We start from the raw sequence: 115343 nt of genomic DNA, 5'->3' as shown, positions 1-115343 counted from the left end.
ATAGGCATCCCCGAAGTAATAATAGCCCTGACGGCGGTTGCAATAGGGACCTCCCTCCCCGAACTTGCAACTGCAATTACCTCCCTCAGGAAAGGGCACCAGGACCTCTCCATAGGAAACATACTCGGGGCAAACACAATGGACGTGGCCATGATCCTCGGGGCATCCTCCCAGATTCGCGTACTCCCCGTTTCGGAGCAGCTTGAAGGGTACGATTTCCCGTTCATGTTCTTTATATCACTCCTCCTTATAGTCTTCGGGATCACCGGGAAAAAACTGGAAAGGTGGGAAGGAGGAGTAATTCTCGGGGCATATCTGGTCTATGTAGCAGGGCTTTTCATCCTCTACGGATAAAGCCTGAGCTCCGTTTTAAAGCAAAACATGAAACTCTCTTTAATTTTTAGTAATTATGGTTTCACTTCATATATATTTTTCCCTAATTATAGATAATGAAATCAATTTTACATTCCTAAATAACGTCTTTGAGTATCCGTTTTTTATAAATTATTTTTTATAAATTTTCCTCGTAGGTTTTGAAGGCAACGTATAAATTCTAAAAAAGGTTCTTTAACAGTATGAAAGCTATTATCCTCGCAGCAGGGGAAGGACTGCGCTGCAGGCCTCTTACTCTTACTCGTTCCAAAGTAATGCTTCCTGTCGCCAACAGGCCCATTCTGGAACATGTCATATCTTCGCTTGAGAAAAATGGAATCACAGAGATCATCCTTATCGTCGGGTATGAAAAAGAACGCATAATGGACTATTTTGAAGACGGGCTGAATTTCGGAGTCAATATAACATATGTCGAGCAGAAAGCCCAGCTCGGGACAGCACATGCGATTGAACAGGCAAAAAAACTAATAAGTGCTCAGGACAAGGAATTCCTTGTCCTGAACGGAGACAACCTGGTAGAACCAAAAACCATAGCCGATCTTCTTAATAATTATGAGGGAGATGCAAGCCTTTTAACCGTAAGAATGGAGGACACGGCAGGTTACGGAGTGGTATTGAAAGAAAAGAAGAGAGTTACCCAGATTCTTGAAAAAAGATCCGGAGATTTAAGTCATATAGTAAACACGGGAATTTACATTTTTACGCCGCAGGTCTTTGAAACCATTGAAAAAACTCCGATATCCGAAAACGGAGAATATGCAATAACCGATACTCTCCAGCTAATGATTGACGAAGGAAAAGTCGTCACTTCAATCCCGACCGAATCCAAATGGCTGGACGCAGTCCATGCCTGGGATCTCCTGAAAGCAAACTCAACTGTATTGAACTACTCCAGAAACCTGAAGCAAGAAGGGGAACTTGAAGAGGGAGTAGTAATTCGCGGGAAGGTTGCAATCGGAAAAAACACCAGAATCCGTGCCGGGACCTATATCGTGGGTCCGGTGGTAATCGGGGAAAACTGTGATATAGGACCTAATGTAGTTATTCTGCCCTCTACCACAATAGGAGATAATGTGTCCATAAGGTCCTTTACGGAAATCCAGAACAGCATTGTAATGAATGATTGCAGGATTTCTTCCCACGGGCAGATTTCTAATTGCATAATCGGAAGCAACAATACCCTTGGCCCGGGTTTTACTGCAGAGGAAAAAGAAGACCTTGAGATAACCATTAACGGCAGGATTCACAATGCTCCGAAGCTCGGGACCATACTCGGGGACGATAACAGAATAGGAGGCAGGGTGCTCGTGAAAGCCGGAGTAATGATTGCTGTCAACTGTCAGGTAGAGTCTGGAAAAACCATTTACAGGAACCTGTCCCGTGATTCGGTAGTCCTCTGAACTCTTAAGGAGGAGATAGAAAATGTGTGGAATTGTCGGATATGCAGGGCAAAGTGCTGCTGCACCGGTTCTTATAGAATCCTTGAAAAAACTTGAATACAGAGGATACGACTCCGCAGGGGTTACGGTTCTTGGCAGCGGAATTGAGACTTACAAAGCAGTAGGAAAAATCGTAAATCTCGAATCCGAAATCCCGAAGAACCTCAGAGGAACTGTCGGAATAGGACACACTCGCTGGGCAACCCACGGTCGTCCAAGCACGGAAAATGCCCACCCTCACAACTCAGGGGGGAGCCCCGGGAAGATTTCGATAGTACATAACGGGATTATCGAAAATTACATGACATTGAAAGAGCAGCTTATCGGAGAGGGTTATGAATTCAAATCCGAAACCGATACCGAAGTGATCGCACATCTTTTATACAAACACATCTACGGAAGCCCGGATGGAAAAGAAGCTCGGTGCGAACTTCTTGCAGGACTCAGAGAAGCCTTAAGAGAGGTAGAGGGATCCTATGCTCTTGCAGTCCTCTCTGCTGACGAATCAGGAAAACTCGTGCTTGCCCGCAAAGACAGCCCTCTCGTCATAGGGTTAGGGAAAGGGGAAAACTTTGCCGCATCCGATGTCACCGCTTTTCTGAATCATACCAGGGACGTTATCTTCGTAAACGACTTTGAGACGGCAGTCCTGAGCCCGACCGATGTAAAGATATTTGACAGGGAAGGAAATCCCGTAGAAAAGAAGATACAAAAGATAGAATGGGACTTTGAGGCTGCGGAAAAGGCGGGTTACGAACATTTTATGCTTAAAGAGATCCATGAGCAGGTCACTGCAATTCACAATACCCTGGCAGGCAAAATCTCCGAACTTGAAGGGGACATATATTTAAAAGAACTGAACCTCAGTGAAGATGAAATAAAGAAGCTTTCAAGAGTCCAGATTCTTGCCTGCGGGACCTCCTGGCATGCAGGTTTGCTTGGGAAATACCTGTTTGAACAGCTGGCAGGAATTCACTGCGACATTGATATCTGCTCGGAATACAGGTACAGAAACCCTGTTATGAATGAAGGAACCCTTGCCATTGCAATTACTCAATCAGGAGAAACTGCAGATACCCTTGCAGCCGTCCGGGAGATCATGTCTTATAACTGCCCCACGCTTGCAATTACGAATGTTGTGGGGAGTACGATCACAAGGGAAGCGAACAGTGTGCTCTATACTCGGGCAGGGCCCGAAATAGGAGTCGCCGCCACAAAGACCTTCACCACCCAGCTTACCCTTCTATATCTCCTCGCTGTGAAGTTCGCTCTTGTAAGAGACAGGCTTAGTCCGGATTATGTAAAAAGTTTCATTACGGACCTCCGGAAAGTCCCCGGGCAGATCCAGCAGATCCTCAACCAGAAGGAAGCGATAAAGGAATGTGCTGAGAGCTTTGCCCGCTCAAAGAGTTACTTCTTCCTTGGCAGGCACCTTAACTACCCCATAGCTCTCGAAGGGGCCCTGAAGCTCAAAGAGATCTCCTATGTGCACGCCGAAGGCTTTGCTGCAGGGGAACTGAAACACGGTCCGATTGCCCTGCTTGACGAAGGGACTCCGGTAGTTGCAATTGCCACCAGAGGGCAGACTTATGAAAAGATGCTCAGCAACATAAAAGAGGTAAAAGCCAGGGACGCTTTTGTGATAGCGGTAGCCGACAGTAAGGACACGGAAATCAGTAAGTATGCGGACACTGTCCTCAGAGTCCCCCAAAACGACGAACTGCTGGCTCCCCTGCTGAGTATTGTCGTGCTTCAGCTGCTTGCTTATTACACGGCTCTTTTCAGGAACTGCTCTATTGACAAGCCCCGCAACCTTGCAAAGAGTGTTACTGTCGAATGATTGTGCGAGCTGAGAATTTCAGGATTATGACCGGATTTTCAGAATTACAAATCTAACAACAGAATATGAGATTTCAGAACAGAACGGAACTTCATGAAATATGGAGTGGGATTTATGAAACTCTTCGGATCTTCAGGAATTAGAGGCATAGTCAATAAAGAAGTTACACCCGAACTTGCACTGCAGGTAGGGCTTGTGCTGGGAAGCCGGAAAAAGACCGCGGTCATCGGGAGGGACCCCAGAGTTTCGGCGCCTATGATAGAGCATGCTCTGGTTGCCGGGCTGACTGCAGCGGGTTGTGATGTTACAAAGGTGGGAATGGTAACCACCCCTACCCTGGCATACGCAGCCAGAGAATATGAGTGCGGAGTAATGGTTACGGCTTCACATAACCCCTCAGAGTATGTGGGGATAAAGTTATGGAACCCTGACGGTATGGCTTTTGACTCGGCCCAGCAGGAAGAAATTGAAAATGCTATCGAAAAAGAAAACTTTTTGAGGGTTACCTGGGACCTCATAGGAAAAGTTGCTGAAGATGAAAATGCCATTCGGGACCATATGGATCTGATCGAGGGGCTTGTTGGAAACTCAAAGCTGCGCGTGGTTCTCGACTGCGGGTGCGGAGCCGGAAGTACGATCACGCCTTATCTCCTGCAGGAACTCGGCTGCCAGGTAATAACCCTGAATGCCCAGCCTGACGGACATTTCCCGGCAAGGAACCCAGAACCTAATGATCAGAACCTTTCGATGCTTAAAAAAGCTGTTGTGGCATTCGGAGCCGACCTCGGAATAGCACACGACGGGGACGCAGACAGGATGATGGCAGTCGACGAAAAAGGCAACTTCGTATCCGGAGACGAACTGCTTGCAATCTTCGGACGCTTTGAGTGCGGAGACGAAAAAGGAGCTGTTGTCGTGCCTGTAGATACCTCCATGATGGTTGACGATTACCTTGAAGGTTCTGAAATCATAAGGACAAGAGTTGGGGACGTCTATGTTGCAGAGGGCATAAAGCAGTACGGAGCCGTCTACGGCGGAGAACCTTCAGGCAGCTGGATTTTCCCGAAGATTTCCTACTGCCCTGACGGGATCTATGCAGCTGCAAAGCTTGTTGAGATAGTCAGGGAAAAGAAGTTAAGCGAACTCAGGGCAGAACTTCCTGTTTATGCCACAAAAAGGGGTGCTCTTCCGTGTGCAAACGAAAAGAAAGCCGAGTTCATGGAAAAGGTGAAAACAGAGCTTGAACCCCTTGGAAAAGTCCTTGATATTGACGGCATCCGCGTGGAACTCGAAAACGGCTGGGTACTTGTCCGCCCCTCTGGCACGGAAGCGAAGGTAAGGATTACGGCAGAAGCCCGGGAAAACGTAGACGGAATCTATGAGATGGCAGAGAAAATCGCAAAGGAGGCGCTTAAATGAAAGCAGTTGTCCTTGTGGCGGGCAAAGGCACAAGGATGGAACCACTCACTTCCGATTGCCCGAAAGTGATGCTTAAGGTTGCAAACAAACCGATACTTGAACACATCCTGAACTCAGCCGTAGAAGCCGGTGTAGAGGGTTTTGTCTTCATTACGGGATACCTTGAAGAGCAGATAAAAGCCCACTTCGGGGACGGAAGCAAATGGGGAGTGAGCATTGAGTACGTGCAGCAAAAAGAGCAACTCGGGACTGCAAATGCGATCGGCTATGCCAGAGGACACGTTGAAGGGGCATTCCTTGTACTTAACGGGGACATGCTCATCGGGCAGGAAGACTTAAAGACTCTGGTTTCAAGGAAGGAAGAGGCTGTTATCTGCGTAAAAGAGGTGGAAAACCCCTCGGACTTCGGAGTGCTTGAGACTGAGAATGATAAGGTGATAAGGATAATTGAAAAGCCAAAAACCCCTCCGACCAACCTTGCAAATGCCGGGGTTTACCTTTTCAGGGAGTCCATTTTTGACTTTATTGACAAAACCCAGCCCTCCGTGAGAAGGGAACTTGAGATAACGGATTCCATCCAGATGCTGATCGACAGCGGGGCACCCGTGGGCTACAACCCCCTCGAAGGCAGGTGGATTGACATAGGATACCCCTGGGACCTCCTTAAAGCTAACGAGCACCTTTTAAAAGACCTCAAGGGCAGCTGTGAAGGTACCGTTGAGCCATACGCAATCATAAAAGGAGAAGTTGCAATCGGAAAAGGAGCCATAATCCGAAGCGGTTCCTATATCGAAGGGCCTGTAGTAATAGGTGAGAATTGCGACGTAGGGCCCAACTGCTTTATCCGCCCTTCAACTGCAATAGGCAACCGGGTCAGGATAGGCAATGCTGTGGAAGTGAAAAACACAATTGTTATGGAAGGCACTCATGTCGGGCACCTGAGCTATGTGGGAGATAGTGTGGTCGGACGCCACTGCAATTTTGGAGCCGGGACGAAGGTTGCAAACCTCCGCCATGATGGGAAAAACATAAAGGTGATGTTGAGAGGCAGAATTCTTGACTCCGGTAGAAGAAAACTCGGCGTGATCATGGGAGATGATGTGCACACCGGCATCAATACGAGCATAAATATTGGCGTGGTAATGCACAAAGGGAGAGCTACACTTCCCGGAGAAATAGTCAAACACTGAATAGGAAGCAAAGTTAGAAAAAGAAGGAACCCCTTCCTCAAAATTCGTGGGGAAAGGGGGACTCCTGAGATTTTTTTTATTTGAATCTTTATTTTTTAATCGGATCTATTTAAAAGGGTTCAGGAATACAGCTGCTTTATGCTCCAGAACACTGTGTTTCGGAAGAAACCTTCTACTTCCACATCAAGAGAACCTTCATTTGTCTTCTCCACAGCTGTCTTTAAAGGATCATCCGACTCAAGTATCTCTCTTACAGTCTCTTCGTCGGATTCCATAGTTATGGTGGGGCCGAACTGTGAATTGGGATCATTGGAAGTGTCATACCTGTAAAATTCTCCTACTTTCCCGCCCCTCATAAGTGCGGTTACGTAGAGCATCTCACCATTCTCAAGTTCAATTTTCCCTGCAATCTCTTCACTTGCTACCAGTCTCTTAACAAGTAAAGGCACATTATCGAAGTTCTCATTATATAGCTCCGCCTGCGCACTTAATTCCGAAAAAAGATCGTTCTCAGCACTGGAATTAACAGAAGTCGTAAAGGTTTCAGCCGCTGTAATATTGCCCGCACCGGAAGCCGCGCCTGTGAAATAAACTAGCAAAAGCACAACCAGAAGGGAACCCATAGCCCTATTTTTCCAATAAATCATAATTGAAAATAAGTAACAGGGATATAAAAAAGTTCTCAATATAAGTACAAACCCGGAAAAAAGAAAAACGGAAAATTGAATTTTCCAGAGACTGGAGAGACTCATGATTTACATAAACAGGTCAGCAAGCCCTATTTTCATTGCCCAGAGCATAAGCTTCTGAAGTAAACCTGCATCTTCAACTGTCACCTTCCCGGATTTCAGGGCTTCATTAAATTCCTGTATCGGGGAAGCAGATTCAATAATTGAACGAACTGTTGACTCATCGCTCCGGACAGTTAATGAGGGTTCCTCATCAGATAACGCCTCAAGTTGTTCAAACTCGACAAATTCAGCATCTTCCGTAGACCCCCAGGCATACATATCTTTCCCGTTTTCAAGGGCTATGACAAAAAGGATCTGTTCGTTCCCCACAAGACTCTTCAAAAAACCGGGGGCAAGTTCGAGGTTCTGGTTGTAAATCCCTATATTATAATTTATCAGATCAAACAGTTCTGACCCCGTTTCTCCGGTTGCATCAGGAGAAGAGCCATTCCCATATGCCGAATCGCCAGCAACTGCCAACCCTGGCATCAAAAACACAGCAAAAATAACGGATAAAATCAAAAACTTTTTTGATATATTTAAAAACATAATTGCATATCAGCGTTCAAACTAAATAAAAATAATGACTTAGTTTATAAATTAAAAAGGATATTATGAGTTTTATATCACCAATCAAAGAAATTATTTGCTCTTACAAATGATAAATCTGGAAGAATATAAATCAGAAATTTTAGTTTGTTGACAGGTCCCGATTAACGAGTTCATCTATTCAGAAACTCGAACTCGAATCCTTCAGTTTTTCTCTCCCTGTGCCGCCCGGAGCTGGACCCGGCCGCCAGCCAGATAAAAAGCGATCCAAAAACTGACAGCGCAATTAAGAGAGACAAATATTGAAGAAATGTCTCCGGAACCGAGAGAATACTGCCTTTAACCTCCCTCCAAAACCGTTTTTCCATCCACAGGCAAACATAAACGCCTCTGCCGGTTTTTCCGGAGGCCCTGCAAAAAAAGCAGAAAAGAAAAGGGTCAGAACGAAAAAAAAGATCGAAAAACATCTTTCAGGGAGAATTTGATTTGTTCACTTTTTGTTTTTACGGCCTCTCCTATAGTTTTTGACTGTTGGGTTCTTTCTTCTTTCAGTCAGAAAGACCGTTCTCCTGCATCGGGCAACTGATAATTGGTTAGTCCTCTTGAGTGTAGCTTATTGCTAAAATCCATAACTTAGTCTGCTTAAGCGCAGCTAACTACCATAACCTAAAATTGGCCCTCTTGAGCGAAGCTTCCGATTTTAACCTGCAAATTAGTCTGCTTGAGCGCAGCGAAACAGACCGCGTACTGTTGCAATTACATCACAACTCCCAGAAAATCTTCGATTTCCTGCGATCCCGAAGCGAAACTAGGGAAGAAAATCAGAAAAAATATCAAAACCGGAGTTAAAAATAGGGAAATAAAAATAAAAAACTTACCGGGATAAGTTTTACCCAGCGGCAAGATTTAAAGTTTGAGAGAGGGTCTGAACACCTCAGAACAGTACTTATCGAAGACCTGGTCTTCAACCTGTTCGCATATTTTCTTGTAATCTTTTGACTTTGGATCGTGCTTGCTCATAGTCTTTTTGACTTCAGCGTTCATCTTATCAAGAGTTTTCTGGTCGAAACCTTCCGTATTCTCCATAGTAAACATATAAATCATACTCTGGAACTAACTTAGTTAGATGCTTAAGGTCTTTTGCGTTATTTAGATTTCTATATTACTTACACAGTATTACAGTGTAAGAATATTAATTAGGTTATAAGCTGGTAATTAATTCCCGGCTTTTAACTATTTTGAAAATAGTTTCAATTTAATAATTAAAGTATTTATATTATATTTCTAATATATTAGCTTTCTCTATTAAAGCCTCTAATATATTAGCTTTCCCTTTAATCTAACTCCATTCGCACTTCAAATGAATGAATCAGAGGGATTTGCCAAAGAATCCGTCACTAAAGCCTCTTTATTTAAACAAGAAATTCATCGAAGCCTGCATAAACGGTTGTTCGAGCAAATATTAAACAATAAACCTTTATCTCTTACTCCTATAAATATTTTACATCCGGGAGATATCCTTCAGACATAAACATCCATAATCAAAGACCTGGATATATTGCACATTTGATGTCTGGATATATTATACATTCGTACATTAAATTCTGAATATATAATAGTACCTGAAGTCCATAGATGTAATTACAAATATTTACGGATATTATAGATAAAATCACAGGTAGAATAATGCCCTGCACGAATGCTTTTTCAGGGAATGATTTTTTCTACGGGTTCAGGAGAAGTCTTTCGCGATCGAATATTCGGACTAGTTCATAGGGTTAATTTTATTAGCTCTTCAGGTAACTATAAGGTATAGAAAAGTATTCGAGTTGATAACAAAGTGCGACCGGTCTCACAAAGAGTGAACGCGAAAAAGACTCACGAAAACAATGCCGAGTTCGGGAAATCCACATCCGAACTTCTTATCCTGAAACCTGAAGGATATCCCCTGAGTGGCATGATGGAAGAATACCCTGTTATTGAAAACAGGGATGTCTTTGAATTCTATGCCCGGGAACAGTGGAACGGATATGTTGCCCGCAAAGGGGATTATCTTTTTGACAGGAGAATGTTTCCTGACTTTGCATACCGCATAATAGATGTGGAACCTGCAGACTCCATAATAGGAAATTCAACGGCTATTATCGTAACCGAAGAGGAAAATGGAGTTTCTTCTTCTGCAGAGATAAAAAGTGATGTCAGATTTGAAGACGTGATAGGACAGGAACTTGCAAAACAGAAGTGCAGGCTGATCGAACGCTTTCTGGAAGAGCCCGAACGTTTCGGGAAATGGGCACCAAGAAATATCCTGTTCTTCGGACCTTCAGGCACCGGAAAAACCATGCTTGCAAAAGCCCTTGCAAACAAGACCGATGTGCCGATCATTCCGGTTAAGGCTACCCAGCTAATAGGGGAATATGTAGGGGACGGAGCCCGCCAGATCCACCAGCTTTATGACCGGGCAGAAGAGATGTCTCCCTGTATAATCTTCATCGACGAACTTGATGCCATAGCTCTTGACAGGCGCTTTCAGGAGCTCAGAGGAGACGTAAGCGAGATCGTAAATGCCCTTCTGACAGAAATGGACGGAATAGTCGAACGCGAGGGGGTCTGTACCATCTGTTCGACAAACCGGATCAGTTCCCTGGACTCGGCTGTGAGAAGCAGGTTCGAAGAAGAGATTGAGTTTGTCCTTCCGGGGGAAGAAGAAATCTTCTGTATACTGGAATCAAATGTAAAGACTTTCCCTCTGCAAGTAGAAAAATGTGATTTCAAGACACTTGCAAAGAAAGCTAAAGGGCTTTCAGGCAGGGATATTGTCGAGAAAATCCTTAAAACCGCTCTGCATCAGGCGATAATCGAAGACAGAGAAATCGTAACTGGCAAAGACTTTGAAAGAGCCCTTGCAAGACTTGGCAGGAAAGATTTCACTCCGGACCCAACCCATCTTTATGTATAAACCTAAAATGTATGTGCAAACCACAGAGAAAAAAAACAGAGAAAGTGCCTTTTTATCCCTTGAGGAGTTATTTTCAGGCACCTTTCTTATATATTATTTTGTTATGTGTCGTTTTACCCGGCTTGCGTCATTTTACTTGAATTGCTTCACTTAGTCTGACTCGCTTTATTTTACTTGAATTGCCTCACTTTACAGACCTGTATCAGTTTACTTGAATTTTCCATAATTTTTCCCGCGCAGAGTACATTCCAGACTAATTTCCAGTCTGGAGAAGCTTATTTTAGACTCTTGAAATTCGTAAGAAGATTTGAAGAAAACTTTCTTATTGAAGCCTCTGGGATAGTTTTATCTATAGAAATCGTTATTCTCTATCAGAAACCATATTTGAGTAAGGTCTCAACCATACCCGTAACAATATTTAAAAGGGATTCTCATGACTGAAATACGTGAAGTCGACCGCTTTGAGTGCAGGGTTATAAGCGTAATCCAGAACCTGGCCTGGAAAGGTGTGACAGTTGAAGAAAAAGATACAAAAGGTAGAGTGTACTTCGGAAGGGTCAGCGGTGAAATCGAAATCAACCCCGGAGACACATTCTATCTCGGGATCAGGCCTCTCTACGAAATAGAAGACAAGACAATGAGGGTTACCCTCTACGACGCTGAAGATAAAAAACTGGACTGGACCCTTGTTTGAAGAACCCGATTCTTATTGTATAAAGATTATTTCTACAGATTAATGTCTGTAGAGAAATTTAACTACTTTTTAAACCCTTCTTTTAAAGAAACCTCAAATTTTCCGCAAAACGCCCTGTATCCGAAGGCTCAATCAGATTTTTTTATCGGATCCATTCATTCAGGCCCGTTTATTCGGATCCTTTCATTCGGATCTGCTTTCCAGGTCTGTTGGATCTACTTCTCAGGTCTGTTACCTGTTCCCAGGTCTGTTGAACCTATTTACTCAGGCCTGTATGGGACCTCGAGTTCCATCAGGTCTTCGGCTACAATAACATTTTCAAACACTTTTTTTGAGTCTTTCAGAATAGGCCCCACATCATCAGTATAACGTGAACTTACATGGGTAAGGACCAGCCTCCTGACACCGGCTTCTTTTGCAAGGGCTGCAACCTCGCCTGCTGTCGAATGCATGGACTCTTCCGCCCAGTCTGCCATCTCATCGGCAAAGCTGCCGTCATGGATCAGGAGGTCGGCATCTTTGCTCACCTCAAGCACGGCTTCACAGGGCCTGGTATCTCCACTGTACACGATTGTCCTGCCGGGTCTCGGGGTTCCCATGACTTCTTCGGGTCTTACTACCTTTCCGTCCACTTCCACAGGGTTTCCTTTTTGCAGTTTTGAAAAAAGGGGACCCGGAGGGACTCCAAGCGCGACTGCTTTTTCCCTGTTAAAGCGTCCGGGCCTGGGGTTTTCAATAAGGGCGTAGCCAAGACTCGGGATGCTGTGTTCGGTCTCTATAGCCCGGATCACATACCCCTCCCCTTCGACAACGTCCCCGGGTTTCAGTTCCTTGCCCCGGATTTCGTATTTAAGATTGAAATAGCCAAAAGCCTTGAAAAGCTCGGTAAATTCCCGGGTCCCTGCTGGGCCGTAAATCATAAGAGGCTCTTTTCTGCCCATGAAAGACATGGTCTGGATCAGGCCCGGAATTCCCAGGAAATGATCGGCATGGAAATGACTGACAAAAATAGAGGACAGGCTCATCATCCCTGTTTTTGCCCGCATCATCTGCTGCTGGGTGCCTTCGCCACAGTCAAAGAGCAGAAGCTCCCCCTCTCTGTTGACCATTACTGCTGACGGATTTCTGTTGCGGGTTGGAAGAGAACCTCCAGTGCCAAGAAAAGTTATGCGAAGCATACTGAACTCAGTAATACTTTAAGAGGTATTTATTGATTACCACCTGAAAAGTACCAGGAAATTTATAATATATTCAAACCTATTAAGTTAAACCCGATTAAGTTAAACCCGATTAAGTTAAACCCGATTAAGTTAAACCCGATTAAGTTAAACCCGATTAAGTCGAACCCGATTAAGTCGAACTTCCACCTTCAGAAACATTTTTTTCGTCATATTCAAGTTTCCAATGTCCAGATCCTTCCGTAGTTGCCGGGAATATTAAGCTGGACGTCCTCTCCCGCAGAAACTCCCATTAAATTATCCTGCCCGTGAAGTTCTTCCCTGTAATTGCCCTCAGATGGAAACTTGAAAGACACTGCCTGCGCACGGGCCCCGAAGTTCAATGCCACCAGGCTGAAAACTCCGTTATAAGTCCGGGAAAACAGCATGATATTTCGGGACTGATAGAGGGCATAATCATTGTAGAAGTAATGCTCTCCTCCGGAAAACTGCGGGTTATTTCTTCGAAGCTTAACAAGTTTCCTGACCAGATTGACCAGCGACCTGCCTTCGGAAGTATAGAAATATTCCCAGCGCACAGGTCTGTACAAAAGCACTCTTCCCCACCCTTCCTGAGGAAGGAAGTAATTTTCGCCAAACTCCTGCCCCTGCCATAACATGGGAATACCTTTTGCTGTAAGCAGGCCTATAAGGTAAGGTTGTACCCTGTACCAGAGACCACGATCCCCTTCTTTTAAAAGTTCATTATCGCTGGCAACTGTTCCAAAAGTACAGATAAACCGGGAATGATCGTGATTTTCCAGATACTGTAGAGCAGTTTTTGCAATATTGTCACCGTTACCGTTGCTCTGAACTTCTGCCGGATAATCAACAAGGCCAAAAAGAAAGCCCAGTTCGGTCAACTTGCCAGGATTACCGGTTATTCCCCTGGCTGCAGCCAGCGTCCCATTTTGCCAGGTACAATTACTGTAAGTTTTATTCAGGATTTCTACGGGTTTTTGAAGCTGCTCGGCACACTGGATCAGGTTTACGGATTCTCCTTCAAAAAACCGTTGCCAGTGATCGGAAGAACCTTTTTTTGCTTTAACCAGCTGGTACGTGTCCCGTACAAGTTTCGTATAGCCGTTATCCGAATCCTCCAGCCAGTACCCGGGCACATAGTCATATCTGAAACCATCTACATGGTAACTGTCAAGCCAGTGGTTGTTGACCGTCAAAAAGAAATCCCGGGTAAATTTGTGGTTAAAGTCCGTACTTTTTCCAAAAGCATCTTCAGCGAAAGGACCCATGAAGGGGTTTTCTTCCGGAGGATATTCAAGTTCGTTGTACACATAGCAATAAGGAAAAAGATTGCTTGTGTGCGCGTAAACGGAATCTACTATGACTGCGATGTTCTTCTGATGAGCCTCATCGATCAACTTTTGCATGTCTCTTCTGTTTCCGAAACGCTCGTCTACCCCGAAATACCCTATCGGTGCAAATCCCCAGTCCACCCTTTTCTCGATGTTGGAAAGGGGCATCAATTCTATGCAGTTAATTCCCAGGTCTGCGAGGTAATCCAGATGTGCAATCGTCCCTTCTATATCATCCGCAAACTCACTGATCATGAGTTCATAGAGGACAATATCATTTATGAAGGGGGTTTTCCATTCCAGCTCATGTTTGTCCCATTCATAGGGTTCGTACCCGAGGGTGAAAGCGGATAATTTTCCGACCCCGAATTCTCTGGCGAAAGGATCGATAATCCAGTCAATAAGTTCTGGCTTCTTTGGGGTTTTAAGGCAATATCGGTAAACATATTTTCCAGGGGTTCCCCATGCAGAGTAAGGTTTCAGCTTATCTTTAGCTTCGATATTTATCGTTGCAGACCAGTAATTCCCATAGTCTGAGTCTATCGAATGTTCCATTTCGAAGCCCATTGGAGGTATATCCCGAAGGAACTGGTCCTTTTCATGAATAACCCTCACAAGGAGCTCATTTTCTCCCTCTTCCGACACACCCGGTAAAAAAAGCCCGAAATTTATTCTCCCGGAAGTCTGTTTATCTTCCCTGGCCCCAAGCTTGTGGAGAGGCAGAAGTTCAAGTTTGTCTGGCAAGTTTTCCACTCCTTAATTATTACTGGAATCATGGCTTATTTCGGAATTGAAGTCTATTTTGAGTAAATACACATTGAAGTACGTGCACATTAGAGCAAGATATATACAAAATTGATTTTGAAGAGAATAATAAAAATACAGATATATAATAAGAAATAAGCATCAATATAACTTGCGAAACAAGATTTCGGAAAAATGCTCCTTATGATTTACCCGCGAACTTCAGATTTCAGCGAATGATAGTAAAAAGGCTGGAAAATTCTCAGGTTGTAAAAAGAAAAAGGATACAGAAAGTCCGGATTTACAGAGCCCGGACACAAAGATAAACAGGTACAACAATACAAACAGGTACAACACAAACGCATTATTTTTGACTCGATTTCCAGGATATTATAATTATTTTTGACTCGATTTTCAGGATATTATATATTCTAAAAACTCGTTAACCTTCTCCAGATTACACATTTCTATCCAAAAATCATAAAGGAATCGTCTTCATATGTCAGGAAATTACGGAAAAGTTTACCTTGTGGGTTCAGGTCCCGGAGACCCCGAACTTCTCACTCTGAAAGCCCGCCGGCTCATAGACAATGCAGAAGTAATCGTCTACGACCAGCTTCCGGGAAAAGCTATCCTGGGCTCCATGCCGGAAAGTGCGGAAAAAATCGATGTTGGGAAATACGCCGGAAACCACACGTTGACCCAGTCCGAAATCAATGAAGTGCTTGTGAGGAAAGCAAAGGAAGGAAAGATGGTGGTCCGGCTGAAAGGTGGGGACCCCTACGTATTCGGGAGGGGAGGAGAAGAAGCCGAGGTGCTTGTAGCAGAAGGCATCGAATTCGAAATCGTTCCCGGAATCACTTCCGCAATTGCAGTGCCTGCCTATGCAGGGATTCCTGTAACCCACAGAGAAAGCACTTCTATGGTCACATTTATAACAGGGCATGAGGACCCAACAAAAGAAGAAAGCGGCCTGGACTGGGAGACCCTGGCTAAGTTCGACGGGACCATTGTAATCTTTATGGGCGTAAAGATGCTCAGGCGGAATACCGAAGAGCTTATGAAGTACGGCAAGGACCCGAAAACCTCTGTTGCAGTCATAGAGAAAGGGACCCGGCCTGACCAGCGGGTAACCGTGGGCACCCTTGAAAACATCGCTGACCTGGCAGAAGAAAGAAAAGTAAAGGCTCCCGCCATCACAGTTGTAGGTGATGTTGTAAACCTCCACGCGGTTCTTGGCGAGCAAATAACGGGAACGGAATTCTGAGGGCTCAAAGAGGTGAAGGTATGACGAATAAGGGTATGACTGAAGAATCAAACGCAGAAAAAATTCCCGTGCTTGCAATCATGAGGCCTGAAAGCTACAGGGAAAAGTCCGAGGCAATTGCCAGAGACTGCGGCTTTGAGCCCATCTATGCCCCCATGATCCGGCTTGAAGGCTTAAAAGACGAAGGATTCGAGCCTTTCGTGCAGAGGGTCATTGACGGGACTTCGGATTACGTAGTTTTTACAAGCGCAAACGGGATAACTTTCACACTTGACAAACTCACGGAACCTCAAAAGGAAAACTTCATCACGGCCCTGAAAAAGACCAGGGTAATAGCAATTGGCCCGAACACGGAGAAAGAGCTTGTAAAAATAGGGATTGAAAAGCCTTTCCTGCCCGGAGATTACAGCTCCGAAGGAATTGTAGAAGCTCTCTGCCCCGAAGTTAAAGGAAAAATTGTTGACCTTGCAAGGAGCGCTTTTGGGGCCAGGTTTTTAATAGAAGGCCTTGAACAGTGCGGTGCAACAGTCTATGAGACCCATGTGTACACTCTCAGCATCCCGGAAGGGGCAGTCCAGAAAGAGCTCATAGAACGCACCCTTGCAGGAGAGGTTGATGCCTTTGCCTTTACAAGTTCAATGATGGTCAAAGGCTTCATGAGGCACGCGGAGAAGCTGGGAGCCAAAGATACAATAAAAGAAAACCTCAGCAGGGCCGTTGTAGGCGCAATCGGGACCCCTACGGGAAATACCCTGAAAAAACACGGGATCAATGCGGACGTAATCCCTGAGGAGTTCACCTTTGAAGCTCTGCTAAAGGCTATGAAAAAAGAGCTCTGAAAAGCCGGCTCTAAAGTCAGCTGAAGAATTTTCTTAAAAGAATAACTCAAATCTTTTTGAGAATCACGCTATATGGGAATGAGCCTCATAAAACGGGCCCTTCTCATAAAACCGGTTCAAAAAACAATACTTAAAATTCTGGAAAAGAATTCCGGAAACAATTTAAGGTACGTAAAAAAGGCTTCTTTGAATACATAACTATTTTTTAACCCCATACATTGAAGAATTAAAACATTCCAAGTATGTAAGAAGTAGTCAAGTTAGCTGAAATTAATCGAAAGAACTCCAGTATGTGGCCAGCCCTATTATTAATGGTTGCAGTTGGTACCATGTTCTAAAACCGGCTGTTTATATAAAGTAATTTACTTCTTAAAAACTTTTTTGTCATTCTATGAAAAGTACTTTATACTAGAATGAGAATTTAGAAAATAACAAGTTAGGTAATAACTTGAAAAAACAAAGCTATCACTTGATGAAAACTAGAAAGATTGAGAGTAAACTCGTTGACCTCCCAATCCTTCTGGTTTTCGATAAATCTGAAAATCAATTTCAAAATAATGAAGAAATTTGCTTATTTTTTGGAATCAATTCCAATCTCATTCATAAATATTATATATAATGATAATGTTTAGTTCTGCGACAAGTATACACAACTTGGAAAAACGATTAAAAAACGAAGTCCAGATTTGATTCAACCCCTTTCCGCCACCACCCTTAAACATTGAGAGTAAATCCTTTTCTCTCAATCCCGATCCCCTTTTCATAACTATTTTAAACAAACCCTTTGAGCCCGGAAAACAGATCTTTTATATCCCGAGCCGATCCGGAAGAAGCTCGAAAACTTCCCCGACCTTATCCCTCTTTTTTCTCCTTTTCTTTCCCGACCTCTATTTGTTACATTATCCTATGCATTCAAGTATAAACTCACGTAGCCAACCTTCCTCAAAAAGTGTTCCTTTCTTTGATTCGGAATTCTCTGTGGCGGAAGGCCGGCTTGTTTTCCAGTTCCTTAGCTTTCGCGCGGCACTTCTTTGTTTCATCGAGACCCCTCCATCGAGATCTACGCAGACCATACCTCTTTTTTCAGGTTTCGATATGGGTTTCCTTATTTTTGGGTAGGCCCTCCAGAAGCTTGCGCCTTTCTTCTTCGAGGAATTTTTGATAAACAGCGATGAACTTTTCCCGATGTTCGCTGGAGTATGAGCACTGGTTAAATTCATGATGATTGCTAATTTTTCCTTATAATAAGTGAGTCCGGTTTTTGCAGGTCAGGTGACGGTTACGTCTCTGCATTTGTTGTCATTAAGCACGCCGAAGATGAAAATCAGATGTTTTTTACTCTAAATAGAGCAGTCTACAGAAAACATACCTTCAGAACCATGCTCTCTATCCGTGTAGTTAAAACTGCATTTAGTCCCGACCTTTTCCTTTAAGTAATTCTGAAATTTGTCATGGAAGGGACGAAAAAAATAGTTACAGATGAATTAAAATAAAGATTAAATTATGGATAAAGTATATAACTTTGAAAAGTTCTCTACTTTAGAGAAGAAATATAATTGGAATGTGATGTAAGGGAGGAAAAGCAACGGACCAGATGCCAGCAAGGTGTGGAGAATGCGAGATGTACAGCAGATCCTACGGATTTTGCCTGAGGATAATGGAATACATTTCTCCAGACGAAACAGATTTCAGATGCTTGAAAAGTAAAACCGTCCCGTTACTGGGTGTTTTTTAACATTAAAAAATAATTATTTTTGTAAGCTCTTAATCTTTTTTGAAACTTGACTTTCTTTTATATTTTTTTTCAACCTTCCTCCGGAGCACCACGCTTTTAACCACCCTGAGGAGAACCTCTGCTTTTCCGGAATCATTACTAATGCCCAGAAAAAAGAGACTTTCAAAGCCATTCCTGCATCGGTCGCTATCTGTGATGCCTCTATCACCGCAACGAAGAGCTGGTCAGACCAGGAACTTATATCAGCCCTTATATCGTACCCGGCAATCACCCTCAATGTCTTGGCCAACGGTCTGCCTGAACTTTGAAGATGTCGTTGATGGAATTCTATACTACCTATCTGCACTCACCATTCGTATCCTTACCAGGATTGCCTCCGGGGTCCCGGGGTTCCGGGATCCAACCGGCTGAAGCAATAGCAACCGAAATCACGAGTACTATCGCAGGATAGGCCGTTCCCTCACCGGGGACGTCCGGGTCTTCGATTCCGAAGGAGACATCAAGTCCCTGCGATGATCGACCACAACACCGGCGTTTTTGATTATGCCTTTTCAGCAACAGTATAATATTCATGAGGTGAAACCCTGACTGATCAAATTAACCAGCGAAGAGTAATGGATTTGAATATTTTGACGAAAGCAGGATGGTAACCACACCCGACAACATAACAATGCAGGCATTCCGGGCGGATTGACCACTTAGAAATAGATGGAGAGCCGGGTATGAAATTTATAAAGTTGAAAGAACAATCAGAGATATCAAATCCGAAGAGGTTTTATGCCATCGGCAAATAGATAATTTTAAGAATCGAGAATATGTAGTCGAGAATATTTTCTCGGTTGACTTCGGGCTATTCGGCGTTTCCGGTCATATTCTCGAATCCGGGCATTCTGACCTTAGTTTTATAATCGTGAATGCCCATATATTCACCTTATCTCTACAAAACATAAAATAATCAGAAAGTTAAGTTAATATAAAACAATCAGAAAGCCAAGTTAAAGTGAATAACAATCTTAAATTGTGTACTAATTTCTGGAAAACAATCTCAATTTTGACTGATCGACATGATAGGCATCTCAAAACTTTACTGCGGAACCGTGGAACCTTCTGACGCCCTTCGTTATGGAAGGGACTCAAAGCGGCTTCCTTCTCACCTGCTGCAGTTTTCAAAAGACAAAAAACCGGTAGTAGTCTGGAACATGACCCGCCGATGCAACCTGAAATGCGTCCACTGTTATGCACAGGCAAAGGACATGGAATTCAAAAACGAGCTTTCCACAGAAGAAGGAAAAGCCCTTATCGATGACCTGGCCGCTTTTGGCTCCCCTGTAATGCTCTTTTCCGGAGGCGAGCCTACAATGCGAAAGGACCTCCCCGAACTTGCTGCCTACGCCCGGGAAAAAGGTATGAGAGCTGTAATTTCCACAAACGGAACCCTCATAGATAAGGAACTGGCTAAAAAACTCAAAGCCGTAGGCCTCTCCTATGTGGGCGTTTCCCTGGACGGTGTCCGGGAGACAAACGATAAATTCAGGGGCATGAAAGGAGCTTTCGATGCCGCTCTCAGGGGCCTGCACAACTGCCAGGAAGAAGGTATAAAGGTAGGGCTTCGCTTCACCATCAACAAGCAGAACGTCCGGGATATCCCTGCCATCTTCGATCTGCTCGAGGAAGAAAACATCCCCAGGGTCTGCTTCTACCACCTGGTCTATGCCGGCAGAGGTTCGACAATGGTGGACGAAGACCTCTCCCCCGAAGAGTCCAGAAAAGCCGTTGACCTCATAATGGAACGGACAAAAGCCCTGCACGAGAAAGGCTTCCCCGCAGAAGTCCTGACCGTGGACAACCACTGCGACGGCCCGTACATTTACCTCAAGCTCCTGAAGGAAAACCCGGAAAGAGCAGCCGAGGTGTTCGAACTCCTGTCCATGAACCAGGGCAACTCTTCCGGAATAGGCATCGGCTGCGTGTCCTGGGACGGCTCGGTGCACGCCGACCAGTTCTGGAGACATTACTCCTTCGGAAACGTCAGGGAACGCCCCTTCAGTGAGATCTGGACCGACCAGAGTGACGAGCTTATGGCCGGGCTCAAGCACAGGAAGCCCCTTATCCAGGCTAACGCTGACCGCTGCGCAAAATGCAAATGGTTCGACGTCTGCAACGGAAACTTCCGGGTTCGAGCCGAAGCCGTGTACGGAAACGTCTGGGCAGACGACCCAGCCTGCTACCTCACAAAAGAAGAAATCGGATACGATGAAGCCTGAAAATAATTCAGGCGCCCTTTACCTTTGTATCAGGAGGGAAAAGAATACCCCTTTAGAGGCTGCCCGACAATTCCTATAAGGAATAAACAAATAGTAGTAATGAACAAATCTTCCTTTTTAAATTAAATGTCTTAAATACTCTCTTTTTGTCATTTTTTCACTTTTTAATTGAATTGTCAGACAACTCATTTAGAGTATGTGATCACTAACAATTTGATTTATAAATAGGATTCAGAAGAATATATCTAAGAATAAACATAGAAAATGAAAATTATATATTGAATTAATAATAGTATTTCAGTACCGCTGTTTGATCACCAGGAGGTATTGTAATAAATACCATTGTGTGCCAAAAATCTCCAGGGGGAGTATTTGGGAAATTGATGTTATGCCTGAGTTTGTACTGGAAATCAAGGATCCATAGATCCTGAAGGGCAAGTGTATTCTTCCTTAGCTGTTTTTATACAGATTACCTGAAGGATGTGACGAAAGATTTCAAAGGGAATCTGGCTAACCGGTTAATCTGGATATGGAAGGGTCGATAAATAATAACGCTGTGCTATTATTACAGTACAGCACAACAGTGCTTTAATCTAAACAGGTTGATGGATAGGATACTACATAACAAATTACCATAGGAGATATAGATGGACATTGAGGACGTGAGGGGAAAGTACGAGGTCAAATTGATGGATCTGCCTAATGTCAGGGGTGTTTGGACCGGTAAGAAAAATGAAAAGGATGTGATTTTCGTGGGAGTTACACACAAGGTTTCGGATTCCTCACTCCGTCCCGAAGAAAAAATACCAAAAACACTTGAAGGATATGAAGTCGAGGTCGAAGAGATTGGTGACCTGACGGCGTACACCAAGTAGTAAGGATAGCGTCATAAAGTATTGAGGACGGTGTACTCCAGGTATTGGGGGATAGAGTACGCCGGGTAGTGGATGTCGGAACTGGAACAGCGTTGAGCAGCAGTTCATAATAGTTGGTCAACAAGGATAGCGAAGCGGCCAACATCAGATCGATTTTTATTATTTGTTGAAAACGCAGCCATGTTTCAATAACAGTCATACACGATCAGGTGTGCAGGAAACAACAAATGAATTTAGAATAAAATTAAAAACAGATAAAATAAAATTGAAATTATGTCGGAGTGGGGATAAATTATGGTAAAGAAAGGGGAATCGGCAAATATATGGATGATAAAAGAGAAGGATGCGGAAGCTGCGTCGATGGCGCATAGGGCTGAAGTTGACAAATTCCTGCATCCAGATAGGATACTTCCCAACGTGGTAGGTCTGGCAGTAGGTGCCAAGGTGACGGATGGAAAACCTACAGGCGAATCTGCTCTGATAGTGCTGGTCACGCAAAAACTTGAAAAATCAATGCTGCCTGCGGGAGCTATAATACCTGAAGAACTGGGAGGGCATAAAACAGATGTGATGGCGATAGGCATACCTATGGCAGGAAGTGAACCAAAACCGGAAGCTTTCTCGCCACTGGCATTGAAGAACCGCGTCCGTCCGGCTAAAGGAGGATACAGCGTGGGACATAAAGATATCACAGCAGGTACCATCGCTACAGGTGTTTACGATATCCTGCCTGGAGGTAAGGTCAGCCCGCCTGTACAGGGGATTGGCATGCCGCCCAAATACTACATTCTCAGTAATAACCACGTACTTGCAGCTTCCAATGCAGGACAGATCGGAGATGCGGTGCTGCAACCTGGAGCTTTTGATGGAGGGGAAGATCCGGAGGACAGAATAGGTACGCTGTTTAGATTTGTACCCATCGATTTTTCGGAACCCAGAGAATCTCAGAACAACACTGTGGACTGTGCACTTGCGCTCGTGGAGTTCCGTAATATCGACCGGGAAATTTACTGGATCGGAGAAGTGCGGGGATGGAAGCAGAAAAATTTCGTAAAGGTAGGGGATCTTGTGAAAAAAACCGGGCGCACCACAGCCTTTACCACAGGCAGGATCACAGCAGTCAATGCAACTGTAGATATCAATTATAGTCAAGGCAAGGTTGCACGGTTTAAAGACCAGATCATAACTACCTCAATGAGCGAAGGCGGTGATTCGGGTTCACTGATAACGACGCTGGATAATGTAGCTGTTGGGCTGCTGTTTGCAGGTTCCAGTACAGTAACTATTGCTAACCAGATTGAAAATGTCCGGGCACTGCTGAAGGTAGAGGTAGCCGAACAAGTAATCAACTAAACCGCACCTCATTGCCCGAACATGCATAAGCATGTGCAAACAAAGCAAAAAGAATAATGGCAGGATTTATGGCAGGATTTACTCATAGGAGATACAAAACAAGGCTCGACAGACACTGTGAATTAAATTTATATTTTAGGTTGTTGGGAGCTAAATGCTATTGATTTCTCAGTTCAACTGCATAAGTCCTGATTGATTTATCTTTTCTGTTAGTTACCCGCATTGTTGCTCCTGCTTTTTATGGTTACAACTCTATGAATTTCTTTTGCAGATATTCATTTATTCAGGTGAGATTGATATTTAGCATATTTGAGGAAGAAATCATAAAAAAGAGGGAGTAGTAAGGAAAAGAGTGAGATAGAATTGAGGGAGGCAGGCAAATACATGAAGCTTATTCATTTACTTCTGATTTTTTCAGTTATATTTACAGCCTTCTCAGGCTGTGTATCCGACAGAGGAGGCACGGGAGTCCATGGCAACGAAACCGAGACTCTTTCTTATCAGGGGCAGCAGTTAACCCCTATTGCACAGCAACGCAACAACGCCATCAAGGGCACCCAGTATATTGACAGGGAGAGCTACAGGCTGCGGGTTGACGGGCTTGTGGAAAAACCCCGGAACTTTACCTACGAAGAAATAACCGAATTGCCTCAAACTTCTAAAGTTGTTGACCTTAACTGTGTGGAAGGCTGGAGTTTCACTGCAAAATGGACCGGAGTAAAGATAGCTGAGATCTTTGAGGAAGTAGGGGCTATGGAAAATGCAACAACGGTTATTTTTTACAGCGCAGACGGGTATTCCACTTCCCTTGATAAGGACTATCTTCTGGAAAACAACATCATACTTGCGTATAAACTAAATGATGTGACCCTGCCGCCTGAAAGAGGGTTTCCCCTGCAGCTTGTGGCTGAAGACAAGTACGGGTACAAGTGGGCGAAGTGGATAGTAAGAATTGAGCTCAGTGACTCACCTTACAGAGGGTACTGGGAAGAATTCGGGTACAATAACATAGCCGATGTTGGTGGACCTGCCTTTGAAAGATGAAGGTAGAAACCGCAAATAACCCGTCTTTGACGAATCTGCCAAGTCCGCGAAACTTCATCCACGAAGAAATTCCGACAGAAAAAATTCACAGGATTTGTATCAGCAGAATTTGTATCAGCAGAATTCGTATCAGCAGAATTTGTATCAGCAGACTATCTTAATGAGGAAAGGGAGAAAGTGTTTTTGGAGGAGCTCAAGGTATTCATCATGTTTACTCAGGCGGGCCTGAAATATACCATTCCGGTATGTATGTTTCGAATCCGTCATACCATTTCAAAACATCTTCGGCTTGTCTGAGCATTGTACGGACTTCTTCCTGCCCATATGGAATTGACCAGGGAATTGATGAAAGCTGGTTGCTTGCAATATATAAAGCCATTAATCTAAAAAATAAAGCAGGTACATCATGATCAAAATACCCATTTATACGTCCCGAAGCAAATGCGGCACTTATACCTGCGCACCAGGTAATGCGGTTGAATTCCTCCCATGGGTCACCATAATCAAGCCTGTCAAAATCAATAATCCCAAGCTCCCCGGATTTTGTAACAATCATATTTCCTGCATGATAGTCACCATGTTGAAAACACTGGGGACGATTTTCTAACAGATATCGATTTTGTTCGATATACTCGATTATTTTATCTGCTCCTTTCAGATGAATTCCGCAGGCCTTATAATTAGTAATATTTCTGTTTATTTTACGATTGAAACGTTCCGACCATGAAAGCTGATTTTTTGCTGCGGGAATTTGATGAATTATTTTCAATATTTCTCCTGCTCTAATCCCAAGCTGGTATTGTTCTTTGTCGCTTAGCCCGGGAAGAACAGTTTCTGCACCCTCCCCTTCAATCCAGGTTGTTAAAGAATACACAGACTGACCACTATTACAAATTCCAAAATCAACCGGATGCGACATTAAGATGTTAATTTTATCAAGCTGTTTTATTGTTTGAAAATCCTGTTTCTTTCTCTCATATTGCTATATGTCTGACATTCGGAGTAAAAATTCTCTACCGTCCGTCGTTTGGACATAATATTTCTTATCATTTGACCATCCTTGATTAATTTCCTCAACTATTTGCCAATTACAAGAGTCAGGTATTTCATTATAGATTTTAATCACGCAAACACCCCTGGAAAATAGAATATCCAGCTATAGGTTCACCAAAGATCCGGATGAAGATTAAATAAATTTGGATGAAGATTAAATAAATTTGGATGAAGATTAAATAAATTTGGATGAAGATTAAATAAATTTCTCGAATGGAGATGATATAAATTTCTCGAATGGAGATGATATAAATTTCTCGAATGAAGATGATATAAATTTCTCGAATGGAGATGATATAAATTTCTCGAATGAAGATGATATAAATTTCTCGAATGAAGATGATATGAATTTCTCGGATGACTTATACAGTTGTACTTAACAAAAATATTTTATTAATCCGTAATATCGCAACTGCTCATCGATTTTATCCGATTTTTAAGTCCTTTTTACTGAACCCGAATGTTATCCCAGCCTCAGGACTTCGTTCTTCCAGAAAGGCATCCATCGTTAAGTCAAAGTAAGAAAGGAGAGGGATAAAAGTCCGTATCGAAACACCAATAATAATATAAGATACCCGGGCTATAGTATACTCTTGCCAGTATTGAAGATTCAAAACAAAGAATCAAATCCTGTCCATAGTTACGTTTGACTATAAGAGGGTTTGATTATTTCTGCCTTTTATTTCACTATATTTCATGAGTTACGAGTTATAGGATTCATGAGAGCTACACTTCGTGAGTGCTTACGCTTGCTGGCCTGTATTTCATTGCATTACTGTTAAAAGGAAGAGAAACTGAGAGGCAAAGAGTATAGTTGTTAAGATTGAGGCTGGAAAATGGGGGTAATTTGAAGTGGCAGATAGCCATGTTAATACTTTGTATCCTGGGGACCCATTCAGGGACTGGCTTGTTGAAGAAGTTGTAGGGCACCGGATTCGAGATAAAAATTGCCGTGTGAATGTTTTCAAGCACAATTCCTCTCACACTGTCTGCAGGTATCAGTTCAAAGGGGAACACTTCAGTGTAATGGCAAAATTTTTTGCCGAACCTACAGGGAAGCTAAAGGCTTACAACGCTTACAGAGGCATGATGAATGAATACCGGAACCTGAAAAAAGCAGCTTCGATAATAAACGTTGCAAAACCTCTTGCAATAAATAAAGATTTTAATTGTGTCCTTGTAACCGAACACGTACCCGGAAAATCACTGAAATGGTACTTTAAACGCGAAGAGAACCTTTATGAAAAGCTTGCTGCAGTGGCGCATATGCTCAGGCAGCTGCATGACAATACACAGTCATATGCTTATGATAAAGAAAATGAGTTCAGGAACTATCACGACGTACTGGACCACCTGAAACTGGATTACGGCACACGGGATACTTTCAACAAACTTCTCGGAGAATGGTGGTACAGTTCCTGGATTGACCGGGAGTGCGGCTGTATGGTCCACAGGGATGTTACCCCTTCCAATTATATTTTCTGCAAAGGAAAACCCTATGCACTTGACTTTGAAAGTTCCTGGTACGAGGCAAATCCTGTAAGAGACCTCGGAATTCTTACTGCCGAACTGAAAAACTATTTCGAACTGCATAAAGGAGGAGGCTGGAAAGCCGAACCGTATATAGGAAACTTTCTCTGGGAGTATAGCCGCGGAGAAAAGGAGTTTTACCACGTTACCAGAATTTTGCCTTTTTTCATGAGTATAGGGCTGCTCCGTTCGGCAAGGCTTCATCAGGGCGAGTACAGGAATTACCTCATAAGGGAAGCCCGTGAATGTTTAAATACGATTAATAGAGGAAACTGAAGAAAAATGAGGGAACTCTAAAAAAAAGGACTCGAAAAAGAAGAACTCTTAAAAGAAGAACTCTTAAAAGAAGAACTCTTAAAAGAAGAACTCCAAAAGGAAATAGGGGACCGAGGGTAACATTAAGGGGATTGAAAACAAATATTAAGGGGATATGGGAGGCAAGAACATTTCACAGAACAATGAGTTTGAAACCGAAGAGGGCACTATAGTCGTTCCCACCGATCCTATCATAGCAGGGGAAGAGACATTTGAGAGCTGCAAAATAAAGGGCGTTATTTTTGACTGCTACCAGACGCTTATCGATATCCACACCGAAGAACACAGGATCGAGACTTATGAGACCGTAAGCGCATGGCTTGCCTACCACGGAGTAAAAATAAAGCCGGAAAAGCTGTGGGATACGTACATGTTTAAGGTGGAGGAAAGGATGGACGAATCCCAGGAGATATACCCGGAAGTCAGGGTTGAAGAGATCTTTGCCGAGATCTGCCGGGAAAACTCGATCTGGAAAATCGACGAAAAAACCATGGGAATTGAGACCTCAAGGGTCTTTCGGGCAGCCTCGATACGAAAACTCCGTCCCTTTCCCCAGAGCATAAAGTTAATCGAACATTGCATCAACATCCCCAAGTGCATAATCTCCAACGGGCAGCGGGTCTTTTCCGAACTGGAACTCCGGTTCCTCGGGCTCTACGATTACTTTGACTTTGTTATTTTCTCTTCCGACGTGGGGTACAAAAAACCTGACCTCAGGCTTTTTATGACCGCACTCAAAAGAATGGGACTCGAACTCGAACCCAGGTGTGTTATGTCCCTCGGAGACTCTTACGAAAACGAGATCCTTCCGGCCAGAAAGCTCGGGATACAGGCAATGACCATCGAAGAAGCCTGGAAACATTACGGGGTAATGGACTGATTTCAAAAATGAAGGTGATCCCGTTTGAGGGATCTGCCGTATGGGCAGATATCTTCAAAAGCCTTTCCGGAAATCCATTCGGGACTCTTTGCCCCGCTCCCAACACTCAGGCACACCCTTTCTTTCCGTGGGGTTCCTGCCCAATTCTCAGGCTATGCCCCTTAACTCTTTCCTTCGAACAGCCGGATCCCACCAGACTATAGCTGACCTGTATTTTCTGACGCAAGGTCCTTCGCCGGAATCTCTATACAATGCCTCCCGAATTGTCTTTTCAACCTCAGGTGTGATTTCCGTATAGATCGAGTAGAAGACCCTGTACATTCTGAACATATTCTCAGGGGTCCGCATGCTTGTATAATCGATAATTCGCACCTGCGGGATCCTTCCATGCATGTAGAGCAGGTTATATATCAACGGGTATTCCGGGTATTGCGGGTGCGGAGTATCGCCCATAATCTTCTTCCAGAGTTCTGCTTCAAACGTCTGTCCGGTGCCTATACCTCCGACAACGCAGCAGTACCCCTGAGTCACCTCTTCCATTCGGCGGATCTGGTCCATAATATCACGGAACATCCAGATGACAGTTGAGGTGATGGTGAGGTCATACTTGCCCCGGAGATCCGTGCTGTTCACATCCTGCCAGAGCTTCGGGAGAATGGAATAGTTTTTCACTCCTGCTTCGGCAGCATTCCGGTGGATCATACGGATCATTCCCTCTGAAGGTTCAACTGCAGTCATATGACCAACCCGCCTGGCAAATGGGATGACAAAAGTCCCGGGCCCTGAGCCAATCTCAAGGACCTGTGAGTTCGGAGGAATGACTCCATAGTGGTCGAGTGTGGCATATACAGACTCTCCGAACTCGTACTGGTTAGTCCGCCTGGACTCCGAGTAGTCCTCTGCCCGCTCACTCCAGTCATCGATCTCGTAATCCCTGCGCATTATTCTCGACCTGGTATCGTAACTATCTTCCCAGAACCTGACCCAGTCAATCCCGGATATAAGAGAGCTGTCCATCATGCTACTTTCCACCATAAAACCCCCATCCTGCCGTTAACCTGGTATATGCCATTTTTAGCCCGGCTCTGCACATAGTCCTGAATAAACGCGCTGTCACGGGTATCCGGAGGCCGGTATTTCCCTACGAGGTTGCTGATAGAGGCAATTGCCGAGGCAACCGATCGGGAAAGGGTGTAATCGATTACATCAACATTCGGATGCACCCCGGAATCATTGAGAAGGTTTAATACCGTGATGAACTGGTCAAAGTCACCCTCATTAATCTCCAGAGTTTCCATCAGTTCACTTGTCTCAGAGGGTGATTCGAAGCCGTGAGCAAGACAGCAATATCCCCTGGAAACCGCTTCCATACGCCGGACCTGCTGGAGAATGTCCGGAAACTGCCAGAGGGCATGGCAGCAGATGACCAGATCGTAGTTCTTCGCATAAGCTGCAACATCTACCTCCTGCCAGGTCTGAGGGATTACGTCAATGTTAGAAAGTCCCCTGCTCTGCGCATATGACATCAGTGCCCCTGCCATTCTTTCTGCCGGCTCGACCGCCGTTACCCTGCGCACTCTCTCTGCAAACGGGACTGTTATCGCACCTGGCCCTGATGCAATATCAAGAACATGCCACTCTTTTTGCAGCAGCCCTTCCCTTTCAAACAGGTTGAGGATATTCCTGCCGTGATTGCAATCACTTGCCAGTACCATATCGGAATAATCCTCTGCCCGCCGGTTCCAGTAACCTGTGGTGGAAAGCCGGTTCATCTCACCGATACCTTCAGCCCAGGCTGTCTCCCAATCGATCTTTAAAATCATACTACATCCTTCGCCATCATACATTTACACAAATAAGTGTTAATATATAGCAATTTATTTTTTGATTGTCTTAGAATATATGAAAACAAATATAAATAGTAATAACATACACCCTGTAATTTTCGTAACAAAAGTTAAGCAAAAATCTGGAAAAAAGTAGACCATGAACACGATTCTTGAGGTTCAACAGCTGCATGTACACTTTTCCACATCAGGCAAGCTCATCCGGGCCGTGGACGGCGTTGATATCAATGTCATACAGTCCGAGACACTTGCCATCATAGGAGAAAGCGGGAGCGGAAAATCGGTATTGGGCCTTGCCCTCCTCGGACTGCTGCCTGCAAACTCTACAGTTGCTGGAACTGTAAGATATCGTGGTGCTGACCTCCTAACCTCCTCTGAAAGCGAATTTGAAAAAATCCGCGGCAGCAAGATCGCCTGGGTTCCGCAGAACCCTGCAGGAGCAATGAACCCTTCTATGACCGTAGGGGACCAGATCGGAGAACCGATCTCTCTCCATGTGGAAAAAAACAAAGCTGCAGTTCGAAAGAAAGTTCTTGAACTCCTTCGACTCATCCGGATAACTCCTCCCGAAGAGCGGATCGACTCGTACCCTTACTCCTTCAGTGGCGGAATGCTTCAACGGTCACTTGTTGCTATGGGGATTGCAGGCCTCCCGGAACTGCTCATCGCCGACGAACCGACTAAGGGGATAGACATAATGAACAGGCAGGCTGTCTCCGCCCTTCTCCGGATTGTACGCGAGAACGGGATCACCCTTCTCGTTATTACACATGACCTCTCATTTGCCCGAAATCTCGCAGATAGGATCGCAGTCATGTATTCCGGAAGGATTGTGGAAGTCAGGGAAAAAAGTAGCTTTTTTAGCGGTCCCCGGCATCCCTATGCCAGGGGAATGCTCCGTTCGCTCCCGGAGAACGGACTTCACCCCATATCAGGCAGGACAAGAGAGTCAGACAAAGATGACGGAGGCTGTAGATTCAGATTCCGCTGCACAAACGCGATAGAACGATGCAGAGTAGAACCGCCGCTCATCGCTCTTCCGGACGGATCGGCTGTAAGGTGCTGGTTGTATGATTGAAGGAAGAGGATTGACGAAAATATTTGCCTCCCGGGGAAAGAACCGGATTACTGCTGTTGACGGGGTGGATATCCGGATCGACACCGGAGAAACACTTGCCCTTGTAGGGGAGAGCGGGTGCGGCAAATCCACCCTCTCTAGACTGCTCCTCCTGCTTATTCCTCCGACCCGGGGCGAGGTATTCTTTGAAGGCCAGCCTCTGACGCGGTTGAAAGAAAAAGAACTCCGCTCGGTCCGGCGAAAAATCCAGATAGTGCCGCAACAACCGGAAAGCGCGTTGAATCCGCGGTGGAAGATAGCCGACTCCATCTGCGAACCCTACCGCATCCATCCGGACGCATTACCTCCCGGAAGGCAGATTGGAGAGGAACTGGACAGGCTCCTCGGGCTTGTCGGGCTTGAGCCGGAACAGGCAGCCCGATACCCCCATCAGCTCAGCGGCGGGGAGCTGCAACGCGCCGTTATCGCCCGTGCTATCGCGCTGGAACCGGCACTTGTCATATGTGACGAGCCGACGTCGATGCTGGACGTGTCCACACAGGCAGCTATTGTCCGCCTCCTCCAGACACTCCAGCAGAAGCTGGGATGCGCTCTTCTCTTCATCACCCACGACCAGGGGCTCGCTCATGCTATAGGAAACCGGACCGCCGTAATGTTTGGCGGGAAGATTGTAGAGGAGGGGAAGGATGTCCTGGACAGACCTCTCCACCCGTTCACCCGCAGGATTACATCGATCCCGGATTCCGGTTCCTTATCATGCCCCGAACCTCAGGAGGCCAGAGCCCCAGGTTCGTGCGTATACTATCAATTCTGCTCTGAAAAGACAGAAAAATGCCTTAAAAGCCCTGAAATGCAGGAATACGGCGGCCGGAGGGTGAGCTGCCATAATGTTTCACATGCCTGATGCCATGATTGCTCCGATTATCAAATTATTACTCCATGCACTTACCGCAATGCAAAATCTTACAGCGCTTGATCTTGATACGTAAACTGGGTGTGATGAGTTAATATGACAAGAAAAGAGGGAATTCTCTTCATTCTGCTGGCTCTCGCTGTCATGGGAGCGGGCTGTACAGACCAGGAACAGCAAGAAGAACTTCAGACGCTCTCCATCTCGGGCCAATGGAGTCCGAATACTATCGATCCTCACCTGTCAGGTTATATCCCTCAAAGGCTCGGATATGCAGAGACCCTCGTAGGAGTCGATTATGAGGGGAAGATCGCCCCTTCCCTTGCAGAATCATGGGAGGTTTCCGGTGATGGAAAAAACTGGACATTCATTTTAAGAGACGGTGTCCGTTTCCATGACGGGACCCCATTTACAGCCGGGATAATGAAGACCTCGCTCGAAAGGTCCTTTGTCCAGTCGGAGGCGATATTCGGGAAAATTCCGGTATCAGCCATTGAGGTCCCTGATAACCTGACCCTGGAAATCAGCCTCGATTCCCCCTTCCCTTCACTGCCTGCCTATCTCTCCAGAGCAGAGAGTGCGGCTCTTGCTCCCGGATCTTACGACGCGGAAGGCAATGTTGTAAAGCCCGTAGGCACCGGCCCTTTCATCTTCGAGTCCTGGAAACCGGAAGAAGAGGTTGTTGTCGTCAAGAACCCCGATTACTGGGGACAGGCTGCCTCGGTTGATAAGGTGATATACCGTATAATTCCCGAGACCCTTACGAGAAAGCTACTCCTTGACAGTAAGGAAATTCAGATAGCAATGATCCTCTCTCCGGAGATTGCCGAGGAATATACGGAAAAGGCTGACTATTCCGTCCTGCAGCAGCCTATTGCTCGCGTAAGAATGATAGGGTTCAACACAGAAAAGGAGCCCTTCGACGATAAGCGGGTGCGCCAGGCTGTCAACTATGCCATAGACCGGGAAGCAATAGTGACGTATGTCCTTCACGGATACGGGACAACGGCAGCAGGGCTCTTCCCGCCGAACTTTTACTGGGCTAACCAGGAGATTGCCCCATACACGTATGATACGGAGAAAGCGAAATCGCTTCTTGAAGAGGCAGGGTGGACAGACACGGACGGAGACGGGACTCTTGATAAAGACGGCAGACCTCTGAAGATTACGCTCGTTACTTACCCGGAGCGGGCAGAACTGCCGCCGATAGCCGAGGTGATCGAGCAGCAGCTCAGGAAAGTCGGGTTTGAGACCGAACTTCAGATCCTCAACACCGATGCCGCCAATTCTCTCCGAAATAAAGGCGAGTTCGATATCTTCCTGGTCGGAAGGGGGCTGCTCTTCGTACCCGACCCCGACGAGATCATGATGACCGATTATCACTCGAGCGGTACGTCAATAGACGGCTGGGGGGCGTATCACTGGCACAACGACAGTGTGGACGAGCTGATCGAACAGTCCAGAACCACGTCCGACATGGCTGCCAGGAAAGAACTCTATGATGAGGTCCAGGCAATTGTCGTCGAAGAAGCGCCGGTTGCATATCTCAACTATTACGTCAATATTGACGTTGCCACCTCGAATATAGAGGGATACCGCCTCCATCCTACGGAGTACTCGCTCCACCTTGAGAATGTCTCGGTCACCTGATGCGGGATACGCCTCCCGCATCCATTTCATTCGGACAGGGTTTGAGTAAGAATGATGCGTACGATCATACTGAACCGCCTGCTTCAACTGACCCCGGTAATGATAGGGATCTCGCTCATCACTTTTGCGGTAATCTCCCTTTCCCCGGGAGACCCGGCCGAGATCACACTCCGAGCCACCCTGGGCACCGAAAGCCCCCCGAAAGAGGCGGTAGCCAAACTTCATGAGGAGATGGGGCTTGACGACCCCTGGTATGTCAGCTATCTGAAATGGGCTTCGCGGGTCATATCCGGGGATCTGGGGTATTCTTACCAGACAAAGCGGAGTACAACCGAGGAAATCGCACATGCCCTACCCATAACCTTCTCTCTCGCCGTCCTTACAATGTTCTTCTCGGCTGCCGTAGCTATTCCGCTCGGAATCGCCGCGGCACTGAGACAGAACGGGTTTGTGGACCACCTCTGCAGACTTAGCTCCATCATCAGCCTTTCAAGCCCCGAGTTTTTCGTTGCGATAATTTTTATGCTCGTTGGAGGCGTCTATCTGGGCATCCTCCCGGTTGCAGGAACGGGAGGTCCGGAACACCTCATCCTTCCCTCCCTGGCTCTTTCGATAGGCCTCACCGCAATAACGATGCGTATCATGCGGACGAGCATGATCGAAACACTTGAACAGGACTATATCAGGACAGCACGGGCAAAAGGGCTGGGTTACAGGGCCGTTATTCGGCGGCATGCCCTCAAGAATGCCCTTATCCCGGTCCTGATATATATGGGCACCCAGTTCGGATGGCTCTTTGGAGGTGCGGTCGTTATCGAAAACATGTTTGCACTTCCCGGGCTTGGTAGGCTTCTTGTGAATTCTGTTTCCTCGATGGACATTATGGTGGTCCAGGGGTGCATGCTCACCTTCGCAGCGATTGTCGTGCTGATCAATCTCGGCGTCGACGTCGCCTGCTTCTATCTTGACCCGTCAATCAGGCAGGAGGAATGATATGGAATATTCGCACCCGGAAAGAAAATGGGCAGCCTCCGGCATTAACCGGACACGGATGCTTCTGCGGAGCAACATGACGCTTACCTTCGGTATTCTGCTGTTCACCCTGATCTCAATGCTCGCTATAACGGCTCCGGCTATTTCCCCGCACGACCCTGCAGAAATGCATTTTGAAGAACGGTTATCTCCCCCGTCGGAATCTTTTCCCCTCGGGACGGACCAGTTTGGCAGGTGTATCTTCAGCCGGATAGTATACGGGGCGCAGACCTCGCTCTCAATTGCGATCATTTCGACTCTAACCGTCGTGACTGTAGGGATTACCATAGGAATGTATGCAGGTTATTTCAGCAGGTATGATGCGGTCCTGATGCGGTTGACGGATGTGCTGCTTGCCTTTCCCAACATCGTCCTTGCAATTGCAATTGTTGGGGTTGTCGGCCCCAGTCCCGAAGGTATCATTCTTTCTTTTTCTATCTCGGGCTGGGCAAAGTACGCACGGATGATCCGGGGTTCTACCCTTTCGCTAAAAAATAGCGGATTCGTCGAGGCAGCAAAGGCGCTTGGTGCATCTGATAAATACATTCTTCTCCACCATATTCTCCCCAACAGCTACGGACCTATCATTGAGATCGCAACACTCGGACTTGGGTCCAGGATTATTGCAATTTCCGGACTTGGATTCCTCGGGCTTGGGATCCAGCCTCCTACCCCGGAACTGGGGGCGATCCTGAAGGACGGCGTGGTGTACCTCCAGACTGCCCCGATGATGGCACTGTCTGCAAGCGGTATGATCATGCTGTTTGTCCTTGCGACAAATCTCATAGGTTCCGAATTGAGGTCTATCGCCGATCCCAGGTCCGATATGATAGATCTTTGATTGGCATGCAAAGAGCAGCATTGTGATTTTATTCTTTAGGGCGTTTCTTATCGAATAGAAGCCTTTCCTTTAATGAAATTTCATATAGATCAGTTTGTCTAGCTTCAAGTCATTTGAGAAACCATTCATGCATGTCATATGGAGAATTTAAGAATGAGATATGGAATTAAATTATATTGATCTGCTTCATACTAAAAGCAGAATTATGCCTTTGTAGTTTGAGATAGCCATTCTTCAAATAATATTGCATATTCGTAAGTATCCTGCCAAATAGGGTTCCCTTGTTCATCAGACTTAAAATATATATTTTTGAGCAAATGGCCCTCTTTTCGAAAATGTAATCGTTCCAGCAGTTTCCATGATGCTTTGTTTTGGGGATTGCACATGGCAACAACTCTCCTGGCTTGCAGAGTTTTAAACGCATAATTTAAAACTGCTTTACAACTCTCAGTCGCATATCCGTATCCCTGATATTTAGAATTAAAGACGTACCCGAGCTCCCATGTAGAATATTTTTTTGGGTGCTGTTGCTCAATATAAATATTTCCTATCAATTTATCGGTGCTTTTCAAGCACACTGCCAAAAAAGATTCTTGATTTGACCTTTTTATTGCTTCCAGTTTGCATTGGGCTTCAGTAAAAATATCGTAAGGTTCAAATTTCAGAACTGCTGCATCAGACAGATAATCATACAAGTCTTTCCAATCTTCAGGTGTAAATTTTCTAATCACTATTCTATCAGTTTCTATTGTGTGCAACAATTAAACCTCCATTCAGGAGAGACTCTCAAATTCGAATTTAGTTTAAAAATTGTTTTTGTATAGTTTGTAAAGTTATCGGTTAATTACTCCACTCAGAAAACACTTCAGGAAGACATACACTCCCACGAGTAGACTTTTCTACTACTATGTGGCCGCAACGACTATGGCACCACCGGACCAGTTTAAACCTATCATTTTTAATTTTAACTCCGAATTAATACCGGAGATGAAATATATAGATATAGAGAACTATATATTTATTCTTGCATCTAATATGGGTATTTCCGAAATATCTATATATCCAAAGGACAATATTAGGATTGATAGAAGATAAAGATAGAAAAGATCTGAAATATCTAGAAATGTCAAAAAATATACGGAGAATCCCTATGCTCCAGAACGGAAAAATTAAAGGTTTAATCTTTGACTGTTATAAAACTCTCATCGACATAAAAACAGATGAAGGAGGCCGGGAAACAAACGAAAGGGTAAGCAAATGGTTACTCTATCAGGGGGTGAAGATAGAACCCAACCGGCTCCGGGAAGAATACAGGTGGAAAGTTATAGGCAGGCTTGGAAACTCAGGCCAGCAGCACCCTGATATCCGCATAGAAGAGATTTTTTCAGAGATCTGTGCCGAGAATGCCTTCAGGGAAATCGACCCCTTCTGGCTTGGGATTGAAACAGCCAAGGTCTTCAGAACGGCGTCGTTAAAGAAACTCGAAGCTTACCCTCAGAGCCTGCGCCTGCTTGAAAAATACAGAAACATCCCCAAATGCATTGTTTCCAATGCCCAGAGGGTTTTTACGGAACAGGAGCTTCGCTTCCTGGGCCTGTACGACCGCTTTAATTTCGTAATTATGTCTTCGGACCACCGGATCAAGAAACCTGACACCCGACTCTTCAGGATGGCTCTTGACGGCCTCGGGCTTGAGCCCTGGGAAGTGCTCTCTATCGGAGACACCCCGGAAAACGATATATACCCGCCTCAAAGCCTCGGAATGAATGCCATGCATATCAGGGATGCCTGGAGATATGCGTGAACTGCCCACTGGTTGCTGAGTTTACTATTTGTAAGACCCGTACCGTTGTGTATCTCTGGATATCCTGCATTCTACACTAATCAATTCTCTTTTTGCTTTTTATCACATCCTATGCCGTCTGTGTCATTGCTCGATCTCGCGACCATACTACCCAAAGATAACACATAAGTTTACCAGGTTCCAAACTGGGGGTAATTGTTGAGACCTTAGGAGCCACCTGTATACCAGAGGCATATGTGTCCATTCGCCTGGATGTCTACTCGGCCATCCAGACCATATTTCGTGCCTTTGACCATGCCTAAGAGCCTGGTTTCGCATTCTAACTTAATGATCCTTCAAGCGACGGTTCATCTTTCGATTCTCCATAGCCTTATTTCCCCGGCAGATTACCTGTGGAGATGCCGTGATTTAAGGCTAACGTCTTCGAGTAGTCTGTGAAGTCTGCACCATTCAGGATAAAAGAAGTAAGGAAGCTGTTTTTAACCATGTGTAGAAGTTCTGTGTGAGGTGTAAATGAATTATATCCATTCGTTTTGGCTAAGATAGTTTGCAGTAAGTTACAGGACATTCGACTAAAGTGATGCTAAAGAAATAAAGTTAAACTGTTATTGTACAACATAACCAAAAAAGTTGTAGAAATGATTTGCATATATTAAGGATTCTACAAAGTCTTTAAAAGTATATTTATATACAACATTGTGCAAATATGTAATATGTTGGTATTAAAAATATGTTTGGAGGGTTTTAAACGAAAATCAAATATTCCCTGTTTTTTGGTTGCTTTATTTTATTGCTTTTCAGTACAGGTACCGCTTTATCGGCTTCTATAGCACCAGAAGAAGCGTGGAGCAGAACATATGGCGAGGAAGGAAGACTCTTTATCTGGTCTGGTCAAGAAGTCAAGGACGGAGGGTACATGCTTGCAGGAATGATCGCTCAAAATTATCCCGAATCAGGAGAGACAAACTTTGTATTAATAAAAACAGATTCTGCAGGAAAAGAACAATGGAATAGGACATTTGGAGGAACAGGTGATGAAGCTGCACCTGCTGCTAGGGAATGCAGCGATGGAGGATATATTCTGGCAGGATATAATGAGTCCAGGGGTGTCAATGCATGGTTGGTAAAGACAGATTCAGAAGGGAATGAGGAATGGAATAGAACTTTCGGGGGAGTGCACACAGACTATTTCCAGGATGTTCAAGAGACAAGCGATGGAGGATATGTACTCGCAGGAGGCACGAGTTCTTCCAGTACAGGTGCATCTGATGCCTGGCTTATAAAAATAGATACAGAGGGGAATGAAAAATGGAGTAGAATATTTGGAGGAACGGGCGATGAAGCTGCATATTCTGTTCAGGAAACTGGAGAAGGAGGTTATATACTTGCTTGTGGAACAAGCCTTCTTGGTACAGATAATCGTAGTTTTTGGCTAATAAAGACTGATCAGGATGGAGAAGAAGAATGGAACAGGTCTTTCAGTAATACGGGCTATGACCAGATAGTTTCTGCAAAAGAAACGATGGAGGGAGGATACATACTGGTAGGAAATACCAGGTCCGATAGCAGTTATCTAAGTGAGAAAACGTGGCTGATCAAGACTAACTCAGATGGAGACGAAGAATGGAACAAAACAGTTTCTAAAGCAAACTACTTCCACTCATCTTCTGCCCAGGAGACTGATGATGGTGGGTATATAATCTCAGGATATTCAGACTTTATAGATGAAGACGAGTATACTTCGTGGTTAATAAAGACGGATCCGAATGGAGACGAAGAATGGAATATAGTATTTGAGAAAGCTGGTGACGATTTCATAAATTCCGTTCAGGAAACAGAAAATGGGGGATATATACTCGCAGGACATATAAGGCCCCCCGGAGGAGACTATAAAGCCTTATTGATCAAGCTCGAAGGGGTAAATAACCCACTCAATGAAATCAAAGAACTAAAGAACTATACGTGCAATCTCGAAAACGTAGACAACAATACTAAAATGGTTCTCAACAAAAGATTAGAAAAGATAATTAATCATCTAGAAGAAGGAAAAGAAAAAAAAGCAATACGTGAACTCAAACAATTTATTAATTATATTAATAAAATGAGGCTTTGTTCCAGGATAAGTGCTGATCAGGCTGACACTTTAATCAAAGAAACACAGAAGATTATTAAGCTTATGGAAGGTTGAAAATCTCAACAAGCATAAAAAACGCACATATATTCTTCGAATAACATGCCCAAAGAATGAAAGTCCTTCTCACTTACCTTTTTTGTTTACTTACTCAATCATTACTTTGGGACAGGAATTACTTTGGGACAGGAATTACTTTGGGACAGGAAGGTTGTCTTTTCTTTGGTTCTCCGAAATCGTCAAGAACTAACCCGTGAATTGCCATCGAAGGCTCAGATGTGACTTTGATCACGGATGCCAAATTGCCTTTGAGGCAATTCTATTGCCCTTGAAATGATGGGCAACGTAAATAGGAAGGAGAAATAAACAAATCTTGCGGTTTAGATATTCACAAACGTTTTGTTATTGCTACTATTCTCAGCAGATCAGGTGAAAAACAGCAACAACGTTTTTCCAGAGATGATGATGGAATTTTAAACCTTAAAAATTGGGTAATTTCAGAAAAATGTGACGTTGTTGCCTGCGAATCAACAAGTGACTTCTGGGTTTCGATTTATGGATCATTGATAGATTATTTGCCTGTTATAGTCGGAAATTCCTGGCAAGTGCAAAATTGGAAAAGTATCCGCACCGTTCCGATAGATTCCCTGGAATATCCACCTATTCAGCGGGATTGATATTCCTTATACTTCTCGCACAGGCAGAGATTTCCATCTCATCAAACCAGATATATTTAAATAATCGCAAGCACTCTAAAACCCAAGAAATTCTTACACTTATTTCTCAATCATGGAGTGTCCCTATGACAGAATCGGAAATTCCAAAAGAATATAATGCTAACGAGGTCGAGGAAAAGTGGATGGAGAAATGGAACCTCTCCATGTACCACTTTAACTGGGGAGAAGATACCCGTCCCCAGTATATTATTGATACTCCACCTCCCTATCCTACAGGCAATTTCCACATCGGAAACGCACTTAACTGGTGCTACATCGACTTTATTGCCAGATACAAACGCATGCGCGGATATAATGTGATGTTCCCCCAGGGCTGGGACTGCCACGGCCTGCCGACGGAAGTTAAGGTTGAAGAAATCCACGGGATTACGAAAAACCAGGTCCCCAGAACCGAGTTCCGCAGGATGTGCAGGGAGCTTACTGCAGGAAACATCGAAAAGATGCGCAAAACAATGCTGCGTCTGGGCTTTTCCGTGGACTGGAGCAACGAATTCGTTACCATGGAGCCTTCATACTTCGTAAAGACACAGAAATCCTTTGTCCGGATGTACAACGACGGGCACATTTATCACGAAGACCATCCGGTCAACTGGTGCCCCCGCTGTGAAACTGCTATCGCTTTTGCAGAAGTCGAGTATGAGACAAGGCAAACCAAACTGAACCTCGTCCACTTTGACAGGGTAGACATAGCAACCACAAGGCCCGAACTGATGGCAGCCTGTGTTGCTGTAGCCGTAAGCCCCAGGGATGAACGCTATAAAGCACATGTAGGGAAGACTCTCACAGTACCCATCTTCGGGCAGAAAGTGCCACTCATTGCAGACGAAGCCGTTGAGCCCGAATTCGGGACAGGCGCTGTGATGATCTGTACATTCGGAGACAAGCAGGATGTGCGCTGGTGGGTAAAATACGGACTGCCCCTTATAAAAGCCCTCGACAAAGAGGGCAGGATGACAAAAGCCGCAGGCAAATATGAAGGAATGACCCTGGCCGAATGCAGGGAAGCCGTAACCGCCGACCTGAAAGCTGCAGGTTTCCTCTATGAACAGAAGCCCCTTGAACAGAATGTGGGGCTCTGCTGGCGCTGCGACACCCCCATAGAAATCCTTTCCGAGCCTCAGTGGTTCGTAAAAATCAACCACGAAGGCATCCTGAAAGCCGCAGATGAGATTAACTGGTACCCCGAATACATGAAAGTAAGGCTCCAGAACTGGACAGGCACTATGGAATGGGACTGGTGTATCTCGAGGCAGAGGATCTTTGCAACCCCGATCCCGATCTGGTACTGTAAAAAGTGCGGGGAAGTCATGATTGCCGAAGAGAGCTGGCTCCCGATTGACCCGAACGAAAATGCGCCAAAGAAAGCCTGTGCCTGCGGCTCGACCGAATTTGAACCCGAAACCGATGTACTGGACACCTGGATGGACTCCTCGATTACTGCCCTGCATGTCACTGGCTGGGAAAGCGAGCACGAGCTCCGCCTGCCTGCACAGATCCGCCCTCAGGGGCATGACATCATCAGGACCTGGGCTTTTTACACAATCCTGAGAAGCCTGGCTCTCGAAGGCAAGAGGCCCTGGGATTCCATAGTGATCAACGGGATGGTGCTAGGACCCGACGGGCATAAGATGAGCAAGTCGCTCGGAAACGTAATCTCTCCCGAAGAGGTAACAACCCAGTACAGTGCCGATGCTTTCAGGCAGTGGGGTGCTGTAGGAGGTTCCACAGGCTCGGACGTAATGTTCCGCTGGAAAGACGTGGTCTCAGCCTCTCGCTTCCTGCAGAAAATGTGGAGCATCTACCGGTTCTCGATGTCCCACTTAAAGGACTTTGAACCTGCAGACGCCGAAAACTTCCCTCCGGACTCCCTCCTTACAATTGATAAGTGGCTTCTGAGCAAGCTCAACAGACTTGTGGACACTACCACAAAAGAGCTTGACGGATACCAGTTCGATTCCACATTCAAAGCCATAAGGGGCTTTGCCTGGGAAGTCCTTGCAGATAACTACCTGGAACTTGTAAAAGGCAGGCTCTACGGGGAAGACCCTGAAAGCAGGAAAGCCGCCCAGTATGTACTTTACACTACAACCCGGACCCTCTCCCTGCTGCTTGCTCCGTTCATACCCTTCTTTGCAGAAGAGATGTACTCCAGGTTCGGCGAGGAAAGTGTGCATATGCAGGCCTGGCCCGCAGTCAATGAAAGCCTGATTAGCGAAGGAGCCGAAGCTGCCGGCGAAATGATCAAAGAGATTACAGGTGAGGTCCGCAGATACAAGTCCGACCTTGGAATGGCCCTGAACTCTCCCCTGAAAAAAATAGAGATCTACAATGCAGAGATCGATACCGGGGATATTGCAGGGGCTACGAACTCTGAAGTTGAACTTATGGCAGGGGCTCCCTCATTTGAGTATGTGCCCGTGGAAGTAAAGCCCAACATGGGCTTCCTGGGACCTCGCTTCAGGAAAGAGGCCGGAGCCGTTGTGAAAGCGCTTCAGGCAGAAGACCCTGCTGCAATTGAAGCTCAGGCAGCGTCAGGAAAAATAACCGTTACCATAAACGGCGAAGCAATAGAACTCGAACCCGTGGCGGTCGAAGTCCGGAAAGAAGTAATCTCCGGAGGCCGCGAGGTAGACGTTCTTGATGTAAAAGGCGCAGTAGTCGTAATTGTAAGGTAAGCTTCACCCCCGAATTGCGCCTCGGGAGTACGCGGTCTGTTTCGGCAGAGTTGCGGCTCTGCAGTACGCTGCCCTTTTCGCTTCGCTCAAGAGGGCCAATTTTGGGATAAAGTAGTGAACTGCGCTCAAGCAGACTAAGTTATGAATTTGAGCAAATAAGCTTCGCTCAAGCGGACTAAACAAAAGAAGAAAAGAGAATATGCAAGCAATAACCTACAATTTCTTTTCTTCCTTTTTACTACTTTTTCCTTTTTTCGGGTTTCTTTCTTGATGAGTCTCCAGACAACCGGCTGGGGGGGGGCATTTATACCTGGCAAAATTGAAAAGACGGGTTTCGACATTAAGAATATCATTTTATCCGGTTGACATGTCCTGGCAGCATGCAGCGCGGGAAAAGAAAACTGAAAGATTCTCGTCGGTTTCAGGTACGGATTAAACAATTAATCAAAGACCACCCGATTTTAAAAGTTTATGACACTCAAAAAACCACTCAAAGAGAACCACTAAAGAGAATTATAGAAAGAGAGGAAAGAATTGCAGGAGAGAAAAATATAAAGGAAGAGGATTTCAATTAACCTGCAATCCCAACGAATTCCGATTGGGATTTATATACGGATTCTGGTTTTACAGGTCTTTTGAAACCCTCGGGACATATTTTTAATTCGTTGACGGCGTTTGTCTCTTTACCAGCATCAGGGAAAAAGATATGATCAGAAGCGCTGCATAGAACATTACACTGGGATCAAATCTGTTATACAGAGACAGCCAGGTGTATACAAGCATTGATCCTGAAAATACTGCTAAAACTATAAGTCCGACATATTTTGCATCTATCATTATTCATCACTCACTTCGCATGTTACTGTACAATTTACTTTTGTTTTATAGGTTGGGTTTTGTTTTTTGGTTAAAATATCAGTTAGAGTACTGTAAGAATACTGAAGTTATCTCCAGTATCATGACTCATGATCAGTTATGAGTTGCATACTGCCTATATTTTTTCAGGTCCTTGAGAATACCTTCAAGGTCGGATTTCATCACCTTCAAATCCAGATCTTCGCCCTGCATACTATCCATGAAATTGATCTTTTTCTCTGTTGTAACTATGATTTCTTTCTTGAGTGAAGCTAACAAATCATCGCTGTCTTCATCAAACTTTATTTCTGCAGCGTTGTCGTTAAATTCGAAGTTATTTTCGGAAGGTTCATCGTCCAGCCCATCAACTTTAATCGCAAATTCACTTCCATCGAAATTAAAATCATCATCAAAGGATGAATCGAGTTCCGAAGCCATTTCCCCGAATGATTGTTCTTTAGTATCAGCTTCAAGACCATTGCTTGCAGGACTATTACTTATTAAAGTGCCTGTGTTGGACATTTTAGTCAGAAGATCGTCATCAAAATCTAACTCGTCTTTTTTGGATTCGACCACTTTATCAAGGTGGTTAACTTTTTCAGCTGAACTTAATTTTGTATCTGCCTCCCCGTAATCAGATAAGGAGACAAGTTTATCTTCATCTTTTTTATTCCTGCGAGGTAAGGAGGAAGAAAGCGATGAAATTTTATTGCTCAAGCTCGCAAAAAACTTCCGAATAGCACCTTTTGCTTTAAGGAATATTGTTCCTACTTTATCAAGGGAATTTTTGCTGGAGGCTCTTTTGACCGAACTGGATTTTTTCCGGCCCGAACCGGACCTTTTCCGGACTGAGCCGGAGCTTTTCGGAATAAAACTGCTGAGCTTTTTGCCATAATCGGAAAAATACCTCAAGCCCTTGAAGCTGAAAGTTTTTGTTTTTGGGCCCAGGTTAGTAAAAAATTTAAACTTACCGGGACCGAGTGAGGCTCCGCCTTTACTTTTATATCTATCGTATAGAGTTGCTGTTCCCATTACGACCAGAGTTACGAAAATACCTATAAAGATAGTGAAATTAGTTTCATATACGGTTATCAGGTCCATATTCATACACCTCCTGCGAGACTATCAAGTACTCCATCAAAGGAGAAGGCCATTTTCACCAGTGGAGGAACTATAATCATCAGTACCCCTGACAGGGTAAACATAAACATACCATAATAGATTGCCAGATACATCGGCCCCCCCTTCACCGCAACAATTGCAAATATGTTTGCAAGTGTTAGGATGATGGTCACTATCACAACGAATTGGCCCAATAATTCGATCGGAACCCCGCCAAATATCCCCAGATTCATGCCGCCCATACCGCCGGGTATACCTTCAAGTTCGGACCCGGTGATATCAAACTGGGTAAAAAGGGAAGTTATGATAGTGGAAAAGATCGTCAGGATCTGGCCTATGAATAGAAGAAGGGCAACCATTGCCACATGAAGGGGGATGACGAGACTGGAAAATCCTTTGGCTATGCGCTCCCTTTTCATTCTCAAAAGGACCAGTTCAAGGTTGGACGAGCTCACAAGCTCGCCTACTGCTTCCGCATTGCCCCCTAAATTTACGGCATCTACAAACACACTTGTCAATTTGTAGATCAAGTAGCTGCCCGTCTCTCCTACAAACCTTCCCCAGCACAGCGCAGGGTCCAGCCCGGATGCCAGTTTCTTGTAAAGCTCCTGGCTCATATCCTTAAGTTCCCCAAGGTTTTTGGGATCGATCTTCAGAAGGGCTTTTGGTACCGTTAGCCCGGACCCGCTTACAATGGACCCGAGGCTCCGGATAAAAGTTGTAAAGCATTCGTCCCTTTTGTTAATCTTATCGATATCTTTATTCGCCGCCATTCCGACAGGCATCAGAATAACTCCTGCCAGAACCAGTCCGACTCCTTTAATGTCAATGAAAAAATCGGCTGAACCGATGAAAGCCGGTATAACGGTGAATAATATAACAGCCAGTGCAGACAGAGCGAGGGAAAGCGGAGCCCACTTATAGATATAGACCTGCTCCCGGGATTTTATGCTTAAGCCGTGGACTTTCGAATCTTTCGGAGAGGCTTTGAAAAGTAAGCCTACCCCAAAGAACGCCATGAAAAATATGATGAACATTGTGGCATAAAGCGTATCTGCCGGGTCCCCAATATTATACAAAATTACTGAAAGTAAGATAATAATAGCTACGAGGGATGTGGAAACAAGCAGAGCTGTATAAGCGTTTGACCATTCTTTGGTGGTTTCGAGGTCTCTTTCGAACTCGTCTTTTCTTTTTGTCTTAAATAATTTCCATTCTTTCGTGAGGAATTCGCTATCAGGCTCTCCTGCTGCTATGGCGTTTGATAACCTGTTAAGAAGTTCCCGCATTCTCTCGTGCGTTACTTTTGTGGATATGAGCTCGCAGGCATTGGCGTAGTCATAGTGCCAGTGCTGGGCCAGCTCTCTAATAAGATTGAAATATTTACTCGGGCAGTATTCCTTTTTGTCCGAGATGCTTGTGAATATTTTGTCCCTTGTCAGATTGGCAGTTGAGATTGAAGCCATATAAGTAAGGGAAAACAGCATATCATTACTCATATAGAGTTCTTTCTGGTAACGTTTGAATTTAAGAGCAAGCTGGTCCAAAAGGGGCTGTAAACCGGACTTTTTGTTGGAAACGTTTTTTATCGCAGAGTTTTCCATCCAAACCACCTTCAGAACTGAATTCTCAGCATACCGGCCTTTGTAATCTTTGCGATCGTGTTAAAAAAGTCCCAGTAATTTACAATTCCTTCACTGTCCAATTTCTCCAGTATTTTTGCCCGTTTTTCAATTTCATCGTAAATTACCTTCTTTTTCTTGCCAGGGATCCCGAGCCTCGTGGCGATTTTGTTCTCAAGGATGTACGAACTTCCCATAGCACTGAAAACATGCGTATCAGTAACAGGGTCCCAGGAAAAGGCTTCAATAAAGGAAATTCCGCCTTTATCCGGGTTGTATCCGAGAACCTCATTTATACTGAGGACCCTTCTCACAAGCTTGCCGTCCGGTCTCCGTACCGCAGATTGGATAATGACAAAGTTGAGGTTGTCCACATACGTTTTAGGAATGTTTATAGGATCGGCAGTAAGCCTCTGGATCAGTTTCTCAACGGTTGCAGCGTGGAACGTTGACATGACGGGGTGTCCGGTCTGCATAGCCTGGAATGCGACATTACCTTCAACACCTCGGATTTCTCCTACAAGGATGTAGTTTGGCCTCTGCCTCAATGCCGCTTTGAGAAGGTCAAACATCGTAACGTCCGATCCGCTACCTTCTCCTATCCCTCCGCCCCTCGTACTGCCTCTTGTTGTTTCCCGGGTCCAGTTTTTGTGCGGGATCTGCAGTTCAGGCGTATCTTCGATTGAAACCAGTTTTGACTCGGGATTTACAAAGGCTGTAATCCCGTTCAACGTGGTAGTCTTACCGCTGGCTGTTTCTCCGCAGATGAAACCGCTCATCCCTTCACCGATCAGGATCCACAGGTACGCTGCCATCCTGTAATCGAGGGTCCCTCCTTTTATGACCTGAAGAATACTGAACGGAATGTCAGCAAACTTTCTTATGGTGAAATTACTCCCGTTTTTACTGATATCGTCCCCGAAAACGATGTTAATTCTTGACCCGTCAGGGAGGGTGGAGTCCACTATGGGATTTTTGAAAGTGATGGGCTTTCCGATCCTTTCTGCAAGCCTGACGATGTACTGATTGAGAGCGTCATTGTCGTTGAATTCTATGACACTCCTGAGACCCTTGAACACCTTATGCTCAATAAAAATGGGCCCGAGACCATTGCAGGTAATATCTTCTATTTTGTTGTCATTTATGTAAGGGTCAAGGAAACCCACACCGATTTTGTCTCTTATGATCGAGTATTTCAGCGCTTCGTACTGTTCCTTTGTTACGTAAATGTGATTCTTCTCGGGATCTTCCTTTGATGGGAAAAGCTTTGCTCCCAATTTTTTGATCCCGGAATCAGCACCGTCAGCGGACATATCAACCTGCTTTTTATTGCCGATTACGCAAATGGAATCAAGGGCCTCTCTAAGAATCCTTTCCTTTTCTTCCATATTTTCAGGGTCGAACTCGATTCCCGTAAGGTAATCTACAAGTTTGGTTTCCAGTTCTTTAATGAGGCCCCCCACTCCGGTAAGAAGTATGGGCTCAATGGGAATATAGAAATTCCTTACATCGTTTTTGTTGGGGTAGATATGCACATAGATCTGGTCGTTGACCTTGTATATCAGATTGGGATCCTCTATTTCACCGTGTTTTGATTCAAGCCTGGGGACATATCTGGGTATGCCCATCGTATCTATTGGCAGGATATGCAGGTACTCCAGAAGGTGCAGGTTTTTTTCAACTTCCGCTTTCATTTCCGGAGGGAGGAGCTTGTAAAGATTACATGTTTTCAGGTTTGAGTGGTCATGCCCATCATACTTTTTTGGTTTGAACGGGAAATTAGTGTATATCCCCGCGTTAAATGCATGCCCGTGTTCAGTACTCAGCTTTTCCTCAATGCTATCCATGTATACCCCATGCGTGACCGGTTACAGTTTTCTTTATACTTTAGCCTGTGAGATTGGAATAATCTTTAAACCGAACCCAGGCTGGACTTCAAAACTCACTATATTGCCCGTACTTTTCTTGGCGCCTCTTATTTTCGAGACTTCCATAACACTGATATAGCGGTCGGTGAGCTGTTCCTTTCTTAAAAACAGGTGACAATCGCATGCTGACCGTATTCTGACAAGAGTGTCTTCTTTGAAAGCATGCTGGTGCAGAGTGATGAAGATCGTGTATCCTTTGTCGCACAAATTTTTCAAACTGGTGAGGAATTCGAGGATGTTGTCCTCATCGGAATAAGTAGTAAACATCGTGAGAGAGTCAATAATGATAACTTTCTCTCGGATGTTTTTGATATGAGTTGTAACGAGATGCAGAGTGCCTTTCATTTGCTCGGAAGTCCATTCGACACCTTCCAGATGGACCGGAAAAATCCTGAAATAGCCCCAGCTGTAAAAGTCCGAGATATCGAGACTCAGGCTGTCCATCTGAGCCAGCATGCTTTTAATCGTATTCTCGGTTGAATAGTACGCTATCCTGTGAAGCTGGTTCAGTCCGCCATAAACCATTTGCTGGCAGAGTACGCTCTTTCCGGTATCGTTTTCGCCTTCGATGAGCACAAGGGAACCGAGAGGGATTCCCTCACCCAGTTTTTTGTCGATTTCATCATTGCCGCTTGAAATAATATTTTTTTTATCTTCACTTTCTCCCATTTTATACACCTGCCTCGTGCTCTGCGGAAGAGACGATACCGTTTTCAGTGATAATTTTTACAATGAAACTGTCATTGGAGTCAAGGTCGATTAATAGTTCGATGTTAATACTTTCATGAGGGTCCAGAATCCCCGGATTAAGGATATCGATATCAGGTGTTATACTGTATTGAGATTCGTTCAAATAGGACACCTGACCGTCTTTTACCAGGAGGATATCCCAGAGGTCGAAGTTGCTTAATTTGGTCTCACCGGCGTTCGCAACAGTGAAACTGGTATGATTTGTTGAGACGTTGAAGACTATATTCTGGATTTCAATACGGGTCTGAAGCCTGTCCATCATTGTCTGATGAGCTGAAACGTATCCGTGATAGGAGGACTCAACAAGAGCATTGGTCCCCATTGTCAGAGTACCTGCAACAACCAGAATCGTTCCGACTACAAAGAACGCTACGATTATTGTATCGAGGCCCATGGTATCACGTTGAGAAGGTGTCTGATGTTGATACCCCGTTGTACAGGAAAAAGGTAAACTTATAAATGTCATCTGCTGGCGGGCTATCGAGCGATATTGTTACTTTAATAGTTTCTCCGCGATTCCAGGTATCCCCATCTCCGTTTTCGAGAGTGTAGTCCCAGGACGGATCTGAAGCGGCTTCAAATCCGGGGTTCCAGTAACCTGAGGAAGACATAATAAAAACATCACAGTACTGCAACTGTGAAAGAGGTATATTTGAAGACCCTACGTTTTTTACCCATACATAAACGTCGTTCCCATCGGGATAAATAAAGATGATATCGATATCGGTTTTAAACTGGTCTTCCATACTGCGGGCAACGGAACTGTAAGATTCGGACAGGCCATATACGGAAGGAAGGACGGCATTTACAAAAGCCACCGCAGCTATAACACTCACAATTACGAGTATCGCTGAAGTTATCACTTCCTTTGCCATGCGTTTTTCACCAGATTATATCTACTCTTTTTCGTTCAGGACATAATCCAGTACCTTGGAGTCAAGAGACTGGTCTTCCGGATTAAGTATATGGTAAAGCCTGTACAGATCCATCACTGCATCATCAAGGTTGTTGTTTTTGGCCAGAATCTCAACGACTCTGATAATAATTACCTTAATATCTTCAGGAATATACCCCAGGAGAGAAAATACCTCAATTAATTCCTTGATTGCATCATGGTCATATTTCCCGACCATGTCCTTGCTCCAGACAATAGTCCTGTAGAAGGAAATCGGATCGATAAGTTTAGAGTCATTTCTTTTCGGCAGTTTTTTAGCAGCCGATTTCATGTTTTCAAAGAGATTTTTCGGAATCATCTCCATTTCCGGGTCAGGATCCTCAAGTTCGTCCTCTTCGAGTTCCTCATTTTTCGGAAGGCGGTCTTCTTTGTCTTCAGCCGACCTGGGATTTACTATGGCACCGGAGATGTTAGCAATACCCTGAATATTCTGGAAAGGGTTTTCCAGGACTCCCATCGTTTCCCTTATGTCCATGAGGAGATTTTTTATCGAGCCTTTGATCTCAGTTACCTCTTCTTCAAGATTTGCAACTTTGGACTCTATAGTATCGCTCTCAGCCGTAGCTACAATTTTATCAATCATGGACTGGTCAAAGGTTTCCCCACTATTCATTATATCACCAAACTGTAGCATTAAAAAATAAAAATAATGACACCCAGAAGAGCATCATTATTGCTTTAATTTTATATTTAGACGAGAGTCATTATAGCACTGATTGACGGAGGTGCTTGCCTGTGGATGGTGTAGGAAGCACCCTGAGGTGGTTTGATTTCAAGCTGGAACTCATCGTTTGCCTCTATATCGACAGCAGCCCCCACAGCATCTAGATCAACTGTTACTTCGAATTTTTCAAACCTCTCCAGCAGGTCATTAGTGTTAGCATTATACTTACCAGTTATACCGAAGAGAGCAGCAGTGGGCACATCATCAGAAGCGAGTTTCAAATCAGTTGGTGCTATACCTGGAGCAGAAACAACTATTAAAGTATTAGCCATATCTACAGCAGAACCGCCTGATGTCAGTTGCAAGCATAGAGTAACATTTTTAAGTTTAGTAGAAGAAGCTCCCGCATCACCGGTGGCAATTACATCTCCACTTAATTCAACACTGCTGCTTGCCTGCATTACACCTGTGTGCACAACTTCCTGGCTTTTCTGGGTTGTATAAAAACCTGCTCCGAGCATAACATAACTGAAGACTGCAGCCACGACTACAAAAGCTACCAGCACAATTGCGGCTTCAAGTCCAGTAAACCCTTTTTCATCTTTGAATAATCGATTCCACATTACAGATCACCTCAGTAAACCGGATAATATACTCCTGATGAAATTGAAGCAGGCATTGTCCTCTGAAGAGTAAGAACGGCGCCCTCAGGCGGTTTCACCTGAATCTTGATTTCTTCATTTGCGACAGGCTGATCATTAAGAGCAGTGGCAGCTGTCAGATCAATCGTAATCTTGTATTTTTCATTGGACTCAATAAGGTTATTTGCACCACCATTATCAATGCTGGCAAGATAATCCCATATTCCATCGTCTTTTTCCATTGTTATAGAATCATTGACATCTGTGTAGGTAACAATTGTTTTGTCAAGATCCACAGCTGATCCTCCGGCAGTGCTTGTGATATAGAATATGATTTCATCTACTCCACTAGCACCTCCTTTAACAATTACATCTCCGGAAGGAGCAAGACTACTGCTTGCCTGCTGTACACCAGTGTGTACGACTTCCTGGCTTTTCTGGGTTGTATAGAACCCCGCTCCCAACATGACGTAACTGAACACTGCAGCTACGACAACGAAGGCTATCAGCACTATTGCAGCTTCAAGCCCGGTAAACCCTTTTTCATTTTTGATTAATCGATTCCACATAATAAATCACCTCAATATTGTGTGACTATTATAACACCAAATATAATATCGAGAATTATTATAAATGTTTCGGCTGTTGAAGGGTTAACTTTAAATAAAATTTACGATAGATTGTAGCGATTTTAGAGTACCTCACCTTTATAAGAAAGAATTAATCAACGTTTTTCTACGAAAAAACAGAAAGAGATAATAAGTTTATTGAATTGGTTTTTTCGAAATAATTTGAAAAAATACAAAAAAATATAATGATATAGATAAATTTTTATCGGACAAAATGAGAAGGATTTCTTGAACAAATAATTTGTATAGTACTCACTTAATAAATTAAGAAAGTATGCAAAAAAAGGAATTATTTATTCAATTAACTGTGTTAACTAGATAATATAAAGGCTTCGAATACAGTATTTTCGAAAATGCCGTGACTTATAGACATAAATTAAAAAAATTTAGATTAATGAAATATATTATCACATAGATTGCTGCATATCGTATCATTTATCTTTAAATAATATCAGGCATTAACAGATGTTTATTAGGATAAAAAAATACAAAGATGATGGAATTTTTATATACTAGCTTCGTAGAAATAGCAATATTTCCCAATAAAAGAGACAAATAGATAATATAAATTAAGAATTGATGCAAAAAGTAGAGAAAAATAATAGAAAAAATCCAGGGAGAATTTCTCCGAAATTTCCATTTGATCAAAAAGTAAATTTAACCTGCACTTGCAAATGTCTATAAAACCCCATCCTTTCTTTCAATATGAGTAGTTTAAAAAACCCACCTACTTTTAAGGAAGAACAATTGACAAATCGGAAACTAAATCTACATCTACATCTACATCTACATCTGTACACATCTTAAGATGCCAGATACAAAAAAAATTTGTGGATTTAAGAATTTCCACGACCGCGAGTAAAGATAAGAACAAATATAAGCCAGGCAGGAAATTATACTTTCTTGAAAACCTTTTCTTTCACACTTACAGGAGTAAACAGTTCCCTTATTTCAACGGGCAGGGTTTCAGACTTTCCTATAACCAGATAGCCTCCGTCCGAAAGAGAGTTATAGAAATCAGTTAACATTTTTATTTTCTGGCTTTCATTAAAATAGATCATGACATTTCTGCAGAATACGGCATCAAAATGCTTTGAAATAGGAGCTTCGCTGGTCAGGTCATGTTTCTGGAAACGGATCAAGAGTTTTGGGATGCGTTTTACTCTGAAGTCTTCCCCGGCTGGCTCAAAATACCTTCGTACAATAGACGGTTCCAAGTTTTTTAATTGCTCTTTACGATATATTCCCTGTGAAGCGCCCTTGAGGCATTTTTCGTCAATGTCGGTTGCATAGATGGAGACGCTCCAGTCTTCCGGCAAAACCTCTTTTGAGCAGATGCCTATTGAATACGGTTCCTCCCCATAGGAACAGGCTGCGCTCCAGAACCTGACCATGTTGCTTCTTGACTTATTTTTCCGCTCCATTATGTCGGGCAGGATTTCTTCCCGGAAAAACTTAAAAGGAGTTTTGTCCCGCATAAACTCGGTAACGTTTACCGTAAGGGCATTTATAACTTCTTTCATCTCGTTTTGGTTTCTTTCCAGGAGTCTCATATAGGTTACATAGTTTTCCTCACCTACAGCTTTCATCCTCAGGTCAATCCTTCTCCTGAGATAACTATCCCTGTACCCGGTCAGAACGATCCCCGATGATTTCGAAATTTTTCGTACAAGAAAGTTAAAGTCTTCATCAAGATTTACAACCACAGTACTTCCCCTTTTGTATATTTGACAATCATGCTTCCGTCCACAGGATTGAAGATTACGTTCCTGCCAACTTCCCCGCCCACATCTTTTGCCAGAATAGGGATATTTCTTTTAACCAGAGCCTCTTCAACAGATATGGCGTTTCGGTCTCCGATTTTGAGGATATCCAGGCTCATGTGCTTAAAAACCTGAGCTCCTCCTGCAAACTTTGCAGTAATCCGATTTTTTCTTGCCCCCATTTTGATCATATCTTCAAACATTTTTTCTATGGCTGTCTCTGCATACTTGGCTTCCCCCGAATTCGAAGTTCCCGGAAGCAGCACGTGAGCTATTCCGCATATACCTGTTGAAACATCAGAAAGAATAACGCCAATACAGGAGCCAAGTCCCATCACTTTTAGGAGGACGTTTTTCCCGATTTTGTATTCCCCTATCCCGGCAGAGAGTTCTCCGTCCAGGCTTTTGACGTTCAAACCTGGTTTCTTGCCCGCCAGGTAATTTTTTGCAGCATCAACTATCTCACATGACTGGCAAGAATCCCTAAATGAGCAGGTTTTCGAAAGCGAACAAAAAGACTTAACCAGCACTGCCCTGCTGGTTAAGAAAATAGCTTTCCCATTCCCATTCGAGACGAATAAAATGTCGTCATTCATAGTTGTCCCATAATTTTCATCATATCATCAAGCAGACAGGTCTCCGGAAGCAGGGCTAAATAAATCTCAATATCCGAATCGGAGCTGAGAGAGGTCTCAAACAGGATAATATGGTTGCTATTCTTAGCCATCTGCGAAACGACAGAATCGATAACTGCCGTAGGCACATCTTCTGCGAAATTTGGAGGAGACGGGAGCAATATTATGTCCATAAAATCAGCCGATGCATCACAAAAAGAAGAGGACAGGATGTTTCCGACCTCCATAATTGTGGACGCATACATTTCTTCGTCCAGCTCTCCCAGACAGAATAGATCACCTGCAATTTTTCTTGCCGATTTTTCAGGGAACATGATATACAGATACCCGGATTTGTTTTCTTCGAGATCCTGCAACGCTATAATTACTCCCGCAACAATCTCACCAATAAATTCTCTTGAGAGATTTTTTATTTCTCCTACCTTAACCTTCGGAACTGAAAGATATACATCTTTATCAAGTAGTTTAGAGAGAGCTGTTGCAGCATGTCCGGTCCCGATATTCCCGAGTTCTTTAAGAACATCCAGTTCTACTTCACTGAGATTACCTAAATCAGTCATCGATATCACCTTTTATAAGCATTGAAACATCAATAATCGGAATTACACGCCCATCCCCTAATATTGTGGCTCCGATAAATCCTTTTGAATTTGAGAAAATATTCCCAAGTGGTTTGATAACAATTTCCTGCTGGTCTATGATCGAATCAACAATGAGACCAACTTCCTCATTTTCTTTTTCAACAATTATGGCAATTTCTTTATCCAATTTTTCACATTCAACATTGAAAATTTCTCTCAACTCAGCAGTTGGTATTAGCTTGTCCCTTATGTAAAGCACAGGAGTTTCTTTAACGAGCTTATAATCACTGCTTTCAACACTCAGAGCTTTTACAACATTAGAAATCGGGATAGCGTATGTCTCAGGCCCGACCTCCACTAAAAGGGATTTGATTATAGCAACGGTGGGAGGCAGATCAATTCTGATTCTGGTAAACTCTCCTTTCTTCGAATAAACCCTGACCTTCCCGCCCAGTTTTTCAACAGCAGTTTTTACTGCATCCATACCCACACCCCTACCAGAGATCTCTGTTGGGGATTCCTTTGTCGAAAAGCCCGGGGCGAAAATTATCATCCGGATTTCTTCTTCACTGAGGTTTTCCACATCAAATGCCGAAAATATTCCTTTTTCAACGGCTTTCTTTTTCAGGACCTCAATATCTATGCCCTTGCCGTCATCTTCGATCTCGATTATTACGTTGTTTTTCTCTCTTCTGGCAGAGAGTTTTATGTGCCCGACTCCGTTTTTCCCGGCTTTTTTCCGCTCTTCTGGATATTCTATACCGTGGTCAACGGCATTTCTAACAAGGTGGACCAGAGGATCGCTAATTTCATCCAGGATGGTCCTGTCCAGTTCCGTGTCCTGACCTTCAATTTCAAACTCGATATTTTTATCGAATTTTCTGCTCAGGTCCCTTACCATACGCGGAAACTTACTGAATACCCTCTCAATTTTTACCATCCGTATTCGCATCACTTCATCCTGCAGGCTTGAGATGGACTTATCCAGAGTCCCGGTAGCTTCCTCAAGTTCGGGGAGGTTGTACTCCTGGGATATCTGAAGCAGACGTCCCTTGTTTATAACAAGCTCTCCGACAAGGTTCATTATATTATCAAGATTGGAGGTCCTGACCCGGATAGTTTCCTGTCTCTGTGCTTCCAGTGGCGCTTTTGCGGATGCTGTCGATTCGGAGAAGTGATTGCCGGAGTCAGCTTCCGACTCCCTGCTATACCGAACCTCCTGCGGCTTTGGCCCCGGAATACGGGTGGCTTCAGATTTCTCTACAGAGGGTTGGGTTTTGTCAAGCAACAACTCCTGATCGGAAATACCCGTATCAGAAATTCCCTTATCAGGAATACCTGTATCAGAACTCGTATCAGAAATTCCCTTATCAGGAATACCTGTATCAGAACTCGTATCAGAAATTCCCTTATCAAGAATACCTGTATCAGAACTCGTATAAGAGATAACCTCATCAGGAATACTCTTATCAGGAATGTGCCCTTCAAAAGCCGGCTCGGGAATTTGCTCGAAAATCCCGGCTTCCTCCAGCTGCAAACCCTGATCAGGAACTGAAGGACTCATTTCAGGATCTTGTTCCGGAACCCGGACTTCCGGGGACTTCGGAACTCCAGGGGGAGATTCCTTGCATTTTTTCTTTGGAAGTATCCCTGCGGATTCGGTCATTTTGAAACAATTTATTGACCTGCTTATTCTGTCCAGAATGCAGCGCAATCTTGCTGTCAAACTGTAAATGCAGAAGTGAAGCGAATTTGATCTGTTTCCGGTTGAAACTATCGGTTTTTCACATACAAGGGATGAAGTTGAAAGGGTATCGGAGAAAGCTTCTTCCGCTACAGGACTGTTACATTTAATTTCTTCATCACAAGCAGTATTAAGTTGTTTGATTTCAGAAATGTCGAAATGTTCGATCTCCGAAATTCGGTCCATCAACCCTTCAACTTTGTCGCGATCTCCTGAAATAAACACTTTTAAGTGGCCGTCAAAAGCGTTATCCAGTCCATCTTCATCGGGCTCCATGCTGGATATTTTGCAGACGTCCCTGAGAGATTCCACGATTAGAGACGCCCTCAGACCCTTCATAACACAGTCTTTAACAAGGGTTACATCCAGGGCAAGATTACAGGCATCCGGACTGCAAGCCCCCTCGGATTCTTTGTTATCAGGAGATTCCGAATTCGGGGATTCAATTTCTGAAATTTCGAAATTTTCGATCTCCGAAATTCGATCCATCAATCCCTCAACTTTATTGCGGTTTCCCGATAAAAACACTTTCAGATGACCGTTAAAGGTTTTATCCATTTCATTTTCATCGGGGTCCGTACGGGCTATATTGCAGACGTCCCGGAGGGATTCTATAACAAGTGCCGCCCTCAAGTCCTTCATAACGCAGTCTTTAGTAAGTGTTAAATCCAGAACAAGACTACAGGCATCCGGACTGCAGGCAATTCCACTTCCCTTGTTATCAGAACATTCGGAATTCGGGGCGATATTTTCTTCTGAATAAGGCACAGATGTTATTGTCGGAGCCGTGTTCTTCTTTTCAACGGAGAGGGGACAAAGTGGCTCCTGCTCGTCATCCTTCATTTTTTCGTAATTTTCGAAAGCTTTCAGGAGATCGTCTATTTTGACATTATCGTTATCTGCGCTTTCTATTTGTTTGACGATCTCTATGATTCGGTCAACTGTCGATAGCAGGATGTCAACCAGTTCGCCATCTATCTCTATGTCTCCGTTTTTTATGCCACAAAGGACTTCTTCCATACTGTGGCACAGATGTTCAAGGGATGTATATCCGAGAAACCCGGCCATTCCTTTTATCGTATGAGTTATCCTGAAGATTTCGTCAATTGCGGCAGCGTCACCATTTTCCAGGTCCACGAAAGATTGATTAAATACATCGAGACATTCGTATATTTCCTGAAGGAAATCGCTTTTATAAGCTGCCATGTCACTTTCCATTGCACTTCGCCTCCAGTTTATTCACAATTTCTTCAGGGATCTCAAAAATGGGTTTAACAACATCAATTGCTCCAGCCTCTATTGCGGCCTTTGGCATCCCGAAAATAACACAGGTATCTTCACTGCATGCAATAGTGGAACCTCCTGCATCCCGTATCTTTTTAAACCCGGAAGCCCCGTCAAATCCCATACCCGTAAGAATAGAGGCAACTATGTTCTTTCCGTATACGTTCAGCATACTTTCGGCAGTTACATCAACCGCAGGCATTACGGCATGAACCGGCTGACCTTTTATGAGTTTGATTCTGGTGACATCCAGAGCCTTTCTGACGGTCATGTGGTAGCCTCCCGGTGCTATGTAGACAACACCTGTCGTTACTTTTTCATTATTTCTGGCTTCCTTTATTTCCAGCTCTGACAGAAAATTCAGCCTTTCTGCCAGCTGCCTGCAAAAACCGCCTTCAGGCATATGCTGAACAACAAAAACCGGAGCAGGCAAATCCCCAGGTAGCCTTGGAATCACCTGTTCAAGCGATGAAGGGCCACCTGTAGAAGACCCTATGAGAATTCCAAAGTCGCCGGCACATCTCCATTTCCCCCTGACTACCTCCCCTTTGAATTTCCTCATATTTATTAATCTTAATATGTTAGGATTTGAACTGTGAATACTTCTTATTTTATCAACAAGCTCTTTTTCGGCCTTATTCACATCATGGTGAGACTCGGATTTTGCGGTAAAATCTATTGCTCCGAGATGTAAAGCCTCCAGTGCCTCTTTTGAACCCTCCGTAGTCAGGGTACTGAACATGATGATGGGAACGGGGTCCGTATTCATAATGGTTTTAACAGCCGTCAACCCGTCCATGACCGGCATGTTAACGTCCATTATAACTATGTCAGGATGTAATTTTTTTGCTTTTTCCACAGCTTCTTTTCCATTACACGCATCTCCGACTATCTTTATGTCCGAGCTGCTTGCAAGCATGCTTCTTATTGCCATCCGCATGAAGGCAGAATCGTCAACAATAAGAGTGCGAATCATGCTCTATCCCCAAAATTTATTCACCGATTACTTTCTTTATCTCTTCAATGACTTTGGGAGCCTGGAAGGGTTTTATAATATAGCCTCTTGCCCCCAGTTTTATTGCAGTCTTTACTATATTCTCCTGCCCGATGGCGGTGCACATCACAACTTTAGCGTCTTTATCAGAGGCCTTTATTTGCTTTAAGGCGTCAATTCCGGTCATTTCAGGCATAACGACGTCCATTGTAACAACGTCCGGCTTGAGATTCCTGTACATTTCCACTGCTTGCTTTCCGTTTTCAGCTTCCCCTGCGATATCAAATCCGGCGCCGAAAAGAATGTTTTTAAGAAGTTTCCTCATAAAAGCTGTATCATCAACAATCAATACTTTTGCCATATGTATCCCCCATAAAAATTATCTTTTGGATATTTTATCTACCATACTTACCCCATGAGGGGTCAATTCGATTTCTTTTCTAATCTTGACAACCTTAGCCAGGCCGGAATCGACAAGGCGGTCATAATAAGTATTCAGCTCATCCGTTGACATCCCAACGATGTTTTCAATTGATGCAAAATCCAATCCGGAATAGATCAGAGTGAGAATCTGCATTTCATCTTCAGACAGGGTAATTGCAGGTTTATGTTTTTCAAAAAGTCTCTGAAGATAGCCTTCAAGCATTTCCAGCGTACTTTCCGGGCAGAGGACCAGACTTGTCACTACATTGCTTTTTTCAACATGAGACAGGACGAGAACTTTTCTCTGTTTCCCGCCAACGTTTCTGAGATCGGTTTTAACGGACCCGAGATTTTCAATCGGAATCCTCTTCTGGTTCCTGGCGGACAAAAACCAGAATCCTTCATCAGTTACGCTGAAATACCCTTTTTCCCACTGGGCACCCGAGGAAACAACACCGCCTACAGTAGCAGATTCCAAAAAAAACACTGCAAACTTATCCGCTTTCAGGTTGAATGCAATGAATTTGAAAACCTGTTGATGAAGATTAGGAGGAAGTCTAAGGATGACTTTATCCTCTTTTTTAATCTGGATACAACTAACGCCCTCCACTTCAACGTCTTCAAGGTCTTCTATTTCCTTGAGGGGGATGTTCCTTTTGCCTATAACAAGGTTATTGTCGGTAACTACCAGTTCTACATCCACCCATCCACCATTATAAGTTTTAATAGGAGCTCGAAGGTGGACTTTTTCGGTCATCCCCTGATCTCCTTCAGCTCGTCTTCGCTGAACAGCTCCTTAAGGTCCATCAGGGTGAGAAGCCCGTCCTCAAGTTTTCCTACGCCTTTCAAAAACCTGGAATCGTCTCTCAAAGCCAAAAACCTGGGGATTTCTTCGATATTTTGGGAAGAGAGGTATTTGACTTCACTGACGCTGTCAACCATCATCCCAATGGTGGCATTATTGTATTCGACAACAATAATCCGGGTATTTTCATCATTTTTCTTCGATTCTTTTCCCAATCTTTTCCTGAGATTGATAATGGCTGCGATTTGCCCCCTGAGGTTCAGGACTCCTTCTACAAAGCCAGGCACGTTTGGGATTCTGGTAATTTGAGTCGGCAGGATAATCTCCTTTACCTGGGAAATTTCAACTCCATATCTTTCTTCACCAAGATTGAAGACAATCACCTGAATCGTATTATCCACATTTACAATCTGACTATGATAGCTCATTTTTCATCACCTGAAAGGGATTAAGGAATTGCAGAGTACAAACTGCTGCACCCCGTTATCCCCGAATTCAAACAGCTCCGGATTCGACATTCAGTACATTCTCGCGTTCTTTTTCCTGTCGAAATGCTGTGGTTTTCCAAAAGAAGGTTGATTGCTTGTCTGCTCTCCCGACACTTTGAAGTTTTCCAGGAGAGTATCGACGGTTTTCTGGGCAAGCTCGCTTACGCTCTGTACCGAAGTACTTACCTGCTGCATGGCAGCTGTCTGTTCTTCGATAGCCGCAGAGGTTTCTTCACTGCTTGCGGCATTTTCTTCAGCGGTGGATGCAGCTTCACTGATGCTCTTCTCAATGTTATCGATCTTATTCAGGCCTTCATCTGAAAGCTTGTCCAGTTCGACAAGCATGGAGTTTATGGTGGCAACTGCAGCGGCAATCTCATGACTCTTGTTCAGAGCCTGTTTGATGTTCTTGCTTCCGGTTTTAGCCTGGACGTCGGCAGCGTTGATAGCTTCCGTTACTTTCTTGGTCTCTTTCTGGACGTTTGTGACGATCTCGTTTATCTCATCAGTGCTCTTCCTTGAGTCGGCAGCAAGTTTTCGGACCTCGTCAGCAACAACTGCAAAGCCCCTTCCGTATTCCCCGGCTCTTGCTGCTTCAATGGCTGCGTTCAGAGCAAGGAGGTTGGTCTGGTCGGCAATCGACTTGATTTTCCCTGTAACGGCTCCGATATTATTTACAGCGTCATCCAGAGAGTGGACAATGTTTCCGAGTTTGAAGATCTCTGCAACAAACTGCTCCACGCCTTCCAGAGCCATGTTGTTGAGTTCCTGGGCTTCTTCGCTGGTCTTGCCTGCCTGGGAAGCATAGCTGGACGATTTGGTGGAGGATTCACTGAGCTTTTTGAAAATCTCCTGAGAAGCTTTTACATCAGTGGCTGCTGTACCGGCATGTCTCGAAAGGTTCTCAGAGCCGGTTGCGATCTGCTCGGCAGCAGTTGAAATCTGCTGCATGCCCGTATTCATCTGGCTGACAGCTTCTTCGGACTGCCGGGCTTCTTCAAGGGTTGTGAGCATGTCTTCAAGAATAATTTCAATAACCGATTTCAGATTGGCGACAAGTTTATTGAACTCATCAAAGGTTTTACCGAAATCGTCGTCCTTGAGCTTTTCCAGATGGACTTCCAGATCCCCCCCACTAATTCTTCGGATTCCCTCTCCCAGATCCTTCAGACAGCTGTTGGTGTAGTGTAAAAGTTCCTCAATTTCCTTTTCCTTCTCTTTCATCTCGGTCATATCAGTTATGATCGTGAGATTTCCGATAATAGCTCCACCATCATCTTTTATCGGGACGGAAGAGGTCACTGTGTGCAGAGGTTTATCCAGAGCCCTAAGTTTAAGGGGGCGTTCAAGGTTATATACTGCTTCTCCTGATTCCAGCACTTTTTCAGCAAGCGATTTTTTATCGCTACTCTCCATCAAATCGCCAGGAAAAATCCCGATTGCATCTTCCGCTCTCTTAAACTTACAAACTTTCACAAAATAATCGTTAATGTACTTTATTCTTCCAGAAGCATCTACGTAAAGTGCAAGAGACGGCTGCGGGATGCTGCTAACAATAACCCTCTGGGATTCTTCTCTCCGCAGTATCTGCGGAGTTACGTCCAGAAATACCCCGTCAATATAAGCCAGGTTTCCGGCTTCATCATTTACAAGATGAGCCTGCTCCTGAATGAATACCGTACTGCCATCTGTTTTTTTGATTCGGTATTCGACCTGGTAAGCAGTCCTATTTCTCATAGCTTTCTGAACGATCTTCTCGATTAGTGGAACATCTTCTGGAAAAACAATATCAGACCAAGACAATTTTTGCGAGATAAACTCTATCTTGGAGTGGCCGGTTAACTTTTCTACATTTTTACTTACATACTTGATAGGCCAGGAAGAATCGACAGATGTCCTGAAAATAGTAATGGGAAGATTATCTATTAGTGAGCTTGTCTCCTTTACTCGGAGATCCTCACCTTCAACTAAATTTTTTAGTGAGTCCTTCTGCCTTGTGTTTCCTAAATCAGATACAATTGAAGACATTTGAAATCAATCCCCTAATGATATATATAATAACTATGTTTATAATTAGAGGAAGTATATAAGTTTATAGGTGAAAAAAACAGACCCCTCCGGCAAAAAGCAGTGACAATGCACAAGTAATTATATATATTATGGCAAAAAAAGATCGATAAACCCGTTAGACATCGAGATAATTAATAACCACTCATATACCTATTAGAAAACAGTCCACAATACTATCAGAATAATTCCTACGAAAACGAATATCATTAGCAGTTTCAGGGCAGGACTTTCTCGATTATCAGTTCATCTCCTGCAGCTCGTCCTCGCTTAAGAACTCCCTGAGATCCATTAAGGCGAATCCCGTCCTCAATTTTTCCCGCACCTTTCAAGAACCTGTAGTCATTTCTTAAAGCCAGAATCCCGGGCATTTCTTCGATGTCCTGGGAAGAGAGGTATTTGACTTCACTGATGCTGTCAACCTTCATTCCTGTAAAGGGGGTTAAGGAATTACAGAATACTACCACTGCATTCCATTAGCCCCGAATTCAAACATCTCTTGATTCAACATTCAGTATACTTTTGAACCCTTCTTCCTGTTGGGATGTTGCGGTTCTCCGAAAGAAGATTTATTGTTTGTCTGCTCCTCCGACACTTTGAAGTTTTCCAGGAGAGTATCGACGGTTTTCTGGGCAAGCCCGCTAACATTCTGCACCGAGGTGCTTACCTGCTGCATGGCAGCAGTCTGTTCTTCGATAGCGGCAGAAGTTTCTTCACTGCTTGCGGCATTTTCTTCAGCAGTGGATGCGGTCTCACTGATACTTTTCTCAATATTTTCAATTTTCTCCAGGCCTTCTTCTGCAAACCTGTCCAGTTCGGCAAGCATGGAGTTGATAGTGGCAACCGCAGTAGCAATTTCATAGCTCTTATTCAAAGCCTGTTTAATATTCTTGCTTCCGGTTTTAGCCTGGACGTCTGCAGCGTTAATAGCTTCTGTCACTTTTTTAGTTTCTTTCTGGACGCTCGTAACAATTTCATTTATCTCATCAGTACTCTTTCTTGAATCTGCAGCAAGTTTTCGGACCTCATCGGCAACAACGGCAAAGCCCCTGCCGTATTCTCCGGCCCGTGCGGCTTCAATTGCGGCATTCAGAGCAAGGAGGTTGGTCTGGTCGGCAATCGACTTGATTTTTCCGGTAACGGCTCCGATATTATTTACAGCGTCATCCAGAGAATGGACAATGGTGCCAAGTTTGAAGATTTCAGCAACAAACTGTTCAACTCCTTCCAGGGCCATGTTGTTGAGTTCCTGGGCTTCTTCACTGGTTTTGCCTGCCTGGGAAGCATAGCTGGACGATTCGGTGGAAGATTCGCTGAGCTTTTTGAAAATTTCTTCAGAAGTTTTTATGTCCGAAGCTGCCGTGCCCGCATGCCTCGAAAGGTTCTCAGAGCCGGTTGCGATCTGCTCGGCAGCAGTTGAAATCTGCTGCATGCCCGTATTCATCTGGCTGACAGCTTCTTCGGACTGCCGGGCTTCTTCAAGGGTTGTGAGCATATCTGTCAGGATATTTTCAATAACCGATTTCAGATTAATGACAAGCTTATTGAACTCGTCAAAAGTGGCTCCAAAATCGTCGTCCTTGAGCTTTTCCAGATAAGCATCAAGGTCTCCTTCACTAATTCTTCTGATACCTTCCCCAAGGTTTTTCAGACAGACGTTAGTATAGTTTAAAAGCTCTTCAATTTCCTTCTCTTTTTCTTTCATCTCGGTCATATCGGTCAGGATCATGAGACTGCCGATAATGGTATCAGTCTCATCTCTTATCGGCGTGGCAGAAGATACTACATATATAGCTCGGTCTGCACCCCTGAATTTAATGGACCCTTCAATGTTATAGACCCCTTTTCCAGTATCCAGCACTGTTTCAGCAATCGATTTGGTTCCCTCGTTACCATGGACCAGAGTACTGCTTTCCACTATGTCAGAAGGGGTCAGCCCTATCATCTCATTTGCACTTTTAAGATTGCAAATTTCTACGAAATAGTCATTAAGAAATCTTATCTTTCGAGACGAGTCTACAAAATATGCAAGTGATGGTTTGGGTATACTGTTAACAATCATCCTTTGAGATTCGTCTCGTTGCTTTACTTGCAGAGTTAAGTCCAGAAATACCCCGTCAATATAAGCAACGTTTCCACTGTCATCCTTAAACGGACGAGCCTGTTCCTGAATGAATACGGTAGTACCATCGAATTTTTTGATCCTGTATTCGATCTGATAAGGAGTTTTGTTTTTTATCGCTTTCTGCACAACTTTGTCGATAACGGGAAGGTCCTCCGGGAACACAATATCAGACCACAGTAATTTTTGGGCGACAAAGTCTGATGCAGAATAACCGGTGAGTTTTTCTACATTTTTATTTATGTAATTCATATCCCGCAAAGACTCATTCGAAACTCTAAAAACAGTTACAGGAAGTCCGTCTATTAGCGAGCTTATTTCATTCTTTATCAAATCGTCATCTTCAACTAAATTATCCAAAGAGTTGTTTTTCTTTGGAAATTCTGAAACACAATCTGTAGAAACCATCTTAGAACAATCTCCCAATTATTTTGGTAATAACTATAATTATATTTATAAGGAGTATATAAGTATATAGGGGAGTTTGAAACCTTCAAAGACATGGAGCTTCAACTACCGTTAACCATTTTTTTTATTTTGGACAGAATAAATAACATAACAATTTATTTTTTAACATAAAATGTGTGGCAACTCCATATGAACCAACTTTTCACAGATCTCTTCAAAAAAATAATATCTTTCTTGTTGTTTTCGGAGAATTATTCAAAAATCTGCAGTTGTATACCAACTAAAGCCTCAGGAAATGGGGACTGGAAGTTTTCAACGAAGGCAAAAGCTAGAAAATTGCGGGATATTTCAAAAACACGTGTTCGATTAACCAGGACGGTTTTAAGAAAAAAACGATAGTAAGAAAATATTGAGAAATTGAAAGGACGTCTGCGGAAAATAGGTGTGAGAAAAATCTGGAAAATATCGAAAACGGGGTCTTCCGACTTTCAAACCTGTGCCATACGGGATCGCGATTGGTCTGCTGCCAGATGAAAAAAGTTCGAGTCGAAGACAAATATTCAGCCAAACAAAATTTCAAAATTGAACTCTATAATCACCGTTAAACTTTATAAGTTTTTTGAGATACTTTAGCTCAAACTCCTTAAATTTAAATAAATGCCCGAATATTTTCAAACTGTAATAGTGTCAGCTAAATTATGTGTAAGTGTACAGATTTTTCAGGTTTCTGGGGATTAATAAATTTATATAAATAAAGTAAAAAAATGGATATATCCTCGTTTTCAATGTGAAACTTTATATACATCCAGGTAATCTGTTTCAGAAAAGTATTGTTCAGACCTGGGGTTCTTATGACAAAAGTCGAAAAGGTACTACTGCTACTCAAAAATATGGTGTACGAAAGCACCAGCCCGCAGGAAACTCTCAAGTTCGCGAAGTATTATAGAAGTAAAGGGCTCAATGTTCTGGTTATTCTATGGGGGCCTATGGGAGTGTTGCTTGCAAAGAAAGATAAAACGAGAGGGTCACCCAAGTACGATGCCTCAGTTCAGGAATGCATCGAAATGGGAGTAGAATTCCGATGCTGTCAGCTCGCCTCGGACATGATCGGGCTTAAGAAAGAAGAATTGATCCCGGGAATCGAGTTTATCTGCTCAAAAGATGTGGCTGAGCTTTTTCTGACTTACAGAGAGGAAAACCAGCTGATTATAAACTTCTGAACCTGAGAGTTTAGTCGAAAATCAACTTTAAGTTAAAATCCCCTTAAAATTCCCTTAAAATCCCCTAAAATTCCCTTAAAATTCCCTTAAAATCCCCTTAAAATCCCCTTAAAATCCCCTTAAAATCCCCTTAAAATTCCCTTAAAATTCCCTTAAAATTCCCTTAAAATTCCCTTAAAATTCCCTTAAAATTCCCTTAAAATTCTTCAAAACTCTTAAAATACCATTAAATTCATTTAAAATTTATTCATAGTTTATCAGAATTTTTTTGGAATGAGAACTAAAAACAGCTTTAAATGACTATTTTTTAAATACCTCCCTTCAAAATAGCATTTTTGGGCAATTTTGAGAATATTTTTGAATTATCCTTTAAAGCTATGTTCTATTGTAAGGATATCCCTGCTAACAATTAAGAAACTATTTTTGTAAACGACTGTTTCAAAACAGGCAACAATTTTTATGCTTTCCGGAACATCTTGACGGACTATGAGAGGTAGTCTGAAAACTGTTTTTGAGGAATGAATTATATGCTAATATGCAGATATTTAGGATAAAAATGGATCTTCATACAAAGGCACCGTATTCAAACGTGCAAAATATTTGAATTAGCTTTCTTACCGTAACACTATGGGACATTAATTTTTGGAAAGAGAATAAAAAGATCAACCGGTGATTTCATGCTTTTAAGGGATTATGAACTTGACGAGGAAGAAAAGCTTCTTTTACAAAAGGTTCTCGATGGAGATATAGCCTTTCGTAAGATTGAGGAGTTTGCAGACCCGCTAACAGCAGTAAAGATTCGGAGACTTGCTATTCAGGAGTACGCAAAACTCGAATTTGAAAATATCCAGACCTTCTCTTTAGACGTAGAAACCGTGACAAAGAAAAACATTGAAAACATGATAGGAGCGGTTCAGATTCCCCTGGGGGTTGCAGGGCTTTTAAAGGTAAACGGGGAATATGCAGATGCCGAATACTATATCCCTCTGGCTACAACGGAAGGTGCCCTTGTGGCAAGTGTAAACCGCGGCTGTTCTGTCATCACAAAGTCAGGCGGGGCAAATGTCAGAGTTTTTGAAGATGAAATGACCAGGGCACCGGTCTTCAAGCTTGAGAGCCTTGATAGAGCCAAGAAATTTTATGAATGGGCGAAGAGTCCTGAGATTTTCGAGCAGATGAAAGAGGTTGCTGAAAAAACGACCAGATTTGGTAAACTGATCTCTGTAAAGCCTTTCGTGACAGGGACGTATGTTTATCTCAGGTTTTCCTATGACACAAAAGATGCGATGGGCATGAACATGGTGACCATAGCTACCGATGCAGTGATGCACCTGATAGAAGACGAGTTTGGCGCACAGCCCGTTACCCTTTCGAGCAATATGTGCACCGACAAAAAACCTGCGTCCATAAGTACCATTCTCGGGAGAGGAAAGACAGTGGTCGCCGAAGTAACTATCCCTGAAGAGATAGTCAAAGAAACCCTCAAGTGTACTCCAGAGTCAATGTTTGAAGTGAATTACAGTAAAAACCTGCTTGGTTCGGCAAGAGCAGGATCCATGGGATTTAATGCCCACGCCGCAAACATTATTGCTGCAGTCTACCTTGCCTGCGGGCAGGACGCCGCTCATGTCGTTGAAGGCAGCACCGCAATTACGAGTATGGAGCTTACAAAGTACGAGGAGATCCGATGTTCGGTCACCCTGCCAGCCCTTCCCGTAGGTACTGTAGGAGGAGGTACGGGGCTTGGGACCCAGAGGGATTGCCTCAACATCCTCGGAGTGGCAGGAGCAGGAGACGAACCCGGCATAAACTCGCGAAAGTTTGCAGAAATCGTAGCCTCTGCAGTACTTGCAGGAGAGATTTCCCTTATAGGGGCACAGGCAGCCGGACACCTGGCACGTGCACACGCGCAGCTCGGACGCGGAAAGTTCTGAAGCTCCGGAATGAAAGGCAAAGGGTAAAATTCAGCCCATGCCATTCAGGAAAATAAAAACATACCCTGGATCTGCACCGAAGCAAAAAATCCCCTCCTTTAATGAAAACAGCAGGGTGGGGATTACATTTTTCCTTTTTTCTTTGCCGCTTTCTTACCTCGTTCTTTACCGATTTCGATTTTCAATTACTATCTGGCAATTAAGACCACAATCAGGCATTCCGACTGCCTGCTGATTAAAGGATTATTTTTAGAATATTATACATCCGGTTATTATTAAATTTTTAGCAAAAGTAGAAATGCTTATCATATGGAGGATTTCTAAAATAAGAATGGAGGCAGGCATGAGCAATCCTGTGGACATTCTGGCCTGTGCGGTCACTTCAATAATTTGTTTTTTCATATTATACGCTTTACTCCAGGCGGATATATTGATACTGGGAATTGCTTTGATAGGCTGTATTCTTGTCGGGAAAATCCTTTATTTGTTCTGAAATTTGGAAATTTTTGATTCAAAGCGGTATGTTTCTTTCAGTCGGTTCAAGCCTCATTCTTTCCGGGAAAAATTATGATCCGAACCTGAGTCTCATCTGCCTTCCTTTAAACAGGCCCTGATGACCCTGTTTTAGCTGTAGCCCAGTTTGCTTTGGTTCTAAGCCTGTTTTAGCTCTAACTCCCCTTCTTGTTAGTCTGCCCCAATCTTTAGCTCGATTCCACCCATTAGCTCTACCCCAATCTTTAGCTCTGCTTCACTATTATTCTCGTTCATCCTCATTTACCTTATCCCATTCTGATTCCTCCTCACTTTCACCAATATAGTCGCTCAGTGTGAGGAAAATAATTCCGATGAGAACCAAAATTGAGGCAATAATCTTATTAACCGTAATCAGAAGAGCTCCAAGAAGTACGAGGGAAAAACCCAGCAAAACACCCCGACCTTTAGCAAAGAAGTCTTTTACCGCATCTCTAGACAACACTTTAGCTCCTTCTCCTGTGCAAATATTCGTCAAAAATTATTCATAGAGACTTCACTTCAGATAAACAAAATATATTCAGAGAATCAATTCCGGAAGCCATCTGACCGGAGGTCTGATTCTACCATTCTGTGCATCTTTTGTACTCATATGTGAACTTATTTTACTAGTACTTTAAAGTCACGTTTTAGCGCAGATTTTTCACCCATTTTCCGGATCAGGCCTGGAAGCAAGATTATTTAAGGTTTAATATTAATACTTCTTAGGGGCTGAAGAGGATGAAAGCCTGAAAAGGGCAGGGGAGAATAGAAAAAGAAAGAAAATAAAATCAGAGGAAGTTCTGTTTTACTGTAATTATTTCGGAGAGGTTACAAGCTCTTTTATTGTTACACTATCATGAAATTTATAGAGTTTTAAACTCACTAATAAAGTGGGAATTGACTAAGAAATCAGAAAACATAAAGGAAGTTTGGAGGTAAAGTTTCTGGACTATACACTTCGAATAGGGGGAGAAGCAGGGCAGGGGTTGCAGACCATAGGAGGAGCTCTTGCAAAAATCTTTTCCCGAAAAGGATATCATGTATTTACGCACCAGGATTACATGTCAAGGGTCCGCGGCGGACATAATTTTTACCAGATCCGTTTTTCCGACCAGAAGGTATCGGCCTCCAGGGATATGGTTGACATTCTTCTTGCCCTCGACCTGAACACGATCGAAATTCACAAAAAAAGCGTGAGAGATGACGGATTTATCCTGTACGACTCCGAGACTATAAAGAAGAAGTTTGAAGGACCTGAGTTTATAGACGTTCCCTTCAAGAAAATAGCCCTCGATGTCGGAAAAAGCAGTATCATGGCAAATACCGTAGCAACAGGGGCAGTGCTTGGCCTGCTGGGCCTGGGGCTTGAGAACCTGAAGGAAATCCTGAAAAGCACTTTCAAGAAAAAAGGAGAAGAAGTAATTGAGAAAAATCTGGCCTGCGCTGAGGCAGGGTACAATTACGCGACCTCAAACTGCCCCCGCTGCGAGGGCGTTGAAATCCTGGAGCCGGAAGAAAAAAAACTCATGCTCATAGACGGGATTCAGGCGATCGGGATGGGAGCCCTTATGTCAGGCTGCAAATTCTATTCCGCCTACCCGATGACACCTTCGACAGGAATTCTGAACTACCTGGCATCCAGAGCGGAAGAGTTCGGCCTCGTTGTTGAACAGGCCGAAGATGAGATCTCGGCCATAAACATGGCAATAGGCGCTTCTTTTGCAGGCGTAAGAGCTATGACAGGGAGTTCGGGAGGCGGGTTTGCGCTCATGATAGAAGGGCTTTCCCTGGCCGGAATGACCGAAACTCCTCTTGTGATAGCCGAAGTACAGCGCCCCGGACCGGCTACAGGCTTGCCCACCCGCACGGAACAGGCAGACCTGCTTTTTGTCCTGCACGCGGCGCACGGAGAATTTCCAAAGGTAATTTTTGAGCCCGGGACTCCAAAGCAGGCGTTTTACCTGACCAACAGGGCCTTTGAGCTTTCCGAGAAGTACCAGATCCCCGTATTTATCCAGTCCGACCAGTACCTTGGAGACTCGGAGTGGACTTTTGAAAACTTCGATTTAGAACATCTGCTTTACAATGATTACCGGTTGAGGGAAAAAGACCTGGAAGGGGTAGAGGAGTACAAACGTTACAGATATGCGGATACGGGAATTTCCCTGCTTGCAGTTCCGGGAGAGGCAGGGAAGCATCTGGTTGTGGCAGACAGTGACGAGCATGATGAAGAAGGGCACATCATAGAAGACGCCGAAACCCGTGTCAGGATGGTACAGAAAAGGCTGCTTAAAAAAATGGCTCTAATAAAAAAAGAAATCGAAGCGCCATTGCTGTATGGAGACCCCTCTCCCGAAATAGTGCTTGTAGGGCATGGCTCGACCTATGGGGTAATAAAAGAGATAGTGGACACCTATTCTAAGGATAGAAAGATTGCTATGATGCATTTCAGCCAGATCTACCCGCTTTCCGAAAGAGATAGGTTCGATTATATGGAGCTTCTTAAGAATGCAAAGCTTGCCATTTCCATAGAAAACAATGCCACCGGACAGTTCGCAAAGCTCGTCAGAGCCGAAACAGGATTTGAATTTGCCCACCAGATCTTAAAGTACGATGGAAGGCCGTTTACCATTGAAAGCCTGAAGGAGGAAGTAGATGCCTACCTTTGAAAACTATGAAGGCCAGGTTCCTGCCTGGTGCCCCGGGTGTGGAAACTTCCAGATCCTCTCAACCGTCAAGAAGGCGCTTGTTGAGCTTGAGATCGAGCCCTGGGAAGTCCTTGTGGTTTCGGGAATCGGACAGAGTGGAAAACTACCCCACTACATGAAGTGCCACACCTTCAACGGGCTGCACGGAAGGACTCTTCCTGTTGCCACGGCTGCAAAACTCGCAAACCATTCCCTGCATGTGATTGCAGTTGCCGGGGACGGAGACTGTTACGGAGAAGGAGGAAACCACTTCCTGCATGCCATCCGCAAGAACCCGAATATTACCCTTTTAGTGCATGACAACCAGATCTACGGGCTTACCAAGGGACAGGCTTCGCCTACAACAGCCAAAGGGACCCGCACAAAGGTCCAGCCTTCGGGTGTCCCTGCCGAGCCCATGAACCCCCTTGCTCTGGCAATCTCACAGGACTGCAGTTTCGTAGCCAGAGGTTTTGCAGGAGACCAGGAACATCTGAAGGAACTTATGAAAGCTGCCATAACACACAAAGGCTTTTCTGTGCTTGACATTCTTCAGCCCTGTGTTACTTTCAATAAAGTTAATACCTTCAAGTGGTACCGGGACAGAGTTTACAAACTCGAAGATGACTATGAACCTTACGACCGCCTAAAAGCTTTTGAAAGGTCTCTTGAATGGGGAGACAAAATTCCTAACGGCATATTTTACAAAAAAGATAAGGAAGCACTGGAAGAAATAATTCCGACAATCCGGGAGACACCTCTTGTGAGGCAAAAGTTTTCAATCGAAAACGTAAAGCACGAGATTGAGAAGTTTTATTAAACCTCACTTAATTTATTTTTTATATTTATATTCTTTAGAGATAGTATAAATTTTTTTTTATTTAATAATTAAACCCGGCCTGATACTCTTTTTTCAGTATTTAAGCTCGGTCCGATATTCTGATTTTTCTTCGAAATTTTCTACTCGGAGATCTTTGCGAGATTAAATTATGGATAAATTTTAAATAAAGACTAATATAATTACTTTGTAATTTTTTGGCAAAAGTTAATAAATTAGGAAGGTGTAGTATCTGTTATAAAATTATTGACATGTATATGAGGGGGATCATTACACTGGGAACCATAAGTATCAGCTCCTGAACCGATATCTTCCATAATAAACTGCAGTCTAAAATTTAGAATGCCAGGCGCTGGGAAACGGAACCTTTTGACTTTCCTATATACTTTCATTCAAACCTGAACAATGGAGTGAAAACAGTATGAAAGGGGTTTTTATCACCTTTAGAAAAGACGATAAAGCATTTACAGGGCTTGAAGCTGCAATCGTGCTGACCGCTTTCGTAGTAGTATCGGCAGTTTTCTCTTACGTAATTCTCGGAGCCGGGTTTACGACCTCAGATGTCACCAAAGCAACAATTGATGAGGGTATAAAGCAGACAACTTCTTCCGTTGGACTTGCAGGCGACGTAATTGCAAAAAGCAACAACAGTAAAATAGACCACGTGATTCTGACCCTTCAGCTAACTGCCGGCCAGTCTCCGATAAATATAGGGGTTGACAGTGTTGAAGGAATGATGGTCATATCCTACTCCGATAGTGCTGCTTATGTGGCAAACACAACCTGGACTAAGGAGTTCGTAGGGAATAGTGACGGAGATACCATACTGGAGCAGCACGAAAAAGTGCAAATCACCATTGAAGTGCCCGAAAACTCAATGCTGCAGAGTGAGAACATGACTGATGTTGTCAATAGGGAGTTCAGACTTGAGGTAAAACCAAATATCGGTGCAATCCTGCCCGTTTCCAGAGTTACACCCCCGCAGATTGACGCCGTCATGAACCTGAAGTGAATCCCATAATATCAGGAACCTCTCCCATTACTGTTGTAAAAAATGGGAATAATCCAATATATTCTTCAGGTGGTCAGGATGGAACTGGATAAGAGAGTAAGCGAAATCGAAACCGAGATTAAACTCATCAAAGGAGAAATCAAAGAATTACTTGTAGATATAAGAGACCTGGTAAATAAAAATGAAAACCCCTTCTGCAACATCCCAAGCACGGAAGTATTTAAAACCGCGATACTGGAGAATGATCAATCTGCGAATGACAAATCAGCTATGACTGTTAATTGGGAAACCGAACTTAAGTCCACAGCAGGAATTCCGAGGGATGAAAATCAAATTATAAAAAAAAGTGAAAAATTCCAGAAAATAGACAGCCCCGGCCAGGAAAATTTTCAAAATGCCCAGAAACAGGAAATGCACAGGCCTGATCCGGAAAATTTCCGAAAAATTGACACATTCATGCTGGTCGAACTTATGCGCTGGGTGGATTATGCTGTCAGAACAATAGGGCACAGAAACCTCGAAGAACTGCTGAACCTCTATACCCTTACAGGCTATTTACCTGAAGAAACTAAAGGAGTTATAGAAAACATTGCAAATCTTTCAATTGAAGAACCCGCAGGAGAAGACGGGGTCAGCATGAAAGACAACATCATGGTACTTTCACAGTTGAGTGCAATCCTGAATCCTGAGGACTTTAGAAAGAATATTCAGCCACTTTACGAAGCTTCTTCAGGCTGGAAAGGGAAAGAAAAAGAAAAAGAGAAGAAAGAAGGACTTGTCTTCAACTGAGTTTGAAGCTAGAAAAAATGAGAAAAAACTGAAAAATCAAAACTTGCCGCCTCCAGCCATCCGGCGTTAAGCGGGAAAAAAATAGGTGGCACATTCAAGAGAAATCAATATTATCTTCATAAACCAAAATTACACATGAGAAGATATCATCTTCATCAGCAGTATCATTTAACTTGTTTCGTTTGATGCAACTTAAGATCATAATAAGATCATACAAAAATCATACATAACCGGTTTGATAAACTGTTCAATCAGAATCAGAAGCGGTTTATCCTGTTTGAAAAAACCTGAAAGTAAAGCGGGGGTCGAAAATTGAGTGGGGAATCGATAAGCTCTGCGATTCTTACAACAGCATCCGTTATCTGTGCATTTGCATTTGTTTCAGCAGTGTATCCCTCGGTCATCTCGGCAGGAGACCCGATAATGAGCCGATCAGACGCTATGGGAGACCAGATCCTGACAGATATGGAAATCCTGCATGAAACAACCGGGGCTGAAGGTACCGAGATTCATGTCTGGATAAAGAATGTGGGATGCAAGGAAATATCTTCAGGCATGATCCCTGAATCGGACCTCTTTTTCGGGAAGGCAGGAAACTTTGAGCGCATACCTTACGACGAAAACGAAAGTTCATCCCTGGGCTGGAGCTACCTGATCGAACAGGATGGAGACGAGGACTGGGATAAAGGGGAGACCCTGCTTATAAGAATTAAACCTGCAGACCTGCCTGTGAGCGGGGAGAAATACTTTATCAAATTCAGTACGTACAACGGGGTTTTCGAAGAGGCTTATTTCACGGTGTCATAATGGGTTTCGGGTCAATAATTGCAGCAATGATCTCGGTTGCAACCATCCTCCTGGCATCGTATGTCTGCTCGAAAGGAGGTTTCTACATGGCAGACGTGCTTGCAGATTCGGTCATTAAGATGCAGGAAAACAAAAATGAGATGGCAAAAACGGAAATAGAGATTACAGGCGTCTCTACTGACAGTGTGGATATTCTGGTCTCCCTGCAAAACACAGGCTCAACAAAAATAGGGGACTTCACTTACATGGATGTAATCGTTACCTACCAGAATGAATCGGGGAGCATAAAGACGGTCTGGATCCCTTACCAGGAAAGCGAAATCCTTTCCCGGAACAGGTGGACAAAAGTGAATATTGTTCCGGACCTGATAAACCCGGGAGTTTTTGACCCGGGGGAGGAAATGGAGGTGCAAATCAGGCTGGATTCCTCAGACCCGATTGGGAATTCCAGTGTAAACTGGTTTCTTGTAGCTGCTCCCAACGGAGCAAAGGCTTCACGGTATTTTAACGGATAATATTTCAGGGGATAATTCGGTGGCAAGGAAGATCCTTAAAGAATTGTAAACCGGAACAGACGGATCCGGTTGCTGAAAGAATTAAAGGGATTTGCGGGGGACTCCCGGAGAAGGGCGGAGAGAGAAATGGAAGGAAGAAAGAGTGAAGGAGCACTGTTCGAAAATGAGTCGTTCTATGAAGAAGTATTCGGCGACCTGAAAGAGGAAGAAAAAGCATTACTGGAGTTCGTATCTTCCGGAAATCTTGAAATAGACAGGAAACTGGAGGGAGGAGTGCCCGTAGGTTCGCTTTGCCTGCTCGAGGGAGGAAACGATAGTGGAAAGTCTATTTTTCTGCAGCAGATAATGTGGGGGGCTCTGAACCAGGACAAAAGGGTCCTTGCCATAACAACGGAAAAAACCTCAAGAGAACTCCTGAATCAGATGGAGAGCCTGAAACATGGGATTTCGGACTACTTCATAATAGGCAGGGCAAAAATATTTGAAATTAATGCAGGCTATGTCGAAGAAAATCCTCTGTTGAGCGAGAGCCTGCTTCAGGTGTTGCTGGAATGCATAAAAAAGTGTGGAGAAGAATTGATCCTTATAGATTCCCTGACGATCTTTGCAGTGAATGCTTCGGAAAATGCAGTGTTAAACTTCTTTACCGAATGCGTAAAGCTGTGTGATGATGGAAAAACCATTCTTATCAGCGTGCACGGGTATGCATTTTCCCAGGCCGTGCTTTACAGGCTGAGGTCAGTTTGCAGTGCCTGTCTTGAACTTCGGATAGAGCAGGTTGGAGACCAGTGGATAAAAACCATGGAAATTCAGAAGTTGAGGGGTGCCAGGAAAACTAACGGAAATTTAGTGAGTTTTGATGTGGACAGTGAGTTCGGACTGAAGATTATTCCTGTTTCAAAGGTAAAAGCCTGAAAAAGGAAAAATCCTGAAAGATGGCAATCGGAGAAAAAAACCCGACTGAGGAGTTGACATGGAAGCCCTGCCTTTTAACCCGCTGCCAGCACCGGAGAATGGAGGGCGTTCCAGAGAAGAAATGTACTCCAGCCTTTCTTCAGAAATGCAGGAGTTCGTCAGCAGGGAAGAAAACCATCACATCCTTGACTATATCTGCAGGCTCCCGACGGAGGAAATAGGGTTTCCGGAATTCTATCCGAGAATTTCGAGAGCTATGAAAAGCATCAAACGCCCCAACCTGATTTATCCTGCCGGTAAAGGGCTTGCAGTCCACATATATCCTGATAAAGAAGACGTCAGAAACTATTACATTCCCATAGAGCCTTGCCTTTTCCAGAAGCTGGACAGCAAACTTGAGGAAGTAGAAAAGTTACTCATTGACGTGATACATGATAAAGATATTACCACAAAAGACCCCGAAGAGAAAAAGAAGCTCCTTGAAAAAGCTCTTGAAAAGACCTGCGAAGTAAGAAAGGAATTAAAGAAAAATTCCGGGACATCGGAAGGAAGAAGAAAGGGAAGGAAAAATGCTTCATGGAAGGAAAAAAATTCCCTGGGAAAAGGGACTAACAGCGAAAAAACCAGAATTTTCTGGAACCTGAAGGAAGCTGACAAAATCTTCAGAACGAGAAAACTGCAGAAAATCTCCGTAACGCCTGAGGAATTCGATGTAATCAAATACCTGATGATAAGGGACAAGGTGGGGATGGGAGTGCTCGAACCTTTACTGCTTGACTCGAATTTAGAGGATATCAGCTGCAGCGGACTTGGCAGGATCTTTGTTGAACATAAGGTATTCTCCTCCCTTAAAACAACAATCTCTTTTGAGGAAATAGAAGAACTCAATTCTTTTGTCATACAGATGTCCGAAAAAGTTGGAAAACCGATAACCTACAGGGACCCGATAGTAGATACTGCACTTCCGGACGGCTCAAGGATTAATATTGTGTTCGGGGAAGATGTGTCAAAACGGGGGAGCAATTTTACCATCAGGAAATTTATAGGGGTCCCGATTTCGATCTTCGAACTTGTCGAGTTCGGAACAATCGACTACACAATGGCTGCATACATGTGGATGATGCTCAGGGCGGGAATGAACTGTTTCGTTTCAGGAGAAACAGCCTCCGGAAAGACCACAATGATGAATGCAGTGACTACTTTTCTTCCTCCAGAATCCAAGATCATCTCCATCGAAGACATCCCGGAGCTGCAGGTCCCCCATAAGAACTGGACCCAGGAGGTTACAAGGACTACAAGGGATGAAAGCGGTTCGAATGTCTCGATGTTTGACCTGTCAAAGGCTGCCCTGCGCCAACGCCCGAACGAGATAATTATAGGAGAGATCCGGGGGATTGAAGGAAATATCGCTTTTCAGGCAATGCAGACAGGAAACCCCGTAATGTCCACATTCCATGCCGCCTCGGTTGAGAAACTTATTCAGAGGCTGACAGGAGACCCCATAAATGTTCCCAGAAATTATGTGGATAACCTGAACGTGGTTATGATCCTGAGTGCCGTAAACGTTCCGAGAAAAGGGCTTGAGAGAAGAGTTCTGAGCATAAACGAAATCGTAGGCTACGATTCCGAGAGCCAGGCTTTTAATTTTATGGACATCTTCAAGTGGGACCCTGCCACGGATACTTTCAAGTTTACCGGGAAAAACAATTCTTACCTGCTGGAGCATAAAATTGCCCCTCGCATGGGGATTCCTGAAAACCAGGTCAGAAAAATTTACTCCGAGCTTGACAGAAGGGCAAAAATACTCCAGAAGCTCCACCAGGCAAATATTACCAATTTTTATGACCTTTTCAATACCCTGATCCAGCTTGAGGAGTCGGGGCTAATATCATGACTTTTGTACAAACAGTTCCGAACTTAAACCTGAATGCTGCAAAACAGGGAGTGGAAGGCTACTTCAACGTCGCCAGAAAACTGAAAAGCACCAGAGTTGTCAAAAGAGTTAATGACGATATGCTTTTCCTGCTCACATACATGGCTGCGATTTCAACTGCGGATATCGAAAGGGATAAGATCTTCGATTATGCAGGCCGCCAGAAAGAATACGAAGCTTCAAAATACTTCAGGCAGATTCATATCCTTGCCTCGAAATGGGGGTACGGATATGCAAAAGCCTGCAAGTATATTTCTCAGAAATCAAAGGATGTTTATTTTTCAAAATTTTTTGGAAGGATGGCAAATATCCTTTCTTCCGGAGAGCCGGAGAAAAATTTCCTGAAGCAGGAGAAAATCACAAGGGAAGAGATCTACTCCAATGAGTACGAACGAAGTGTTGAATCCCTTAAAAAATGGACCGATGGTTATACTGCCATGATGGTGTCCGTAACCCTTGTTGTAACCATAATTCTGGTTTCGGTCATGATTTATAATATCGCGAATACGGAAACCATTGTTTTTTTGCTACAGGTTCTAATTCTTTTAATAAGCGGGATTTCCCTTTACATAATATATAAGGCAGCTCCTGCCGAAAAAAGGGTACATGCGCTCAGCCGTAAATCAAAGGAACAGGAGCAAATAAGGCTATTGAGCCGGGTTCTGCTTCCTCTCGGTGCGGTTATCCTCATTGCCCTCATTTTGCGCGGGACAGAACTGAAATTTATTCTGCTCGGAGTGACCGTTTTTACACTTCCGATAGGCGTTATTGCTATGGAAGATGACAGGAAAATCAATGAAAGGGACAGCAGTTTTCCTGCTTTTGTAAAGACCCTCGGGAACCTTGCAGGGACTACAGGGATCACTATCCGGAGCGCGATGGAAAATCTTGATAGGGAAACCATAGGCTGCCTCAAGCCAGGAGTTGAAGAGCTACATTCCGGCCTTTCCATGGGGTTTAAGTCAAAACTCTGCTGGGAAAAATTCATAGGAGAAACAGGGTCGGAACTGATCAACAGGTGCTCAAGGATCTTTACCGATGCGGTGGAACTCGGAGGCGACCCCGCAGAGATCGGGAACATGGTCTCAACATCAAGCCTGGCAATCGTCCTTCTCAGGATGAAAAGGCAACTGGTCAGTTCAAGCTTCAAAGGGCTTGCCATAACCCTGCATGCTGTTATGGTAGGGCTTCTGATCTTTGTATTGGAGATAATTTCCAAATTCAGCGGGCTTGTCTCCGAGATGAGCGAGTCTTACATGTCCGTGGGAGGAGGGGGGGGGATTTCTGCGATGGGGATGAGCATGTTCAACGTAGCCGAAAGTATACCGATGCTGTACAGGTTTACTTTCTCAGTGATAATTATCCTCACCATTTCAAACACACTTGTGATAAAGATCGTGGAAGGAGGAGGGAATTATAAACTCTTTTTCTATGGGGGCCTGATGTCCGGAATTTCAGGACTCTGTATGATCCTTATCCCTCCGGTTGTATCGGGAGCATTCACATTCCAGATATGAAATGTTTTCATTTGAGGCAGAAATAAAAATTTCTGAAAAAAATATTGAAATTGGAATGAATCAAACTTTGTGGGAGGGAATGAGATGAACAGTTTAAAGGATCTGAAAGCAAACAGCTTGAAGTATTTAATAATCAAGCCGAAAACAGCTGATGTAAATACCGAAGATGTGGAGGATTTGACAAAAAATAGAGAAGAGGTTAAGAAAAAAATCAAAAAGCTGTTGAAAGAAAAAAAAGAGATCGATGCCCGCATTGAGAGAGCCCAGAAATCAGAGACGGGAAAAATTGAAGAAATATCCGAAGTCCCCTGGCGGGAAGAAATTTTCCCCCCACTTCCCAGAAAAGTAAGTGTAAAAAGGCCCGAGTCTCTTGAAGTTAAAAATGATTCTTTGCATGTGATAGGGTCCGGAGTTTCAAAGGTAAAATCCGGGGGATTGGAGATAGTGGTCAAAGGAATAGTCGAAAAACTTGAAGATGCAAAATTTACAGATGAAAAATGTGAAGGCAAAAAATCTGATGATAAAAAATCCGGAGATATAAAAGGCAAAAGAAACAATGAAAAAGAGATTAGTATGAGAAGTGACAGCGAAAGAAACGATACCGAAGGAGTGGACACGAAAAACAGAGCCGGAAAACAAGGTGAAGATAAGACTCTTCCGGAAAAGGAAGAAAAAATAAAACCCGTGTATCCCTTCTCAGCAGGGAAAATGCATGAAAATATAGTTCCCAGCGAGAATTCCAGCCCTATTTCCACTGATAAAGGAAAGCCCGAAAACAAAAACAACCTTTCAGCGAGCCTTTTTGGAAATGAACTTATCGAAGAGCTGCTGAACAGTGATGACCTGAACCCTGAAGAGGAGCAAAGCTTTATGAAATATCTGGAAGAACCAGATGCGAGGGAGCTTATTGTTGATTTAAAGAATTTAAAGGCGTTTCTGGATAGGGCAGGACATGCAGAATAAACTCATGGAAATAAAACCATAAAGAAGAGGCAAACAAAAAATAAAAGTAAAAGAGAAAAGGTGGCGGGAACAGGCCCGGCACATAAATAATTAAGAAAAAGTTATGGACATTTAGTTATTACAGTTATTCGTGGCTGTGGAGATGGAAAAGTCCTTCCCTTGCTTTGCTAAGGAGCTCATTTGCTTCCTCAACCTTGCTTGCAGCCTCAAGGATATCTTCGGAGGCTTCGAGAAAACCGTCTTTTTTGGCTTTCTGAGCCCATTCCTTAAAACTCTGTATGTGGCTTTCGTTATGTTCGATCCAGTGCTCAATTAAATGGGAAAGGTTATCGTGGCTAAGTTCTTCAGTTATAGCTATTCCCTCCTGTTCAGTTATATGAAATTCATGGTATAAATTCCCGCTGGCTTTAAACTGTATGCTGATTTCAGGGGCAGCCCAAAATATTCCAGTTTGTTTTTGTGAAGCTGGAGAGGCTTGAAATGTTCAGCTTAAATTGACCAGGGTTAAACCGATCCGATTTAAACGGATTTAATTTAAGCGGATATAATTTAAGCTGATTCGATTTAAACGGATTTAATTTAAGCGGATATAATTTAAGCTGATTCGATTTAAACTGTTCTCGGGTCGGTTATTTCACCGGTCAGGGCAGAGGCTGCTGCTGTTGCAGGGGATGCAAGGTAAATAAAGCCGCCTTTTCCCATCCTGCCTTTGAAGTTCCTGTTTGCGGTTGAAACGCAGACCTCTCCTTCCCCGAGCACTCCCTGGTGGGCACCGAGACAGGGCCCGCAACCAGGGGTTGCAAGGGTTACCCCGGCTTTCAGCAGGATATCCATGGTCCCGTTTTCGATTGCTGCAAGGAGGGTGGTACGGGAAGCAGGAATCACAATTGTCCTGACTGCGACATGTTTTCCTTTCAGGACTGCTGCTGCGACCTCGAGATCTTCAAGCCTGCCGTTCGTGCATGTCCCGATAAAGACCTGGTCTACGTGGGTGCCTTCAACCTCCCCTACGGGCTTTACATTATCCACCTGATGCGGGCAGGCAACCTGGGGTTCGATATCTCCGGCATCATAGGTGACCTCTTCCAGATAAACAGCATCAAGGTCGGCATAGACGGGTTCATAAGGCGCAGCTGCCCTGTTTTTCAGGAACTCGAAGGTTTTTTCGTCAGGAGGGACGATCCCGGTCTTTGCACCCATCTCAATTGCCATATTGCAGAGCGTCATCCTGCCGGCAACCGTAAGTTCGTCGATCGCCTGCCCGTAAAACTCAACTGCTTTGTAGGTAGCCCCGGCGATGCCGGTCTTTCCAATCAGGTAAAGGGTCAGGTCCTTTGCATAGACCCCTTTCCGAAGGCTCCCTTCAACCGTCGTCCTGAAGCTTTCAGGAACCTTAAACCAGAGTTTTCCCGAAGCAAAGATCTCAGCCATATCGGTAGCTCCTACCCCTGTTGCAAAAGCCCCGAAAGCCCCGTACGTGCAGGAATGCGAGTCAGCCCCAACAACAAGCTTTCCGGGCAGAGCAAAGCCGTTTTCCGGAAGGACCTGGTGGCAGATCCCTTCTCCTACCTCATAGAAGTTAGGGATCCCCTGCTCCTTTACCCACTCCCGGATCTCTCTTTGCAGGGTTGCTGAAGTCTCGTTATTCGCAGGCGCGATATGGTCAAAGGGGATTACGATCCTTGAAGGGTCCCAGACCTTTTCCATCTCCATTTCCTTAAAAGCATTTACAGCAAGCACCGATGTGCCGTCATGCGCCATTGCATAGTCCACATCTGCCAGCACAAAATCGTTAGCCTTTGCCTCTTTTCCCGCTGCCCGAGAAAAGATTTTCTCACTGATTGTTCCCAGAAATAAGCCTCCTTTCCGATAATCAGATGACAATTTTCGATAATCAAATAATAATGAATAGGTATGGTGAAGAAATTCAGGTTTCAGAACTCACTATAAAGGAATATATATACTTAATGGATTTGTGAGTTAAAGTTTTGATTTAAAGAAAAAAGTTTCAAGTGTGAGACGAAGATTTTTAAGTATTTTTTTAAGATACGGAATTGATCTTTAAAAAAATTATCTCCCGTACGGCTTTACGTCATTCATATTTACCTTGCTTTTTAAGCTAGGATAAAAACACGACAGCTGAACCTTATAACTTCACAGCCGGATTTTAAGAAAAAGCGTTAAAAAAGAGGAAAAAAGCCCCAATTAGGATGAAGTAAACTGCCAGGGGACTGAAATCCCGTGGCTTTTTTCCTCTTTTTCTTGCTTTCCTCCCCCCTGTGTATTAATACAAAGTAATCAAATGGTATTAATTTTTAACATATTTCTATAATAACATGTTAACATTTAAATAGTAAATCGTCAATATTCATACTGGCAAAAAGTTAAGTTTCCTTCGGAAAGCTTTAACAAGTATCGATTTTCCTGCTTTGCAGGAAGATGCTGTTAAGCTCGAAGGATAGTAACGCCAGGGACGACATTCTGCAGAATAGCAATAATCTCCGGAAAAGGAGTTACAAATGCTGCGGATGTCGCCAGAGAGTTTAAAGGAGACTGAACAAAAATAAAGGGGGAATATCATGGAAACTGAAAGTAAAAGCAGATTTATTACAGAACTTCCTGTGGAAACTCAGAAGATATTAAACAATATAGCCTATCCTGTAAACAGGAATGACATTATCGGGCAAGCAAGGAAAAGCGGAGCAATCCCGGACATAATGCGGGGATTTGGCATGCTTTCGGACAGGCAATACAACAGCGCTGAGGATGTCGCCGAGGAGCTTCACATAATTTACATGGGGGTCCCCGCCCAAGCATAACTAATTTTTTTCATTTTTTCAGGAACCGATAATCGATTCAATCCTTTTCTATTTCTTTTTTAAACGTACCCTGCGAAGCCTGGAAAAACTATAAAACGATATTTCTCACATCAAGACGGTCAAAAAGGAGCTCACAAACCTTCCGACCTTAGTCCAATTTATCCCCTTTCTTCCCTTCCCTTTTCTCGACCCCCCCCTCCTTTTTTCCTTTTCTACCTCCTCGAAATGCCGGTACAAAATTAATAAAAAGTGTTAATTTTTGTCATATTTTGAAAAGAACATGTTAATGGTTAAATAGTAAATCATCATTGATATCTATGCTAACAGAAAAGTTCGGCTTCCTTCAAAAAGCTTTAACAAGTATCGATTTTTCCTGTAAAAAAGGAAACTTAAAGGAGCCTGAACAAAAGTAAAGGGGGAATATCATGGGGACTGAGAGTAAAAGCAAATTTATTACAGAACTTCCTATGGAAACTCAGGAGATATTAAACAACATAGCCTATCCTATAAACAGGAACGACATTATTGAGCAAGCAAGGAAGAGCGGAGCAATCCCGGACATAATGCGGGGATTTGGCATGCTTCCGGACAGGCAATACAACAGCGCTGAGGATGTCGCCGAGGAACTTCATATCATTTACTTGGGACCCCCCTCCGAAAAAGCGTAATTTATTTTTTTCATTTTTTCAGGAATGGTTAAAAAATAGCTTCAAGTTTTCACCTTGGGAATTACTGTAACCTAAAATCAAAGAAGTCCTTTTCTATTGCTTTTTAACGTACCCTATGGGGCCTGGAAAAAAGATATTTTCCCTTACCGAATCAATAATCTAAAAACATCTTCCACCCCCCATTTTCGTACTTCTGCTCTCCCCCTTCCTATTTCTTGATCCCTGCTTCCTTTTCTTCCTCTCTCACAGACTCTTGACCCAGGAGTGAAACTTTTGAAGCCATTTTCCTTGAAAGCGCTTTTAATAAGGAAAAAGGTATTGTCATGCACCATTTTCAAAAAGTTCCCTAATTTCCTCAAGTTGTTCCGGAGGACTGATTACGAGCAGGATATCGTCAGGACTAAGTTCTGTCTCAGCCCTCAGATCGTACATAAGCCTGTGATTTCTGGAAATTGCAAGAACGGTAACTCCGTACTTTTTTCGGAGATCAATATATCCAAGAGTTTTTCCCGCAGCTTCGGAATGTTTTTCAACTCTTACACTTTTGATCTCCACATCGGAAAAGTCAAGAGACAGCCCGGAAACATTTTTCCTCTGTATTTCAGGCCCGCGAAGCATCCTATAATGATCAGCCCGAAGTTGAGTGTTCATGGTTTCAATCTCTTTAACCGGAACCATGTACTTGTTCAGGACCCTGGAGAAAAGCTCTATGGAACACTCAAATTCATCCGAAATAACCTCATCAGCTCCGAGAGCATAAAAACTGTCAATTGTGTCCAGAAAGTGAGTCCTTGCGATAATATGAATGTCAGGATTCAGTCTTTTAACTGTTTCAATGATTTGCCAGGTACTTACAGGATTGCCTGCAGTTATTACAATTGATCTGGCATTTTTGATTCCTGCGTGTTCAAGCACGGCTTTTTGTGCGGCGTCCCCATAGATAATGTCTATTCCCTTCAGTTTTTCCTGCCGGACAGTCTCCGGATTGATCTCGATTACCATATATGGGATAGAAGCCTTTTGTGCGGCAATTCCTACATTTCTTCCGCTGACTCCGTAACCTATTACAATCAGGTGGTTCTCAAGCTTTTTTTCCTGTCCTTCATCCTGCAAACTGTATCGGTTAGTTGTCAAAATTCCGGGAAGGGAAAGTTGCTGGCTGGAAACTGCAGAATAATATCCCAGATCCGTGATAAAAGGAGTTAACACCATCGAAAGCACGGTAACGGCAAGGAACTCCTGGTAGATTGCCTCGGAAAATATTCCGTTTTCGAAACCCACCTGCGCAGTGACCAGAGAAAATTCTCCGACCTGGGCCAGGGAAAAACCAACCAGGAGCATGGTATGCAGGGGAAAACCTATGAAAAAAGTGGTCAAGGCATTTACCGCGGTTTTCAGGACAAGAACCAGGACCGTAGCCGTAAGAATCAGGGACAGGTGCGTTGACATCTGGGCAAGGTTCAGCATCATCCCTGTGGAAATAAAAAAGATGCTCATGAACATGTCCTTGAAAGGAATAACCGTCCCGAGCGCCTGGGCAGCATACTCGGACTCGGAGATAATAAGCCCTGCCAGAAAAGCCCCGAGTGCAGGGGAAAGCCCGGCTACGGAAGTAATCCAGGCAACAGCAAGCCCTATTACTACTATGCTCAGCAGGAAAAGCTCATTGTTGCGTGTTTTTGCCACATGGAATAAGACAAAAGGGACCACGTAACGCGCACTTACAAGCGTGAGCAGAACAAGCCCTATTCCCCTGAATAAAAGCTCAAGGAGATCGCTTCCGACCGCAGCCTCTCCCGCAAGCAGCGGAGCAAGGATAATTATCAAAACCGCAGCTATGTCCTGGAAGATAAGTATCCCGAGTGCGATCCTCCCGTGAGCGCTGTAAATCTCTCCCTTCTCCTGCAGTAATTTAAGGACAATAGCCGTACTGCTGAGCGCCACGATAAGCCCCATGAAAACGGCAGTTTCGGGAAAATAGCCCAGCCGCCACAAGAGAAAAGAAACAACAACAGTCGTAATAGACATCTGCAGCCCTCCTCCCAGGAGTACGATCCGCTTTATTTTCAGGAGCTCGCGCAGGGAAAATTCTATTCCTATAGTAAAGAGCAGTAAGATGACCCCAATTTCTGACATAACCTCGATATGCTCAGTCTCCTGAATCAGTCCAAGCCCATACGGCCCCGCAAGGATGCCAGCAATCAAGAAACCCACCAGCGGAGATATCTTCAACCTGAAAAAAATATAAACTACAGGAATAGAAAGGCCAAAAATAATCAGCAGGTCGGTCAGGAGATTTGATGTCATTAGATAAGTAAAAATAATAAATAGTATAAGAATTATTCCAACAGCCACTGAAAAGTGGACAATTATGGCAAGTTTTTAAAGAACAGGGCTGAATTAATAATACAGGAGATACAAAAATTGTGCTTCTGAAGTGATCCACTACTACTTCATTATGGTTATTTTGCGTTAATGTGAGAATTAATCTAAAAAGCCCTTATGTTCTTTATACATATTCTTCTTTCCCTGTCCATTTTCCTAGCCCCTATATCTTTTTATTTCATTTCCTCCCTTTTAGGAACCCGGATATAATTTTTTAAAGCCTTAGACGTGACGAGACTGAATTTATTAATCAAATAAAACGTAGTCGAAAAAATAGGAATCAAAAAAACTTTAAACAAAACCGTTTTAAGTATTAATATTTATATAAATTTCTGGTGTTGGGCAATTGATAGACCAAGATAAGATTCACCAACAATGTCTTAGCGATGAGCCAAAAGAATGTATTGAGGGGTTAAAGCAGTTAGAGGATAATTATTCGTTACTTCCTGATAAACAAAAAGCATGGGATGACTTAATTAGACTTACAGTAAATAAAGAATGGGAAGTTAGGAGTGAGACCACCCATGCTTTAGGTTTTGCTTATTCTGAAGTTCCAGAGAAACAAAAAGCATGGGAAGACTTATAGACTTACATCTTCTGATCAACACAAAAATATTAGGTCTCAGGTTGTCTCTGCTCTTGATTCTTCCTTTTCTTACGTACCAGATAAACAAAAGGCGTGGAATGACTTAATTAGACTTTCGACAGATAAAGATGTGAGTTTTAGACTTTTAGTAATCTATATCCTTGATTCCACATATTCTCACGTACCAGATAAACAAAAGGTATGGGATGACTTAATTAAACTTGCAGCAGATAAAGAATGGGAAGTTAGGCATAGGGTTGTCTTTACTCTTGGTTCTGTTTATTCTCATGTATCAGATAAACAAAAGGTGTGGGATGACTTAATAAAGCTTACATCGGATCAAGTCGTGAATGTTAGACTTCAAGTCGTTTCTGTTCTTGATTCTTCTTGTTCTAATGTACCGGATAAACAAAAAGCATGGAATGACTTAATTAGACTTACAGTGGATCAAGATGTGAATGTTAGGCTTGGGGCTGTTTCTGCTCTTGAGTATGCTTTTTCTCATATACCGGATAAACAAAAAGCATGGGAAGATTTAATTAGACTCACAAGGGAGCAAGAAGATAGTGTAAGACTTCAAGCCGTCTATGTCCTTCTTTCTGCTTTTTCTCACGTACCGGACAAACAAAAAGTATGGGATGACTTAATTAGATTTACATCTGATCGAGATAAAGATGTTAGAAGTGAAGCTGCCTATGCCCTTGGTTCTGCTTTTTCTCAAGTACCAGATAAACAAAAGGCATGGGAGGACTTACATAGACTTACAATGAATAAAGACATAGGTATAAGGGGTGGGGCAGCCCATGCTCTTGGATCTGCTTTTCCTAATATACCGGATAGCAAACAAGTATGGGAAGATTTACATAGACTAACATCTGATCAATATGAGACTGTTAGACGTGGAGCAGCCTATGCCTTTGGTTCTGCTTTTTTTCACGTACCAAATAAGCAAAAGGCATGGGAAGACTTACATAAACTTACATATGATCTAAGTGAAACTGTTAGGCGTGGGGCTGCCTACGCCCTTGGTACTTCCTTTTCTTGCGTGCCGGATAAACAAAAGGCATGTGACGACTTAATTAGACTTACATTGGATCAAAATAAGGATGTTAGGTATAGGGCCATCTCTACCCTTAATTCTGCTTTTTCTCATGTTCCAGATAAACAAAAAGTATGGGACGAATTAATTAGACGTACAAAGGATCAAGATAGGGGTGTTAGGCGTAGGGCAGTCTCTGTCCTTGGTTCTGCTTTTTTATACATGCCTAATAAACAACAAGCATGGGAAGACTTACACGGACTTACATATGATATAGATAAGGATGTTAGGAGTGAAACTGCCTATGCTCTTGGTCCTGCTTTTTCTTGCATACCAAATAAACAACAAGCATGGGAGGACTTACATAGACTTACATATGATATAGATAAGGATGTTAGGAGTGGAGTAGCCCACACTCTTGGTTCTGCTTTTTCTTACATAACGAATAAACAACAAGCATGGGAGAACTTACATAGACTTACATATGATATAGATAAGGATGTTAGGAGTGAAACCGCCTATGCTCTTGGTTCTGCTTTTTCTCAAGAGTTGGATAAACTAAAGGTGTGGGAAGACTTACATAGACTTACATTGGATCAAGATATGAATGTTAGGCGTAGGGCCGCCTTTACCCTTGGTTCTGCTTTTTCTAATATACCGAATAAACAACGAGTATTGGAAGATTTGATTAGACTCACATCGGATCAAAAAAGTCCTGTGAGAATACATGCAAATCACTCTCTTGGAAAAGTTTCTATATTCCAAGCATCTCAAGCTATAACAGAAGAAGATTACAAAAATGAATTGGAAAAGGCAATTTCATTTTTTGCGAAAGCAGTAGAGGAACCAGACCATATAGTGATTTTTTTTAACCCATCCCAATTTTGCCTTCCTTTCTACCGTTCATTCCATACAATAGTTTTCAAAAAACAGGAAGCTAAAGAAGTAAACAAATGCCTAAATGAAGCGAAAAATGCCATAAAAGGCTCAAAAAGTAAAGAACTACTCATTGAAGCCGTAGAAAACCTTGCAAATGCATTAAAAGAGGTCCAGAATCTGGGAAATCTGAACTTAGAGGCGAAAAAAGATGAGCTCAATTTTTATAGGCAATACTGTGATCGTGCAGCTGAACTAATGATAGATTCTGAGGAGGCGGCACCGTATGCTACAGGCGTTCTGAAAAAAGGACTACCTATCTTCGGTCGAAATCTAAAAGAGCTTCTCGAAGAAATTCAAAAGAGAACTGAACTAATTCATGAGCAGACAAAAGGAACTCAATTTGAAGAATTAGGCGATGAATTAAGTCAAAATAGTCAGTCTCTTTTAAAGGTTAGAGATCCAGTAGGATTTAGAAAACAAGTAAATTATATGCAAAACACATTGAAGGCCATTTGTTCCAAGTTGCCTGAAGGCCAGAAAGGTGAAACATGCGAATTGCTTGAAATGATGTATGCAGAACCATCAATTGAAGATAAAATCCCTCTTCTGGATAAAATCTTAAGTAAATTCTCCTCTCAACTGGATATGATGGCTAAGTTAAACAGACTTGAAGAGGGAATGGATAATAAGTTGAATCTTATCTACGATAATACAATAGGCATTAAAGACAATACCATGAGCACTAATGCTAAGTTAGACATAATAGATCAAAAACTGGAGAATATAAAATTTGGTATTTTCAAACCTAGATTGAGTTCGTATAATGATGTCATCTCAAAACTTCCTGAAATGAAAAAAGAACTGGAAAAACTAAGTGAAATGGTGCGTCTTAATACGATTTCTATAGACAAATTGAATTCTACTCAGACCGGGACATTAAAAGAGTTAAAAAATGATCTGATAGAACGTTTGAAGGATATTGAAGTTCAGGTTGATAAACTTCCTGATGAGATAGACACTAAAATTACTAGTTTACGGAGAGAATTAGAACAATCAGGCCCAGATAAGTTTATGCAGACATTTTCAGAAATTACTTCAATAATTGGCTTAATAATTTCTTTTATACAATTATATCAACAGTAAGATCCAATTTACGTAAATACCTCTTCTTTCTCTTGCTGTTTTCAATAACACCCTTCCACCCCTACCCCTTTCTCTCTTTTCTCTCACCTTCCCTTTTCCCGACCCCTACATCCTTTTCTTTCATTTCCTCCCTTCTCGAACCTTGGAATCTAAACTTCTAGAGTTCTTCTTTTCGAAGGCAGGTTTAGATGATTGGTATTTTGAAGTAATAAATAAGAGAGAAATAATCAAGATAAGTTAACCTGTTAATCCATAAAATATCAAAACTATTAAATATCCAGACTATTTAAAATTGTGTACTTTTGTTTATTTTAATTGAAAACATAAACCTGTATGATGAAGGTGTTGAGCTAAACAATGACAGGTGAAATAAGGCGAAGATACCACAACCAAAAAGATAGTGAAGTTACGAAGATAATACATGATTCAATAATTGATATGTATCAAATCGAATGGCAAAGAACTCGGGACATTGAAAGTAAGGCGACTGGAATTGTCGGTTTTGTAGGTATAATTTTTAGCTTAACCATAGCTTCTTTATCTACTATAGTATCGTCGGGCAGTGTGCCAATTTTTCTGTAAAATTCTCTCTATATCCTTTTAGTCTTCTTTTTTGATTACTGTTCCATTATTAAATACTTATTTCCTGTGATCCAATCTTCATTAATATCGATCAGTATTGAGACAATCAGTCTCAATACTGATTCCTGGTTAGGGAATGCCCCTACCACCTTGCTTCTTCTTTTTATCTCCTTGTTAGTTCTTTCCATGATATTTGTTGTCCTTATTCTTCTCCAATGACTCTTTGGAAACTGCATATAATTCATTACATCATACTGAAACCTTTCAAGGGTATCAGCTGCGCCTTTATATCCCATCTTATCCAGTTCCCTTATCAAATCGCTGTATTTCTGACGGTCTACCAATGCTTCTTTTATCTTCTCTGCTACTTCTTTTTGCTTTTTTTTTGGAACCTTTTTTAGAGCTTGTCTTGTCAGATGTACATGGCACATCTGCCAGCTTGATCCAATAAAGGATTCTCTAACTGCTTTTTGTATTCCTTTATGACCATCAGAAACAATTAACTTGACACCTCTTAAACCTCTTTCTTTCAGGTCTTCGAATAGATCTTGCCAGAGTAGGGAGTCTTCACTATCTGCCAATCTTGTTCCAAGAATCTCACGATAACCGTCATCCCTGATTCCAGCAACTATAAAGAGAGCTTTATTTTCATAATGAAGTCCGTCTCTTACTTTCAAATAGGTTGCATCGATAAACAGATAAGGAATTTCTTGTTCTATTGGCTTTGAGAGGAATTCAGAAACCTTTTCATCAAGCTCTTTTGTAATTCTGGAAACAGAAGAGGCTGAGATTCCCTTAATTCCTAAGGAAGTCATAACCTTATCCACCCTTCGGGTGGAAACACCTTGCAAGTAAGATTCGGCTACAGCGGATAAGATGGCCTGTTCAACTCGAGAATATTTCTCAAAAACCTCTGTTTCAAAGGGAAATTCACGGAATTGAGGCTTTAATAATTCAAGCTCTCCATACTTGGTAAGGAGAGTACGGGGTTTGTAACCGTTTCTACTGGCTTTGCGAGAATCAGTTCTCTCATAACGTTTTGCACCAGCCTGGAGGAGGGCTTCCTCCTCCATTACAAGGTTTAAAAACCAGGTAATTAACTGGCGAATTCCATCTTCCTGATCGAAAAGATAATCTTTTATGAGTGAGAATAAATCTACCATTGACTCTGCATCCTGTTTTTTTGTGGTGAAGAAAAAGGATACAGAGTCAATCATATTTTACAGAACTTTCGGTACACTGCCTATCGTCGGCTGATGAAGCAATTAAAGAAGAGATATTTTCAGCTATATATTTACATATTCTAATCTTTTTAATATTAGTACTCATGACATTATCAATTTTATGTGGGATAATAGCACTTAACGTTAAAGATTGGTGGTATTTAACAGCTGAAGATTTTATTAGTTATTGTAATGAAGAAAAAAGAGAAAAAAAAGATCTTCAAGCAAAAATCACGGAAGAAACCACCGAAATTATTATCAAAAATCGCAATCAAAACAGGCAAATAGCTGATTGGTTAAAACGATCATATATATTATTTATGGCAAGTATAGTTGTGTTAATGTTCTATTTTATTCAATTGTTAAGCATATTAAAATAAGAGGGAATTTAATGGCTAATGAAAACGAAAAGAAAGGTTTTACAGGAACTCAGTCTGGAGCAAACAAATCGTCAAGTGAAGAAATACAGAACCAACAAGATCGGGGTTTCACTGGTACTCAGCCTAGAATCGATAAAGTATCTAGTGAAAAAACGCGGAGCAATAAAAAGTAACCAAGGAGGAGTTTTTCCAAGTTCTCAACCTATAAAGTAATCAGCTGAGGATTCATAGTAACAAGGAAAGTGGGCAAATTACATAATAAATGAAGTGCAGAGAATGTTTTTTCTCTTGATGTATTGGTGTTAATCAATATTTGGGGTCCATTTTCGTTATCCTCTTCTCCTTTTCTGATCCCCGCTCCATTTACTCATAATTTCTCAAGTTATCGATTTTCCTTTACCAGTTTTTTTATAATTTTCTCCTTCCGTTTCATTTCATTGCTTTTCTTTTGGGTTAACTGGTCTTCAAAGATTATAGTGCTTATATCATAATTTTTCACTTTAGTAACAATATCATCATAAATATCAAGGTCAACATTTCCTATATCCAAAATCACGAACATGGTATAATCAAAAAACCTACTATAATCTCCTACCTGAGCCCCAGAGTTCCTGAGATGATTTTTTTCGTGCCGAGCTTAAGTTCTATTCCAATATCCAAATCAAGTTCCGAATTGCTGACAACTAAGAGCCTATCCGAAAAGTCAGTAATGCATGTTGAGAAGTCACAATAGGTCTATAATATCAAAGTATCCGTTCTGGTTTTGCATATTGCATATTGTGAAATTTATAGCAGGTAACCACTTTTCGGATAGGCTCTAGATAGACCCTTATAACTACCGTCCCCACATGGGACCTGCCTGTCAATTTGGAAATTAGATTTTTCACTCCATCAGGCGAAGTTTTAAACATATTTACGACTCATATTTATCGCAGCCTGTATGTCTGATAGAGCTCTTTTCCGGGCAGTACTTTCAAACCAGGCGGCCTGCTCATTCAATTTTTCAGGGAAAGGGCGAGAAAAATAAGTTTGTATAGGGGATTTAATATGACGTCAAAATTGATGGACTACTTTAACAAGCAACCGAGGATCGGGGTTCTCAGCACAGCAAGTAAAGACGGAAAGGTAAATTCGGCCGTATTCGGTTCACCTCAGATGACCGATGAAAAGACCGTCGTAGTTGCAACTGGTAAGAACCGAACGTTTGCAAACCTTCAGGAAAACCCTTACGCAATGTTCCTGATAATGGAGCCGGGAGCAGATATTATGGCATGGAAAGGTATCAGAGTTTATCTGAAGATGAAAGAATCTGCAACGTCGGGGAAGATGCTTGATATGATCAGAAGCGAGATCGCAAAGGTAGCTGGCGAGGAAGGGGCAAATATGATATATGCAGCTGTCGCCTTCGAGGTCATTGAGCTGAGGCCTCTCATTGATTACGGACAGGGCTGGGAGAAATCGATCTGAGTTTTCAGAAGTTATATAGATAAAAATAACAAATCAAAATCAAAGTTGTTGTGGCGCGCCAGGCTGTAAGTAGCGGGTATCGTGCCACTGCTCCGGTTATAGCGGCTATTAAAAATCAAGAATTTTTATATCTGATATTTTTCTTTTTTCCAATCACTATCTTTTCCAAATATACAAGTTCAACTTTGCTGCCCAGCGGCTCCCGCCTGAACTCCTGATACCCCAGTTTATGATAGAGGTGAAGATTTCTGATGCTATTTGATCCGGTGAAGAGTTCAAATCGAGCTACATCCCGGTGCATAAGTTCAACCTCTGTCACCAAACGAGTGCCTATCCCCAGGTTCTGCCATTCAGGGTGCACAATCAACCTGCCTATATGGCAAGTGTTATCCATTACACGAGTTCGTACGGATCCTATAATTGAACGTTCGCTGACAGCTTTGAGAAACATATGAGTACTGAACTCATCCTGGATTTCTTCGGCAGTTTGAAGCAGAGGGGGTATGGTCCAGTCATTGTAAATCCGAGCCTCACTCTGGTATGCAAGCTTTTGAAGGGCCAGGATTTGAATTGCGTCTTCGAAAACTGCCTGGGAAATTTCAATTTGTTCCGCCATATTTTTAATCCTCCTATTCCAATCCTCTTATTCTTCCCTCTATTTTTATCCACCTGATTTATAAAGTTAACAAAACTTAGTGCCAGATTTCGAAATTCTGCATGTTTTAGGAACCGCACGATGGCAAAAGATGTAGTGTAGCTGCATATTACTTTTTGTCCTGATGGAAATACCGGGGTTCCTGGGACTGCAAAGAAGTTCAAGCATATTATGAGCCAATGCAAGTATTGGCTTAGTAAACTTTATTTCGTGTTACTTCGGATTTTTATAAATATACTGGATATGATTGCAGTCGAATACTTATAAATATAGTTTCTGGCCAGACCATCGAACTATCAACGGTCAAGGGATAATTCTAGATTCAAAACAGGTATGAAGAACGAATAGTTAAAGGATATGGTCAGAAAACTTATAAGGAGTTAGATAAGAGGGATTTATGGAGTTCAGAAGTGCTTTCCAGGTACCGCCCGAACTCCACAAAACACGCCTTGAAGGCATGAGTTACGTTAGCTTTGTCTGTATTTAAGACTTAGCTTGTCTGATTCTGCCTCCTGGGTGCTAAACAGGAGAAAAAATATGGTTAAGAACAAAATTACGATAAGCATACTTCTTTTGACAATGCTGGTTGGTATGGCATTGATACCGGCAGCAAGTGCACAGGAAGAAAAAGACTATTCTGTAACTGCCGAAGAAGCCTTTAAGCATGCTAATGCAAATATGATAAGTTTCATAGCAGCCGATGCACCAGGCTTTGAAAACTGGACAGGAGCATCTATTGATTCCAAACCACTGGAGCTTTATGACATAAACGGTAAAAAATTATTTTATCGATTCTCAGTATATAAAGAAAATAAATTAATAGGTACAATCGACGTCTGTGCCGATAAAACGTTGGGACCTTCAATCTATGACATCGTATTTGATCCTGAACCTTATAAAACGGCTGAAGCCATGAAAAAATCAATAGAAATAGCCAAAAGTGAATATTCGGATGAGAAAATCAAATCAACTAATTTAGTTGTATACAGCTATCCAAGTATAGGGGCGATGACTGTGGTGAAAGACAAGGCCACTGGAGTTGAACACCGGATATTTGTAGATGCATACTCCCTTAATGAGGTTGAAGATAAACCCGCAACTGAAACCGAACCTGGAATATGGTCAATGTATGACAAGATTTTGGCTTATGGAAAGGAAAACAATTTAAAAGAATGGCAAAAAAGTGATGAACTTGCCAAATCTATAGAACTAGCAGCGGCTAATAAGGGAATTAATATTAATGCTGCAGTTACTGGAGAAAATATTGAAAAACTCAGTGACGAGGGAGTAGTGAAAAGTTCATTTACAGGTAAAATACTTGATATTAACGGTATTGGACAAGAAGACCCAAATTGGTGTGGTCCAGCATGTATCCGAATGGTTTGTATATATTATAATAAACCGACTCCCATCCCTACACAATCCTCCATTTATTACTATTTCCCTTGGGGAGATCCGGAACCTGAGTCTGGACTCTCAGCTAATGACATAGTAGAATGGGCTGAAGATAAATGGGGAAAGACGGGAACTATAGCTAGTAGTTTTTCTGATAGCGTCGCTATATCAGAAATTGAAAATGAGAGACCATTCTTCAGTATGATTCCAGGTCATTTTCGACTCTGTAAAGGATACATAGTTCAAAGTGGGTATACATATTTGCGCCTTAATGATCCTGAGCCTGTTGGTTCGACATATGGTAATCCAGGATTACTTGAACGCACATACGGCAGTTCAGAAATCCAACGTATATATGTAAGATAAAAGTTCCTCAGAGGAGTTCGATAAACTTCTGGTTTTCAACGGTTGCCTATGAACCTATATAACAACCAGCCAAAAATTGGAGTTTATCGAAACCTCTTTGTTTATAAAGTGCTGGTATGAACAAAATATAGGGGGAGTCGCTGACGTTGTTACTTTTTCATAAGTTCATAAGTTGGGGTTTAAAATGGAAGAAATAACATGTAATAAAACATATACTCTCGTAAAAGTTCTAGGAATAACTGCACTTGCAATTTTAATATTGATTGGCGTAGCAGGTGCGGCTCCATTTGCATATGTGACAAATCTGGGAGATTATGATCAGAGAGGTTATTATTACGATACGAATTATAATGGTACTCTTCCTACTCATAATGTCGCTGTAATTGACACAGCAACTAACAATGTTACAGCCAGAGTGCCTGTAGAAGGCTGGCCTAGAGATATTGCAGTCAACCCTGCAGGAACAAAGGTATATGTGGCAACTCCAGCAGGATTCGGTCCAACTATCTCGGTAATTGACATAGCGACAAATACGGTTAGTGATACAGTGAATGTAGGAGGTTATCCTATGCAAGTTGCAGTCAACCCCGCAGGAACAAAAGTTTATGTGACGGACCGTGATAGCACCAATATCTCTGTAATTGACACAGCTACAAATACTTTAATAGAACAGATTAATGTAGGGATGATTACTCGTAATGTTGTCATTAGTCCTGACGAAAAAAAAATCTATGTTACGAACACTTTCAACAATACTACTTCTGTAATTGACGCAATTACAAACAAAGTTACAACCACTATATCTGTAGGAGACAGTCCTTATGAAGTTGCAATTGCTCCTGATGGAAATAAGGTGTACGTGATTAATTCGGGTAGCAACACTGTTTCTGTAATCGACACAACTGCAGACAATGTTACGGCCACCGTGCCCGTAGGAGATGGAGATACCCCCAGTGATATTGCAGTCAGTCCTGATGGAAAAAAGGCATATGTGACAATCTCTGGTAACTACAATGATTCCGGTAACACTGTTTCTGTAATTGACACAGTAAATAACACTGTTACAGCCACAGTTCCTGTAGGAATTACTCCTTTAGGAGTTGCAGTCACACCAGACGGAAAAAATGTATATGTGACAAACGCCAAAAGCGACAATGTATCCGTAATTGACACAGACACGGACACTGTTACGGCTACGGTGAATGCAGGGGTCTACCCTACTAACGTTGTAATTGTACCTCTTACAGATTCTGATATGACCGCCCAAAGCACAGGGGCAATCTCCAATGCAACTGAAGACAGAGAGATTGAAGGAACTAATATTTCTTCATCTGAAGAAATAAACGCTGTCGAATTAAATAATTACAGCGATGAAAATAATTCAAAATCTGATAAGGATAATGGCTCAAATGAAAATGATTCGAGCAAAAATAACTCTACTCCAGGCTTCGGGTTATTGGGAAACCTGGCCGGCCTGTATGTAGGATGGAAACTTGGGAAAAGGTAATTACCCGCCGTATTCTATTTTTTGATTATTGCAGCAATGATTGTATTGCAGCACGGGCTGGTAGCGGTCGTACTGGATATGGCAGTTCGGGCGCATATGGATCATTAATTCCATACCGGCTCTCTGGAGGCTGTCGAGTTTGGTTTTGGTAACCTGGAGAGAGGTATTTTTGTTAAGGTGGAGCTGGGAAAAACCCATTCCGCAGGTAAGGGTGTGAGCGATATTTTGTCATAATTTGTCTAAAATATAGGAGACCTAATTTTTAGATAGACATGCCAAAAATTCAAAGGTTTATAATATATACAGGCCTACGTTAGATACAAACACTGATTTTATGCGGCAAAACTGTAATATTTAAACAAAAATCAATATATGAGAATATTCAGTAGAATTGAGAATTTTATAGAGAAGTACTTGAATATATAAGGAGACAATATACATATTTATATAATTTCTGGCCAAATCATCAAACTGTTAAGGTCAAGGAACTATTACAGGCAATTACAGACTCAAAATCAGTTCGAAAATCGAATTGTTTGAGAATTTACACAGAAAACTTATAAGGAGTTAGATAAGAGGGATTTATGGAGTTCAGAAGTGCTTTCCAGGTACCGCCCGAACTCCACAAAACACGCCTTGAAGGCATGAGTTATGTTAGCTCTGTCTGTATTTAAGACTTAGCTTGTCTGATTCTGCCTCCTGGGTATAAGATACACAGGAGATAAAGTAATGAACCGTAATAAAATTGGAGTAGGTATACTTGTTTTAGCAACACTGCTGATTGGTATGGTGTTAATGCCGGCAGTAAGTGCACAGGAAGAAAAAGATTATTCTGTAACTGCTGAGGAAGCTTTTAAGCATGCCAATGCAAACATGATAAGTTTCATAGCAGCCGATGCACCAGGCTTTGAAAACTGGACAGGGGCATCTGTTGATCCCAAACCGGTTGAGCTTTACGACATAAATGGTCAGAAATTATTTTATCAATTCTCAGTGTACAAAGAAAAAAAATTGATAGGTACAATTGACATTTATGCCAATAAAACGCTGGGACATTCATTCAACGACATTACGTTTGATCCTGAACCCTATAAAGTAGCTGAAGCCATGAAGAAGTCAAAAGAAATTGCCAAAAAAAATTACCCGACCGGAGAAATAAAATCAACTAAAATGGTTGTATACAGTTATCCTAAAATAGGGGCGATGACTGCGGTAAAGGACAAGTCAGGAGATGAATATCGGACATTTGTAGATGCATATACCCTTGATGAAGTGCCAGATAAACCTATAACTGAAACCAATCCAGGGGTTTGGTCAATGTATGAAATGAAATTGAAGAGTGGAGTGGAAGAGAATTTAAAAGAGTGGGAGAAAAGTAGTCAATTCACAGAATCTATTGAACAAGCAGCGACTAATAAAGGAGTTAATATTAATGCGGCAGTCACGGAAGAAAATATTGAAAAACTCAGTGGCGATGCAGCGATAAAATCTATAACAAGTGGAGACGTTTATGTTCCCCATTTTGGACAAGAAACTGAATACTACTGTGTTCCAACTAGTATACGAATGCTTTGTATGTACTTTAATGACCCGAACCCCGTCCCTTCACAAACGTCTATCTATACCTATTTGAAAGGGAAACCCCCAGTTGGGCTTACATATGATGATATTGCAAAATGGGTTCGTAATAAATGGGAAAAAACGCCAACTATTAGGACTTCTGCGCTTAATAATATTGACGTTGTTACTGAGATTGACAACGAAAGACCTTTTTTCAGTATGATTTCTGGACATTGTCGACTTTGTCGAGGATACCTATATCAAGATGGGTATTTCCATTTGCACATTAATGATCCGTGGCCTGTTGGTTCTTCAGGTCAAGTAAGATATGAATGCACTTACGGTGGCCCAGAAGTTGGACGTGTATATGTGAGGTAAAATTCCTCTGGGAGTTCGATAAACTTCTGGTTTCAACGTTTGATTACTTTATTAATAACAACAAGTCAAAGAGTGAGTTTCTCGAACTCCTTTTATTATTTGATCTCATTCTAAAATTAGTATCATGTAAAACACTATCAGTAAAAATTTTTGGGAAAAAAGTTACCTGCCGAATACACGATTTAAGTTATTTGTAGGAAACATTTCTCAAAACAGTTTCAATTATTAGATCTCTATTAGAAAATAAAGAACATCCAGGCAGTGTTTAGGATTCGCTGTAAATTTGAAATCAAGTTTTTGAGTAATATGGAGAAAAATTGACTCTCCTATAGGGAATTTTCTATTCAATAACTTTTTGAGATTTCTGATTTTACAGAAAAATAAGCACACTGTCAATACACATTTAGTATTTGCAGTGAAATTATCTTAACTATAAGAGTCCAGAAGGGGAGACTCAAAATGAAAGAAATAACATCTGATAAAGCATATAGAGAGCACATCCTCATAAAGACTTGTATAATAGTGGTGCTTGCCTTTCTACTTAAGGCGGATATCGCAGGTGCAGCTCCATTTGCATATGTGATGAGTGCGGAGAACTACATAAACAGTGGAACTGTCTCTGTAATAGACACAACAACCAACAATGTTACAAACATGGTGAAGATAGGGGGTTATCCTGGCGAAGTTGCAGTCACACCAGATGGAACAAAAATATATGTGACGGACTCAGGTATAGGCAGCAAAACTGTCTCTGTAATTGACACAGCAACCAACAATGTTACAGCCATAGTGAATGTAGAAGATAGTTCTTGGGGAGTTGCAGTTAATCCGGCAGGATCAAGGGTATATGTGTCGGTTCGTGACAGCACTAATATCTTAGTAATTAACACAGCCACAAACAGTGTAATAGCCACAGTTAATGTGGGGTTGAATCCTGATAGAGTTGCCGTCACTCCAGATGGAACAAAAATTTATGTTACGAACCATCTTAGCGACACTACTTCTGTAATTGACATAGCCACAAACAAAGTTATAGCCACTGTAAAAGTAGGAAGCAGTCCCTGGGATATTGCAGTCAGTCCGGATGGAACAAAGGTATATGTGGCAAACTCCGACAGCGACACAGTCTCTGTAGTTAATACTTCTACAAACACAGTTATAGCCACTGTAAATGTAGGAAGTTATCCTTGGGGAGTTGCAGTTAACCCGACAGGAACAAAGGTATACGTAACGAACTGGGAAAACAATTCAGTTTCTGTAATCGAGACGGAAACTAATAATGTTACAGCTACAGTTCCTGTAGGAATTAATCCTTGCGGAGTTGCAGTCACTCCTGATGGAAAAAAGGTATATGTGGTGAACTACGGCAGCAACACTACTTCTATTATTGACACGGCTACAGACAATATCACAGCCACTGTGAACGTAGGAATCAATCCTATTGAAGTTGTCTTTGGGCATTTCGTAGATTCTAATGTAACTGATCAAAGCACAAGGGTAACCTCCAATGCAACTGAAGATGTAGATGTTGAAAAAACGAATCTGTCATCTGAAGAAAAAAGCACTGCCGAACTAAATAATTCAAACAATAATAATTCAGAACCCGAGAATGGTAATAGCTCGGATGAAAATGAATCGAGCAAAAATAACTCTATTCCAGGTTTTGGATTATTGGGAAGCCTGACCTGCATTTATGGAGGTTGGAAGTTCAGGAAGAAGTAACAGAGGATCGGATAACCAAAAGTCGTTGGCGACGTTTGTTCATTTCCTATCTGGATTGATACACAAACTGTTGAAGCCTCTGGATCTGAAATTGACCATATATAAAAGGGATTAAAACCTCACATCTTTTTTTGCGGTGATTGGTATGAGCGGAATTAACCAAAAAATTGCTGTTTCTATTGTTTTTCTAATTTTAGTAATAATTGCAGGATTATTTATAAAAATGCCAGCGGATACGAAAAAAACACAAGTTAATGATGAGCTTAAAGTAGGCGGTATATATATTCAATTTGAAGATGGAGTTTCCGATTCGGAAGTTCAAACTATTCTTAAAAATTACAACCTGATTATGAACTATAGCATAAAGTACAATATTGATCATATTGCGGACGAGTACTACATTATGTTAGACAAAAATGAAAGGGATGTAAGACGCGAACTGAGTGAAGGGATGAAGGAAGAGAAAAAAGATTGGACAGTGTCTTCTCCTTCACATGTTGTCCGGAACGGAGATTCTTACGTAATCACGGTATCCGAACAGGCTGTCAATGATGAAAAGTTTCTTTCGATACTGAATAAATATGACACTCAGGTGAAAAAGTTCGTCTGGTGCTATATTCGCTTTGAAAAGCCGGACGGGTCCAGGTATTGGATATCGGAGGAAGATGCAGTCAAGATGAAAAATGAGCTCGAAAATAATGAAAGTATTTTTACCGTATCTATTGACTACATTAATGATCAGTAATTAGATACATGTTCTTAAAAACGTTTCAAACCGTAACCCTCTTCACTCCAATTGTAATAAAAAAGGTAGCCAGTTCTATTTAAAAACTGGACATTATATTATTCCGGTCTTTTCAAGAAAACCTTCCAGAGGCACGGAGTGAGTCTGGAAACCGCATACTTTGTAGGGGTCTGCTCCCATTGAGAGGGCTACGAACTGGGCAATATTCATGTGCACCATGTCATACTTTACCCCGAACTCTTTTTCAATCACGGGCTGGTAGCGGTCGTACTGGATATGGCAGTTCGGACACATATGGATCATCAACTCCACGCCGGCTCTCTGGAGGCTGTCGAGTTTTGTTTTGGTGACCTGGAGAGAGGTGTTTTTGTTAAGGTGGAGCTGGGAAAAGCCCATTCCGCAGGTAAGGGTGCGGTCTTCGTACCAGCGCACGGGGGATGCCCCGCAGGCTTCGGCTATCGTGTCTATAAGCTGGGGGTTTTCGGGGCTTCCGATTACGTCAAGATATTTGACTTTATAATAGTGGCAGGCGTGGTGGGCGGCTGCTTTAACGCCGGAGAAATCGAATTTCTTTTCTTCCCGAATCTTTTCGACTTTGCTCAGGAGGACTTCGACTGCGTGATAGATATTGGTTCTGGGGTTCATGGAGTCCTTTTCATAGACAAGGTCGTCAAAGCCTTTTTCCCGGAAGATGGAGTTGACTTTTTCCCGGACCTCATCGTTGGTATTAAGGAGTTCGCATGCGTCCTTGTTTATGGCATAGCAGGTTGAACAGAGGCAGGTAATGTTCGGGTACCCGCACTTTCTGGCGACAGCAAAGTTCCGGGCTGCAATGGCTGCTGTTGTGAGCCCTTCGAAGACATCGGTATAGTGGCCTATCCCTGTGCAGCAGGACTGCTCGTCGTTTATGCAGTAATCCACCCCGAGCCGGTCAAACACGTAACTGGTGGCTGTTTCGATTCCGGGGTATTCCTGTCCGACCATGCAGCTCTTAAACAGTAAGAGCTTCCTGTCCGGTATACTCTCTATCGCTTTCAAAGCCTAAGTCTCCGCTGTTTTTCTTCTTTTCAGTGCAGGATGTCCCTGTGCGGTCCGTCTTCAGGAAACCACGGATTCTTTTTTCCTGGACCCTTGCTTTGATCCATTTTTCCCTTTCGAAATATCCCGTGCTTTCAAGAATAGCCTGAACCTCTCCATGGGTGTCCCTGACATCCCTGGCACTGAGCCCCAGTTCGGACCGGATGGGCTCAAGGTTCCTTTTAATTCCAATCCAGCGCTCTCCAAGGTCTCTTTCCATATTACTGATGCCAGCGCCCGGGACCTTGCTGGCTCCGTTTTCTCCGAGGTATTCCCCGATCTCAAGGAAATAGGCAAGCTTTTCAACCCCGATTCCCTCGTTGATAGCCATCTGCCGCAGCACCTGCACGATTGTTACGGGGCTGTTGTTCCTGGGACAGCGCACATTGCAGGAATAGCAGTAGAAGCAGGACCAGATCATTTCGGATTCAAGCACACTGCGGTCGTTTTCGAGCACCCTCTTTACGATCTGCCGCGGGCTGTAGTCCGTAAACCGGGCTGCAGGGCAGGAAGCAGTGCAGGCTCCGCACTGGATACAGCGGTCCAGTCCGAGGGATTCAGGGGTTCGGATACTTTTTTTTGCGGTCTCTGAAAGAGTTTTACACTCCGGGGTATCGTATTCGTTTACATATTGCATCATCTTATCATCTCTCCTTCCCTGGCAAGGCTCGTAAAAGTTCCTGCAAGCCCTTTTGTGTTCGGGACATAGGCTTTTTTGAAATAGATCCGGTTTCCTGAATCTCCAAGTTCCTCTTTGAGCTTTTCAAAGTGGCTGACAGTAAGAGGATATATCACCTCAGCCCTGGGGCTGTCAGGTGGGTCCTCTACAAAAAGGACAGAAGACGCCCCATGCTTTAAGGCATGAAGCACAAGGTCTCTGTCCACTACAAGGCCCGTCGGGACCTTTATCAATTTGACATTTGAAGGGTAAGTAAGCACGCTGTTACCGATATTGTCACAGGTAAGGGATGCAATCCCGCTGTTTACAAAGCCGAGCACATCTCCTTCTTCAAGCACGCCTTCCATCTCGGCTTTGAGCTGGGGTTTCGTAAAGCCTGCGATCTGGACGGCTCCTTCCCTGCAGAGTTCGGTACAGTACCCGCAGCCCGTGCAGATAAGAGGATCGAGCACGACCCTTCCGCCCTCATTTACGGAGAGGGCATCAAAGGGACATTTTAGGCATTCTCCGCAACGAGTGCAGAGCAGCTGGTTGATTGTCGCAATTTCGTTATCCAGCACTTTTGGGCTGTCCGTAATGAAAGCCCGCGCCCTTACAGCTGCAAGCCCTGCCTGAGCAATGGCATCGGTAACATCCTTGGGGCTCTGGGCAGTGCCGCAGACAAAGATTCCGTCAAGGGAGCTGTCTACGGGTTTTAGTTTGGAGTGCCTTTCCTTGATAAAACCGCTTTCGTCCTGGCTCAGGTTCAGCACACTGGCAATTTTCCTGGTCCCGGGAGACGGCACCATTGCTGCTGAAAGCACAACCAGATCGGCAGGAAGTTCCCTCATTTTCTGGTCAAGGGTATCTTCGACCCTCACAACAAGGCTCTTATCCGGCTTTTCAACGACTTCGGCAGGCCTTCCCCGCACAAAGTTGACTCCGGTCTCCTGGACTGCCCGGTAATAGTTTTCATAGAAACCAAAAGCTCTGACATCAATATAACAAATAGTGATTTCCGTTTCCGGATATTTTTTCTTAATAAGGCTTGCATGTTTCAGGGCTGCCATGCAGCAGTATCTGGAACAGTAGCGGTTCCCCCCTTCTTTTTCATCCCTTGAGCCCACACACTGGATCATGACTATTCTTTTTGGCGTATCGGCACTTTGGGATTCACTAGATGAATCTTCGCACCTCGAATCACAGGTTGCAGGGGTCGGATCGCTGGAAGCTTTGCTGAAATCGGAGATCCTCAGGAGTTCACCTTTTGTAGGGCCATTGATGCCAAGGACTCTGGCAAGTTCCATCTGGGTCAGTACATTTTCAAAAATCCCGTATCCGTACTGGGGTTTCTGGGAGACGTCATACTCCTCAAACCCGGTGGCAACAACAACTGCCCCTACGTTAAGTTCGACAATTTCTTCCTTCTGGGAGAAGTCAATTGCTCCGTTTTTACATGCATCTGCACATTTTCCGCAGGCTTCTCCCTTTAGCTGGAGGCAATAATCGGGATCAATACAGTAGATCTTTGGAACGGACTGAGAGAAACGAAGAGAAATTGCCTTTTTGTCCATATATCCGCAGTTGAACTCGTCTTCAACCTGAGTAGGACAGACCCTGCTGCACCTTCCGCATGCCGTGCAGCTGTCTTTCACATATCTTGGCTTTTTCTTTAACCTGACCGTAAAGTTTCCTGCGCTCCCACTCAGGCTTTCAACTTCGGTCAAGGTCAAAAGTGTAATTTTCGGATGGGCTGCAACCTCATTCATCAGAGGGCTGAGTGAGCACATTGCACACTCTTCCGCAAGCTTGTCCGGGGAAAATATCTTCCCGATTTTCGCCATCTGCCCGCCTATGCTTGAGTTTTTCTCAACAAGAACAGTGAAAACTCCGTTATCTGCAAGGTTCAGCGCAGCGGTAATTCCTGCTATCCCCCCACCGATAACAAGGGCCTGCTGAGCGATATTGACTTTAATTTCATCCAGGGGCTCTATATTTTCCAGGCGTTTCAGTTTGGCCCGCAGGAGGGAAAGAGCTTTTTCGGTAGCGCCGGTCCGGTCAGGGTGTACCCAGGCACACTGTTCTCTCAGGTTTGCAATTTCAAGCCCCGCCCTGTTCAAACCGGTTTCCTGTACGCACTTTTTAAAGAGAGTGCCGTGTTTGGAAGGAGTGCACGAACCTATTACCACCCTGCCCAGGTTCCCCTCCACAATCTTCTTTTTGATGAGGGCCTGTCCCTGACTTGAGCACAGGTACTCATAATCAAAAACCGAGATCCCTTCTGCCTTAAGGGTTTTTTTCACGGCATCGATATTAACGTGTTCGGAAATGTTCCCGCTGCAGTGGCAGATAAATACGGCAGCTTTGTCCAGCCCGTCGGTCATCCCATCAGTCATTATACTAAATCTTTCAGGGATTCATATTTAAGATTTGCCGGAAAATGCCAGATAATTTACCCAAAAAGGATAGTTTTTAAAAAGTTGTTGCCAATTAGAGACAGAATGTTAGAAGAAAAGAGATATCAATGTTCTCCCGTTGATAGCATCTCACGTTGGGAATATTATACAAATTAATGTTTTAATCCTATATATACCTGAATGAAGACCTGCAAAAAATCATATTTCTCAATTTATTCCTTCCCCTGCTGTTCCAGAGATCCTGTAAATAAATTTATTGCCTATTTTTGTAAGAAAGTTTTTATATGCATATAATTATATATAGGGAGAGAGTATTATTATTAAACTCGACTGAGACACCAGACTTTTCAGGCACTTCCTCAGATTTTAAATTTAAACAAATAGAAATATATTAAACGAGGAAGGGAAAAAAATAAAAAATGTCATTTTGAATGATCGGTAAAATTCATTGAAATTGTTTTATTTGAAAATAATATATTTCCATGATCTGATGATACTGGATAAAACATGATACCTGTGCCGAATGTGAGGCACCCTACCGGGTATAAACGGCAGATGATAGCTGTGGCAGATAATGGGCTAATATCAGAAGAAGATTTTAAAATGGGAGAGGTTGAGTACGAAATGGTTGAGCTTTTGAGAAGGCTTAATATCAACAGGCCTGTAGCCTTAACTCTTGCGTGCCTCTCAAAAGGAGAAGAGATCTCTTCCCAGCGTATAGAAATGGTATCAGGGCTGAGACAACCGGAAGTCAGCATTGCAATGCGCTACCTGCGTGAAAATGACTGGGTAGACATGAGAGAAGAAAAGAAAAACCATGGCAAAGGCAGACCGGTAAAGCTCTACAAACTGACAGTCCAGATGGAAACAATCATTGACACAATAGAAGAAAACGTCATTGCTGAGAGCAAGACCATACTTCAGAACATAGAACGTCTCAAGAGCCTTTCCTGAAGAATCGGAAAAATTAGACTAATGCATTTTCCCCTTACAAGCGAGCTTGTAAGGTTCATTCTCAAATTAAAAACCTGGGAATATAATCCAGGAATACCTCTCCACAACCTGAACAACGTAATTAAGGGTTTATTATCCTCTCTTTTTGCTATTTCTTTTTTGTTTTTTCTTTTTTGTTTTTTCTTTTTTTCTTTTTCCTTTTTGTTCAAATCAGGCGTGGAAACCCCTAAAATCATTTTATCAATTGCTCAATATCTCTGGCATCCATTAGCCCATTGTTTCTATAACTAATTTAATCCCACACACGTATATTATAATGTTTTAATTATTTAATTACAGATAGAAACTCAGAGTTCTGAATACTTTTTCGATAAAGTGTATTGAGAAAGGTTTTTTATAATAATAAAGAAAAATAAGAGATTTAAATAGTTTTTAAGCTTTTTTGAGACTTTTTTGAGACTTTTTTGAGACTTTTTTGAGACTTTTTTGAGACTTTTTTGAATCCAGAAGAACTTTTTGTGAGATTAAAATAGCGGGATTTAAAGGATAAATTCCAATATAAAAAAACAATTATTTTATAGAGTTGTCAGTCAGGGCACTTTATCCATTTTAGTTGGAAGAAAGCGAAGAACGGTTAACCATCCATAAACAAACAAAAGAAGAGCAGTAGCCAGATTAGGAAGAACGTTAACTGCACAAACTGTTTAAACTTTAATTATATATAAATATATATTAAAACTAAAAGATAAGTAAATATTTATATTAATTCACTCTATAATGGTTCTTCGGGTGATTAAATGGTAGATGAAAGTGGTTTAGCTTTAGAAACTACTGACATAACGACCGAGATTCCTATATCCATGGGATCAAACGAATATGAAATGATAGAATTGTTTAGAAAAATCAATGTCAGCAGGCCAATTGCTCTTACCCTTGCCTGCCTTGCAAAAGGAAGGGAAATCTCTTCCCAAAGCATCGAAATGGTATCTGGCCTGAGACAGCCGGAAGTCAGCGTTGCAATGCGGTATCTCCGCGAAAACAACTGGATTGACATCCGGGAGGAAAAGAAATCAAAAGGTAAGGGCAGACCGATCAAGCTGTACAGGCTTACAGTCCCAATGGACCGCATTGTCAGCAAGATCGAAGAAGAAATCATAGCCGAAAGCAGACTTGTGCTGAGGAACATCGAACGTCTGAAACACATTGCCTGAAATTTATGATAGGGAATGGAATGGCTCAGAAGTCCGGTGCAAGCGCCCAAACAGCAAATTGTACATACTTCTATTATCAAGAAGCCGTTCTGTCTTAAAGGGGATTACCCCCACCCTCACTTTTTTGCTCCCTGCAACTTTTCGGTTACTATAACTTTTCTATTACTGCACCCGAATTGCGATTCGTCCGAGTTTTGCTTCCGGACCACAGGAAATCGGAGATTTCCCGGGAGTTGCACTGCAAATGCAACAGCATGAGGTCCGTTTCAGCAGAGTTGCGGTTCTGCAGCCCGAATTGCGCCTCGGGAGTACGCGGTCTGTTTCGCTTCGCTCAAGCAGACTAATTTGCAGGTTAAAATCGGGAGCTTCTCTCAAGAGGGCCAATTTTGGGATATAGTAATGAGCTGCGCTCAAGCAGAATAATTTATGGATTTTAGCAATAAGCTACACTCAAGAGGACTAAGTTAAAAACAGGTAAAGTAAAGAGACGCAGGAGAGCGGTCTTCCCCACAAATAAGAAGAAAGAAGAAAAAAGGAGGGCGAAAACGAAAAAGGCCAGGAAGAAATACCAGAGAGTAAAAAGACAAAGAAACTATCAGAAATCAAAAAGAAATAAACAGGTAACCACCAAATAAAATCTACAGAAAAACCTGTAACTGCACAAACAAAAAAGAAAAGCTTTAACAGAAAGTTAAGAAACGGAAAGTTAAGAAAAAGTATGGTGGGCCCGCTGCGATTCGAACGCAGGACCTCACGGTTATCAGCCGTGCGCTCCACCAGGCTAAGCTACGGGCCCGAAATGAAAGTAAATTAAGCTGGAAAACCTGAAAATTCTCCGAAAAGAGATTGTTGATTTGTGGTGGGCCCGCTGCGATTCGAACGCAGGACCTCACGGTTATCAGCCGTGCGCTCCACCAGGCTAAGCTACGGGCCCAGATGTCAGGTTTTTTCGAATTACCGGAATTGAAAGGCTTTTTTTAGGGAAAGCGTCCCAATCCGACAACACTTCTAATACTCGAATTACTACTTATAACTTTTGCTTGAATATTCGGGATTTTTCATACCCTAAATTTTATTTACAGGAAGCTGAGCCTATATAGCGACAGTTTTATATACGATACTGAGTGTATGAGGGAGTGCTGACAAAGCAAAAAGTAATATGGGCCGGTAGATCAGGGGTAGATCGCTACCTTGGCATGGTAGAGGCCTCGGGTTCAATTCCCGACCGGTCCACTAATTTTCCTAATTTAATGCTAATTTCTCAGTTTTTTTTATTTCTCAGTTTTCTTTTATGACAGGTTTCTATATGACCAAATTAATATGACTTAGAGTCTCTACGAAAAATATTGTGAACTACAGTCTCTTTTGTATCTGGCAGTATTCACAGCCAGGTAGATACTCGTACAGAGATACTTTGTAACTTTTACAAAGTACCCTTACCGATTTCTGGATGGACTCTTGCCAAGATTCTATATATTTGCAAATTAAATTCTAGCTCTATTTTTGGGTCGGTTTAGTCATAACTGGAACTCTCAGTCCTTCACGCCGTCGATCTCAACAATGAGATGACGCGGTCCTCGTAGAGTGACACTCTGCCTGTATGGAGGCGGATCATGCACGAGCCTGGGGTTTTCGAGCCGTCGTACGAGCTCTGTTAGTGCAATCTGCGTCTCCAACCTTGCAAGTGGGGCACCGTAACAGTAATGGATGCCGCTGCCAAATCCAAGGTGCATATTGTTCCTGCGATCAGGGTCGAATTTATCGGGATCGTGGAAGTGGGCCGGATCACGACTTCCAGAGGCTAGCAGCAGGATCACAGGCGAGCCTTTCTGAATCGTAGTACCGGCAATAGTAATATTGTCAAGAGCCACACGGTTTGGCAGAACCTGGACCGGAGGCTCGTAGCGTAGCAACTCTTCGACCAGGCGAATAACCAGATCTGGTTCACGTCGCAGCCGCTCGAGGACCTCGGGGTGCCTCAATAGTGTGAGCACTCCATTGGTGATCAGGTTCACCGTGGTCTCATGACCGGCAATGAGCAGCAAGCTTGCAGTACTCACTATATCTGCATGGGCCATCGGACCGTCGGGACCGTGGTCCGTGATGAGCCCTGAAATCAGGTCGGAACCAGGCTGCTTGCGATGGCGCTCGGTCAGCACCTCCATGTATTGCTCGAGCTCTTTAAAGGTCTTGCCAGATTGTTCTTGTCGCTGTTTCCTTTCCTCCGGACTTTCCTCAGGATCCAGGTCAATGTCTTTGATAATAGCTTCTGACAAAGCATGGAGGTGTGGCTGATCTTCGGGCGGTACCCCCAGCAGATCACTGATTATTGTCACCGGGATTGGGTAGGCGAAGTCCTCGACGATGTCGATTGACGTCTTGTCTTTCATAATATCGATCTGCCGATTTGCAAGGCGAATAATCTCAGGTTCCATACCAGCTATCCTCCCAGGTGTGTGCGGGGGACCAAAAGGCCGTGTAGCCTGACGACGCAGCCGGTCATGCTCAGGTGGGTCCAGACCGATGAAGCTTGGAGTTACTTCCGTTTCTGAACCCTGGTCGGGTGCGGACACTTCCATCTCCACTTCTTGCACCTGATTTTCAGAAGTGATCTCCTGATTGGCCGGAGGACCTGCAGGAGCACGCTCGCGCACGGAATGTTTACGGAGGTTCGAACCGATCCGCGGATCATGGAGTAGCGAGACAATCTCCCGATAAGTACTGACAACGTAACTACCATCTTTCTGTCGTATAACCGGTGTCTGGCGTAGCCGGGCATAGAGAGGATAAGGGTTAGCGCGGTTGGCGTAGTCAAGAACTTGTTCATACAAGGATTGCTGTATCATGATTTTGCCCCCTGTCATTTGGGTGGGAACCCTGGCGGCACACGAGGATCCAGAACTTCTGCACGGGTGGGCGATTCATCAGGCGGAGGGTGTACTTGGGCCCGGGCCGGTCTGTGCGGCATTTGGGCTGTGAGTAGGCTGGCCTCTAGGCGGGAATCCGGCAGTAACAGGTCGAAGTTCAGTTGGCCCGTCAGGAGCATGCAGTACAGGCGGAAACGGTGCACGGGCCTCGATCATTTCCTTGTAAGCAGGAAGCCGGCGAGCCATATTTACGGTGAGCGCTGCAACAATTCTACCCTTGCGGCCATAGACTGCAACTAAACGGCGTTCTGCAATAGAGCCTTGCGTGAGCACAACCTCGTCGGCGAAACTTGGAAGGCCAACTGTCTTCAGGTTGATGCCAAACTGACGGGACCAGAAGGCAGGCAGTGTTTTGTATGCCCGGCGATCTGCCGGAGCACTCACCATATTATGTGCGGCTGTCCTGGCCTGCTCAACAGCGTTTCCCCAGTGCTCGACCGCCAGTAGCTCGCCTTCGTAGAGCGGGTGAGGCCAGCGAGCCACGTCCCCGGCGACAAAAATATCGTCCGTGACCATTCCATTGGTATCGAAAGCACGACAAGCGGCATCACAGACGATCCCATGGGAGTCAAATGCCAACCCGGAATCACGCAACCATTCGACGTTTCTCACTGCTCCGAGAGCGACCACAGCTACGTCAATATCGAGTACATCGCCATCCGAGAGGTAGGCCCGACGCAGTCGCCCTTTTTCATCACCTTCCAGAGCCATAACCGTGACGTTGCAGCGCAGATCTACTCCATGCGCGCGCTGGAGCTGGCCAGCAAGCGTACCCGCAGCCTCACCGAGAGCGCCAATGAGGGGCGTAGCACTGCGTTCTGTGACCGTGACAGCCAGGCCTATCTCTCTGCAGACCGAAGCAACCTCGGAGCCAACGAAACCACCGCCAATCACCAGTACTCGCTTCGGCCCGGCAGCTAATCGGGCTCGTAGCCGGGCAGCGTCGTCACGGGTGCGCAACAGATATACTCCATCAAGGGCAGCCTGTGCCGGATCTGGCCATGGCCGTGCGCGCGTCCCGGTGGCGATCAACAGGCGATCAAAGCCAAACCGCCTCCCATCGGCAAGCTCAACTTCCCGGTTACTCAGATCAAGCCTTATAGCAGGCACACCAAGCAACCATTCAGCACGGAGATCCACTCTCTGAGGCAGGGTCGTGTGCTCTGTTGGTAGCCGGCCTGTGAGGACAGTTTTGGACAGAGGAGGGCGATCATAAGGAGCATGGGGCTCATCGCCGATCACAGTTAACGCCCCGGCAAATCCCTCGGAACGCAGCGCTTCTGCGGCACTCAAACCAGCCAACGAGGCACCGACGATGACTATTCTTTGTATAGAGGAGGCCGCCTTTCTGGAATCATTTCTGCTCACTGTGATTTCCTCCCTGCTGCTCCAATTGATCATCCAGCCAGCAAATACTAATCGCCTGCACCGGACAGGCTGCGGCAGCTCGCTCTACCTGCACTCGTAGCGAATAATCCGGCGCATAATCATATTCGAGTGATTCTTCGTCCTTCATCCAGAATACAGCCGGCGCGGCAAATACGCATTGAGCGTAGCTCTCACAGCGGTTAAGGTCGACTACTACTCGCAGCATTGCGAAACCTCCAGTTCCAGAAACTTAGATGAGAAACCTCTGATCTTTTCAATCTTCGGAACATGTTCTGCCGCCAGATCGTTTCATATGACGAAATGGCCTGATCAGACTGACCGGGCATCCTGCAGTGTATGCCTTCCACCATCATTAGCACAACTGGAGATTTCTCCATCTAATCCCTTTCTCCATCTAATCCCCCCTTGTCCAAGAATTATCATTACCAACTGCAGAAGTCTGCAAAAACAGCATCATTTTTGTTTATTTAGCCTGTTAACGACCTCTTCATAGTTTAACAAATCATCTTCTGCAAAAAATTCTTCTTCAAAACATTCTTCTGCAACACATTATAGTAAGCGACTTCATGATCCTGTATTAGGTGTTTAGTTATCATTTCAGCGTTTGGCCCCACCCCTATTGTACAACGCTTTCAATAACCCGGATAAACTAAAGACGAGCATGAGATAAAAACTTGTAAGATAATAATTGGAGAATTATTATATTTAAATCATTATGGATTGGTAGAAAAACCTATCTAAATAAGTTTCAAGACCGTGAGTTTCTACTTCCACTTTTTCCCTCGGACATCCTCAAGTCCTTTTCAATCCGGCCTGAAATAAGAAAGTCCGGGAAATTTACCGGACCTGGAAATCTCCTGGACTAAGGAGAGGCCCCAAGACTTTGAAGAGCGGCTAAAAGCCTGCCGAGTCAACCAGGAGATTAGAAGCCAGGTAGTAAATAGGACCGACCGGTCCATTCTGTTTTTTAATTAAATGAAAAGAGTAATTAAAGCAGAAACGTTTATAGTTTTTAATCCTGTACCCTCTGTTAAGATATTAGAGGTTTGTTTCTGGAAATGAGGGATTTATGACTAATGAGGAAGGATTTCTGTATATAATTATATTTATCAGTTTTTTCATAACCCTGGCAGGTTGTGTAACTCTCACAATTACATATACTATCCTGCGTCAAGTAAAAAATAAGCTATTCCATGAAGCTATTATCCTTGCGGGAATAGTACTCAACTTTGCCATATTAATGAACACGAACGATATATCCTGGCTGATTATAGGAACCTTGTTTTTTGCAATACCAATGATTGTTCTTGCCCCATCGGTTCTTATTCCTGACCGTCTTCAAGCCATTCCGAGTTTTTCCCGGATTCTGATCTGTTATACAATTATAGCAGTCCTGGACATTATTCTTCCCTTTATCCTTATCGTAACCGAAATTTCAATGATTTCATTCATATACTGGCATACCCCTCTTTCAAACGGCCTTGTTTATATCTGCCTGATAATAGGTTACTTCGGAATAGCAACAGTCATCTATCAGTTAATTGACAAATAATTGACAAATTGCGTATCAGCCCTCACAAAAAATTATCTGAAATGAAACGCTTTGAAGCGCTCCATTTTCAATTCTTTATTTATTTTCAATTCCTTATTTTGGGAGCTTCAGATAAATGATCGCACATATCAAGCCTAAAAAGATTATACCGATTATTCCGTATGCAGAAGAGATATCAGAGAATTTTGTGCTCCCTTCCTGCTCGTCGTCCGTGCCCGGACCCGTACTTTCATTCCCGTCATCCTGCAGAGCCCCCCGGGTTTCCGGAAAAGTCCCTTTTTCGGTTACGTTTTCAGAAGCAGCTTTTGATATCCCCGTTATTGCAAAGGAAGAGAAACCAGGGAGACCGGATGTGAAATACAGGTATGTATCATCTTCCCCCGAGAGGTTGACCTGCAGTTGCTCCCACTTTTTGTCGCTGTACCTGTTGAGAGTAATTGAAGTCTGATCTACGCTCTTGTCCTCCATCCAGATCTTTTCAACTTTGAAACAGATTACAGGATTTTCGATATTCTTTGAGGTTGCGTATCCAGAATTTCCTACCCAGACATTAAAGGACTTGTAGACTTCTCCGGCAGGAAGGGCGGAAACAAGTGAGGATTTACCTTTTAATTCCTCAACAATGGTCGTGGTCTTGCCTGCGTTCTTCTTTGCATCGAAGCTCACGTACACGACACAGGTTGCATTCTTCGTAAAGTCAAACTTTACAGCCTTGCCGTTTGTGATGAAGACCTGGGCAAGTTCCTTTACTTTAACATTCTTTGCAGGCTCAGGAGAACCCCCGCCTCCTCCGCCACCTCCACTGCTGCTCCCACCACTGCTCTTTTTCTCTACATCTATAGTTGCAGTTTCTGTATCCGTGCCGTTTGCATTGCTAACGGTCAGTTTAGCTTCGTAAGTCCCTCTTGAAGGGTACACATAAACAAAGCTCGTCTCGTCTGAGTCCTCGACTCCGTCACCGTTAACATCCCAGCTCCTTGAACTGGCATTCTGTGAAAGATCGGTAAAGAGAACTGCAAGAGGGTAATAACCGCTGGTGACATTCGTGCTGAAGGCTGCTACGGGAAGAACTGCAGCTTCTTCTTCCAGCACAGTTATCACAGCAGTTTCGATATCCGTACCGTTTTCATTGATTGCGGTCAGTTTAGCTCCGTAAGTCCCTCTTGAAGGGTACACATAAACAAAGCT

At 43.3% G+C, this 115343-nt stretch carries 99 protein-coding genes, 3 tRNA genes and 2 pseudogenes (2 of these 104 running past the window's edge); 54 read left to right on the top strand and 50 right to left on the bottom strand.

Annotation, left to right across the window (positions count from 1 at the left end):
* The 5 genes from ACSAZL_RS04905 to glmU (ACSAZL_RS04885) form a co-directional block, all read left to right on the top strand.
* A protein-coding gene (locus tag ACSAZL_RS04905; protein ID WP_440947614.1) for a calcium/sodium antiporter crosses the window boundary here: on the top strand, positions 1-354 show its 3' end. 615 nt of this gene lie to the left of the window's left edge; 354 of the gene's 969 nt are visible here — the last part of the coding sequence; its start codon lies off the left edge, out of view; its stop codon occupies positions 352-354.
* A 221-nt stretch (positions 355-575) separates the two neighbouring features.
* Positions 576-1793, top strand: coding sequence for a bifunctional sugar-1-phosphate nucleotidylyltransferase/acetyltransferase (gene glmU, locus ACSAZL_RS04900; protein ID WP_440947613.1), 1218 nt, complete (start codon positions 576-578; stop codon positions 1791-1793).
* 22 nt (positions 1794-1815) lie between these two features.
* A complete protein-coding gene (gene glmS / locus ACSAZL_RS04895) occupies positions 1816-3672 on the top strand; it encodes a glutamine--fructose-6-phosphate transaminase (isomerizing) (protein WP_440947612.1) in 1857 nt (618 codons plus the stop codon).
* 114 nt (positions 3673-3786) lie between these two features.
* Positions 3787-5091: a phosphoglucosamine mutase gene (glmM, locus tag ACSAZL_RS04890; RefSeq protein ID WP_440947611.1), complete on the top strand. Its 1305-nt coding sequence runs from the start codon at positions 3787-3789 to the stop codon at positions 5089-5091.
* Positions 5088-6281, top strand: a complete 1194-nt coding sequence (gene glmU / locus ACSAZL_RS04885) for a bifunctional sugar-1-phosphate nucleotidylyltransferase/acetyltransferase (protein WP_440947610.1) — start codon at positions 5088-5090, stop codon at positions 6279-6281. The genes glmM and glmU (ACSAZL_RS04885) overlap by 4 nt, the downstream gene beginning before the upstream one ends.
* Before the next feature lie 119 nt (positions 6282-6400).
* On the opposite strand, the gene ACSAZL_RS04880 is transcribed toward glmU (ACSAZL_RS04885), so the two are convergent.
* The 4 genes from ACSAZL_RS04880 to ACSAZL_RS04865 all read right to left on the bottom strand — a co-directional run bounded on the left by ACSAZL_RS04880 (position 6401) and on the right by ACSAZL_RS04865 (position 8665).
* Complete coding sequence (locus tag ACSAZL_RS04880; protein ID WP_440947609.1) at positions 6401-6928, bottom strand: hypothetical protein; 528 nt, start codon at positions 6926-6928, stop codon at positions 6401-6403.
* A gap of 108 nt (positions 6929-7036) precedes the next feature.
* Positions 7037-7501: a hypothetical protein gene (locus ACSAZL_RS04875; RefSeq protein WP_440947608.1), complete on the bottom strand. Its 465-nt coding sequence runs from the start codon at positions 7499-7501 to the stop codon at positions 7037-7039.
* A 233-nt stretch (positions 7502-7734) separates the two neighbouring features.
* Positions 7735-7929 carry a hypothetical protein gene (locus tag ACSAZL_RS04870; RefSeq protein WP_440947607.1) on the bottom strand — a complete coding sequence of 65 codons (195 nt, stop codon included), beginning with the start codon at positions 7927-7929 and terminating at the stop codon, positions 7735-7737.
* A gap of 538 nt (positions 7930-8467) precedes the next feature.
* Positions 8468-8665 carry a hypothetical protein gene (locus ACSAZL_RS04865; RefSeq protein ID WP_440947606.1) on the bottom strand — a complete coding sequence of 66 codons (198 nt, stop codon included), beginning with the start codon at positions 8663-8665 and terminating at the stop codon, positions 8468-8470.
* A gap of 736 nt (positions 8666-9401) precedes the next feature.
* Between ACSAZL_RS04865 and ACSAZL_RS04860 the strand changes: the two genes are divergently transcribed.
* Both ACSAZL_RS04860 and ACSAZL_RS04855 read left to right on the top strand, forming a co-directional pair.
* Positions 9402-10520, top strand: a complete 1119-nt coding sequence (locus ACSAZL_RS04860; RefSeq protein ID WP_440947605.1) for an AAA family ATPase — start codon at positions 9402-9404, stop codon at positions 10518-10520.
* 433 nt (positions 10521-10953) lie between these two features.
* On the top strand, positions 10954-11214 hold the full coding sequence (locus tag ACSAZL_RS04855) for a hypothetical protein (RefSeq protein WP_440947604.1): 261 nt from the start codon (positions 10954-10956) through the stop codon (positions 11212-11214).
* Positions 11215-11474: 260 nt separating this feature from the next.
* Here ACSAZL_RS04855 and rnz read toward each other — a convergent pair whose 3' ends face one another.
* Both rnz and ACSAZL_RS04845 read right to left on the bottom strand, forming a co-directional pair.
* Positions 11475-12392: a ribonuclease Z gene (gene rnz / locus ACSAZL_RS04850; protein WP_440947603.1), complete on the bottom strand. Its 918-nt coding sequence runs from the start codon at positions 12390-12392 to the stop codon at positions 11475-11477.
* A 215-nt stretch (positions 12393-12607) separates the two neighbouring features.
* Positions 12608-14488, bottom strand: coding sequence for an alpha-amylase family glycosyl hydrolase (locus tag ACSAZL_RS04845; protein WP_440947602.1), 1881 nt, complete (start codon positions 14486-14488; stop codon positions 12608-12610).
* Between the two features lie 499 nt (positions 14489-14987).
* Here ACSAZL_RS04845 and cobA point away from each other — a divergent pair, with 499 nt between their 5' ends.
* Positions 14988-15755 (top strand): uroporphyrinogen-III C-methyltransferase, encoded by a 768-nt coding sequence (gene cobA, locus ACSAZL_RS04840; protein WP_440947601.1) that lies wholly within the window; start codon positions 14988-14990, stop codon positions 15753-15755.
* Between the two features lie 20 nt (positions 15756-15775).
* Positions 15776-16594 (top strand): uroporphyrinogen-III synthase, encoded by an 819-nt coding sequence (locus ACSAZL_RS04835; RefSeq protein WP_440947600.1) that lies wholly within the window; start codon positions 15776-15778, stop codon positions 16592-16594.
* Positions 16595-17493: 899 nt separating this feature from the next.
* Here ACSAZL_RS04835 and ACSAZL_RS04830 read toward each other — a convergent pair.
* Both ACSAZL_RS04830 and ACSAZL_RS04825 read right to left on the bottom strand, forming a co-directional pair.
* Positions 17494-17814, bottom strand: coding sequence for a hypothetical protein (locus ACSAZL_RS04830; protein WP_440947599.1), 321 nt, complete (start codon positions 17812-17814; stop codon positions 17494-17496).
* 528 nt (positions 17815-18342) lie between these two features.
* Positions 18343-18606, bottom strand: coding sequence for a hypothetical protein (locus tag ACSAZL_RS04825; RefSeq protein ID WP_440947598.1), 264 nt, complete (start codon positions 18604-18606; stop codon positions 18343-18345).
* Positions 18607-19393: 787 nt separating this feature from the next.
* On the opposite strand from ACSAZL_RS04825, the gene ahbC reads away from it, so the two are divergent.
* The 4 genes from ahbC (at position 19394) to ACSAZL_RS04805 (ending at position 23865) form a co-directional block, all read left to right on the top strand.
* Positions 19394-20593, top strand: coding sequence for a 12,18-didecarboxysiroheme deacetylase (gene ahbC, locus ACSAZL_RS04820; protein WP_440947597.1), 1200 nt, complete (start codon positions 19394-19396; stop codon positions 20591-20593).
* A 647-nt stretch (positions 20594-21240) separates the two neighbouring features.
* On the top strand, positions 21241-21468 hold the full coding sequence (locus ACSAZL_RS04815; RefSeq protein WP_440947596.1) for a hypothetical protein: 228 nt from the start codon (positions 21241-21243) through the stop codon (positions 21466-21468).
* A gap of 294 nt (positions 21469-21762) precedes the next feature.
* Complete coding sequence (locus ACSAZL_RS04810; RefSeq protein WP_440947595.1) at positions 21763-22821, top strand: hypothetical protein; 1059 nt, start codon at positions 21763-21765, stop codon at positions 22819-22821.
* Positions 22822-23205: 384 nt separating this feature from the next.
* A complete protein-coding gene (locus ACSAZL_RS04805; RefSeq protein WP_440947594.1) occupies positions 23206-23865 on the top strand; it encodes a molybdopterin-dependent oxidoreductase in 660 nt (219 codons plus the stop codon).
* A gap of 211 nt (positions 23866-24076) precedes the next feature.
* On the opposite strand, the gene ACSAZL_RS04800 is transcribed toward ACSAZL_RS04805, so the two are convergent.
* On the bottom strand, positions 24077-24784 hold the full coding sequence (locus ACSAZL_RS04800; RefSeq protein ID WP_440947593.1) for an aminoglycoside phosphotransferase family protein: 708 nt from the start codon (positions 24782-24784) through the stop codon (positions 24077-24079).
* 986 nt (positions 24785-25770) lie between these two features.
* On the opposite strand from ACSAZL_RS04800, the gene ACSAZL_RS04795 reads away from it, so the two are divergent.
* Complete coding sequence (locus ACSAZL_RS04795) at positions 25771-26724, top strand: phosphotransferase (protein ID WP_440947592.1); 954 nt, start codon at positions 25771-25773, stop codon at positions 26722-26724.
* Positions 26725-26878: 154 nt separating this feature from the next.
* Positions 26879-27643: an HAD family hydrolase gene (locus ACSAZL_RS04790; protein ID WP_440947591.1), complete on the top strand. Its 765-nt coding sequence runs from the start codon at positions 26879-26881 to the stop codon at positions 27641-27643.
* A 147-nt stretch (positions 27644-27790) separates the two neighbouring features.
* Here ACSAZL_RS04790 and ACSAZL_RS04785 read toward each other — a convergent pair whose 3' ends face one another.
* On the bottom strand, positions 27791-28678 hold the full coding sequence (locus ACSAZL_RS04785; protein ID WP_440947590.1) for a class I SAM-dependent methyltransferase: 888 nt from the start codon (positions 28676-28678) through the stop codon (positions 27791-27793).
* Positions 28660-29466, bottom strand: a complete 807-nt coding sequence (locus tag ACSAZL_RS04780) for a class I SAM-dependent methyltransferase (protein WP_440947589.1) — start codon at positions 29464-29466, stop codon at positions 28660-28662. Before ACSAZL_RS04780 ends, ACSAZL_RS04785 begins: the two co-directional genes overlap by 19 nt.
* A 163-nt stretch (positions 29467-29629) precedes the next feature.
* Here ACSAZL_RS04780 and ACSAZL_RS04775 point away from each other — a divergent pair, with 163 nt between their 5' ends.
* The 5 genes from ACSAZL_RS04775 to ACSAZL_RS04755 all read left to right on the top strand — a co-directional run bounded on the left by ACSAZL_RS04775 (position 29630) and on the right by ACSAZL_RS04755 (position 35001).
* Positions 29630-30568: an ABC transporter ATP-binding protein gene (locus tag ACSAZL_RS04775; RefSeq protein WP_440947588.1), complete on the top strand. Its 939-nt coding sequence runs from the start codon at positions 29630-29632 to the stop codon at positions 30566-30568.
* Positions 30561-31472 (top strand): ABC transporter ATP-binding protein, encoded by a 912-nt coding sequence (locus ACSAZL_RS04770; protein ID WP_440947587.1) that lies wholly within the window; start codon positions 30561-30563, stop codon positions 31470-31472. The genes ACSAZL_RS04775 and ACSAZL_RS04770 overlap by 8 nt, the downstream gene beginning before the upstream one ends.
* Before the next feature lie 105 nt (positions 31473-31577).
* On the top strand, positions 31578-33128 hold the full coding sequence (locus tag ACSAZL_RS04765) for an ABC transporter substrate-binding protein (protein ID WP_440947586.1): 1551 nt from the start codon (positions 31578-31580) through the stop codon (positions 33126-33128).
* A gap of 54 nt (positions 33129-33182) precedes the next feature.
* Positions 33183-34121, top strand: a complete 939-nt coding sequence (locus tag ACSAZL_RS04760; RefSeq protein ID WP_440947585.1) for an ABC transporter permease — start codon at positions 33183-33185, stop codon at positions 34119-34121.
* Between the two features lies 1 nt (position 34122).
* Entirely contained in the window at positions 34123-35001 is an 879-nt protein-coding gene (locus tag ACSAZL_RS04755; RefSeq protein ID WP_440947584.1) for an ABC transporter permease, read from the top strand.
* 203 nt (positions 35002-35204) lie between these two features.
* Here ACSAZL_RS04755 and ACSAZL_RS04750 read toward each other — a convergent pair whose 3' ends face one another.
* A complete protein-coding gene (locus tag ACSAZL_RS04750) occupies positions 35205-35759 on the bottom strand; it encodes a GNAT family N-acetyltransferase (RefSeq protein WP_440947583.1) in 555 nt (184 codons plus the stop codon).
* A 392-nt stretch (positions 35760-36151) separates the two neighbouring features.
* Between ACSAZL_RS04750 and ACSAZL_RS04745 the strand changes: the two genes are divergently transcribed.
* The 5 genes and pseudogenes from ACSAZL_RS04745 to ACSAZL_RS04725 all read left to right on the top strand — a co-directional run bounded on the left by ACSAZL_RS04745 (position 36152) and on the right by ACSAZL_RS04725 (position 42923).
* Positions 36152-36805, top strand: a complete 654-nt coding sequence (locus tag ACSAZL_RS04745; RefSeq protein WP_440948784.1) for an HAD family hydrolase — start codon at positions 36152-36154, stop codon at positions 36803-36805.
* Between the two features lie 916 nt (positions 36806-37721).
* Positions 37722-38993, top strand: coding sequence for an FIMAH domain-containing protein (locus tag ACSAZL_RS04740; protein WP_440947582.1), 1272 nt, complete (start codon positions 37722-37724; stop codon positions 38991-38993).
* Between the two features lie 305 nt (positions 38994-39298).
* A pseudogene (locus tag ACSAZL_RS04735) lies at positions 39299-39583 on the top strand (IS110 family transposase); the annotation flags it as partial.
* 155 nt (positions 39584-39738) lie between these two features.
* Positions 39739-42348, top strand: a complete 2610-nt coding sequence (locus ACSAZL_RS04730; RefSeq protein ID WP_440947581.1) for a valine--tRNA ligase — start codon at positions 39739-39741, stop codon at positions 42346-42348.
* Positions 42349-42728: 380 nt separating this feature from the next.
* Positions 42729-42923 carry a hypothetical protein gene (locus tag ACSAZL_RS04725; RefSeq protein WP_440947580.1) on the top strand — a complete coding sequence of 65 codons (195 nt, stop codon included), beginning with the start codon at positions 42729-42731 and terminating at the stop codon, positions 42921-42923.
* Between the two features lie 82 nt (positions 42924-43005).
* On the opposite strand, the gene ACSAZL_RS04720 is transcribed toward ACSAZL_RS04725, so the two are convergent.
* The 21 genes from ACSAZL_RS04720 to ACSAZL_RS04620 form a co-directional block, all read right to left on the bottom strand.
* Positions 43006-43185 (bottom strand): hypothetical protein, encoded by a 180-nt coding sequence (locus ACSAZL_RS04720; RefSeq protein WP_440947579.1) that lies wholly within the window; start codon positions 43183-43185, stop codon positions 43006-43008.
* A gap of 132 nt (positions 43186-43317) precedes the next feature.
* On the bottom strand, positions 43318-44304 hold the full coding sequence (locus ACSAZL_RS04715) for a hypothetical protein (protein WP_440947578.1): 987 nt from the start codon (positions 44302-44304) through the stop codon (positions 43318-43320).
* Positions 44305-44306: 2 nt separating this feature from the next.
* Positions 44307-45929: an archaellar assembly protein FlaJ gene (gene flaJ / locus ACSAZL_RS04710; protein WP_440947577.1), complete on the bottom strand. Its 1623-nt coding sequence runs from the start codon at positions 45927-45929 to the stop codon at positions 44307-44309.
* Between the two features lie 11 nt (positions 45930-45940).
* Positions 45941-47794, bottom strand: a complete 1854-nt coding sequence (locus ACSAZL_RS04705; RefSeq protein WP_440947576.1) for a type II/IV secretion system ATPase subunit — start codon at positions 47792-47794, stop codon at positions 45941-45943.
* Positions 47795-47827: 33 nt separating this feature from the next.
* A complete protein-coding gene (locus tag ACSAZL_RS04700; protein ID WP_440947575.1) occupies positions 47828-48544 on the bottom strand; it encodes an ATPase domain-containing protein in 717 nt (238 codons plus the stop codon).
* 1 nt (position 48545) lies between these two features.
* Positions 48546-49019, bottom strand: a complete 474-nt coding sequence (locus tag ACSAZL_RS04695) for a flagellar protein FlaF (protein WP_440947574.1) — start codon at positions 49017-49019, stop codon at positions 48546-48548.
* A 4-nt stretch (positions 49020-49023) separates the two neighbouring features.
* Positions 49024-49500, bottom strand: a complete 477-nt coding sequence (locus ACSAZL_RS04690) for a hypothetical protein (RefSeq protein ID WP_440947573.1) — start codon at positions 49498-49500, stop codon at positions 49024-49026.
* Positions 49501-49521: 21 nt separating this feature from the next.
* Complete coding sequence (locus tag ACSAZL_RS04685; RefSeq protein ID WP_440947572.1) at positions 49522-50193, bottom strand: hypothetical protein; 672 nt, start codon at positions 50191-50193, stop codon at positions 49522-49524.
* A 77-nt stretch (positions 50194-50270) separates the two neighbouring features.
* Entirely contained in the window at positions 50271-50867 is a 597-nt protein-coding gene (locus ACSAZL_RS04680; protein WP_440947571.1) for an archaellin/type IV pilin N-terminal domain-containing protein, read from the bottom strand.
* Positions 50868-50878: 11 nt separating this feature from the next.
* Positions 50879-51454 (bottom strand): archaellin/type IV pilin N-terminal domain-containing protein, encoded by a 576-nt coding sequence (locus ACSAZL_RS04675; protein WP_440947570.1) that lies wholly within the window; start codon positions 51452-51454, stop codon positions 50879-50881.
* Between the two features lie 953 nt (positions 51455-52407).
* Complete coding sequence (locus tag ACSAZL_RS04670; RefSeq protein WP_440947569.1) at positions 52408-53220, bottom strand: CheR family methyltransferase; 813 nt, start codon at positions 53218-53220, stop codon at positions 52408-52410.
* Complete coding sequence (locus ACSAZL_RS04665) at positions 53211-53873, bottom strand: chemotaxis protein CheD (RefSeq protein WP_440947568.1); 663 nt, start codon at positions 53871-53873, stop codon at positions 53211-53213. Before ACSAZL_RS04665 ends, ACSAZL_RS04670 begins: the two co-directional genes overlap by 10 nt.
* Positions 53870-54472: a chemotaxis protein CheC gene (locus ACSAZL_RS04660; RefSeq protein ID WP_440947567.1), complete on the bottom strand. Its 603-nt coding sequence runs from the start codon at positions 54470-54472 to the stop codon at positions 53870-53872. Before ACSAZL_RS04660 ends, ACSAZL_RS04665 begins: the two co-directional genes overlap by 4 nt.
* The gene (locus ACSAZL_RS04655) at positions 54465-57455 is read right to left on the bottom strand and encodes a chemotaxis protein CheW (protein WP_440947566.1); all 2991 of its coding nucleotides are present in this window, start codon (positions 57453-57455) and stop codon (positions 54465-54467) included. Before ACSAZL_RS04655 ends, ACSAZL_RS04660 begins: the two co-directional genes overlap by 8 nt.
* Positions 57445-58497, bottom strand: a complete 1053-nt coding sequence (locus ACSAZL_RS04650; RefSeq protein WP_440947565.1) for a protein-glutamate methylesterase/protein-glutamine glutaminase — start codon at positions 58495-58497, stop codon at positions 57445-57447. Before ACSAZL_RS04650 ends, ACSAZL_RS04655 begins: the two co-directional genes overlap by 11 nt.
* A 16-nt stretch (positions 58498-58513) precedes the next feature.
* A complete protein-coding gene (locus tag ACSAZL_RS04645; protein WP_440947564.1) occupies positions 58514-58876 on the bottom strand; it encodes a response regulator in 363 nt (120 codons plus the stop codon).
* A gap of 18 nt (positions 58877-58894) precedes the next feature.
* Positions 58895-59695: a CheF family chemotaxis protein gene (locus ACSAZL_RS04640; RefSeq protein WP_440947563.1), complete on the bottom strand. Its 801-nt coding sequence runs from the start codon at positions 59693-59695 to the stop codon at positions 58895-58897.
* Positions 59692-60171, bottom strand: coding sequence for a chemotaxis protein CheW (locus ACSAZL_RS04635; protein ID WP_440947562.1), 480 nt, complete (start codon positions 60169-60171; stop codon positions 59692-59694). Before ACSAZL_RS04635 ends, ACSAZL_RS04640 begins: the two co-directional genes overlap by 4 nt.
* A gap of 90 nt (positions 60172-60261) precedes the next feature.
* The gene (locus ACSAZL_RS04630; RefSeq protein ID WP_440947561.1) at positions 60262-62259 is read right to left on the bottom strand and encodes a methyl-accepting chemotaxis protein; all 1998 of its coding nucleotides are present in this window, start codon (positions 62257-62259) and stop codon (positions 60262-60264) included.
* Positions 62260-62516: 257 nt separating this feature from the next.
* Positions 62517-62765, bottom strand: a complete 249-nt coding sequence (locus ACSAZL_RS04625) for a hypothetical protein (protein WP_440947560.1) — start codon at positions 62763-62765, stop codon at positions 62517-62519.
* Between the two features lie 44 nt (positions 62766-62809).
* The gene (locus tag ACSAZL_RS04620) at positions 62810-64753 is read right to left on the bottom strand and encodes a methyl-accepting chemotaxis protein (RefSeq protein ID WP_440947559.1); all 1944 of its coding nucleotides are present in this window, start codon (positions 64751-64753) and stop codon (positions 62810-62812) included.
* 926 nt (positions 64754-65679) lie between these two features.
* Between ACSAZL_RS04620 and ACSAZL_RS04615 the strand changes: the two genes are divergently transcribed.
* The 3 genes from ACSAZL_RS04615 to ACSAZL_RS04605 all read left to right on the top strand — a co-directional run bounded on the left by ACSAZL_RS04615 (position 65680) and on the right by ACSAZL_RS04605 (position 68475).
* Positions 65680-66048 carry a DsrE family protein gene (locus ACSAZL_RS04615; RefSeq protein WP_440947558.1) on the top strand — a complete coding sequence of 123 codons (369 nt, stop codon included), beginning with the start codon at positions 65680-65682 and terminating at the stop codon, positions 66046-66048.
* A 677-nt stretch (positions 66049-66725) separates the two neighbouring features.
* Positions 66726-67982 carry a hydroxymethylglutaryl-CoA reductase (NADPH) gene (hmgA, locus tag ACSAZL_RS04610; RefSeq protein WP_440947557.1) on the top strand — a complete coding sequence of 419 codons (1257 nt, stop codon included), beginning with the start codon at positions 66726-66728 and terminating at the stop codon, positions 67980-67982.
* Between the two features lie 331 nt (positions 67983-68313).
* Positions 68314-68475, top strand: coding sequence for a hypothetical protein (locus ACSAZL_RS04605; protein WP_440947556.1), 162 nt, complete (start codon positions 68314-68316; stop codon positions 68473-68475).
* Positions 68476-68736: 261 nt separating this feature from the next.
* Here ACSAZL_RS04605 and ACSAZL_RS04600 read toward each other — a convergent pair whose 3' ends face one another.
* Positions 68737-68955, bottom strand: coding sequence for a hypothetical protein (locus ACSAZL_RS04600; protein WP_440947555.1), 219 nt, complete (start codon positions 68953-68955; stop codon positions 68737-68739).
* A gap of 469 nt (positions 68956-69424) precedes the next feature.
* On the opposite strand from ACSAZL_RS04600, the gene ACSAZL_RS04595 reads away from it, so the two are divergent.
* The 10 genes from ACSAZL_RS04595 (at position 69425) to ACSAZL_RS04550 (ending at position 80471) form a co-directional block, all read left to right on the top strand.
* Positions 69425-71164, top strand: a complete 1740-nt coding sequence (locus ACSAZL_RS04595; protein ID WP_440947554.1) for a 2-oxoacid:acceptor oxidoreductase subunit alpha — start codon at positions 69425-69427, stop codon at positions 71162-71164.
* Positions 71151-72002 (top strand): 2-oxoacid:ferredoxin oxidoreductase subunit beta, encoded by an 852-nt coding sequence (locus ACSAZL_RS04590; protein WP_440947553.1) that lies wholly within the window; start codon positions 71151-71153, stop codon positions 72000-72002. Before ACSAZL_RS04595 ends, ACSAZL_RS04590 begins: the two co-directional genes overlap by 14 nt.
* 439 nt (positions 72003-72441) lie before the next feature.
* Positions 72442-73032 (top strand): archaellin/type IV pilin N-terminal domain-containing protein, encoded by a 591-nt coding sequence (locus ACSAZL_RS04585; RefSeq protein ID WP_440947552.1) that lies wholly within the window; start codon positions 72442-72444, stop codon positions 73030-73032.
* Between the two features lie 42 nt (positions 73033-73074).
* Positions 73075-73821, top strand: coding sequence for a hypothetical protein (locus tag ACSAZL_RS04580; protein ID WP_440947551.1), 747 nt, complete (start codon positions 73075-73077; stop codon positions 73819-73821).
* A 312-nt stretch (positions 73822-74133) separates the two neighbouring features.
* On the top strand, positions 74134-74628 hold the full coding sequence (locus ACSAZL_RS04575; RefSeq protein WP_440947550.1) for a hypothetical protein: 495 nt from the start codon (positions 74134-74136) through the stop codon (positions 74626-74628).
* Entirely contained in the window at positions 74628-75143 is a 516-nt protein-coding gene (locus ACSAZL_RS04570) for a hypothetical protein (protein WP_440947549.1), read from the top strand. The genes ACSAZL_RS04575 and ACSAZL_RS04570 overlap by 1 nt, the downstream gene beginning before the upstream one ends.
* Positions 75144-75269: 126 nt before the next feature.
* Positions 75270-76058: an ATPase domain-containing protein gene (locus tag ACSAZL_RS04565; RefSeq protein ID WP_440947548.1), complete on the top strand. Its 789-nt coding sequence runs from the start codon at positions 75270-75272 to the stop codon at positions 76056-76058.
* A 58-nt stretch (positions 76059-76116) separates the two neighbouring features.
* On the top strand, positions 76117-77952 hold the full coding sequence (locus ACSAZL_RS04560) for a type II/IV secretion system ATPase subunit (RefSeq protein ID WP_440947547.1): 1836 nt from the start codon (positions 76117-76119) through the stop codon (positions 77950-77952).
* Positions 77949-79508 (top strand): archaellar assembly protein FlaJ, encoded by a 1560-nt coding sequence (gene flaJ, locus ACSAZL_RS04555; RefSeq protein WP_440947546.1) that lies wholly within the window; start codon positions 77949-77951, stop codon positions 79506-79508. Before ACSAZL_RS04560 ends, flaJ (ACSAZL_RS04555) begins: the two co-directional genes overlap by 4 nt.
* 84 nt (positions 79509-79592) lie before the next feature.
* Positions 79593-80471: a hypothetical protein gene (locus ACSAZL_RS04550; protein WP_440947545.1), complete on the top strand. Its 879-nt coding sequence runs from the start codon at positions 79593-79595 to the stop codon at positions 80469-80471.
* Between the two features lie 609 nt (positions 80472-81080).
* Here ACSAZL_RS04550 and hacA read toward each other — a convergent pair.
* Complete coding sequence (hacA, locus tag ACSAZL_RS04545) at positions 81081-82355, bottom strand: homoaconitase large subunit (RefSeq protein WP_440947544.1); 1275 nt, start codon at positions 82353-82355, stop codon at positions 81081-81083.
* A gap of 695 nt (positions 82356-83050) precedes the next feature.
* On the opposite strand from hacA, the gene ACSAZL_RS04540 reads away from it, so the two are divergent.
* Both ACSAZL_RS04540 and ACSAZL_RS04535 read left to right on the top strand, forming a co-directional pair.
* Complete coding sequence (locus ACSAZL_RS04540; RefSeq protein WP_440947543.1) at positions 83051-83290, top strand: DUF2795 domain-containing protein; 240 nt, start codon at positions 83051-83053, stop codon at positions 83288-83290.
* Positions 83291-83715: 425 nt separating this feature from the next.
* The gene (locus tag ACSAZL_RS04535) at positions 83716-83958 is read left to right on the top strand and encodes a DUF2795 domain-containing protein (protein ID WP_440947542.1); all 243 of its coding nucleotides are present in this window, start codon (positions 83716-83718) and stop codon (positions 83956-83958) included.
* 321 nt (positions 83959-84279) lie between these two features.
* Here the strand turns inward: ACSAZL_RS04535 and ACSAZL_RS04530 are convergent, their stop codons facing one another.
* On the bottom strand, positions 84280-86265 hold the full coding sequence (locus tag ACSAZL_RS04530) for a cation:proton antiporter domain-containing protein (RefSeq protein WP_440947541.1): 1986 nt from the start codon (positions 86263-86265) through the stop codon (positions 84280-84282).
* 424 nt (positions 86266-86689) lie between these two features.
* Between ACSAZL_RS04530 and ACSAZL_RS04525 the strand changes: the two genes are divergently transcribed.
* Together ACSAZL_RS04525 and ACSAZL_RS04520 are read left to right on the top strand one after the other, a co-directional pair.
* The gene (locus ACSAZL_RS04525; RefSeq protein WP_440947540.1) at positions 86690-86929 is read left to right on the top strand and encodes a hypothetical protein; all 240 of its coding nucleotides are present in this window, start codon (positions 86690-86692) and stop codon (positions 86927-86929) included.
* Positions 86880-89990 carry a HEAT repeat domain-containing protein gene (locus ACSAZL_RS04520; protein WP_440947539.1) on the top strand — a complete coding sequence of 1037 codons (3111 nt, stop codon included), beginning with the start codon at positions 86880-86882 and terminating at the stop codon, positions 89988-89990. The genes ACSAZL_RS04525 and ACSAZL_RS04520 overlap by 50 nt, the downstream gene beginning before the upstream one ends.
* 617 nt (positions 89991-90607) lie before the next feature.
* On the opposite strand, the pseudogene ACSAZL_RS04515 reads toward ACSAZL_RS04520, so the two are convergent.
* A pseudogene (locus ACSAZL_RS04515) lies at positions 90608-91785 on the bottom strand (IS256 family transposase).
* A 114-nt stretch (positions 91786-91899) separates the two neighbouring features.
* On the opposite strand from ACSAZL_RS04515, the gene ACSAZL_RS04510 reads away from it, so the two are divergent.
* From ACSAZL_RS04510 to ACSAZL_RS04500, 3 genes are all read left to right on the top strand, one after another.
* Positions 91900-92175 (top strand): hypothetical protein, encoded by a 276-nt coding sequence (locus tag ACSAZL_RS04510; RefSeq protein WP_440947538.1) that lies wholly within the window; start codon positions 91900-91902, stop codon positions 92173-92175.
* 11 nt (positions 92176-92186) lie between these two features.
* Positions 92187-92348, top strand: a complete 162-nt coding sequence (locus tag ACSAZL_RS04505) for a hypothetical protein (RefSeq protein WP_440947537.1) — start codon at positions 92187-92189, stop codon at positions 92346-92348.
* Positions 92349-93222: 874 nt separating this feature from the next.
* On the top strand, positions 93223-93642 hold the full coding sequence (locus tag ACSAZL_RS04500; protein WP_440947536.1) for a pyridoxamine 5'-phosphate oxidase family protein: 420 nt from the start codon (positions 93223-93225) through the stop codon (positions 93640-93642).
* 115 nt (positions 93643-93757) lie between these two features.
* Here ACSAZL_RS04500 and ACSAZL_RS04495 read toward each other — a convergent pair whose 3' ends face one another.
* Positions 93758-94258, bottom strand: coding sequence for a GNAT family N-acetyltransferase (locus ACSAZL_RS04495; RefSeq protein WP_440947535.1), 501 nt, complete (start codon positions 94256-94258; stop codon positions 93758-93760).
* A 576-nt stretch (positions 94259-94834) separates the two neighbouring features.
* Here ACSAZL_RS04495 and ACSAZL_RS04490 point away from each other — a divergent pair.
* Positions 94835-96058: a C39 family peptidase gene (locus ACSAZL_RS04490; protein ID WP_440947534.1), complete on the top strand. Its 1224-nt coding sequence runs from the start codon at positions 94835-94837 to the stop codon at positions 96056-96058.
* Positions 96059-96242: 184 nt separating this feature from the next.
* The gene (locus ACSAZL_RS04485; protein ID WP_440947533.1) at positions 96243-97565 is read left to right on the top strand and encodes a YncE family protein; all 1323 of its coding nucleotides are present in this window, start codon (positions 96243-96245) and stop codon (positions 97563-97565) included.
* Here ACSAZL_RS04485 and ACSAZL_RS04480 read toward each other — a convergent pair whose 3' ends face one another.
* Positions 97566-97763: a hypothetical protein gene (locus ACSAZL_RS04480; RefSeq protein ID WP_440947532.1), complete on the bottom strand. Its 198-nt coding sequence runs from the start codon at positions 97761-97763 to the stop codon at positions 97566-97568. It lies immediately after the preceding gene.
* A 531-nt stretch (positions 97764-98294) separates the two neighbouring features.
* On the opposite strand from ACSAZL_RS04480, the gene ACSAZL_RS04475 reads away from it, so the two are divergent.
* The 3 genes from ACSAZL_RS04475 (at position 98295) to ACSAZL_RS04465 (ending at position 101970) form a co-directional block, all read left to right on the top strand.
* Positions 98295-99503, top strand: coding sequence for a C39 family peptidase (locus ACSAZL_RS04475; protein WP_440947531.1), 1209 nt, complete (start codon positions 98295-98297; stop codon positions 99501-99503).
* Between the two features lie 459 nt (positions 99504-99962).
* The gene (locus tag ACSAZL_RS04470; protein ID WP_440947530.1) at positions 99963-101225 is read left to right on the top strand and encodes a YncE family protein; all 1263 of its coding nucleotides are present in this window, start codon (positions 99963-99965) and stop codon (positions 101223-101225) included.
* Between the two features lie 349 nt (positions 101226-101574).
* Entirely contained in the window at positions 101575-101970 is a 396-nt protein-coding gene (locus ACSAZL_RS04465) for a UPF0228 family protein (protein WP_440947529.1), read from the top strand.
* A 93-nt stretch (positions 101971-102063) separates the two neighbouring features.
* Here the strand turns inward: ACSAZL_RS04465 and hdrB are convergent, their stop codons facing one another.
* Genes hdrB through hdrA form a run of 3 tightly spaced genes read right to left on the bottom strand, consistent with a single transcriptional unit; the run spans position 102064 to position 106101 of the window.
* Positions 102064-103008 (bottom strand): ferredoxin:CoB-CoM heterodisulfide reductase subunit HdrB, encoded by a 945-nt coding sequence (gene hdrB / locus ACSAZL_RS04460; protein WP_440947528.1) that lies wholly within the window; start codon positions 103006-103008, stop codon positions 102064-102066.
* Entirely contained in the window at positions 102962-103687 is a 726-nt protein-coding gene (hdrC, locus tag ACSAZL_RS04455) for a ferredoxin:CoB-CoM heterodisulfide reductase subunit HdrC (RefSeq protein WP_440947527.1), read from the bottom strand. The genes hdrB and hdrC overlap by 47 nt, the downstream gene beginning before the upstream one ends.
* A complete protein-coding gene (gene hdrA / locus ACSAZL_RS04450) occupies positions 103684-106101 on the bottom strand; it encodes a ferredoxin:CoB-CoM heterodisulfide reductase subunit HdrA (RefSeq protein WP_440947526.1) in 2418 nt (805 codons plus the stop codon). Before hdrA ends, hdrC begins: the two co-directional genes overlap by 4 nt.
* 576 nt (positions 106102-106677) lie before the next feature.
* On the opposite strand from hdrA, the gene ACSAZL_RS04445 reads away from it, so the two are divergent.
* Positions 106678-107076 carry a transcriptional regulator gene (locus ACSAZL_RS04445; protein WP_440948783.1) on the top strand — a complete coding sequence of 133 codons (399 nt, stop codon included), beginning with the start codon at positions 106678-106680 and terminating at the stop codon, positions 107074-107076.
* Here the strand turns inward: ACSAZL_RS04445 and ACSAZL_RS04440 are convergent.
* Complete coding sequence (locus tag ACSAZL_RS04440; protein WP_440947525.1) at positions 107043-107285, bottom strand: hypothetical protein; 243 nt, start codon at positions 107283-107285, stop codon at positions 107043-107045. The two genes, ACSAZL_RS04445 and ACSAZL_RS04440, sit on opposite strands and share 34 nt — an antisense overlap.
* Before the next feature lie 588 nt (positions 107286-107873).
* Here ACSAZL_RS04440 and ACSAZL_RS04435 point away from each other — a divergent pair.
* Positions 107874-108287, top strand: coding sequence for a transcriptional regulator (locus tag ACSAZL_RS04435; protein WP_440947524.1), 414 nt, complete (start codon positions 107874-107876; stop codon positions 108285-108287).
* 162 nt (positions 108288-108449) lie between these two features.
* Here ACSAZL_RS04435 and ACSAZL_RS04430 read toward each other — a convergent pair whose 3' ends face one another.
* The 3 genes from ACSAZL_RS04430 to ACSAZL_RS04420 form a co-directional block, all read right to left on the bottom strand.
* The gene (locus ACSAZL_RS04430; protein WP_440947523.1) at positions 108450-108701 is read right to left on the bottom strand and encodes a hypothetical protein; all 252 of its coding nucleotides are present in this window, start codon (positions 108699-108701) and stop codon (positions 108450-108452) included.
* 305 nt (positions 108702-109006) lie between these two features.
* A tRNA-Ile gene (locus ACSAZL_RS04425) sits at positions 109007-109083 on the bottom strand.
* A gap of 61 nt (positions 109084-109144) precedes the next feature.
* Positions 109145-109221, bottom strand: a tRNA-Ile gene (locus ACSAZL_RS04420).
* A gap of 227 nt (positions 109222-109448) precedes the next feature.
* Between ACSAZL_RS04420 and ACSAZL_RS04415 the strand changes: the two genes are divergently transcribed.
* A tRNA-Ala gene (locus ACSAZL_RS04415) sits at positions 109449-109520 on the top strand.
* Positions 109521-109819: 299 nt separating this feature from the next.
* Here ACSAZL_RS04415 and ACSAZL_RS04410 read toward each other — a convergent pair.
* From ACSAZL_RS04410 to ACSAZL_RS04400, 3 genes are all read right to left on the bottom strand, one after another.
* A complete protein-coding gene (locus ACSAZL_RS04410) occupies positions 109820-111133 on the bottom strand; it encodes a cytochrome P450 (protein ID WP_440947522.1) in 1314 nt (437 codons plus the stop codon).
* 78 nt (positions 111134-111211) lie between these two features.
* Positions 111212-112615, bottom strand: a complete 1404-nt coding sequence (locus ACSAZL_RS04405; protein ID WP_440947521.1) for an NAD(P)/FAD-dependent oxidoreductase — start codon at positions 112613-112615, stop codon at positions 111212-111214.
* The gene (locus tag ACSAZL_RS04400) at positions 112569-112808 is read right to left on the bottom strand and encodes a ferredoxin (protein WP_440947520.1); all 240 of its coding nucleotides are present in this window, start codon (positions 112806-112808) and stop codon (positions 112569-112571) included. The genes ACSAZL_RS04405 and ACSAZL_RS04400 overlap by 47 nt, the downstream gene beginning before the upstream one ends.
* Positions 112809-113672: 864 nt before the next feature.
* On the opposite strand from ACSAZL_RS04400, the gene ACSAZL_RS04395 reads away from it, so the two are divergent.
* Positions 113673-114155: a hypothetical protein gene (locus ACSAZL_RS04395; RefSeq protein WP_440947519.1), complete on the top strand. Its 483-nt coding sequence runs from the start codon at positions 113673-113675 to the stop codon at positions 114153-114155.
* A gap of 93 nt (positions 114156-114248) precedes the next feature.
* On the opposite strand, the gene ACSAZL_RS04390 is transcribed toward ACSAZL_RS04395, so the two are convergent.
* Positions 114249-115343: the end of a PGF-pre-PGF domain-containing protein gene (locus tag ACSAZL_RS04390; RefSeq protein WP_440947518.1), read on the bottom strand. Its footprint extends 1506 nt past the window's final position; only the last 1095 of its 2601 coding nucleotides appear in the window; its start codon lies off the right edge, out of view; it ends in the stop codon at positions 114249-114251.

The sequence above is a fragment of the Methanosarcina mangrovi genome, assembly GCF_052057765.1.
In the GTDB taxonomy this organism is placed as follows: domain Archaea; phylum Halobacteriota; class Methanosarcinia; order Methanosarcinales; family Methanosarcinaceae; genus Methanosarcina.
This window is presented reverse-complemented; position numbering and strand designations above follow the sequence as displayed.

Bases quoted from the DNA above. Each gene is read 5' to 3' on its own strand.
- ACSAZL_RS04800 (WP_440947593.1), bottom strand. From the start codon at position 24,784: ATGTCGCATCCGGTTGATTTTGGAATTTGTAATAGTGGTCAGTCTGTG.
- ACSAZL_RS04685 (WP_440947572.1), bottom strand. From the start codon at position 50,193: ATGAATAGTGGGGAAACCTTTGACCAGTCCATGATTGATAAAATTGTA.
- ACSAZL_RS04530 (WP_440947541.1), bottom strand. From the start codon at position 86,265: ATGACATCAAATCTCCTGACCGACCTGCTGATTATTTTTGGCCTTTCT.
- ACSAZL_RS04880 (WP_440947609.1), bottom strand. From the start codon at position 6,928: ATGATTTATTGGAAAAATAGGGCTATGGGTTCCCTTCTGGTTGTGCTT.
- ACSAZL_RS04675 (WP_440947570.1), bottom strand. From the start codon at position 51,454: ATGTGGAATCGATTAATCAAAAATGAAAAAGGGTTTACCGGGCTTGAA.
- ACSAZL_RS04490 (WP_440947534.1), top strand. From the start codon at position 94,835: ATGGTTAAGAACAAAATTACGATAAGCATACTTCTTTTGACAATGCTG.
- ACSAZL_RS04510 (WP_440947538.1), top strand. From the start codon at position 91,900: ATGACATTATCAATTTTATGTGGGATAATAGCACTTAACGTTAAAGAT.
- ACSAZL_RS04835 (WP_440947600.1), top strand. From the start codon at position 15,776: ATGACGAATAAGGGTATGACTGAAGAATCAAACGCAGAAAAAATTCCC.
- flaJ (WP_440947546.1), top strand. From the start codon at position 77,949: ATGACTTTTGTACAAACAGTTCCGAACTTAAACCTGAATGCTGCAAAA.
- ACSAZL_RS04770 (WP_440947587.1), top strand. From the start codon at position 30,561: ATGATTGAAGGAAGAGGATTGACGAAAATATTTGCCTCCCGGGGAAAG.
- glmM (WP_440947611.1), top strand. From the start codon at position 3,787: ATGAAACTCTTCGGATCTTCAGGAATTAGAGGCATAGTCAATAAAGAA.
- ACSAZL_RS04465 (WP_440947529.1), top strand. From the start codon at position 101,575: ATGAACTATAGCATAAAGTACAATATTGATCATATTGCGGACGAGTAC.
- ACSAZL_RS04565 (WP_440947548.1), top strand. From the start codon at position 75,270: ATGGAAGGAAGAAAGAGTGAAGGAGCACTGTTCGAAAATGAGTCGTTC.
- ACSAZL_RS04615 (WP_440947558.1), top strand. From the start codon at position 65,680: ATGACAAAAGTCGAAAAGGTACTACTGCTACTCAAAAATATGGTGTAC.
- ACSAZL_RS04585 (WP_440947552.1), top strand. From the start codon at position 72,442: ATGAAAGGGGTTTTTATCACCTTTAGAAAAGACGATAAAGCATTTACA.
- ACSAZL_RS04635 (WP_440947562.1), bottom strand. From the start codon at position 60,171: ATGAGCTATCATAGTCAGATTGTAAATGTGGATAATACGATTCAGGTG.
- ACSAZL_RS04650 (WP_440947565.1), bottom strand. From the start codon at position 58,497: ATGATTCGCACTCTTATTGTTGACGATTCTGCCTTCATGCGGATGGCA.
- ACSAZL_RS04590 (WP_440947553.1), top strand. From the start codon at position 71,151: ATGCCTACCTTTGAAAACTATGAAGGCCAGGTTCCTGCCTGGTGCCCC.
- ACSAZL_RS04870 (WP_440947607.1), bottom strand. From the start codon at position 7,929: ATGGAAAAACGGTTTTGGAGGGAGGTTAAAGGCAGTATTCTCTCGGTT.
- ACSAZL_RS04725 (WP_440947580.1), top strand. From the start codon at position 42,729: ATGCAGCGCGGGAAAAGAAAACTGAAAGATTCTCGTCGGTTTCAGGTA.
- ACSAZL_RS04505 (WP_440947537.1), top strand. From the start codon at position 92,187: ATGGCTAATGAAAACGAAAAGAAAGGTTTTACAGGAACTCAGTCTGGA.
- ACSAZL_RS04550 (WP_440947545.1), top strand. From the start codon at position 79,593: ATGAACAGTTTAAAGGATCTGAAAGCAAACAGCTTGAAGTATTTAATA.
- ACSAZL_RS04435 (WP_440947524.1), top strand. From the start codon at position 107,874: ATGGTAGATGAAAGTGGTTTAGCTTTAGAAACTACTGACATAACGACC.
- ACSAZL_RS04715 (WP_440947578.1), bottom strand. From the start codon at position 44,304: ATGGACCTGATAACCGTATATGAAACTAATTTCACTATCTTTATAGGT.
- ACSAZL_RS04655 (WP_440947566.1), bottom strand. From the start codon at position 57,455: ATGGAAAGTGACATGGCAGCTTATAAAAGCGATTTCCTTCAGGAAATA.
- glmS (WP_440947612.1), top strand. From the start codon at position 1,816: ATGTGTGGAATTGTCGGATATGCAGGGCAAAGTGCTGCTGCACCGGTT.
- glmU (WP_440947610.1), top strand. From the start codon at position 5,088: ATGAAAGCAGTTGTCCTTGTGGCGGGCAAAGGCACAAGGATGGAACCA.
- hdrA (WP_440947526.1), bottom strand. From the start codon at position 106,101: ATGACTGATGGGATGACCGACGGGCTGGACAAAGCTGCCGTATTTATC.
- ACSAZL_RS04775 (WP_440947588.1), top strand. From the start codon at position 29,630: ATGAACACGATTCTTGAGGTTCAACAGCTGCATGTACACTTTTCCACA.
- ACSAZL_RS04570 (WP_440947549.1), top strand. From the start codon at position 74,628: ATGGGTTTCGGGTCAATAATTGCAGCAATGATCTCGGTTGCAACCATC.
- ACSAZL_RS04665 (WP_440947568.1), bottom strand. From the start codon at position 53,873: ATGAATGACGACATTTTATTCGTCTCGAATGGGAATGGGAAAGCTATT.
- ACSAZL_RS04395 (WP_440947519.1), top strand. From the start codon at position 113,673: ATGACTAATGAGGAAGGATTTCTGTATATAATTATATTTATCAGTTTT.
- ACSAZL_RS04815 (WP_440947596.1), top strand. From the start codon at position 21,241: ATGGACATTGAGGACGTGAGGGGAAAGTACGAGGTCAAATTGATGGAT.
- ACSAZL_RS04755 (WP_440947584.1), top strand. From the start codon at position 34,123: ATGGAATATTCGCACCCGGAAAGAAAATGGGCAGCCTCCGGCATTAAC.
- ACSAZL_RS04485 (WP_440947533.1), top strand. From the start codon at position 96,243: ATGGAAGAAATAACATGTAATAAAACATATACTCTCGTAAAAGTTCTA.
- hmgA (WP_440947557.1), top strand. From the start codon at position 66,726: ATGCTTTTAAGGGATTATGAACTTGACGAGGAAGAAAAGCTTCTTTTA.
- ACSAZL_RS04680 (WP_440947571.1), bottom strand. From the start codon at position 50,867: ATGTGGAATCGATTATTCAAAGATGAAAAAGGGTTTACTGGACTTGAA.
- ACSAZL_RS04660 (WP_440947567.1), bottom strand. From the start codon at position 54,472: ATGACTGATTTAGGTAATCTCAGTGAAGTAGAACTGGATGTTCTTAAA.
- ACSAZL_RS04780 (WP_440947589.1), bottom strand. From the start codon at position 29,466: ATGATTTTAAAGATCGATTGGGAGACAGCCTGGGCTGAAGGTATCGGT.
- ACSAZL_RS04495 (WP_440947535.1), bottom strand. From the start codon at position 94,258: ATGGCGGAACAAATTGAAATTTCCCAGGCAGTTTTCGAAGACGCAATT.
- ACSAZL_RS04740 (WP_440947582.1), top strand. From the start codon at position 37,722: ATGCTTGCAGGAATGATCGCTCAAAATTATCCCGAATCAGGAGAGACA.
- ACSAZL_RS04640 (WP_440947563.1), bottom strand. From the start codon at position 59,695: ATGACCGAAAAAGTCCACCTTCGAGCTCCTATTAAAACTTATAATGGT.
- ACSAZL_RS04765 (WP_440947586.1), top strand. From the start codon at position 31,578: ATGACAAGAAAAGAGGGAATTCTCTTCATTCTGCTGGCTCTCGCTGTC.
- ahbC (WP_440947597.1), top strand. From the start codon at position 19,394: ATGATAGGCATCTCAAAACTTTACTGCGGAACCGTGGAACCTTCTGAC.
- ACSAZL_RS04730 (WP_440947581.1), top strand. From the start codon at position 39,739: ATGACAGAATCGGAAATTCCAAAAGAATATAATGCTAACGAGGTCGAG.
- ACSAZL_RS04400 (WP_440947520.1), bottom strand. From the start codon at position 112,808: ATGCTGCGAGTAGTAGTCGACCTTAACCGCTGTGAGAGCTACGCTCAA.
- ACSAZL_RS04500 (WP_440947536.1), top strand. From the start codon at position 93,223: ATGACGTCAAAATTGATGGACTACTTTAACAAGCAACCGAGGATCGGG.
- ACSAZL_RS04580 (WP_440947551.1), top strand. From the start codon at position 73,075: ATGGGAATAATCCAATATATTCTTCAGGTGGTCAGGATGGAACTGGAT.
- ACSAZL_RS04645 (WP_440947564.1), bottom strand. From the start codon at position 58,876: ATGGCAAAAGTATTGATTGTTGATGATACAGCTTTTATGAGGAAACTT.
- ACSAZL_RS04705 (WP_440947576.1), bottom strand. From the start codon at position 47,794: ATGGATAGCATTGAGGAAAAGCTGAGTACTGAACACGGGCATGCATTT.
- hdrC (WP_440947527.1), bottom strand. From the start codon at position 103,687: ATGATGCAATATGTAAACGAATACGATACCCCGGAGTGTAAAACTCTT.
- ACSAZL_RS04785 (WP_440947590.1), bottom strand. From the start codon at position 28,678: ATGGTGGAAAGTAGCATGATGGACAGCTCTCTTATATCCGGGATTGAC.
- ACSAZL_RS04855 (WP_440947604.1), top strand. From the start codon at position 10,954: ATGACTGAAATACGTGAAGTCGACCGCTTTGAGTGCAGGGTTATAAGC.
- ACSAZL_RS04480 (WP_440947532.1), bottom strand. From the start codon at position 97,763: ATGGGTTTTTCCCAGCTCCACCTTAACAAAAATACCTCTCTCCAGGTT.
- ACSAZL_RS04695 (WP_440947574.1), bottom strand. From the start codon at position 49,019: ATGGGCCTCGATACAATAATCGTAGCGTTCTTTGTAGTCGGAACGATT.
- ACSAZL_RS04560 (WP_440947547.1), top strand. From the start codon at position 76,117: ATGGAAGCCCTGCCTTTTAACCCGCTGCCAGCACCGGAGAATGGAGGG.
- ACSAZL_RS04630 (WP_440947561.1), bottom strand. From the start codon at position 62,259: ATGTCTTCAATTGTATCTGATTTAGGAAACACAAGGCAGAAGGACTCA.
- ACSAZL_RS04865 (WP_440947606.1), bottom strand. From the start codon at position 8,665: ATGATTTATATGTTTACTATGGAGAATACGGAAGGTTTCGACCAGAAA.
- ACSAZL_RS04690 (WP_440947573.1), bottom strand. From the start codon at position 49,500: ATGGCAAAGGAAGTGATAACTTCAGCGATACTCGTAATTGTGAGTGTT.
- ACSAZL_RS04410 (WP_440947522.1), bottom strand. From the start codon at position 111,133: ATGATACAGCAATCCTTGTATGAACAAGTTCTTGACTACGCCAACCGC.
- ACSAZL_RS04745 (WP_440948784.1), top strand. From the start codon at position 36,152: ATGCTCCAGAACGGAAAAATTAAAGGTTTAATCTTTGACTGTTATAAA.
- ACSAZL_RS04405 (WP_440947521.1), bottom strand. From the start codon at position 112,615: ATGATCAATTGGAGCAGCAGGGAGGAAATCACAGTGAGCAGAAATGAT.
- ACSAZL_RS04805 (WP_440947594.1), top strand. From the start codon at position 23,206: ATGAAGCTTATTCATTTACTTCTGATTTTTTCAGTTATATTTACAGCC.
- ACSAZL_RS04790 (WP_440947591.1), top strand. From the start codon at position 26,879: ATGGGAGGCAAGAACATTTCACAGAACAATGAGTTTGAAACCGAAGAG.
- ACSAZL_RS04470 (WP_440947530.1), top strand. From the start codon at position 99,963: ATGAAAGAAATAACATCTGATAAAGCATATAGAGAGCACATCCTCATA.
- ACSAZL_RS04830 (WP_440947599.1), bottom strand. From the start codon at position 17,814: ATGAATTTAACCAGTGCTCATACTCCAGCGAACATCGGGAAAAGTTCA.
- ACSAZL_RS04760 (WP_440947585.1), top strand. From the start codon at position 33,183: ATGCGTACGATCATACTGAACCGCCTGCTTCAACTGACCCCGGTAATG.
- ACSAZL_RS04720 (WP_440947579.1), bottom strand. From the start codon at position 43,185: ATGATAGATGCAAAATATGTCGGACTTATAGTTTTAGCAGTATTTTCA.
- glmU (WP_440947613.1), top strand. From the start codon at position 576: ATGAAAGCTATTATCCTCGCAGCAGGGGAAGGACTGCGCTGCAGGCCT.
- ACSAZL_RS04605 (WP_440947556.1), top strand. From the start codon at position 68,314: ATGGAGGCAGGCATGAGCAATCCTGTGGACATTCTGGCCTGTGCGGTC.
- flaJ (WP_440947577.1), bottom strand. From the start codon at position 45,929: ATGGAAAACTCTGCGATAAAAAACGTTTCCAACAAAAAGTCCGGTTTA.
- rnz (WP_440947603.1), bottom strand. From the start codon at position 12,392: ATGCTTCGCATAACTTTTCTTGGCACTGGAGGTTCTCTTCCAACCCGC.
- ACSAZL_RS04540 (WP_440947543.1), top strand. From the start codon at position 83,051: ATGGAAACTGAAAGTAAAAGCAGATTTATTACAGAACTTCCTGTGGAA.
- ACSAZL_RS04445 (WP_440948783.1), top strand. From the start codon at position 106,678: ATGATAGCTGTGGCAGATAATGGGCTAATATCAGAAGAAGATTTTAAA.
- ACSAZL_RS04875 (WP_440947608.1), bottom strand. From the start codon at position 7,501: ATGCCAGGGTTGGCAGTTGCTGGCGATTCGGCATATGGGAATGGCTCT.
- ACSAZL_RS04810 (WP_440947595.1), top strand. From the start codon at position 21,763: ATGGTAAAGAAAGGGGAATCGGCAAATATATGGATGATAAAAGAGAAG.
- ACSAZL_RS04475 (WP_440947531.1), top strand. From the start codon at position 98,295: ATGAACCGTAATAAAATTGGAGTAGGTATACTTGTTTTAGCAACACTG.
- ACSAZL_RS04535 (WP_440947542.1), top strand. From the start codon at position 83,716: ATGGGGACTGAGAGTAAAAGCAAATTTATTACAGAACTTCCTATGGAA.
- ACSAZL_RS04700 (WP_440947575.1), bottom strand. From the start codon at position 48,544: ATGGGAGAAAGTGAAGATAAAAAAAATATTATTTCAAGCGGCAATGAT.
- cobA (WP_440947601.1), top strand. From the start codon at position 14,988: ATGTCAGGAAATTACGGAAAAGTTTACCTTGTGGGTTCAGGTCCCGGA.